Here is a 114,511-nt window from a genome sequence, read left to right as displayed (position 1 = left end):
TCACCCGCTACGCGAAGTTCCCGATGCCCTCGAACGTCGAGCTCGAAATTCGCGACTCGATGGATCGCTACGGCAACCTGCGCATCGAGCGCCGCGATGATCAGCTCGTGCTCACCGCCCAGAACCCCCTCGTGCTGCGCGAAGTTTCGCAGTCGAAGGCCGTTGCGCAGTTGCTCGGCCACCAGATCGACGACCTCACCTACGAGATCGAACCGCTCACGCGAGGCGAGCTCAAACAGGCGCTACTCAAGCGCGGCTGGCCCGCCGAAGATCTCGCGGGCTACACCCCCGGAACCCCTCACGACATCGAGCTACTCGAGACCGACTGGGCCATGCGCGACTACCAGCGCACGGCCGTCGATACCTTTGAACGAGGCGGATCAGGCGTCGTGGTGCTGCCCTGCGGTGCCGGCAAGACCATCGTTGGTGCGGGAGCGATGGCTCGCGTCAAGGCGCAGACCCTCATTCTCGTGACCGGCGCCGTCTCGGCCCGCCAGTGGCGCGATGAGCTACTCAAGCGCACGAACCTCACTGAAGACGAGATCGGCGAGTACTCCGGCCAGGTCAAAGAGGTCAAACCCGTCACGATCGCGACTTACCAGATTCTCACGAGCAAGCGCGGCGGGGCTTACCAGCACCTCTCGCTGCTCAGCGAGCACGACTGGGGCCTCATCGTCTACGACGAGGTGCACCTCTTGCCCGCCCCGGTGTTCAAGCTCACGGCAGAGCTGCAGGCACGACGCCGAATCGGCCTCACCGCGACCCTCGTGCGCGAAGACGGCCGCGAGGGCGACGTGTTCAGTCTCATTGGCCCGAAGCGCTACGACGTGCCCTGGCGCGAGATCGAGGCCCAGGGATTCATCGCCCCTGCCGCCTGCTACGAGGTGCGCGTCTCGCTCGATGATGATGAGCGACTGCGCTACGCCTCTGCCGAAGATTCAGAGCGCTACCGCATCGCCTCGAGCGCTCCCGTAAAACAAGACATCACGCGCGAGATCATCGAACAGCACCCTGGCGAGAGCGTGCTCGTGATCGGCCAGTACATCGAACAGCTCGAAGAGATGGCCGAGGCGCTTGACGCGCCGCTCATCACCGGCAAAACCCCGGTTGACGAGCGTGAAGAACTCTTCGGCCAGTTTCGCCGCGGCGAGGTCACGACGCTCGTCGTCTCGAAGGTCGCGAACTTCTCGATCGATCTGCCCGACGCCTCGGTGGCCATTCAGATCTCGGGCTCGTACGGCTCACGCCAGGAAGAGGCACAGCGCCTCGGCCGACTGCTGCGCCCGAAGAGCAACGGCATGCAGGCCTCGTTTTACACGATCGTCACCGCCGACACCGTCGACCAGGACTTCGCGCAAAACCGGCAACGCTTTCTCGCCGAGCAGGGCTACGCCTACACGATCGTGCGAGCGGGCGACCTTGCGTCGCTCTACTCTGCCGCCTCGGCGTAGAACTCGAGCGGCAGCTCGACCCTGAACGTGGCGCCGCCCCCATCGGTCTCGTGAGCCGACACGGCACCTCGGTGAGCCTCGGCAATCGACTTGACGATCGCGAGGCCGAGCCCCGATCCACCGGTCTCGCGATTTCGGGAATTGTCGGCGCGGTAAAAGCGATCGAAAATCTTGTCGCGCAGCTGTTCAGGAATGCCGTCGCCGTGGTCGACGATCTCGAACTGGCCGGTCGTTTTGCCTGGCAGCGCCGAGACGACGACCTCGATCGGGCTGCCCTCTGGGGTGTGACGCATCGCATTGGCGATGAGGTTCGTGAGCACCTGCCGCACCTTCATCTCGTCGGCGCGCACGATCACGGGGTCGTCATCGATCACGACCTCGATCTCGCGGTCGGGCTCCTGGGCCCTGGCATCCATCGCGGCGTCCTGTGCGAGCGGTACGAGATTGACCGGCTGCAGGTCGAGGGGGCGCTTCTCGTCGAGCCTGGCGAGCGCAAGCAGGTCTTCGACGAGGTCGCCCATGCGAATCGCCTCGCTCTCGATGCGCCCCATCGCCTGTGCGACGTCTTCGGGCGTTTGAATCGCGCCCATGCGGTACAGCTCAGCGTAGCCACGCACCGAGACGAGCGGGGTACGTAGCTCGTGGCCGGCATCGCCAACGAAGCGGCGCATCTGTTCGATCGTTTTGGAACGATCGTTGAACGAAGCGTCGATCTCGTCGAGCATGACGTTGAGCGACTGGCCGAGGTGCCCAACCTCAGTGCCTGGAGCGCGCACCTGAATACGCTTCGAGAAGTCGCCGTCGGCGATCTCGAGGGCGGTGCGCTCAACCTCGTGCAGCGGCTCAAAGGTTGCGATGACGAGCAAGCGCGTGAGGGCGGCGCCGAGCAGAATCACGGCGATGCCAAAGCCCGTGAACACCGTGAGGTACTGCGCCATGACCTGATTGACGTTGTCGGTCGAAACGGCGAAAAGCATCGAACCGACTGGCGCCCCCGTAGAGCCCTGTGGCCTCAATTCGGCGGCGACGGCGCGCCACTGCGAACCGTCTCGCCCGTCGAGCGTGAACGGCGTATCGCCGTTTTGTTCGACCCAGTGGGCGCTAATCTCGGGCACCGAGGGTGAGACCCGGCTGCCTCGAGACTGGAAGTTGTCGAACAGAATATTGCCGGCCTCGTCGAGCACGGCGATGTAGTACTGATCAGAGGCGAAGAGCACGTCTTCGCGCCTGATCTCTTGCGGGTTCGCACCCACCGCGAGCTCAGAGGTCGGGTCGACGAGCAACTGTTTGAGCTTCTCATCTTCGTTCACCGCGAGCTGCGGTTTCAAAAACGCGAGCGTTCCCGCGCCCGCCACAAACAAGCCGAGGGTGAGGATAAATACCGTCACCGCCGTGATCTTGCTGAGCAGCGAGACGCGGGAAAGGCGCTCTGCGAGTGTTGTACGGGTCACGCCCACTAGGTTACTTGGTTTCAGAAACCTTCAGCATGTAGCCGAAGCCGCGCTTGGTGTGAATGAGCGGCTCTTCGGTGAGCGGATCAAGCTTGCGTCGCAAGTACGAGATGTACGACTCGACGATGCCCGCGTCGCCGTTGAAGTCGTATTCCCAGACGTGGTCGAGAATTTGCGACTTCGAGAGCACTCGGTTCGGGTTCAGCATGAGGTACCGCAGCAGCTTGAACTCGGTTGGCGAAAGCTCGATCGGCGTGCCGTTCACGCTCACCTCGTGGGTGTCTTGATCGAGGCTAATGACGCCGACGGCCAACGTTGACTCTTCGTCTTCTTGAATCGTGCGGCGCAAGATGGCTTTGATGCGAGCGATGATCTCGTCAAGCGAGAAGGGCTTCGTGACGTAGTCGTCGCCCCCGACCGTGAGGCCTTGAATCTTGTCTTCGACATCGTCTTTCGCGGTGAGAAAGAGAATCGGGGCGGTGTAGCCCGCCGACCGCAGTCGCTTGGTGACGCTGAAGCCGTTCATATCTGGCAACATGACGTCGAGAATGATGAGGTCGGGTTCTTCTTCGAGTACGGCGGAGATAGCTCCGGCGCCATTGGCGATGGCGCGCACGCCGAACCCTGCGAAGCGAAGGCTCGTGCTGAGCAGTTCGCGAATGCTGGGCTCGTCGTCGACGATCAGAATGCGTGGTCCCTTGTTCATGCCCTCAGTATCTGACTGTTTGCTATGAATCAGCTGAGCATGCTGGCGACTCATGCTGTTTCCTTACCCGTAACAAACGAAACATTATTGGACATTCTCGAAGCATAACGCGACCATATAGTTATGACTGATTTCACCGCCGACGCTGAAGCCCTGCATTGCCAGCCCGCAGAGACCCTGCGCCAAGAGCGCACGAGCATCAAGTGGGCCGGCTGTCAGAGCGGTGTGCTGCCGATGTTTATCGCCGAGATGGACTTCACGATCGACGAGCGCATTCGCGAGGCACTCATCGAACAGATCGAGCGCTCTGACCTCGGCTACTCGGGCGACCTAAGCGGGCTTGTGGGAGCCTTCGCCGACTTCGCAGCGGATCGCTGGGCCTGGCAGCCCGAACGCGAGTTCTTTTACGGCGCCCCCGACGTCAGCTTCGGGGTGAAGGCCGTGCTCAGGCACCTGCTGCCCGAGGGCGCCCGCGTTGCCCTCGCAACCCCCAGCTACCCATCGTTCTTCGGTTACCTCACCGAGCTCGGCGTCGAGTGCGTCGAGATCCCGCTCGCCGGCTCCGGCGAAACCCTGCACCTCGACACCGACGCAATCGACCGCGCTTTCGGCGCCTCAGGAGCCGACCGCGTGCACGCCATGGTGCTCTCAAACCCCCACAACCCCCACGGCATCGCCCACTCGGCCGCCGACCTCGAGGCCCTTGCCGCCTCGGCCGCCCGCCACGGCGCCACCATCATCGCCGACGAGATCCACGCACCGCTCGTGCACCACGGCGTCACCTTCACCCCTTTCGCCCCCATCGCGGCCGCAGCCGGCACCACCTCGGTCACCGTCACCTCAGCGTCAAAGGGCTGGAACATCGCCGGCACCAAGTGCGCCCTCATCTACGCACCCCCGGCGACCTCGCCCGACTCACTGCGCGAATACCTCACCGTCGCCCTCAGCGGATCGACGAGCATTCTCGGCCGCACCGCCTCGCAGGTCGCCTTCGCCGACTGCCGCGACTGGCTCGACCGCGCCATCACCCAGGTCAGCTCGAACGGCCGCCTGCTTGCCGAACTCCTGGCCGAGCACGTTCCCGGCGCGCGCTACACCCCGCCCAAGACGAGCTACCTCGCCTGGATCGACCTCAACGACGCAGGCCTCGGCCCTAACCCGGCCCTCACGCTGCTCGAAAAGGCCGACCTCATCGTGAGCGACGGCGCCACCTTCGGGGCAAACGGCCACGGCTGCATTCGCCTGAACCTCGGCTGCTCCGAGGAGGTGCTGCGCGAGGCGGTGGCGCGCATGGCGCGCGCTGCTGCGCCGGCCGACCCGACCGACCTCCCGCGCTGACGCGCCGCCGCACCACCGTCGGCGTTGCTTTCGGCGCTACACTCGGTGCTGCCGCACCACCGTCGGTGCTGCCGCGCTGCCCTCGGTGCTGCCGCGCTACCCTCGGTCCTGCCGCACCGCCTTCGACATCTTCGCCTCCTTCAGCTGCTTCGGCTTTCTCGAGCGATACTCGATCCACTTGACGAAAAGCAGGGTGTTTCAGCCCTATAACCCTGCTTTTCGTCAAGTAAACGGGAAAAGCACGGGCAAGAGACCCACAAGGCGCGAAATCGCGTCACGGGACGAGAGCAAGCGCGTCAACCAGAACGCAACAGCGCCCGCTGACTCTCGCCAGCGCCAACCAACACTCGACTGCGTTAAACGGCACGCGAGACCGCCGCGATTGGGGTGAACTCAGTCCGAGGGTGTCGCTTCACCCAGGGCAGCTCGGCATACGAACGTTCTTCAGCCCAGATGCAGCATGAGCTCGAGATGTCGCCCACGCCCACGCCCACGGCATACGGGATCTACTTGACGAAAAGCAGGGTGTTTAAGCCATACAACCCTACTTTTCGTCAAGTAGACGCGAAAAACACAGGCAAGAGGGCCTGAACGCGAAAAGCGCAGGCAAGCGGGATTGAACATGCAACGCAGCGCGCCACACAAGACTCAGAGCAGCACACAACGGCCGGCGCACCGCGCCGACAGCATTCCCCGAAAACATCGCGCCGCTGCGCGATGCCGCGCTAAAGCTGCAGGCCGTAGATGTTCGGCTCAGGAACCAGCAGCACGCCGAACTCCGACTGCACGCGGGTCGTGATGTAGCGGGCCAGCTCGGCGACCTCGGCGGCTGTCGCTGATCCGCGGTTGGTGATTGCGAGGGAGTGCTTCGTCGAAACGCCCGCGCCCGAGCCGGGAATGCGGTAGCCGGGTTTGATGCCGGCATGCTCGATGAGCCAGGCTGCCGAGAGCTTCACGCGACGGTCGGCCGGCTGCGGTGGCAGGTAGGCTTCGAGGTTTGCGGCGTCTTCGAGCGGGACCGCGATGGGGCGCTCGGGGGCCGGCTCCATCGGAAAGCGGGGAGCATCGGCCGGGAGCGACTTCGCGAAGTCGGCGCTCACGATGGGGTTCGTGAAGAACGATCCCGCAGACCAGGTGTCGTGGTCGGCAGAGTCGAGCACCATGCCCTTCGAGCCACGCAGCGACAGCACGCTCTCGCGAACGTCGCGACCCGAGACGATCGCTCCGAGTTTGACGTCAAGAGCCTTCGCGAGCTGCGGGAAGATAACGGGGGCGCTCGAGGCTGAGCCGTCGGCTCCACGGGTGAGCACGAGGTCGATCGAGAGCACGACTCCCTCGAGGTCGCGGCGCTTCAGGGCTGAGTCGCGGTAGCCAAAAGCGAGCTCTTCGGCCGAGACCATGCGCACCTCTTCGGTATCGCGCTCAAGCAGCTCGATCGAGACGAGCACGTCAGCGATCTCGCAGCCGTAGGCACCAATGTTTTGCATGGGTGCAGCGCCAGCGCAGCCCGGAATGCCCGAGAGCGCTTCGAGGCCGCCCCAGCCACGGGCGAGGGTGGTTACCACGACCGAGTCCCAGTCTTGGCCTGCCTGTACACGCACCCGCACCTTATTGGCGGGTAGCGAGGGGTCGTCGATGACCTCGATACCCTCGCTGCGGGCAAGCAGGACCGGCCCGGGGTACCCCTCATCGCTCACGATCGTGTTTGACCCGCCGCCAAGCAGCAGCCAGTCGTCGCCGTCGGCCCAGAGCTCAATCGAGCGTTCGATGAGCTCGTCACGCGACCGGGCGACGAGTACGCGGTCGGCGTGGCCGCCAACCCGCATCGTGGTGAGCGATGCGAGCGATGCGACGCTCTCGCTCACAGGTCACCCTTCGTGAAGCGAACCACGACCTGGCTCTTGCCAAGCACGGTCTGCTCATTGAAGACCACTTTGAGATCGATGCGGGCCTCCTGGGCCTCATCATCGAGCTTGCCGACGGTCGCGGTGACGCTCACCTGAGCACCCTCGGTGGCATCGACGGGAACCGGCTTCGTGAAGCGCGACTGGTAATCGACGATGATGCCGCTCGCGCCGATCCACTCGGCAACGGGGCTCGCGGCAGCGCCCATCGTGAGCATGCCGTGGGCAAGCACGCCGGGAAGCCCGACCGACTGGGCGACATCGTCGCGGTAGTGAATGGGGTTGAAGTCGAGCGAGGCACCCGCGTAGCGCACGAGTGAGTCACGGGTGAGCGTGAGGTCGCGGGTAACGACGACGTCACCGACGCTGAGGTCTGTGTACTGGGGCATGACTATTCTTCTCCTCGTACAACGAGCGTCGAGATCGCTGTCACCACGTGCTCGCCATGAGTATCAACGATGTTGCTCGAGGCGGTGACCATCGAGTGTGCGCCGAGCTGTTTGACCGAGGCGACCGTGAGCGTCGCGGTGAGCTCGTCGCCCGCGACGATGGGCCGGGTATAGCTGAAGCGCTGGTCACCGTGCACGACGCGCGAGAAGTCAACGTCGGCCTCGTCGTCTGCGAGCAACTGCTGCAGCGTCGCATCTTGCACCACAACCGCGAAGGTCGGCGGCGCTACGACGTCGGCAAAGCCGGCCGCACGTGCCGCGTCAACGTCGTGATGCATCGGCGCTTCGCTGAGCACAGCGCGCGCGAACTCACGAACCTTTTCGCGCCCCACGAGGTAGGGCGCGGTTGCCTCGTACTGTTTACCTTGAACCGCTACATTAACCACGCTCGGTAGTCTACCGTGCCCGACCGACACGGCCCGAGCGATCGCACGCTGCCGAGGCCGAGAAGCCCGCAGCGCGTCCTGCGCGCCAGGCCAGAGGTCGCCAAGCACCAGCGCAGAACGCAACGCTAGCGAGCAGAACAGAACAGAACGCAACGCAACGCAACGCAACGCAACGCTAGCGAACGCTGAGCAGCCCGAGAACCAGCGCAATGGTATGAAAAAGCAACGAAAACCCCCAAGCTTTGTCGTGTATATCTCGCTGACCGGGTGCGGGCTCGAATACACTTGAGATCATGTCGCGACTCAACAAAGTACTCATTGCTAACCGTGGTGAGATTGCAGTTCGTATTATCCGTGCAGCAACTGACGCTGGAATCGCCTCGGTCGCGGTCTATGCAGACCAAGATCGTGATGCTCTTCACGCGCAACTCGCCGACGAGGCCTACGCGCTCGATGGCACCACGAGTGCCGAGACCTACCTCGTCATCGACAAACTGCTCGCCGTTGCCCGCCGCTCTGGCGCCGACGCGGTGCACCCTGGTTACGGCTTTCTCGCCGAGAACGCCGATTTCGCCCGTGCGGTGATTGATGCGGGGCTGACGTGGATCGGCCCCAGCCCCGAGGCTATCGAACGTCTCGGCGACAAGGTTTCGGCCCGTCACGTGGCCGAGAAGGTGGGCGCTCCGCTCGCGGCAGGCACGAGTGACCCGGTCAAGAACGCCGACGAGGTGCTCGCTTTTGCCGACGAGGTCGGCCTGCCCATCGCGATCAAGGCAGCGTTTGGCGGTGGCGGCCGCGGCCTCAAGGTGGCGTACGAGCGCGATGAGGTCGCCGAGCTCTTCGAGTCGGCTACCCGTGAGGCAGTTGCCGCGTTTGGTCGCGGCGAGTGCTTCGTTGAGAAGTACCTCGAGAAGCCCCGTCACGTCGAGACCCAGTGCCTTGCCGACCAGCACGGCAACGTTGTGGTCATTTCAACGCGCGACTGCTCGCTGCAGCGCCGTCACCAGAAACTTGTTGAAGAGGCACCGGCGCCCTTCCTCACCGACGAGCAGAACGCCGAGCTGTACCGCGCTTCGAAAGCGATTCTCGCCGAGGTCGGCTACGTTGGCGCTGGCACCTGCGAGTTCCTCGTGGCACAAGACGGCACGATCTCGTTCCTCGAGGTCAACACCCGCCTGCAGGTAGAACACACTGTCTCTGAAGAGATCACGGGTATCGACCTCGTGCGCGAACAGTTCCGCATCGCTGAGGGCGGCGTCATCGATTACGCCGACCCTGTGGCGCACGGCCACTCGTTCGAGTTTCGTATCAACGGTGAAGATCCGGGCAACGGCTTCTTGCCTGCCCCGGGTACCGTCACCCAGTTCACGATGGTGAGCGGCCCCGGCGTTCGCATCGACACCGGTGTTCAGGCTGGCGATGTCATCTCGGGTGCTTTCGACTCGATGCTCGGCAAGCTCATCGTCACCGGCGCAACCCGCGACGAGGCGCTCGCCCGCGCACGCCGCACCCTCGCAGAGTTCGAGGTGCAGGGCATGCCGACGGTGGTTCCCTTTCACCGCAAGATTGTCAGCGATCCCGCCTTCACTGCCGAAAACGGCAGCTTTGGCGTGTACACCCTGTGGATCGAGAACGAGTGGGTCAATGACATCGAACCTTGGCAGGGCCAGTCAGTGCTCGGCACCGCCGGCCCACAGCGCCACAGCGTGGTCGTTGAGGTCGATGGCCGCCGCATCGAGGTTCGCATGCCGACCTCGTTGCTGCCGCTCTCTGACCAAGAGGTAACCCGCGGCCCAGCTCCGAAACGCACGAAGAGCGCAAGCCTCTCGGGAGGTAGCGGCACGACCGTCTCGGCCCCGATGCAGGCTACCGTCGTGAAGCTCGCGGTCGAAGAGGGCCAGCAGGTTTCTGAGGGCGATCTCGTGGTCGTGCTCGAGGCGATGAAGATGGAGCAGTCGATCTTCGCCCACCGCGACGGAGTCATCGAAACGATCGACGCTCCCGTCGGCTCAACGGTTCCGAGCGGCCACGTTCTGCTCTCGATCGTCGACCCCGCCTAACCTCACCCGAGGCTGACCGTGCTCACGCTGCTTCGGCTCACGGCATTCCTGCTTTGGAATACCTGGCCGCAGCTCGTGGCATGGTTTCTTGCGGGCACTCTCGTTCGCTACTCGGCCATCGAGGTCGCAGGTTTTGTCGGGGCCCACAACCCGACGGCGGGCATGCTGCTCTTGCCGCTCGCGGTGCTAGGCCGGCTCGCGGCACTCGTGGCGATGCTGCTCGTGCTGCGTTCCGGAATCGATGCCTATAACGGTATACAACCTCCGGGGCGTGAACAGCGCAACCGCGACTTCGCCGCAGCGTTGCTCGCAGGCATGCTTCCTTTCGTGGCGTTCTATGCGGCCCGTGGCTACCTGGGGCAAGACGTTGCCGCCTACACGAACCGTGTGCTCGACGTCTCTGCCTCGATAACGTTGAGCGAGGCGGTCACAGCCCCCAACCACGACGTCGCCGCGGGCGAGATGTTCACCGATGGTGCGCTCACCCTCACCCCGCTCACGATCGCGATCATCATCGCCGCGTTCTCGCTGCGTTGGCTCTGGGGCAAGTTTCGCGACCGTCTGCACCGCAGCTTCCAAGTCTTCGCCGTGTACCTCGAGCTTCTGTGGGTCTACCTCACCGTGACGCTCATCGCCGACGGCCTCGCCCTGCTCACCGGGTGGATCGAAACGCGGCAAGCCATCGCCTGGCTTGATACGGCGCGCCTTGCCGTGACCGAATGGTTCGAACCGCTGATAGTCGCGTGGGACACACTCGTGCTCGTGCTGGCTTTCGTGGCGAAGGTCACGTTGGAACCCCTCGCGTGGCTGACGATCGCGGGCGTGATGTATGGCCAGGCCCTTGACGCAAAAGCTCCCGTCATCACCGACCATCGCGCGGTCAAGGCACGCAAGCGCTACGAAGCGGTTCCCGAACAGGTACGCCGCCGCGTCACAGACCTCTCAGGTGGCGTCACCTCACGTTTCCAACCGATCTGGAATGCGATCGTGCTCATGTGGCGGGCCGGGCCCGCGCTCATCGGAGCCTATATTCTCGCCTTCACCGTGGTTCTCATGGGGCAGCAGCTCCTGGAAATCGCGGTCGTTCGCGTGATCGGCCCCCATGACCTGCACAGCTTCTGGATGGTCGCCGACACACTCATTCTACTCACGGTTCCCCTCGTCATCGAGCCGATCCGCATGGCGGTTGTCGCCAGTGCCCACGCCGAGGCAACCTCAGCGCTCGGGGTCAGTACCTCGGTCAGTACCGCTCCCGAGTCGTCTCAAGATCTTCAGGAAGCGGAAGGCGAGCAAAGCTCGGCAGCGCCTCGGCAATAACCACGTCGATCGCGAAGGGCCCCTGCGCGTCTTCGGGTACGGCGTACAGCGCCCGCAGTTCGTAGGGATCGGTGATTTCGGGCCCAGCGCACAGGCTCTGTGACAGCGAAGCGCCCACGATGCGAAGCGACGCCTCAGACCATTCTCGGCCCGTTGACACCTCAACGAGGGTGGGCGCTGAGCAGCTCACCCCAACGCTTGCAGGCTCGACGTGAACCGTCACCTCGATCGCATGAACACCCTCGGGCAGCGTCTCCGGCTGCGGCCGCATGAGGGTCGCATCCATCAGTGAGAAGTGGCTGCCGCCAAGCGATACCTGGCCTGCCGTATCGGGCAGGACCGGGTCGACCGGTCGCCCCGACGTGTAGTCGCGCCATTCGTTACCCCCGACAACGAGCGCGGTCGCCGGCAGCAGCACGGCGACGGTCGCGAGGGCGATCCAGTTGCGTTTGATCCACATCACTGCTCACTCCATTGCACATCGGTGAGTACGCGCTCTGGCACTCGCTGAACCTCGTCGAGGTCAATGTCGAAAGCGATCACTGAGTCAACGCGCGGGTCACCATTGACCCCGAACAGCAGGGTTGCTGGGCCGCTTGCCCCCTCGGGCAGCTCAAAGACGACCTGACCGTTCAAAGCAGAGCCAAGCGTGAGCGGCTCCTGAAAGAGGGTCTGTTTGACACGCTCGCTCGCCCGGTACTCGATTGGCTGAGACGACCCGTCGGCCTCGCCGCCCATGCGGAGCATCGCGTATGCGAGCGTTGTTCCCGATTCACTGAGCCGAGCCGCGGCCGAGGTATCAGCAACGAGCCACGTCGACTCTCCTGACCATGCACCAGAGCGCAGCTCAGTCGCGATTTCGACATCACTCACTCGCACCTCAAGGGCACGGCCGACACCCGTCTCACCAATTGGCGTGCGAACTTCGAAGGGGCGTTGCGTCACCTCAGAATCAGGAATAAGCACGAGCAAGACCCCCGCGAGCACGAGGCACACGAGCCCCGTGATCCACTGCCATGTCGTCGGCCCGCTGCGCTGATCGGCGACGAGTGCGTGTTTATTCGTCATCGCCAGCACCCCCTGTCAGCGTCACATCGGTAGCTGGCAGTAATACTCGCGCCGCCGGCTTCGCGTCGACCCAGCTTGCCCCGTAGGTCACAGCCTTGCCGGTAAAGAGCGTCGCGTCGCTCACCACGACCTCGACGGTATCGCCATCGGCAAAAAGGTCTTCTGGCACGACCCAGGTCACGACAAGTTCAGCTTCAACTCCTGGCTGCAGCCACGGGCTCGCTGTCGCGTCGTCCATTCGTGCGACTGCTGCGGGGCTCTGGTCGCCCAGCTTCTCAAGGCGCAAGGCCTGCGAAACCGACTGCTCGGCCGTCGTAATGATGGGCGACGTCCAGACGTTCTTCGCGTGGATCGAGAGGGCAAGCACCCGCTCACTCTCTCCGGCAATCGCACCCGCCTCGGGAAACGAGTCCATGAGCACCGCACGATCGAGGCGCATCGAGAGCAGGTCGTTGACATGCTCCTGGCCCGGTTCGAGCGTCGCGAGCGCCGGCGTCGGGGCAGGAGCCAAGCCGCCAAAAGCCGCGGTTACGGCGAGAAAGATCGCGGTCACCCCGCCCGTGATCCACCCCGTGGGAACCTTCGCGATGAGCGCGCGAACAGAACCGGCCTTCGTGCCTGCGCGTGGCTGCTTCGTGGGGGCATCTGTCACCCCTTCATTCTAAGCCCTGGCTAGACGGCAAGCGTCGAAAGTCGAATCGATTCGAGTCGCTCTTCGTGCGTTGGGGCGGCGTGCACGAGCACGAGTTCATTGGCACCCACCTCGTCGGCGAAGGCCTGCATCTGCTGCTGCACCTCGCTCGCGTCACCAACCGCGGTGTGCTTGAGCATGCCGAGAATTTGCATGCCGGCCGGAGTATTCATGAGCATCTCGGCCTCTTCGCTCGTGAGCATCGTGTCGCGACCACGCGAGAGGAACTGCCTCACACGGCTCACCTTGACCCGTTCGTAGAGCTCGGCCGCGGCACCGCTTGTCTCGGCCGCCACGACATTCATGCCAATCGAGACATACGGCTCTGGGTGAGCCTCGCTTGCGACGTAGTTATCGCGGTAGTGACTCACAGCACTGCGCAGGGCGTCGGGCGCAAAGTGCGAAGCGAACGAGTAGGGCAACCCGAGCTGGGCCGCAAGGTTCGCGCCGAAGAGGCTCGATCCAAGAATCGTGAGGGGCACCTCGGTGCCGCGACCGGGGTAGGCGTTCACTGCCGATCGCGGCAGGTCGCTCGACAGGTAACGTGCGAGCTCAAGCACGTCGTGCGGGAAATTGTCAGAGGCGTTCATGGGGCGACGAAGGGCGCGAAAGGTCTCGCCGTCGGTTCCCGGTGCTCGCCCGAGGCCGAGGTCAATGCGCCCCGGGTGCAGCTCTGCGAGCATGCCAAACTGCTCGGCGATGACGAGTGGCGAGTGGTTGGGCAGCATGACGCCGCCCGCTCCAAGCCCAATCGTCTGGGTGTTTGCCGCGACGTGAGCGATAAGTACCGATGTCGCACTCGACGCGATGGTCGGCATGTTATGGTGCTCGGCGTACCAGACCCGACGATACCCCGCTCGTTCAGCAGCCTGCGCCACCTCGACGCAGTGACCGAGGGCGGTGCCCATCGGCTCGTCTACCTGTGCGGGGGCAAGATCAAGAAGCGAGACAACAGTATCCATGCTGAGTGCAACCCTGCTTGCCCCAGCTTTATTCCCGGGGCTTTGCGCCCTTATTCAACGACGACGAGGCCGCGCATCTCGGGGTGAACCGAGCAGATATACGAGTATTCACCGGGCTCATCAAAGATGTGCGTGTAAGTGCCCTCGTACTGGAGCTCTGAGACGAAGCTGCGATCGTTCGCGACGACGTCGTGGCGGTCTTTCGACGCCCACTCCCACCGCACGGCCTGCCCCTTCTTGATGGTGACCTTGTTCGGCGAGTAATCATTATCGACGATATACACCTCTGCCCCGATGTTCTCGGCGTTGTCGTCAGACGGCACAATCACGAGCTCCTGCTGGCAACCGGCGAGGGCAAAGGTCGCCCCTGCCGCGGCACCGATCGTGAGCATGCCTCGCAGCATGCCCCGGCGAGAGATCTCTGGCTTACTCACTCATTTCCTCCTGGTCGCACGTGCAGCGCACGCGACACATCAATGATTGAACTCGAGAGCGATGGGTACACCGCAAACGCATCTGAAAGCTGATCAACCGTGAGCCTGCGCAAGACCGCGAGCGAGACGGGCAGAATGAGCTCGCTCGCTTTGGGAGCCACGATGACGCCGCCGCGAATCACGCCAGAGCTTCGTGAGGCATAGAGCTTGACGAATCCCTCTTTAATGCCGATCATCTTGGCGCGAGGGTTAATGCTGAGCGGCAGCATGTGCATGACGGTGTTGTGCCCATCGGCGCCCGCCTCACGTACGTCGTCTTCGCCGAAGCCCACCGTTGAGATTTCGGGCTGGGTGAAAATATTCGAGGCCACGTTATCGAGGTCGATCGGGCGCACGAAGTCGCCGAGCGCGTGCATGATGGCCGTGCGGCCCTGCATCGAGGCAACCGAGGCGAGCGGGTAAAAGTCGGTGCAGTCGCCCGCAGCATAGATCGAAGGAACCGAGGTGCGAGCCACCTTGTTCACGCGAATGTGCCCGCTGTCTGAGAGCTGAACACCCGCTTCTTCAAGCCCAAGCCCGTGGGTGTTGGGAATCGAGCCGACTGCCATGAGGCAGTGAGAGCCCTCGACCTCGCGGCCGTCAGAGAGCGTCACGATAACCCCGTCTTCAGTGCGCTCAACCTTCTCGGCGCGCGACTTCGAGAGCACCGACATGCCGCTGCGTTTAAAGGCGTGCTCGATGACCGATGCCGCGTCGCTGTCTTCACCAGGAAGCACCTGGTCGCGGCTCGAAACGAGCGTGACCTCGGCGCCGAGATGACGGTACGCGCTCGCGAACTCAGCGCCAGTGACGCCAGAGCCCACAACGATGAGGTGCTCGGGAACCGAAGTGAGGTCGTACAGCTGCTTCCACGTCAAAATGCGCTCACCGTCGGGCTTCGCCGAGTCGAGCTCTCGCGGGCTCGCACCCACGGCAAGAATCACGGTGTCAGCCTCGATGCGGTCGAAGTCAGTGCCCTCTTCGCCCTCAGCCGTCGCAACCATGATGGCGTTCGGGCCATCGAGGCGACCGAACCCCTGCACGATGCGCACGCCCGCATCTTCGAGTGAGTGCACCATGTCGGTCGACTGCGCGCCGGCCATCGCGATGAGTCGCTTGTTGATCGCGGCGAGGTTCACCGCGAACTCCGGCCGCACGGGCTTGCCGTTTTCGCCTGGCGCAAACGCTTGAACCCCCACCATCGCGCTCTCGCGAATGGTGTTGACCGCCTCGGCGGTCGCGATGAGGCTCTTCGAGGGCACGACATCGGTGAGCACCGCGGCTCCACCCACACCGGCGCGCTCGATGAGCGTCACCTCAGCCCCGAGCTGCGCTGCGGTCAGTGCGGCTTCGTAGCCGCCGGGACCCCCGCCGAGCACTGCGATTCGATGCTTGCGTTCAAAGACTGTAGCCATGACTCACAGTCTACGCGTTTTGCGAAAGCCCGGCGCCGCCACAGGGCGCACGAATGTTTCAAGCCTTGCGGCCTAGCCAAGACCGTGCGTATGCGCCCACACAACGGCGTGAATGCGGTCACGAACGCCGAGCTTGCGCAGCACATTCGAGACGTGTGTTTTGACCGTCGACTCCCCCAAGAAGAGGGCCTGGGCGATCTCGGCATTTGACTGTCCCTGGGCAACAAGTACCAGCACGTCGGCCTCGCGTTCGGTGAGCCCCGCAGAGGTCAACGCCTCGACCGGATCGGCAGAACGCTGCTGCATCTCATCGGGCAACTGCAGGTCGGCGCTTTGCAGCTTGTCGATCACGGCGCGAGTCACGTCGGGGCCGAGCAGCGCCTGGCCCGCGGCAACCGTGCGCACGGCGTCAATGAACTGTTCGGCACGGGCGGTCTTCAGGAGGAACCCGCTCACCCCGGCGGCGAGCGCCGAAAACAGGTACTCCTCGTGCCCGAAGGTCGTGAGAATGAGCACGCGAGGCGAGGTCTCGCCGCTCACGATTGCTTTGGCGGCATCGATGCCGTTCATGACCGGCATCTCAACGTCCATGCACACGACGTCAGGCTTGAGCTCTGCCGCGAGCTGAACCGCCTCGGCACCATTCACAGCCTCGCCCACGATCTCAAAGTCATCCTCGGTCTCGAGAATCGTTCGAAACCCCGAGCGCACTAACTCCTGGTCATCAACCAACAAGAGACGAATCATCGTCACGCACCCCGCTCACCCTGTGTTGCTCTTCTCGTTCGGCCACTTCAGCTTCGGCCGCCGCCGTGCCCGACGGCTGGCTCTCTGCTTGCCCGAGCGCGACGCTCGCGCGCACGAGAAAGCCCCCGCGCTCACGGCGAAGCGATTCGAGTGTACCGCCGACCGCTCCCATGCGTTCCCGCATGCCGCGAAGCCCCAGACCTCCAAGCCCACCGGCGCCGCCCTTGGCTCCGGGTGCCGAGAGCTTTTGCACGACCCCGTCGTCGCTCACCTCGATGTGCACCTCGCGCTCGGTGAAGCGTAGCCGCACCTGCGCCTGCGCTCCGGTGCCTGCGTGCTTGCGAACGTTCGTGAGCGCCTCCTGCGCCACTCGATAGAGCGCGATGTCGATGAGCATGGGCAGGGGCCGCGGCTCGCCAGCGATAATGAGCACCGTGGGAACCCCTGCGAGGTTCGAGTGCTCGACGAGCTCAGGCAGTTGAGCAACGCCGACCGTCTGCGCCTCGTGCTCGCGGCCTGGCTCGCGCAATGTGTGCACGATCTGCCTCAGCTCGGTGATCGAGGCCTCGGCGCTCTGCTCGACGATTTCGAGCGCTGCCTGAGCCTTAACCGGATCGCGCTCGAGCGTGCGTCGCGCGGCCGCCGCGTGCAGCCCCATGACCGAGACGTGGTGCGCAATCACGTCGTGCAGCTCGCGCGCAATCGCGATGCGGTCGAGGGCAACGGCCTGCACCGCGCTCGTCTCGCGCTCTCGCTCAAGCTCCCGCCCCTGCGCCTCCAGCTGCGCGAGGGTGCGCGCACCGCGCCACGACTTCTCGCCGAAGTACCACGCAGCCCCAAAAAAGAGCAGGTTCGTGATGATGTTGATCGTGATGTAGGTCGCGTACTCAGAGAAGAGCGAGGCCCGCGAAAGCCCCGGCAAATAGTCCATGTCGTCACCGGCAATGAGCAGCGTGACGACGAGCCACGTGATCATCGCGACGACGACGCCGACGCGTGACCAGAGGGCAAGCACCCGGCTCGACGACCACGCACCCACCGTATACACGGCGAGAAACATCGCGATATTGATCACGAGCACCTCGGGAACCCCGAACTGCCCGCACACATAAAACGCGGTGGCAACGACCACCATGACGCTCACCGGGTACCGCCTTCGCAACGCGAGTGGCAGGGTTGCGAAACCGATGCCGGCGGCCCAGATCCACGCTTCCGGCGGATCCCCGAGAAAGCCGATGCGCGCGTACAACTGCGACGTCGCGGTCGCGGCGAGCGCGAGCACGAGGGCGAGCAGTGCGTCGCCCTTGATGGCGTTCGAGGCAGGGCGCGGCCGCACCCAGGTTTCTGTGTTCACGCTTCTACGGTAGCCGGAGCGGGCGAGAACGAATAGGGGTGGCACACCGAATATCCCCCTCGAGGGGGAGGCGTTTCAGCCGCTCAGGGGAGGGCAAACACCCCACCTGGCCCGTAGCGTGTATTGCATGATGAACCAGATTCGAAGGGAGCGCTCATGATTGAGATTCGCTCGGTCAACCGCAGCTTTGGCGACCGCCAGGTACTCAACGATGTCTCATTTAGCGTGCAGGGCGGCCGCATGACCGGCTTCGTCGGTTCAAACGGCGCCGGCAAGACGACGACCATGCGCATCATTCTCGGTGTGCTCGAGGCTGACTCTGGCGAGGTGCTCGTGGGCGGCAGCCCCATCACGCCGAGCGAGCGGGCACGGTTCGGCTACATGCCCGAGGAGCGCGGACTGTACCCCAAAGAGAAGGTGCTGAACCAGCTCGTCTACCTCGCACGGCTGCACGGCGTCGACACCAACCAGGCGAAGCGCAATGCCGAAAGCCTACTCGAGCGCCTCGGCCTCGAAGAGCGCGGCGGTGACATCATCGAGAGCCTGTCGCTCGGCAACCAGCAGCGCGTGCAGATCGCCGCAGCCCTGGTACACGAGCCCGAGGTACTCGTGCTCGACGAGCCGTTCTCTGGCCTCGACCCCTACGCGATCGAGGTCGTGCTCGGGGTGCTGCGCGACTACGCTGCCAAGGGCGTTCCCGTACTCTTCTCCTCGCACCAGCTCGATGTCGTCGAGCGCCTATGCGACGACGTCGTCGTGATTGGCGGCGGCACCGTGCTCGCCCAGGGCTCACGCGAAGAGCTGCGCACGCGGCACGCACAGCCAACCTACGAAATCGAGCTCGAGGGCGAGGCGGCCGATGCCGGCTGGGTCGGCGACCTCGAAGCCGTCACCCTCGAACACCTCGACGGCGGCTACGCCCGCTTCACCGAGACGACCCCTGGCACCGCCCAGAGCGTACTGCGCGAGGCCCTCACACGCGGCGACGTGCGCCAGTTTGCCCCGGTCGTGCCAACACTCGCCGAAATCTTCAGGGAGGTAACCCAGTGACTCAGAACCCCATGCAACAGACCTGGCTCGTCGCCGAGCGAGAGATTCGCACGCGGCTCTCAAGCAAGGCCTTCGTCTCATCGATCGTCATCATGCTCGTGCTCATTCTCGCGAGCGTCGTCATCTCGGGCCTCGTCTCGAAGAACTCCGGCGACGACGTGACACGGGTCGCGATTCCAGAAACCGCCGTCTCGTCACTCGCACAGCTCGACCAGCCGTTCATTGAGATCACCGAGACCGCGGGAACCGACGAGGCGAAGGCCCTCGTCGAGTCGGGCGACGTCGAGGCGGCCGTGTACCTCGACCCGAGCGTCGCGAGCGGCATGCACGTGATCGCCGACGAGGAGCCTCCCGGCCTCATCATGCAGCTGCTGAGCATCCAGCCAGAGGTCACCCTTCTCAACGGTGACGGCGGCGGCTTCGACTTCATCGCGTACTTCCTCGCGATCGGCTTCGGCCTCGTCTTCTTCATCACCGCGATGACCTTCGGCAACACCATCGTGCAGAGCGTCATCGAAGAGAAGCAGACCCGCATCATCGAGATTCTGCTCGCAACCGTGAAGCCCCGAGTATTGCTCGCCGGCAAGGTCATCGGCAACAGCCTGCTCGCCCTCGCGACCGTCGCCATCGCCGTGGCCCTCGTCTCGGTCGGCATGCTCGCGACCGGCCAAGACCTGCTGCTCGGCGCCCTCGGCTCATCACTCATCTGGTTCGGCGTGCTCTTCATCTTCGGATTCCTGCTCACCGCCACGATGTATGCCGCGGCAGCTTCGCTCGTGTCACGCCTCGAAGATGCCGCATCGGTCACGACGCCCGTAATGATGCTCATCATGATTCCGTACATGCTCATCATCTTCTTCTTCGACAACCCGACCGTGCTCACCATCATGAGCTACGTGCCATTCTCGGCCCCCGTCGGCATGCCCATGCGCCTCTACTACGGCGACGCCATGTGGTGGGAGCCCATCGCATCACTCGGCATCATTCTCGCCACGACGGCCATCGCCGTCTGGCTGAGCGCGAAGATCTACGAGGGATCGATTCTGCGCACCGGCCAGCGCGTCAAGCTCGGCGAAGCGCTCAAGAAAGCCTAGCTTCTCACTCACGGGGGCGGATCGGGGCGCGTGGCGACACGCTTGCCCCGATCCGCCCCCGTCTTTTTCTCGCCCGCCGCCCTTCGCTCACGCGGGTGTGGCACACTATTTTTATGACGAACAACGACCCCAAAGCCCTCGCCCAGCAGGCCGCAGCACGCATCGCCGAACTCAGCGGAGTCGCCAAGCACGACATCGCCCTCACCCTCGGCTCAGGCTGGGGCAAAGCAGCCGAACTCATCGGCGAAACCGTCGCCGTTATGGACGCCGCAGAGGTTCCCGGATTCCGCTCCTCTGGCGTGGTCGGCCACTCGGGCACGCTCACCTCTATTCGCCTCGCAAACGGCAAGCACGCGCTCATCATCGGCGCCCGCACCCACCTCTACGAGGGCCACGGCGTGCGCTCGGTCGTGCACGGGGTGCGCGCAGCAGCCGCCGCGGGGGCCGAGATCATGGTGCTCACAAACGGCGCTGGCGGGCTCAAGCTCGAGCACACCCCCGGCCGCCCCATCATCATCAACGACCACCTCAACATGACGGCCCTCTCGCCCATCGAGGGCGCCAACTTCGTCGACCTCACGAACCTCTACGACGCCGAACTGCGCGACGTTGCCCGCTCGGTCGACCCCACGCTCGCCGAGGGCGTCTACGTGCAGATGCCCGGACCCCACTACGAAACCCCCGCCGAGGTGCGCTACCTCGCCCAGGCCGGCGGCGACGCGGTCGGTATGTCAACGACCCTCGAGGCGATCGCCGCCCGCGAGGCCGGCATGCGCGTGCTCGGCTTCTCGCTCATCACCAACCCGGGCGCGGGCCTCGCAGCCGACCCCCTCAGCCACGCCGAGGTCATCGAGGTCGGCAAGGCCTCGGAGGGCGCGCTCGGCGAGCTGCTGGCTGGGGTCGTCGCGAAGCTGTAGAGGCTGGGGCGGGGCGCCGCTGGCGCGATCGGCTCGGGTCTTGGGGCTGGCGCTGGCGCTGGCGTGATCCGCTCGGGCCTCGGGCTGGCGCGATCCGCTCGGTGGCTGGCGCTGGCGCGATCCGCTTGAGTCTCGGGGGCTGGCGCGATCCGTGCGGGCGCTGCTGCGGGCTGCACGGGGGTACTGCTGGCGCGATCCGCCTTGGCCGACTGTTTCTGCGATCTACTTGACGAAAAGCAGGGTGTTTTCGCGTTTACACCCTGCTTTCTGTCAAGTGGATTGGGCGTGCGCGGGTTCGGGTCGCGCTTGGCCCCACTGATGTCTCCTCTTTCGGCATCTACTTGACGCAAAGCAGGGTGTTTGGGCCGAAACACCCTGCTTTGCGTCAAGTGAACGAGTTTGGCGTCGGCGCGAGCGGCGAGCACCGCGGCGGCGGCAGACCCGAGCAAGCAGCGGCAGCAGCCGCACCCCCGCACCGTAGCGGCCGCGCCCCAAACGTGACACCCTAGAACGAAACCCACCACGAAGGAGTGCGCATGCCAGTCGAACAGGTCGACGTCGTCGTTATTGGGGCCGGGTTCGCCGGGCTCATCGCCGCGAGGGAACTTGGCGGCGCCGGGCACACGGTGCTCACGCTCGAGGCACGCGACCGGGTCGGCGGGCGCACCTGGACCGACCACCGGCTGGGGCACGACCTCGAGCTCGGCGGCACCTGGGTGCACTGGGTGCAGCCGCACACGTGGGCCGAGATGACTCGGTATGGCCGCGAGATCGTGCGCAGCCCGGCGGCCGAAGAGGCCAGGTGGCTGGGCGAAGGCGGCGAGCCGCGGGTGGCGACGCTCGACGAGTTCATGGAGCTCATCAGCCCGGGGCAGCAGCTCATCGTCGACGATGTGGAGCGGGTGATGCCCCGCGGGGTTGACCCGACGGGCGGCAGCATTGCCGAGCTCGACCACCTCACGATTCAAGACCGCATCGACGAGCTGGGGCTCCCGGCCGAGGCGAAGAGCGCGAACGAGTCGGTGTGGGTGGGGCACGTGAACGCTCCGCTCGACGAGACGGGGCTCTCGAGCGCGCTGCGCTGGGTGTCGGCGACGGGCGGCCACTGGCAGCTCATGCACGAGGCCTCGGCGACCTACCGCGTGGTGGGCGGCATGAGCGACTGGACGGCGCGCATCGCCGAGAGCGTTCCCGGCGAAATACGCCTTGGCGCCACCGTCACGCGGGTCGTGCAGCGGGGCGGCGAGGGCACGCACCCCGTCATCGTGACGACGGCCGAGGGGCACGAGGTGCACGCCCGCGCCGTGGTTTCGACGCTGCCCGTGAACGCGGTGACCGGCATCGAGTTCAGCCCTGAGCTTCCCGAGGCGTGGCAGCGGCAAAACCGCGAAACGGTGGCCTCGCAGGGCACCAAGGTGTGGATCGAGGTGCGCGGATCCCTGCCCCGATTCTTCGGCTACGCCACCCCGCAGCACCCGATCTCGGTGCTCAAGAGCGAGTTCATCGGCGATGACCGCTCGGTGCTCGTGGGCTTCGGCCCCGATCACACCGCGCTCGACGTGAGCGATCTTTCGGCGGTGCAGCGAGCGGTCGACGCGATCAGTCCGGGGCTTGAGGTGCTCGCGGCGACGGCCCACGACTGGATGGCCGATCCGCTCTCGCGCACGACGTGGATGACTCACCGCCCAGGCCAGCTGACCCGTGACCTCGCCGAGCTACAGCAGCCGCACGGCGACGTGTTTTTTGCCACGACCGACAACGCGAATTTGTGGGGTGGCTTCATTGACGGCGCGATCGAGAGCGGGCTGCGCGAGGCACGCCGGGTCGCGGATCGGCTGCGATAACCGCCTACAGCTCACAGCGGCCGCTCGCGCCGACCCCGTAAGGCCTGCGCGAGCGAGTCGCCGCTAGAGCAAGTCGCCGCTAGAGTGAGCGCAGCACGAGCGCCGTGCCCTGGCCACCGCCGCCGCAAATGCCGATGGCGCCGAGCTTGCCCGGGCCGAGGTCTGCGAGCTGGCGTGCGAGCGAGCCGACGATGCGCGCACCCGAGGCACCGATCGGGTGGCCAAGGGCGATGGCGCCGCCGCGGGGGTTCACGATCTCTGGGGCGATGCCGAGGTCGCGCGTCGACTGGAGCACGACCTGCGCGAAGGCCTCGTTGATCTCAACGACGGCGAGGTCGCTCGCTGAGGCGCCGCCCGCGACGCGGCCGAGCGCCGCCTCGATGGCGCGCGAGGGCTGCGAGTGCAGGTGGGTGTCGGGGCCCGCCACGAGGGCGTGCGCTTCGATCACGGCGATCGGCTTGAGGCCGAGGCGTGCCGAGGCGGCCTCGCTCACGACGATCACGGCGGCGGCGCCGTCGGTGATTTGCGAGGCATTGCCCGCGGTCACTGAGCCGCCGGCGGTAAATGCTGGGCGCAGTGCCGCGAGGGTCTCGGCGGTGGTGCCGGGGCGAATCCCGTCGTCGGCCGAAACGATGGTGTCGCCGCGGCGCGAGCTGATCGTGACGGGAGCGATCTCGCCCGCCGTGAGCTCGGCCGATGCCTCAGCAAGCTGATGCGAGCGGGCCGAAAGGGCGTCCTGTTCTTCACGGGTGAGGCCGAGCGTCGCGTTGCCCTCTTCGGTGAGCTGCCCCATCGAGATGCGGCCGAACGCGTCGCTCAGTCCGTCGTGCTCGACGGTGTCGATGAGTGTCGCGTTGCCGTAGCGGTGCCCGGCGCGCATGCCGACCACGTGGGGCGCGAGTGACATTGACTCCTGGCCCACGGCGACGACCACGTCGGCCTCACCGGCGTTCACGAGGCGCGCAGCCTGCGTCACGGCCTCGGCCCCCGAAAGGCACACGGCGTTGATCGTCATGGCGGGCACGTCGAACGAGATGCCGGCGCCGACCGCGGTCTGGCGGGCTGGGTTCTGCCCCGCGCCCGCCTGTAGCACTTGCCCGGCGATGACCGCGTCGACATCGGCCGCCGCGACGCCGGCGTTCTCAAGCGCGGCGCGAACGGCGTGGGCCCCGAGCTCGGTCGCCTTGAGCGAGGCGAGCTGGCCATTAAAACGGGTGAAGGGGGTGCGGGCGTAGCCTGCGATCAGTGCGGTCATCGTATGTTCTCCTCGAGTGCCACCTGAAATGATGCGCCGGTGAGCTCGCGCAGGCTGTCTACGGTCTGGTCTGGGGCCATGCGTTTGAGCACGAGGCCCCCCTCTTCAACATCGAACACCGCTCTGTCGGTGATGATGCGGTTCACGACGCCCGCACCGGTGAGCGGCAGCGAGCATTGCGTCACGACCTTTGGCGACCCGTCTTTGGCGACGTGGTCGGTGAGTACGATGACCCGAGGGGTGCCGGCGACGAGATCCATCGCCCCGCCCATGCCCTTCACGAGCTTGCCGGGAATCGTCCAGTTGGCCAGGTCGCCGTTGCCCGCAACCTCCATCGCGCCGAGAATCGCGGTTTGCACGTGGCCACCGCGAATCATGCCGAACGAGGTTGCTGAGTCAAAAATTGAGGCGCCGGGAACGAGCGTCACCGTTTGCTTGCCGGCGTTAATGAGGTCGGCGTCTTCGTCGCCCTCGAACGGAAAAGGCCCCATGCCGAGCATCCCGTTCTCGCTCTGCAGCATGACTGAAACGCCGTCGGGCAGGTGATTGGCCACGAGCGTCGGAATGCCGATGCCGAGGTTCACGTACTGCCCGTCTTCAAGCTCTGCGGCCGCGATCGCGGCCATCTCGTCACGGCTCCACACTATGCACGCTCCGTCTGCGCCGCTGCCCGTGGCCGGGTGGTGCGCTGCTCAATGTCTTTCGTCTGGTCTTCGGCGACGACGAAGCGCTGCACAAAGACGCCGGGGGTATTGATTGATTGCGGATCGAGGTAGTCGGTGGCCAGGTTCTCGACTTCGGCGACCGTAACTCGACCCGACATGGCGACGAGGGGGTTGAAGTTTTGCGCAGTGAACCGGTACCTGAGGTTGCCCTCGGTGTCACCCGTGTGAGCTCGAACGAGAGCGAGATCGGCGACGATGCCGCGCTCAAGAATGACGCGCTTGCCGTCAAACTCCGCCTCGGGTTTGCCCTCGGCAACCGGGGTGCCGACGCCCGTTGGGGTGTAAAAGGCGGGAATGCCGGCTCCCCCAGCTCTGAGTCGCTCGGCGAGGGTTCCCTGCGGCACGAACTCGACGTCGAGCGTGCCATCGAGGTACTGCTTGGCAAACAGCTGGTTTTCGCCCACGTATGAGGCGAGCACCCGTGAGACCTGCTGATTCTCGAGCAGCAGGCCGAGGCCTTTACCGTCAACACCCATGTTGTTCGAGACGACCGTGAGGTCTTTTGCCCCGGTATCGCGCAGCGCCCGAATGAGGTTCGAGGGAATACCGCTCAGGCCAAAACCGCCAACCGCGACGATCATGCCGTCGTGCACGAGCCCTTCAAGCGCGCTGCGAGCCTCGTCGTACTGCTTTGTCGCCATAGACCCGCCCTTTCGTTCACATTGTGGTCACACGCCACACGTAGCTTCAGGCTAGATATTCAGCCGAAATATCTCAAGTAGATGCGCCGGTGGCGACAAAAGCGATCATTTTATGGCTTCATTGTGTATCTTTGTCCACATGATGAACAGGTCGCAACAGGTGCCGGGATCGCCCATCGCGGGGGCCCAGGTGGTGGGTCGCGTCGCAGAGGTATTGCGCTTCGTGAGCCAGAGCATGCCAGAGGGCTGCAGCACCTCGCAGGTTGCCAAGCGCACCGACATCGCGCGAACGACCGTGCACCGCCTACTTACCTCGCTCACGCACGAGGGCTTCATCGACCGCGACCAGCAGACAGGCCGCTGGTTTCTCGGGCCAGAGATCTACCTCATGGGCAACGTTGCCGCCGAGCGCTACGACGTCTCTGACATCGCGAGGCACCACCTCACTGCGCTCTCTGAAGCGACGGGCGAGAGTGCGTTCCTCTCGATGCGACGCGGGAACGAGACCGTGTGCATGTTGCGCTCTGACGGCAGCTTTCCGATCCGCTCATTCGTGCTCTTCGAGGGCAAACGATTTCCGCTCGGCGTCGCTTCTGCCGGCCTCGCGATTCTCTCGTTCATGCCCGAAGAGACCGTCGACCGCTACCTCGCGACCACCGACCTCGCGGGCCAGTACGGGCCGGAGCACAGCCAAGCGGCGATTCGGGAGCGCATCGCCGAGACGAGGCTCAACGGCTACGCTGTCAACCCCGCGCTCATCGTCGAGGGCAGCTGGGGCATGGGCGCCGCGGTGTTCGGCCCCTCGGGTCAGCCGTCGTGGGCGCTCAGCCTCACGGGCATCGAGAGCCGCTTCTCGCCCGATCGCAGGCCCGAGCTCGGCAACCTGCTGCTTGAGCACGCACACCGCCTCTCTCAACACTTCTCAGAGCGCCACCTCGCAAACCGGTAGAATTCAGCCATGACGTTTTCGAACTCTGAACTCGCCCGCGCGATGAGCATTGCAGAGCGCTGGGCGGCGCAAGACCCCGACCGGGCAACGAAGGCGGAGGTCGAGGCGACCATCAACCTCATTCCCACGGGCGTTGAAGAGGCCGCGCAATCGATTGTCGACCAGTTCGGCACGCGCCTCACCTTCGGCACCGCCGGGCTGCGCGGTGAGATTGGGCCGGGGCCCGCACGCATGAACCGTCAGGTCATCATTCAGACAAGCGCCGGCTTCGCCAAGTTTCTCGCCGAGCGTGCGGCGCGCGGCGAGACTGCCGAGACCCCGACCGTCGTCGTCGGCTTCGACGCGCGCACCCTCTCTGATGTCTTCGCGCGCGACGCCGCCGAGGTGTTTGCGGGCGCCGGCTTCCGCACGATTCTGCTGCCCGGCCCTCTGCCCACTCCCGTGACGGCTTTTGCCGTGCGCCATCTGGGAGCCTCGGCCGGTGTCATGATCACCGCGAGCCACAACCCACCGCGCGACAACGGCTACAAGGTGTACCTCGGCGATGCCGATGGCGGATCACAGCTCACCTCACCCGATGATGCGGCGATCGCAGCCCTCATTGACGAGGTCGCCGCGAAGCCCCTCAGCGACGTCGTGCGCCTGCCGCAGTACGAGCGCGCGGGCCAGGAGATCATCGACGCCTACGTGAGCGCCGCGGCCGAGGGCCTTACAGCCCGCGACCGCCTGCCAAGCGACGATTCCTTCACCATCGTCTACACCGCCATGCACGGCGTCGGCTCGGCGACCGCTAGGGCCCTGTTCAGCGCGCTCGGCTACCCCGAGGTGAAGGTCGTTGACGCGCAAGACCAGCCCGACGGCGCGTTCCCGACCGTCTCGTTCCCGAACCCCGAAGAGCCAGGAGCCCTCGACCTCGCCTACGAGCGGGCACGGGAGGTGCAGGCCGACCTCATCATCGCGCACGACCCCGACGCCGACCGCCTCGCGATCGCGTTGCCCTTCGAAGGGTCTGAGACCGGCTACCGCCGCCTCACCGGCAACCAGCTGGGCCTCGTGCTCGGCTGGCAGGCGGCCCAGCGCTTCGCGGCCGCTGGCGGCACCAAGGGTTCACTCGCCTGCACGATCGTCTCGTCACCGGCCCTCATGAAGGTCGCCGAGCGCTACGGCCTCGACTACGCCGAGACGCTCTCTGGCTTCAAGTGGGTGAGCCGCGTTCCCCATCTCGTGTTCGGGTTTGAAGAGGCGCTCGGCTACCTCACCCGCCCCGGCATGGTGCGCGATAAAGACGGCATCACCGCGAGCGCCGACCTCATCGAGCTCGCCCTCGACCTTCACGCCAAGGGCGAGACCGTGTGGAACGAGCTGGAGCGCGCAACCGCCGAGTTCGGCTGCTTCGCCTCAACGCAGGTGACGGTGCGGCTCGAGAGTGCGCAAGCGGTCGGCGCTCTCGCGGCACAGATTCGCAATGATCCGCCTCAGGCCTTCGGCGAAGCCGCGGTCGAGCGCCTCACCGATCTGCTCGAGCCGGGCATGGCCGAGATGCCCGCCGACGTGCTGCGATTCGACCTCGCGGGCGGCTCACGCGTCATGATTCGCCCGAGCGGCACCGAGCCGAAGCTCAAGCTCTACCTCGACACCTTTAGCGACGAGGGCGACACCGCCTCACGCACCGCCTCTGCCGAAGCGGCACTGCGGGCGCTCGAGCAGGCCGTCATCACCACCCTCGGCCTGTAATGCAGGGCGTCGCAACCGGCTTCGCGATCATCCTCGTGGTGATCGCGGCCGGGTTCATCGCGGCGAAAACCGGGGTCGTGAGCGGCGAAAACCGGCTCGTACTCAACCGCGTCGCCTTCTACGTGGCCTCGCCCGCGCTGCTCTTCAGCATCGTTTCACACTCTGATCTCGCGATCATGGTGTCGCCGGTCATTCTCGTCTCGGCGATCACCGCGATCACCATGGCCGTACTCTTCGTCGTCGGGTCACGCCTCTTCTCCCGCGCCGACGTGGCGACGACGACGCTTGGCGCGGCCTCAAGCGGCTACAGCAACGTCAACAACATTGGCCTGCCCGTCGGCATGTACGTCATCGGTGAGATCTCGTACGTTCCGCCGCTCATCATCATGCAGGTCGTCTTCTTTGCCCCCGTGATTCTCGCGGTGCTCGAGGCAACCCGCGGATCGAACCGTGGCGCCTGGGTCGCCCTCAGCCGCGCCCTCACGAACCCGATCATCATTGGTACGGGCGCGGGCGTCATCGTCTCGCTCGCCGGATGGACCGTGCCAGAGGTCATCATGGCACCCGTCGACATGATTGGCGGCGCCGCGATTCCGCTCGTGCTGCTCTCGTTCGGCGCCTCATTTCACGGCCAGAAGATGCTCGAACGGGGCACGGGACTGCGCATCGTCGCGCTCGCGACCCTGCTCAAAACCCTCGTTGCCCCGCTACTCGCCTGGGTGCTCGCTGGCCCCGTGCTCGGCCTCGACGCCCACTCGGTGTTCGCCGCGACCGTCATCTCGGCCTTACCCACCGCGCAAAACATGTATAACTACGCCGCGACCTACGGCAAGTCTGAACTCATCGTGCGCAACATCGTGTTCATCACGACCTTCGCCTCGCTGCCCGTGATCTTCGCGATCGCGTTTATGCTGCAAGCGTGACCAGCGCCGCTAGTTCGACTCCTCGAACGCGTCGAAGCCCTCGGCGAGTTGCTCGACAAGTTCGAGGCGCTCCTCGCGCGTGATGAACGCTGCCATCGCGGCGTTCTTCTGAAACTCGTATAGGTCGTCGATCGTGTAGTCGAAGGCGTCGACGAGCAGGGCGAGCTCGGCACTGAGCGTCGTGTCGCTCATGAGCCGGTTGTCGGTGTTCACCGTGACCTTCATGCCGAGCTGATAAAACACGTCGAAGGGATGGTCTTCGATCTCGTCACCCCACGGTGACGAACTCGTCTGCAGGTTTGAGGTCGGGCAGCACTCGATCGCGATGCCCCGGTCGAGCACCCACTGTGCGGTGCTACCGAGAATGACCGTGAGCGTGCCCTCGTGCTCTGCCTCAACCTCGATGTCGTTCGCGAGGCGGGTGCCGTGCCCGAGGCGCAGAGCGCGATGAAACACCGCATCCTTCACCGAGTCGAGCTCGCCCTCTTCACCGGCGTGAATCGTGACCGGGAAGTGGTTTCGCGCGAGCAGAGCGAGTGCCTCGGCGTGGCGCTCGGGGCTGAACCCAGCCTCGGGGCCGGCGAGATCAAAGCCCACGACGCCCGCGTCACGATACTGCAGCGCGAGCTCGGCGACCTCGAGGCTGCGATCTTCGTGCCGCATGGCGCAGAGAATCTGCCCAACCCTGAGGTTCTCGCCCGCCTGGCGCAGCTCGGCCATCGCGTCATCAAAGCCCGTTTGCACCGACTCGACCGCGGCTCGCAGCGTCAGCCCACCCCGCGTGTGCTGCTCTGGAGCCCACCGTACCTCGGCGTAAATCACGCCGTCGCTCGCGAGGTCGAGCGCAAACTCGTAGGCAACCCGCCGCAGATCTTCGGGTGTCTGCATGACGCTCACCGTGAGCTCGAAGGTTTTCAGGTATTCGCTGAGATCGCCACCCGTGCAACTCTCAAGAAACCAGTCGGCGAGCGCGTCGGGATCGCCCGCGGGCAGGGCAATGCCCTCCCTCGTCGCAATGTCAATGATGGTCTCGGGCCTCAGGCCGCCATCGAGATGATCGTGAAGGGAAACTTTCGGGAGGTCTTCAATGAAAGCCATACCCTCACTGTAGCCCTCGCGAGCGCGCGGTGCTAGGCGACAGGCGAGAGATACAGCTTGCGCAGACTCTCGTGCACGATCCACACGGTTTTCATGCCCGCGACGAGCCGACCAAGTGTTCCGGGAGCCAGCTCCAGCGTGCGTGCTTCGCCGCTATCGCCAGCCTCGATCATGACCGTGGCGCGTCCAGTGAGCACAACAAAACACTCGTCTTCTTCGACATCAACGGCAGTGCCCTCGGTCATGTGCCACACCCCAATGTCGAGGCCAGGCCCCGCATCAATTTCGCACAGGCCCGTCGCTGGAGCACCCTCACGAACCTCGTTGCCCGGCAGCACCTCAAACCGCAGAGGCAGTTCAGTCAGGTTTACCGCGGCACCCGCCTCAAGTCGGTACTCATTTAGCATCAGCGATCCCTCCACGCTCGAACTAGCGCCCGTTTGCGGTCACACGTTCAAGCACGATGGGGCCAGCCTCGTGCGCCGCGTCGCCGATCTCGCACGCCTCGGCCAGCGAGTCGATGCCGCGCTGCATGCGCGAAGCGTTATCGCAGGCGAGCGTAAAGAGCACGTCTCCCGCCGCCACGAGGTCGCCCGGCTTCGCGTGCACCGTGACCCCCGCCGCGTGATCGACCGGGTCGCCCGGCCGCGCACGCCCGGCGCCCAGCCGCCATGCCGCGACCCCCACGGCTCGAGCGTCGACGCGCTGCACGGTTCCGCCGCGCGTGGCACGCACGACCTCACGTTCGTTCGCCTCGGGCAACGGAGCCTGCGGATCGCCACCCTGCGAGCGGATCATCCGGTTCCACACGTCCATCGCGCTCCCGTCGGCGAGCGCCTGTCTCGGGTCAATATCGAGCTTGCCGGCCATCGCGAGCATCTCGCGGGCGAGGGCGACCGTGAGCTCGACGACATCGCTCGGGCCGCCGCCAGCGAGCACCTCGAGCGACTCGCGCACCTCGTTGGCATTGCCCACCTCGCGACCAAGCGGCTGATCCATGTCGGTGATGAGCGCGACCGTCTCGAGGCCCGAGTCAGCACCCAGGTTGACCATCGTTTGCGCGAGCTCGCGCGCCTCGTCAAGTTCGGGCAGGAACGCGCCCGAGCCGACCTTCACGTCGAGCACGAGGCCACCCGCCCCCTCGGCGATCTTCTTCGACATGATCGACGAAGCGATGAGCGGAACCGCCGCGACCGTACCCGTCACGTCGCGCAGCGCATACATGCGCTTATCGGCCGGAGCGAGGCTCGTGCCGGCCGCGCAAATCACGCCGCCGATCTCGTCGAGCGCCGCGTAAATCTCGGGGTTCGTCATGTCGGCCCGCCACCCGGCGATGCTCTCGAGCTTGTCGAGCGTGCCGCCCGTGTGCCCGAGCCCCCGGCCAGAGAGCTGCGGAACCGCGACCCCAAACGAGGCGACGAGCGGAACGAGGGGCAGCGTAATCTTGTCGCCCACGCCGCCGGTCGAGTGCTTATCGATCGCGGGTTTGCCGAGCACCCCAAAATCCATGGTCTCGCCCGACGCGATCATCGCCGCGGTCAGCTGCCTGATCTCGTCACGGTTCATGCCCTGAATGACGATCGCCATCATGAGCGCGCTCATCTGCTCGGGCGCCACCACCCCGCGCGTGAAGGCGTCGACCAGCCAGTCGATCTCGCCCTCGTCGAGCGCCTTCGCGTGACGCTTCGCGGTGATGAGGTCAACGACGTCGTAGGGCTCGGCCCGGTGCTTCGGTGCGCTTGCTTGCATGCCTCCATGGTACGGGAGCGGGGGTATGGCCGGTAGGGGTGGTGGGGCCCGGCCTGTGCTTGTGCTGCGCCCTGGGGCCTGCGCCCCGTGCCTGCACCCCCTGCCTGCGCCCCCTGCCCGCGCGAAACACCGGGAACATGAGCCCCGGGCAGCAGCAGGCCCGGGTCAGACCATGTAGGCAAGGTCGGGCACGTCGGTCACGAACATGTAGCCCGGGGCGTGGGTCAGCGCGAAGGGAGGCTTCGACGCCATGATCGCGGCCTGCGGAGTCACGCCGCACGCCCAGAACACGGGCACCTCGCCGTCACGAATCTCAGGGGCGTCGCCAAACTCGGGCGCCATGATGTCGGCGATGCCGAGCCCTGCAGGGTCGCCCACGTGCACGGGCGCACCGTGCACCGCGGGGTAGCGGCCCGAAACCTGCACCGCGTCGGCCACCCGGTCGGCAGCGATGGGGCGCATCGAGACGACCATCTCACCGTGCAGGCGGCTGGCAGGGTTGCATGCCCGGTTCGTGCGGTACATGGGAACGTTGCGCCCAATATCGGCGTGCCTCACGGGGATCCCGGCGTCGACGAGCCCGGCCTCGAAGGTGAAGCTGCAGCCAATAAGAAACGACACGAGGTCGGGGTGCTCGCGCCATGCCTCAGAGGCGTCGGTAACCTCTTCGGCGAGCTCGCCGTCGCGCCACACGCGGTAGCGGGGAATGTCGACCCGCAGGTCTGAGCCGGGCGCGAGCTTCGACTCGGTGGCCCCGGCATCAAGCACCTCGAGCACGGGGCACGGCTTGGGGTTGCGCTGCGAGTACAGCAGCACGTCGTACGCCCAGTCGGCCGGAACCGAGATGAGGTTCGCCTGCACGAGCCCGTGAGCGACGCCACTCGTGGGTCGCACCTCGCCCGCCCGGTACGCGGCACGCGCTGCCCTCGCCTCATTCAATTGCTGTTCGCTCGCCTGCATCATCGCAGCCCTACCCTTCGTGCTCTTCGATCACGCCGATCGCGGCTTTGGCCGCAACCTGCTCACCCGCGGCTGCTCCGTGGCTGAGAACACCGGCGCGGGGTGCGGCAACCGGCACCTCCATTTTCATTGCCTCGAGGATCGCGACCGTCTCACCCTCGCTCACCGTCTCACCGTCGGCGACCGACCATGAGCTCAGCGTTCCAGCGAAGGGAGCGACGACCGCGCCAGCGGCTGCGGAGGCACCGGCTCCCGCACCCGCACCCGCACCCGCGGCGCTAACACCGTGCACGTCGAGGCCGCCAGAAGCAGCACCGTCGAAACCACCGAGGGCGCCGCCGCCAGCCGCCCCAGCCACACGGCCCAGCCCCGCGAGCAGCGCGCTCGGGAGCCCGACCTCACGCATCCACCCGTTGATCTCGACGGGAAAGCGAGTCATGCCTCCGGGAGCGGGCTCGGGAACGGCATCGGCGGGAGTGAACGTTTGGACGCACTCGTCTTCGATCCACCGGGTGTGAACGGCGAAACCGGCCTCGCCGGTCGCCGTGAATGCCGGTTCGGTCACGACATAGCGGCTGAAGGGCACGACCGTCGCGACGCCCGTGATGACGAGTTCGCCGAGAGCGCGGCGTGAGCGGGCCAGGGCCTCGTCGCGGTCCTTGCCCCACACGACGAGCTTCGCGATGAGCGAGTCGAAGGTTCCGGGAATCGTTTGCCCCTCGGTGAAGCCGGTGTCGAAGCGCACTCCGGGGCCACCGGGAACCGTCATCGTCTCGATCGTGCCGGGGGTCGGCAGGTAACCAAGCCCCGGATCTTCGGCGTTGATGCGAAACTCGATCGCGTGGCCGAAGGTCGTGATCGTTTCTGGAACGTCCATCGGCAGTCCCTGTGCGACACGAAACTGCTGCTGCACAAGGTCGACGCCCGTGATCATCTCGGTCACGGGGTGCTCGACCTGCAGTCGCGTGTTCACCTCGAGAAAGGTGAGCGTACCGTCGTTGCCGAGCAGAAACTCGACGGTTCCGGCGCCCACATAGTTCGCGGCACCACAAATATCGGCTGCGGCGGTCTCAATGCGGGCACGCAGCTCGTCGGTCAGGAACGGAGCGGGCGCCTCTTCGACGAGCTTCTGGTTGCGACGCTGCAGCGAGCAGTCGCGGGTTCCGAGCACCGCGATGCGCCCCGTGCGGTCGCCGAGCACCTGGGCCTCGATGTGGCGCGGCGCCTCGAGAAAGCGCTCGACGAGGCAGTCTCCCTGCCCGAAAGCGGTCTCGGCCTCGCGCACGGCCGAAGCGTATGCCTCGGCGATCTCGTCGCGCGAACGCACAACCCGCATACCTCGGCCTCCGCCGCCGTGCACCGCCTTGATCGCGACGGGCAACCCGTGCGCATCGGCGAAGGCGACGATCTCGTCGGCTCCCTTGACGGGCTCATTCGTGCCGGGAACGAGCGGGGCCCCGACCTCGGCCGCAAGAGCCCTGGCACGCGCCTTATCACCGAGCAGTTCGATCGAGGGTGCGTCGGGGCCGATCCACGTCAATCCGGCCTCGTGCACCGCGGTCGCAAAGGCCGCGCTCTCGGCAAGAAACCCGTAGCCGGGGTGCACGGCTCCCGCGCCGGAGCGCTTCGCAATCTCGATGATCTTCGCGGCATCAAGATAGGTCTCGGCAGGGGTGCTGCCGCCCAGCGCGTAGGCCTCGTCAGCGAGACGCACGTGCAGGCTCTCGGCGTCGATGTCGGCGTACACGGCGACCGAGTGCAACCCGGCTTCCTTTGCCGCGCGGATGATGCGCACGGCAATCTCGCCACGGTTGGCGATGAGAACTTTGGTGAATGTCATTGTGACGACTCCTTCGTGGAGGGGGTTGGGGTGGGCCGCCCGGGGCCCGAAATCTTGGCGGGGTCGACGAGGGCAAATCGCACCCTCACGCCCGGCGGCAGCTGCGCGACGCTATCGAGGTCGGCAGCGCGCACGACGCCAATCACGGGGTACCCGCCCGTGAGTGGCCGGTCGGCGTGAAAGAGCACGGGCTGCCCGTCTGGCGGCACCTGGATCGCGCCGGTGACGAGCCCCTCGCTCGGGAGTTCAAGCCCCTCGTGCTGGGGGCTGCGCTCGAGCGCCTCGCCCTCAAGCCGCACGCCGACGCGGTCGCTGCGCGGGGTCACGAGCCACTCCTGCGTCGTGAGCCGTTCAAGCGAATCGCGTGAGAACCAGTCATCGCGCGGGCCGAGCACGATGCCGAGCGTGACGAGGTCACCAGAAGCAGCCAGTCGCGGATCATCGCCGAGCGATTCCCGCACCGCCTGAAGCCCGCGGCCCACGCCAACGCTCACGAGGTCGCCCGCGGCGAGCGCCTCGGGACCGAGGCCCGCGAGTGTGTCACGTGAAACGCTGCCGAGCACCTCGGGAGCGACGACGCCTCCGCGCAGGGCGAGGGTTGTGACGACTCCTCGTTCGGCGGCGGCGAGGTCGAGCGTTTCGCCCTCGGTGAGCCTGAAGGGTGCGCCGAATGGCAGTTCGCGGGTTCCGAGTGGCCCCCGGGCCGTAGCCTTACGGGGCGCTCCCGTGAGCGCGGCGACGAGCGTGGTCTCGGCGCGGGCCGAGAAGTCGCCGAAGCGAAGCTCGAGGGCGGCGGCACCCGCGGGGTTGCCCACGAGGCGGTTCGCGCGGGCGAGCGCACCGCGATCGGCGGCGCCCGAGGCGCTCACGCCGAGGTGCCCCTGCCCCGGCCTGCCCTCGTCTTGCACGAGCGACTGCAGCCCCGGGTTCAGCACCGTGAGTGCTGGGTGGTTCGTCGCAAGCAGCTGTGGGTCGGCTTGCTGAGCGGCGGCGGCCTGAGTCGCTGCCTCGGTCGGCGTAGTGGTCGAGTTCGGCGCTGCCGCTGAAGCCGTCGCCGAGGCTGTGTTTAACTGCTCGCGCACCGCGCGGAAGCGCACCTCGGCCCCTGGCACGAGCGCCGCGGGCTGCTCCCGGCTGAGATCCCACATGGGGTGCTCGGTATGCCCGATGAGCTGCCAGCCGCCGGGGCTCTGCCGCGGGTACACGCCTGAGAACTCTCCCGCGAGGCCAACAGACCCGGCAGGAATACGCGGCCTGGGCGTCGAGCGCCTCGGCACCGTGAGGCGCTGATCGCCGCCCGAGAGGTAGGCGAAGCCCGGCGCGAAGCCCGTGAAGGCGACCGTGAAGCGCGAGGCGGTGTGCAGTTCGACCACGTCATCGATGCTGAGCCCCGTCAGTTCTGCGACCGCGGCGAGGTCTTGCCCCGTGTACACGACGTCGATGGTCGTGACCTCGGGGCTCATCTGCTGGGCGCTCCCCGCCGACCGCTCGGCGAGCAGGCCCGCGACGTACTCGCGAAACGCCCCCGGGTCGGTCTGCTCGGAGGCACCGCGCACGAGTACCGTGCGGGCCGCCGGAATGAGCTCTGTCACGCTGAGCTGCCCCAGGCGCACGGCATCGCTCAGCGCACCAAGCACCGCGAGCGCCCCGTCGAGGCTGCCCGCATCAACGAGCAGGGCGTCATCGCCCGCCCGGCGCACATCGAGGGTCACCGTTCGGCCCCCGCAAACGAGCGCAGCACTACCCCGGCCTCGTCGAGCGCACCACGCACCGCGCGGGCCATCTCGAGGGCTCCGGGGCTGTCGCCGTGCACGCAGATCGAGTCGGCCTGCAGCGTCACCGTACTGCCGTCGCGCGCCTCAATGACACCCTCGGTCACGAGCCGCACCATGCGCGCCGCAACCTCGGCTGCGTCGTGCAGCACGGCACCCTCCTCGCGCCGCGAAACGAGCCGACCGTCGGGCTCATAGCCGCGGTCGGCGAAGGCCTCGGTCACGACCGTGAGCCCAGCCGCCCGCGCCTGATCGACAATGGGCGTTCCCGCGAGGCACATGAGTGCGATCTCGGGATTGAACGCGCGCATCGCCTCGATCACCGCTGCGGCCTGCCGCTCGTCGTGAGCGATGGTGTTGTACAGCGCGCCGTGGGGTTTCACGTAGGCAACCGATGATCCGCACGATCTCGCGAGACCTTCGAGCGCACCGATCTGGTACATGACATCGGCCTCGAGCTCGGGGCTCGTCACGTTCATGGGGCGCCGACCGAAGCCGACGAGGTCTGGGTAGGCGACGTGCGCGCCGATGACGACCCCGCGCTCGGCGGCAGCCGACACCGTCTCGCGAATCGACAGCGGATCGCCCGCGTGAAACCCGCACGCGATATTCGCGCTCGTCACGATATCGAGCATCGCCGCATCGTCACCCATGCGCCACGCGCCGAAGTGCTCGCCGAGGTCGCTATTCATATCAATACGCATCAGTTGCTCCTGTAACGTCATTGTTCACTGCTCTACTTGCTGCCGAGGAAGGCGAAGATCGCTTCGACCGACATGACGCCCATGTACCAGGTGAGCACCGTCACCAGTGTTCCAGAAATCAGCAGCCACCTTGGCATGCGGTACCCGTTCAAGAGGTCTTCTCTGAACCAGCCGATGTACATGAACACGGTGAAGCCGAGCGGCAGAATGAGGCCGTTGAAGCCGCCCGCGAAGACGAGCAGGGCCGCGGGTGCCGTGCCGAGCACGAGGTATACCGTGAGCCCGATCGCAATGAACACGACCGTCACCCAGGCCCGCACCCGGCCTTCAACCTTGCGGTTGAACACGCTCATGAACGAGACCGAGGTGAAGGCGGCGCCAATAACGCTCGAGATGCCTGCTGCCCAGAGCACGAGGCCGAAGGCGCGCAGACCGATCTCGCCGGCAGCGGCGAAGAAGGCGTCGGCGGCGGGGTTGCCCGCGAGGTCGAGCGCCACGCCGCTCGCGGTCACGCCGAGGAAGGCGAGAAAGAGCACGTAACGCATGATGCCCGTGACGACGATACCGGTAAAGGCCGACTTCGTGACCTGCTCGGCGTGCTCGACGCCCGAGACCCCCGAGTCGAGCAGCTTGTGCGCGCCAGCGTACGTGATGTAGCCGCCGACCGTGCCGCCAACGATCGTCGTGATGCTCGCGAAGTCGATGTGGTCGGGCAGCACCGTCTGCTTGAGCGCTTCGCCGACGGGCGGGTGCGCAACGATCGCGACGATCAGCGTGAGCACGATCATGAGCAGCCCGAGCACGATCATGACGCGATCCATCGCGACGCCAGCGCGCTTCACGAGGAAGATCGTGATCGCGAGGCAGGCGCTGATCGCGCCGCCGATCTTCGGGTCAAGACCGAGCATCGCGTTCAGGCCAAGACCAGCTCCCGCGATGTTGCCGATGTTAAACACGAGGCCGCCCGAAATGACGAGCACGCCGAGCACGAAGCCGCTGTACGGGATCGCCTCGTTGGCGAGCTCGGCCGCACGCTTGCCGCTCACTGTGATGATGCGCCAGATGTTCGCCTGCACCACGAAGTCGATGATGATCGAGACGAGAATACCGAAGGCGAAGGCCGCACCCAGCATCTGGGTAAACATCGCGGTTTGCGTGATGAAGCCGGGGCCAATCGCCGAGGTGGCCATCATGAAGATCGCGCCGAGCAGTGAGGCCCTGCGTGCCTTCACAAAGCCGACGGTGTTACTCGCGACGGTTGCCGGTCCTGGAACCTGGGCTTCGCGAGGAGCATTGGGAGCTTTGTGCTCGCTCATGGGTGTTTCCTTTCCGGCGCAACGCTGCGGGGTGGGTCGAAAGACGTGGTGTTCATTCACCACTGAGATTATTGTAGAACAATACCTAGCAATTGTTCAACAATGCATGTCAGAACGCGCACTGCTCGATCCCTCACCCACCGGCCGCGCCGCTAAGATGGGGGCATGGCGAGCGAGCAACCCCGCGGCGAAAGAGCCGAGCGAACGGTGACGCTCTCGCGCGCCGAGGCCGTGGCCCACGCCCTGCGCTCACACATCAGCGCCGGCACCCTCGCCCCGGGCGACCGGCTCGTCGAGGCCGAGCTCACCCAGGAACACGGCGTCTCGCGCAACACGCTTCGCGAAGCGTTCAGGCTGCTCAGCCAAGAGGGCCTCGTCACGCACATTCCTAACCGCGGTGCTTTAGTCGCAACGCCATCGATCACCTCGATCATCGACCTCTACCGAGTGCGCCGCATGATCGAGTGCCAAGCGATCAGGGGGTCGCTACCCAAGCACCCCGCGATCACGGCCATGCGCAGGGCGGTCACGATGGCGGTCAAAGGGAGGGACGAGAACGACTGGACCAGAGTCGGCACGGCCAACATCGCCTTTCACGCCGCCATCATCGAACTCGCCGATAGCCCCCGCCTGCGGCAGCTCTTCGACAACTACACGGCAGAGCTCAGGCTTGCCTTCGGGCTCATCGACGACCCCGAATACCTGCACGCACCGTTCATCGACCAAAACCTCGCAATCGTCGAACTCATCGAGGCGGGCAAAACCGCCGAGGCGGCAGACCTGCTCGACGACTATCTCGTGCGCGCCGAGCGCATCCTGCTCGCCGCCTACGAGCGCTTGAGCGAGACCTCACCCTCGGGCAATCCCAGCTCAGGGTCTTGACCCGTCGCGATCCACGCCGAAGTCATAAGAATCACGCGACAAATCAAGTTAAACCAGAGCAGCAGGGCCACGAAAAAGGCAAATGAAGCGAGCAGCGGGTTCGAGCCGACGCTCACGAAGCCGAGGCTCGCAAGCAGCTTCAGCCCAAAGAGCGCGAGCGAACCGTAGGCGCTGCCCTCAATGAGACGCCACAGCGAGGCGACCTTCACCTCGGCCAGCAGCATGTGAATGCCCATGATAATGAGCACGTCGAGCAGGAACATGAGCGTGTAACTCGCAACCCAACCAAGGGTGCCCGCGAGCCAGCTATCGCCGCTCACATCAAAGAATTCGAGAACGCGGCGAAACACGCTCGAACTCACGACGGTCAGCGAGGCCGAGATGAGAATCGCGAGAAAGAAGCCGACCGCACCAAAGAAGTCGCGCAGTTTAAGCAGCAACCAGTTGCGGTACTCCTTGACCTCGAGGCCAAAAATGATGCGCACCGAGCGCCGCGTGCTCGTGAACCAGGCCATCGAGACCCACACGAGCGAGACACCGGCGATCGCGCTGCCCCAGGTGAGGGTGCGCTGGTTGAGCAGCTCATCGAGCTTGATCTGCCCCTTTTGCTCGGCCGTCTCAATGAGGCCCGGCACGTACGAGTTCACGATCTCAGAGATCGAGTTAATGAGCTCGGTGTTGCCGCGCGTCGAGAGGGCAAGAATACCGAAGCCGACCCACAACGCCGCAAAGACGGCAAAGACCGCCTGGAAGCTCATGCCCGCGCTCAACACCGGACCGCCGACGTCGGTGAACCGAGAGAACGCTCGGTACGGGTGCGAGAAGCGAATGCGCTTCCACACGTATGCAAAGAACCCTCGCCAGGCGCTCACCTTGGGTGGCGCCTGCCGAGGGCTCTTCGAAGTGCGTATATTAGTTCACCTTGCCGGTACGAATGGCCTGCTTGACCTCGGCGATTGCCTGGGTCACCTGAATACCACGGGGGCATGCCTCAGAGCAGTTGAAGGTGGTGCGGCAGCGCCACACGCCCTCTTTGTCGTTCAAGATGTCGAGGCGAACCTGTGCGTTGTCGTCGCGCGAGTCGAAGATGAAGCGGTGTGCGTTCACAATCGCTGCGGGGCCGAAGTACTGGCCGTCGGTCCAGAACACGGGGCATGACGAGGTGCACGCGGCGCAGAGAATGCACTTGGTGGTGTCGTCGAAACGCGCGCGATCTTCGATCGACTGCACGCGCTCCTTGCCAGGCTCAGGCTTCGAACCGGCGACGAGGAACGGCTGAACCTCGCGGAATGCCGCGAAGAAAGGCTCCATGTCGACGATGAGGTCCTTCTCGAGGGGCAGGCCCTTGATCGGCTCAACGTAGATCGGCTTCGAGATATCGAGGTCTTTCACGAGCGTCTTGCACGCGAGACGGTTGCGGCCATTAATGCGCATCGCGTCTGATCCGCAAATGCCGTGCGCGCACGAGCGGCGGAACGTCAGCGAGCCATCCATGTCCCACTTGATCTTGTGCAGGGCATCAAGAATACGGTCGGTCGGGTACATGGGCACATCGAAGTCTTCCCAGTACGCCTCCTGGCCCGATTCGGGGTCGTAGCGGCGAATGAGCAGCGTGACGTTAAACGGCTGCGGTGCATCTTCGTTCACGGTCGCGGTCGCAGTGTCGTTTGCGGTAGCGGTAGCGGTTGTGGCACTCATGCTCTAGTACTTCCTCTCCATGGGCTGGTACCTCGTCATAACCACGGGCTTCCAATCGAGCGTGATGTGGTCTTCGGGATCTGCCGAGTGCGGGTCACCGGTCAGGTACGCCATCGTGTGCTTCATGTAGTTCTCGTCGTCGCGCTTCGGGTAGTCGTCGCGCATGTGACCGCCACGGCTCTCCTTACGGTTACGAGCCGTGTATGCCAGAACCTCTGCGAGGTCGAGCAGGAAGCCAAGCTCGATTGCCTCGAGCAGGTCGGTGTTGAAGCGCTGGCCGCGGTCGTGAATGGCCACGTTCATGTAGCGCAGGCGCAGGTCGTGGATCACGCCGAGTACCTCGGTGAGCGAGTCTTCGGTGCGGAACACCTGAGCGCCGCGATCCATCGCCTCCTGCAGTTCCTGGCGGATCTTGCCGACGCTCTCGGTGCCGGTCGAGCTGCGAATCGTCTCGACCATCTCGAGCACGTGCGATGCCGCACCCTTTGGCAGCGGAGCGAACTCGGCCTCGTTTGCGTAGTCGGCTGCGTTGTTGCCAGCGCGCTTGCCGAACACGTTGATGTCGAGCAGTGAGTTCGTGCCAAGACGGTTCGAGCCGTGCACCGAAACGCAGGCGCACTCACCCGCGGCGTAGAGGCCAGGAACAACGGTCGTGTTGTCCATGAGCACCTCGGCGTCGTTGTTCGTCGGGATGCCGCCCATCGCGTAGTGCGCGGTCGGGAACACGGGAACGGGCTCAACGACCGGGTCTACGCCCAGGTAGGTGCGAGCGAACTCGGTAATGTCGGGCAGCTTCGTCTCGAGCACCTCGGCACCCAAGTGGGTGCAGTCAAGGTAGACGTAGTCTTTGTGCGGGCCAGCGCCGCGACCGTCGAGCACCTCTTGCACCATTGAACGCGCAACAATGTCACGCGGGGCGAGGTCTTTAATGGTCGGTGCGTAGCGCTCCATGAAGCGCTCACCCGAGGCGTTACGCAAGATCGCACCCTCACCACGGGCACCCTCGGTCAAGAGAATGCCGAGGCCGGCGAGGCCGGTCGGGTGGAACTGGAAGAACTCCATGTCTTCGAGCGGCAGGTTCTTGCGCCACACGATGCCAACGCCGTCGCCCGTGAGGGTGTGCGCGTTTGACGTCGTCTTGAAGATCTTGCCGAAGCCGCCGGTCGCAAACACGACCGACTTTGCCTGGAAGACGTGGATCTTGCCGGTCGCGAGCTCGAGGGCGACGACGCCCGCGGCCTTGCGATCTTTGCCCTCGCCATCGAGCACGAGGTCGAGCACGTAGTACTCGTTGAAGAAGTTCACACCGAGCTTCACGCAGTTCTGAAACAGCGTCTGCAGAATCATGTGGCCCGTGCGGTCTGCTGCGTAGCAGGCGCGGCGAACCGCGGCCTTACCGTGGTCACGGGTGTGGCCGCCGAAACGGCGCTGGTCGATCTTACCCTCGGGCGTACGGTTGAAGGGCAGGCCCATGTTCTCGAGGTCGATGACCGCGTCGATCGCCTCTTTCGCGAGAATCTCGGCCGCGTCCTGGTCGACGAGGTAGTCGCCACCCTTGACGGTGTCGAAGGTGTGCCACTCCCAGTTGTCATCTTCGACGTTGGCGAGGGCAGCGGCCATGCCACCCTGCGCAGCACCCGTGTGCGAACGCGTCGGGTACAGCTTGGTGATCACCGCGGTCTTCGCCTTCGGTGCCGCCTCGATCGCGGCGCGCATGCCTGCGCCGCCAGCGCCAACAATCACCACGTCAAACTGGTGATAAGTAATCCCGTCGATGACCTGAACGTCTTCGCCCGCGTGAGTATCCGTGCTCAAAACTGTGAACTCCTTTGAAATGTGCTTACTGTGCCGAGCAGAACGATGCGAGGAGAGCGGGGTCAGCGCCTTCCGGGCAGGGCTCGAATGTCCAAACAACGAGGGTGCCGAGCAGAATAAGCAAGGCTGCCGCGAGGAAGAGCGCGATCTTCAGCGCCTTCGCCGCTCCCTGCTTGGTCACGTAGTCGTTGACGATGGTGCGCATGCCGTTGGCACCGTGAATGAGGGCGAGCCACAGGAGCAGCGTGTCCCACACCTGCCAGAACGGCTGTGCGAGCTTGCCGCCAACAAAGCCGAAGTCAATTGCGTGAATGCCGTCGCCAACCATGAGGTTGGTGAAGAGGTGGCCGAAGATGAGCACGACGAGAAGAATTCCCGAGACGCGCATGTAAATCCAGCCCCACTTTTCCCAGTTGGTGCCGCTCTTACCGCGAGTTGCTACTGCAGTCATTGGTTCTCTAACTCCTTCTCGCCCTACCAGCCGAACACGTTCATGAGGTGACGAGGCGTGAAGCCCGCCATGGTGATGACCCATGCGACCAGCACGATGTTGAACATCGCCTTGTGGTACTTGGGGCCCTTCGACCAGTAGTCAACAAGAATGATGCGAATGCCGTTGTAGGCGTGGTACACGATCGCACCCACGAGGGCGACCTCGCCAAGACCCATGATCGGGGTCTGGTAGGCGCCGATGACCACGTTGTACGCCTCGGGGCTCACGCGAATAAGCGCGGTGTCGAGAACGTGCACGAGAAGGAAGAAGAAGATGGCCACACCGGTGATGCGGTGCAGAACCCAGGACCACATGCCCTGGTTGCCGCGGTAGAGAGTACCTCCAACGCGTTGCTTTTTCGGCGCTACCGCAGGGGCTTGGCCTGCTGTATTGGTGGACACTAGATGCTCCTCCTGAGTCATACGGGGTGCTTTTTTGGCTCGCAAATGACTGAGCTACGCCTCTCATTATGGCACTTTTCTGAGAGACTCATGACCATCGGCATACCCTATGAGGTTTATGAACGCTACTAGGACGTTCTGAATAGGGCCATTCAGTGTCGCTACAGTGGTGAGTATGACAGCTGAGCGTGACCCTATTGATCGTCTAACGTGCGTGATTCCCGCGGGCGGAGTTGGCTCACGCCTCTGGCCGCTCTCACGGGCCAAAGCCCCAAAATTCTTGCTCGATCTCACGGGCTCAGGCTCATCGCTGCTCAGCTCGACGTGGCAGCGACTCGAACCCCTCGTCGACCCCGAGCGCATCATGGTGGTGACTGGCCAGGCCCACGCGCCCCTCGTTCGCGCCCAACTGCCAGACCTGCCCGAGCACAACCTCATCACCGAGCCATCACCCAAAGACTCGTCGGCAGCGATCGGCCTCGCGGCCGCCCTGCTCGAGATTCGCGACCCAGACGCGATCATCGCATCGTTCGCCGCCGACCACGTCATTCGCGGATCGGTACTCTTCGAACGCGCCGTTCGCACGGCCGTCGCGGCAGCCGACGAGGGCTCGATCGTCACGATTGGCATTCACCCGACCTTCCCCTCGACCGGCTTCGGGTACATCAAGGGCGGCGGTGCCCGCACCGACCTCGCCCCCTTCGACGTATACGACGTCGACGAGTTCGTCGAGAAGCCCGACCAGGAGACCGCCGAGCGCTACATCGCCGAGGGCGGCTACCTCTGGAACGCGGGCATGTTCATCGCCCGCGCCACCGTGCTCCTCGAGGCCATGGCCAAATCAGAGCCCCAACTCGTCGCTGACCTTCGTGAGATCGCCGCGAGCTGGAACTCAAGCGACGGCGCGCAAAAGCGTGAAGAGCTCTGGCCGCACCTGAAGAAGGTCGCGATCGACTACACGGTCGCCGAGCCAGAGGCCGCCGCCGGCAACATGGTCTGCGTCTCGGCGCACTTCGATTGGGACGACGTCGGCGACTTCGCCTCCGTCGCGAAGCTCCTCACCCGCGGCCGCCAGAGCGACCTCGCCGTGCTCGGTGACAGCGCCCAGGTGCTCTCGCACAAGTCGAGCGGCATCGTCGTCTCTGAGAGCGACCGCCTCGTGGCGCTCGTCGGTGTCGACGACATCGTCGTGGTCGACACGAGCGACGTACTGCTCGTCACCACGAAGCAGCACGCCCAAGACGTCAAGCAGCTCGTCGACCGCATGAAGCTGTCGGGCGGCGGGCACCTGCTCTAGGGGCCGCCCGCCCTCGCGCTCGCCCACCCGCTCGCCTGCGCGCCCCGGGGTGATCCTGCACGCCGATTTTCCGTTTACTTGACGAAAAGCAGGGTGTTTTCGCGAAATAACCCTGCTTTTCGTCAAGTAGACGCTATGAAAGCCGGGAAACGGCCTCGCGGTAACGCCAGGGAGCCGAAAGATGTGCGCGGCACCCGCCTCAGCTCCAAAAGTGACGCTCTAGAGCAGTAATCAAGCCGGAAGCGACACAGCCAACCGCCAATCAGCCAGCGAGCGAGCGCCCCACCGCAACAGCAGCGGGTACCGGGCAGCGGGCAGCAGGCACCGGGCAGCAGGCAGCAGGCGCACAACGCGCGGCTTACAGCCCCGAGTACGAGTGCAGGCCCGGGAAGAACTGGTTCACGATCGTGAAGTTGAAGATCACGGCGGTGAAGCCCACGATGTTCAACCAGCCTGAAGGGTTACCGCGCCAGCCGCGGGTCGCACGGGCGTGAATGTAACCGGCGTAGAGCACCCAGATGACAAAGGTCCAAACCTCTTTCGTGTCCCAACCCCAGTAGCGGCCCCACGAGGCCTCGGCCCAGATCGAGCCGGCGATCAGCGTGAAGGTCCAGAAGACGAAGCCAATGACCGTCATACGGTACGAGAGGTTCTCAAGGCGTTCTGACGTCGGGAAGCCGCGCAGCATCTTCATGACTTCGGCGCCCGATTCCTTCTTGAGGCGTTCGCGGCGGGACTGCATAAGCTGCAGAATCGCGAGACCGAAGGCGAGCGTGTAGAGGCCGACGGCAAGCACGGCGACAAGAATGTGGATCACAAGCCAGTACGAATTCAGCGCGTCTTGCAGCGGCACGACCGGCACAAAGTAGTTGACCTTGGCGACCATGAGGAAGAGCACCGCGATGCCCGTCATGAGGGTTCCGAGGAAGCGCAGATCGACGAAGAACTGCACGATGATAAAGATGAAGATTCCGGCGAGCGTCGCGGTGAGGGCAAACTCGTACATGTTGGCCCAGGGCACCCGCTCAGCGGCGATGCCGCGCAGCACCGTTGCCGTTGCGTGCAGAAGGAAGCCGAGAACCGTAAGCGAAAAACCGATCTTTACGCTGCGTGAGCTCTTCGTGGCGTCGCGTTGCTCATCACTCCGGTTAGCGAGGTCGATCGCATAAAAAATGAATGCGAGCGAGTAAACGATAACCGCCGAGTACAGCGCCATGCCTGAATAGTGCTCAAGAGTCTCCACGGTTGCCGAGTTTACCGGTCGGTTACTCGATTACACCTGTGAATTCGGGCCAGCATTGGTGCTACAGCGCGAGGGTCGACAGCCCCTACAGCACGAGGGTCAACGGCCCCTACAGCGCGAGGGTCAATGGCCCCTACAGCGTGAGGATCAACGCCCGCTACACCGCCACCGCGAGCGCGGGCTCCGAGAGCACCGTGAAGGGGTGCTCTGCCGCCGAGGCGAAGCCCGCCGCGGGGTGTTCGACGCGGTCGAGGGCGAGACGATCGCCCGTGAAGACGGCAACGTCGGTCGAGATGACGACGCGGCGGTTGGCATTCATGACCGTGACCCGGTTGTTCGACTGCAGCTTCGGCAAGAACGACTCTTCGAGGGTGCTCACGAGCACGTCGACGCACAGCACACCGGCAAATGCGCCGTCGACCGATACGGGAATCGCCGAGGTGAGGGTTACCTGGTTCGAGCAGAGGTAGTCGACGAAGGGGCCCGCGACCACGGCTCGGCCCGTCATCTCTGGGGTGCGGTACCACTCGAGGCGGCGAAGGTCGACGGCGCCCGGGCCCACACCGAAGGTCGATGACGCGAGCGGTTGCTTATCGGGGCCTTGCCACCACGCGAGGGGGTTGCCCTGCGGCAGCACGGTCTCGGCCGCGCAGAAGCCAGCGCCGTATATCGGCACCTGAGTCTGACCAAGAATCGCCTTCGAGCGTTCTTCGACGAGCGCGACGAGCTGGCCATCGCTCAGCGGCCCTGCGGCGAGCTGCTTCGCGAGGTCGGTCTCGACGTCCCGCGCCCAGTCACGCAGTATTGCGAACACTTCGTCGAAGAATCCCTCGACCAGTGCGAGCCCCCGTTCGGCTTCTTGCTGAAACACCCGTTGTTCCACGACGCCTTCTCGCTTTCTTACGCTACAGAACCCCCTCGATTCTGTAGTTCATACCGTATGTCTTCATCGTTCGAATGTGCAACTAGACGCTGCCGAAACGCGATAAGCCAGTGCGTTGAACGGCGAATGCCCTCGCGCACCACGGTGCGTGCGCGGCCAATATCTTCGTCGCGGATCGCCTCAATCTGCTGGGCGAGCTGCCGTTCGGTGTGCTCGCGCGCCTCGGGGTCGGCGTCTTGCAGCGCGAGGAGCGGCGTGTACTGACTCTGGATGCGTACGTGCTCATCGGTGAGGCGCACCGACTGGCTGAGGCTCGCAAGTTCGAGTTGAATGTCGGTGACCTTGGCGCGCCAGGCGTCTCGGGTGAGGGCTGGAATGGTTGCGAGAATCTCACTCATCACGTCGAGTTCAAAGTCGGTTGCGCGTTGGCACGCGAGCTCGGCGCAGGAGGCCGAGCTCATTTCGTAGTGCAGCCCGAGGTCGGCAACCGTGACGCGCGGCATCTCGACGAGAGCGCGAGCACTCATGAGTTCAGCATCGTCGCGGGTGAGCGAGACGAAGCTGCCCCCTACCCTGCCGCGCCTGGTCTCGATGAGGCCGGCAGAACGAAGCGTGGTGAGCGCTTCACGCACCGTCACGACTGAAACACCGAGCAATCTGGCGAGTTCTGATTCGCTCGGCAATCGCTCGCCGAAGGCAAAGGCGCCGGCAACGATCGATCCGGTCAGGCGGTCGACGATCATCTCTGCGCGCCCCGCGTCGCCGATCGGCGTGAGCGCGGCAACCTGAAGCCTGCTCGACCGCGGTTCGGGTTGCGACACGTTGAGACCTCCTAGCCTTTCCTGGCGAGTGTATCGAGTTGTTTGCCCGATCTTCCTGAATTCCTGCCCGCAATTTCCTCGCGTCGCGTAACCAAATCGTAATCAATTTCACGCCCAGGAATTTCTAACATCTAAAACCATATGTTAATGTCTTTTCAACCCATCGACACCGACGTTGAGGAGAACACGTCATGAGCACCGACACCCCCGCCTCAGGCACCGCGGCAGTTTCACTGCGCGGCATCACGAAGCGCTTCGGCGACTTCACCGCGGTCAAAGACCTAGATATCGAGATCGAGCGAGGCGAGTTCTTCTCGATGCTCGGCCCCTCGGGCTCGGGAAAGACCACGGTGCTGCGCATGATTGCCGGCTTTGAGGCCCCCACCGAGGGCACGATCCACCTCGAGGGAACCGACATCACCCACGAGGCGCCCTTCGACCGCGAGGTCAACACCGTCTTTCAGGACTACGCGCTGTTTCCGCACATGAACGTGCTCGAGAACGTGGCCTACGGGCTCACGGTGCGCAAGATGAGCAAGGCCGAGAAGTACGAGCGGTCACGCGAAGCGCTCCGCCAGGTGCAGCTCGACCACCTCGCAGACCGGCTGCCATCGCAGCTCTCGGGTGGTCAGCGTCAGCGCATCGCGCTCGCCCGCGCCCTCATTCTGCGCCCCAAGGTGCTACTGCTCGATGAGCCGCTCGGCGCGCTCGACAAGCAACTGCGCGAGCAAATGCAGATCGAGCTCAAGCAGATTCAGCGCGAGGCCGGCATCACCTTCATCTTCGTCACCCACGACCAGGAAGAGGCGCTCACGCTCTCTGACCGCATCGCGGTGTACAACGACGGCAAAATCGAACAGGTCGGCAGCCCCCGTGAGGTCTACGAGTTTCCGCAAACCGAGTTCGTCGCAAAGTTTCTCGGCGTCACAAACCTCATCTCGAGCGAGCTCTCGCAGCAGCTCTTCGACTCGGCCAGCCAGCACAGCATCAGGCCAGAGCGAGTCGGCGTGCGCGACGCGACCTTCACGGGCGAGGCAGGCACCGTCGCCCTTCAAGGCGTCATCGCCGAAACCGTCTACGCAGGCCCGCAAACGAGGTACCTCATTGACACCGAGGCCGGCGTGCGCCTCATCTCTGAGCACCAGAACGCACACGCGCCGCGGCTCGACCCGAGTATTCGACGCGGCGACCGCGTGACCGCGGTGTTCGACCGGGCACACGCAACCGCGATTCCCGGCGCCTAACGCAGACCAAACCCTCAAGCACCACACCACATCACATCGAACACACAAAGGAGTCACACTGATGTTGAAGAAGAAATTGATGATCCCAGCGGCGATGCTCGCCGCTGCGGGTCTCGCGATCACCGGTTGTTCGTCAGACGACGCGGGCTCGGGCGACGCTGGCTCGGGCGAACTCAAGATCGACGTGCCAGACGTACCCATGATGGAAGAGCTCGGCGAGAACGAGGGCGAGGTCAACATCGTCGCGTGGTCGGGCTTCGTTGAAGATGGCTGGGTCAAGCCCTTCGAGGAGCAGACCGGCTGCACCGTCAACCGCCGCGTCGCAGGAACCTCTGACGAGATGGTGACGCTCATGCGCACCGGAGAATACGACCTCGTCTCGGCCTCGGGCGACGCGTCACTGCGCCTCATCGTTGGCGGCGACGTGCAGCCCATCAACCAGGAGCTCATTCCCAACTTCGGCGACGACATCGTCGAGGGAATGCAGGGCCAGGTCTACGACACCCTGAACGGCAAGTCGTACGGCGTGCCCATCGGTCGCGGCGCAAACATTCTGCAGTACAACACCGACGTTGTCACCGAGACCCCCGACAGCTGGAGCGTTGTGTGGGAAGAGGATTCACCCTACGCGGGCAAGATCATCGGCTACGACGCACCCATCTACATCGCCGACGCCGCGATCTACCTCATGCACACCCAGCCCGACCTCGGCATCACGAACCCGTACGCACTCGACGAGACCCAGCTGAAGGCCGCGGTTGACCTGCTCAAAGACCAGAACAAGCGCGTCTCAGAGTACTGGGCCGACCCCGTCGCCCAGATCACCTCGTTCACGAACGGCAACACCGTCGTCGGCACCTCGTGGGAGGTTCTGCGCAAGCTGAGCGAAGATGACCGCCTCGAGGGCACGCTGCCCAAGGAGGGCTCGACCGGCTGGTCAGACGCCTGGATGCTGAGCGCACAGTCGAAGAACCCGAACTGCGCCTACCAGTGGATGGACTACACGAGTGGCGCCGAGGTGAACGGTGCAATCGCGATGAACTTCGGCATGGCGCCCGCCAACGCGGCGTTCTGCGAGCTGAACGACGAGGCCAAGGCACACTGTGAGACCTTCAAGGCAACCGACGAAGAGTACTACTCGCAGGTCTGGTTCTGGACCACGCCGATCGAGCAGTGCATCGACGGCCGAACCGACGTGCAGTGCACGAACTTCCAGCAGTGGACCGAGGCCTGGACCACGGTAAAGGGCTAAACCCCCTCGCCGGGCGCCGCCATCTTGCGGCACCCGGCACCCACGCTCGCGGGGCGGCGCTCGATGCCACCCCGCGGGCCCCGATCCACCACCACCACCACCACCCTTTGAGGATTCGCAGTGTCAACACAAACCGCAACGAAGCGCACCGCACACCCGGTTTCTTCTTCGCTCTACAAGCGCCCGCGCGGCAGGCTCGCGGCGCTCATCACGCCCCCGATGCTGTGGCTCGTGGGGGTCTATATTCTTTCGATCGCGCTCATGCTGGTGACCGCGTTCTGGGTCACCGACCCGTTCACCTCGAAGGTCACGCCCGGCTTCACGTTCGATAACTTCGTGAACCTCGTGAAGATTCCGGCGTTCTTCTGGACCGCGGTGCGCACGCTCGGCATCGCCCTCGCCGTCACCGCTATTTGCATCGTCTTCGCCGTGCCCCTCGCCGTCTTTATGGCGAAGATCGCTGGCCCGAAGCTGCGCGCCTTTCTCGCGGTCGCCGTCACGCTGCCGCTCTGGGCGGGCTACCTCGTCAAGGTGCTCGCGATGCGCATCACCTTCGCCGAGGAGGGCTTCTTTAACTGGCTGCTCAACCCGCTCGGCATCAGTGGGCCAGGCTTCGGCATCACGACCGTCATCATCACGCTCACCTACCTCTGGTTTCCGTACATGATCATCCCGATCTACTCGGCGGTATCGCAGATTCCCACGAACCTGTACGACGCCGCGAGCGACCTCGGCGCGAAGGGCCTGCGCACGATCACCTCGGTCGTGTTTCCCATCTTGAAGCCGGCCGTCATCGCCGGCTCGATCATGACATTCTCGCTCAGCCTCGGCGATTTCATCGCCGCTCGATTCGTTGGCGGATCGACCCAGATGATCGGTTCAATCATCTCGTCGAACATCAACCTGAACCCGCCCGTCGCGGCCGCGTTCTCGGTGGTTCCCATCGTGATCGTGCTCGTGTTTCTGCTTCTCGTTCGCCGCACCGGCGCGCTCGACAACCTCTAGGAGCCTCCCATGTTGAGATTGAACCGCACCGCAAAGATCGTGCTCGGCGCGATCGCCGCCATCGTCATGCTCTTCGTCTACACGCCGCTCGTTATGGTCGTGCTGAACTCGTTCAACGCGAAGCGCGTTGCCGGGTGGCCCGTGACCGAGTTCTCGCTCACGTGGTGGGAGGCAGCCCTCGGCAACCCAGCCGTGCACGCCGCCGTGTGGAACTCGGTGGTCGTCGCCCTCGCCGCGACCGCAATCGCCCTGCTACTCGGCACCCTCGCCTCGTTTGCGCTGCAACGCTACAACTTTTTTGGCCGCGAGGTCGTGAACCTGCTCATCATTCTGCCCATCACCCTGCCCGGCATCGTCACGGGTGTCGCGCTCTCGAACACCTACCACTCGGTGCTCGAGCCGATGGGCATTCACATCGGCTTCTTCGGGCTCATCGTCGCACACGCGACCTTCTGCATCGTCATGGTGTTCAACAACGTCATTGCCCGGCTTCGCCGCATGAGCCCGAACCTCGAAGAGGCGTCAATGGACCTCGGCGGCGGCATCATGCAGACCTTTCGGCTCGTCACCTTCCCACAGTTCCGCACCGCGTTCATCGCCGGCGGCCTGCTCGCCTTCGCGCTGTCGTTTGACGAGATCGTCGTGACGATCTTCACGGCGCCTCCCGGCGTCGACACGATTCCGCTGTGGATGATGAACCAGATGGGCCGCCCGAACGAGGCGAACCAGGTGAACGTCGTTGCGACGATCATGATTCTGCTCTCGCTCATCCCGGTCTACTTCTCGCAGAAGGCGCAGGAGAACCAGGCAGCGAAGTAGCTCCCACGCACGCGAAAGGCCCCGGCCGGCTCAGGTGAGCCGCCGGGGCCTTCGTGCGTGGTTGAGCGCTCGGCGCGATCCGCCCGGTGTTTCGACTAGAGCTCTTCGCGGTGCGACGTCTTGAAGTCTTCGACCGCGCGTTCAAGCGTCGGGTCATCGCCACGGGCCAGGGCCGCGTACTCGAAGGTGACGCCAGAGGCATTCGGGATCGCCTTGACCCACATGCGCCTGCGCGGCACGAAGATCGAGCCGATCAGGCCGGCCGTTGCGGCAAGGGCCGAGACGAGAATCCAGGTTTGGGCGGGGTTCGTGAGCACGTCGAAACCGACGTAACGCGGAACCGAATCCATGCTGATGGTACCGAGGCCGTTTGGCAGGTCGACCGTTTCGCCGAGGGTGAGCTCGAGCGAGTCTTTGTCGACGGCGCGGCCCGTGAGCTGCTCCATCTCGCTCGTGTCGAGGGCGTATACCGACTGCGGAATGCCCTCGTTAATGCCGAGGTCGCCCTCGAACACATCGAGCGTGAGCACCGGATCGTTGAGGTCGGGGTACGACGAGGTGAGAGCACCCGTGTCGAGCTCGGCCTTCGTCGGGTAGAAGAAGCCGCGCAGACCGAGCTGCTCAGGCATGCCATCAGACACCTTGATGATGCCGAGCGACGTCATGTTCGTGTCCTGCGGAATGAAGACGACGGGCTCCTGGTGCACGATCTTGCCCTCGGCGTTGTGAATCGTGATCACGGGAGCGTAGCCGTTCGCGAGCAGGTAGATGCTTGATGAGGCGAAGCGCAGCGGGTGGTTAACCCTGACGAGCTCCTCCTTCGGCTCTGCGCCGTCGGCAGGGAACATCGTGACGAATGCGCGGTGCTCAAGCACCTGGCCAACCGCGTTCTGGTTCGCGTCTTCTGGCGTCACGTAATCGATCTCGAGGTTGTCGAGGCGCATGCCCCAGGCCTCGAGCGAGTTCTCGTCAAAGTAGGTGCCGCTCGTCGCGGTGTCGTAGTCGATGAGTGCGTTGACCATGGCTGCCTCGCCCTCGATGAGCACCTTCTGCCCATGAAAGTTGAAGGCGCCGTTGACGCCAATCGCGACGAGCACGCCGAGCAGGCCGATGTGAAACACGAGGTTACCGGTCTCACGTGCGTACCCGCGCTCGGCCGAAACCGAGACCTCGGTGCGACCGCGAAAGGTGCGCTCTTCGATGACCGTGCGGTAGCCCTGCTTCTTGAGCAGTTGCTCGCCGCGGGCAACCGCAGCCTGAGCAAACTCGAGCTTCTCGGCATCAGAGGCGTTCTCATTCGTGACCTCGGTCGAAGAGAATCCGGCCATGCGGGTGAGCCTCGCCGGGGTTTTCGGCGGGGCCGAGCGCAGCGCCTTCCAGTGCTGGGCAAGCCTCGGCAGCACGCAGCCAACGAGCGAGATGAACAGCAGCAGATAGATCGACGAGAACCAGACCGAGCCGTACACGTCAAACATTTGCAGCGGAAACGCGTCGAGCACCTTGAAAAGGTCAGGGTTGTCCTGCTGCCAGAGCGCGACACCGTTCGGGTCGGCGCCGCGTTGCGGAAATAATGAGCCGGGGATCGTCGCGATCGCGAGCATGAGCAGCAGCAGGAGCGCCACACGCATGCTCGTGAGCTGTCGCCAGAACCAGCGCAACCAGCCTTTGATGCCGAGTTCGGGGCCTTTAACCGTTGCCCTTTCATCGAAGTCGACTGATCCGCCGTCATAGTCAGAGGGGCGGGACGAAACCATCGATCACCACCTGCAAATGAGACATGAAGACTCCCCACAGCCCCGTCACCATGACGAGGCCGATGAGAATCATGAGAACTCCGCCTGCGATATTAATCGCGCGAATGTGCTTGCGCAGAAAGGCGGTAACGCCCGACATCCAGCCGAAGCCGAGCGCGAGCAAGATGAAGGGGAGGCCGAGCCCGAGCGAGTAGCCGATCGCGAGCAGCACGGCACGCGACATCGAGCCCTCGGTCAGGCTGAGTGCCATGATCGTGCCGAGCGTTGGGCCCATGCAGGGCGCCCACCCGAGGCCAAAAACCATGCCGAGCACCGGGGCTCCGGCAAGACCAACACGGGGTTTGATCTTCAGGCGCCGCGTGTTTTGCATGCGACTGAAGAGCCCCAGAAATACGAGGCCCATGAGAATCACGATGACGCCCATGACCTGCAACAGCACGTCCTGATACACGAAGAGCCACGCACCGACACTGCCGGCGAGAGCGTTCAAGGCAACAAAAACAATGGTGAAGCCCAGCACAAAGAGCAGGGCACCGAGCGAGACCCGCCACCTGGCCTGCTTCTCTCCCCCGTCGCCCGCGACGCCGCCAACGTAGGCGAGGTAGCCGGGTACGAGTGGCAACACGCAGGGCGAGGCAAACGAGATGAGTCCAGCGAGAAGTGCGATGAGCATGGCAACAAAAAGCTGCCCGTCAGCGACGATTGCCTGTAACCCCACGGCGGTGCCTACGAGCCCGACTCGTCGAGTGTTTCAGAGATCAGGGTGCGCAGCTGTGACTCGCCAGCAATCTGGCCAAGCACGCGGTGCGCAACGCGCCCCTCGGTGTCGAGCACGAGGGTCGTCGGGACGGCGTTGAGCGGAATCTTGCCCGCGAACGCGCGCTGCACGCCGCGATCACCGACGGTGTCGAGGATCGAGTCATACTCAATACCAAATTCCTCGGTGAACCCACGCGAGACGGCCTCGCCATCACGGGTGTTCACACCTAAGAACTTCACGTCTTGGTCGTCAAACTCGTTGTAGGCGGCAATGAGGTCGGGTGCCTCGGCACGGCACGGAGCACAGCCCGCGTACCAAAAGTTCACGACCGTGACGTGGCCCGCGAAGTCGGCGCTGCTGATCGGGTCACCATTCTCGCCCGTGCCTTCAAACTCGACCGCCTCGGTGCGGGCCTCGGGAGCGATGCTCGTGGTTGATCCATCACCCGCGATATAGCCTTTGTCAGACGCGTCTTCCCACTGCTGCGAGAGCGTGTCGGGTGACGAGCTGCAGGCGGCGAGGCCGACGGCAAGCGAGACGCCAAGGGTTGCGGCCGCGATGCGGCCAGCACGACGAAGCTTCATTACACGGCCCCCACATCAACCGAGCCACCATAGAGTGGCGCCGCGGGCACACGGTAGCCAACCTCGACCCACGTGTCACCGCGCTTTTCGAACGAGGTGATGCTCGAGAGGTCACAACGGCGCTTCGCCGGATTGTGCCAGAGCTTCTCGCCCGCGATGTCGAGGTGCGCCATCCAGATCGGTGACTGGTGGCTCACCATCACGATGTCGCCCTCGGGAGTCGACTGCCACGCATCGTCCATCGCGGCACGCACGCGCGTCGCAACCGAACGGTACGGCTCGCCCCAGCTCGGCCGGAACGGGTTCCAAAACTTGTGCCAGTTGCGAGGCTTCTTGAACTCGGCGCCAGGGCCGTGGTTCACCTTGCCCTCGAACCAGTTCGTCGGCTCAATGATGCGCTCTTCAGTCTCGACCGGCAGGCCGAGCGCCGCCGAGACGGGAGCAGCAGACTGCTGCGCGCGTTCGAGTGGCGACGCAAAGAGGCGCGCAACGGAGCGGCCCGAGGCCTTAAGCTCATCGGCTGCCGCACTCGCCATCTCGTGGCCAAGGTCAGAAAGAACGAAGCCCGGAATACGCCCGTAGAGCACCCGATCAGGGTTATAGACCTCTCCGTGGCGAACGAGGTGAAGTTGCTTGCCAGTCACGCCCCCATTCTACGTTTGAGACCCGCTCGTAACTGAGAGTTCGCTAACGCTAGACTGTTGGGGTGAAGAACCGTGAGTTGATCAAGAATCTTGCCGCCCGTGAAGACGGCACCGTAACCGTTTCAGGCTGGGTCGAAAAGGTACGCGACCAGCGCCACGTGCAGTTCGTGGTGCTTCGTGACGAGACCGGAGCCGTACAGCTGGTGAACGGCGGTGTACTGCGCGAGGCCGACCCCGAGAACCCCCGCTCAGACATTCTGCTCACCCGCACCGAGACCATCACGCACCTGGAGCTCGGCTCGTTCGTGACCGTCACCGGTGAGCTGCAGCACAACGAGCGCGTCAAGCTCGGCGGTGTCGAAATTCAAATCGAAACCATCGAGGTGGTCTCGCACTCGCTCGCCGAGACCCGCACCACCCCAGACTCGCACATCGATGTGCGCCTCGACTGGCGCTTCCTCGACCTGCGTCGCCCCGAGCAAAACCTCATCTTCCGCGTGCAAACGACCTTCGAGCACGCGCTGCGCGAGGTGTGGATGAACCGCGAGTTCATCGAGATTCACACCCCGAAGCTCATGGCCTCAGCGTCAGAGTCACGCGCCGAGCTCTTCGAGGTCGACTACTTTGACGGCAAGGCGTACCTCGCGCAGAGCCCCCAGTTCTTTAAGCAGATGGCCCAGGCCGCAGGCTTCGGCGGCATCTTCGAGATCGGCCCCGCGTTCCGCGCCGACCCCTCGTTCACCTCGCGCCACGCGACCGAGTTCACGTCGGTCGACACCGAGCTGAGCTGGATCGAATCGCACGAAGACGTCATGGAGCTGCACGAAGAGCTCATCGTTGCCGGCCTCACCGCCGTCAAAGAGAAGCACGGCGAGGCCATCAAGAAGGCCTTCAACATCGACATCACCGTGCCCGAGCGCCCCTTCCCCCGCATCCCGCTCGCTGAGGCGAAAGAGATCGTCAAGGAGCGCGGCTACGAGGTGCCCCGCGCCGACGCCGACATGGACCCAGAGGGCGAGCGCCAGATCTCGGCCTACGTGCGCGAGAAGTACGGCCACGACTTCGTCTTCTTGACCGACTACCACGAGTCGATCCGCCCGTTCTACCACATGCGCAGCGAAGAAGACTCGTCGCTCACGAAGAGCTACGACCTCATCTACAACGGCACCGAGATCTCGACCGGCGCTCAGCGTGAGCACCGCATCGAGGTGCTCGAGGCGCAGGCCCTCGAGAAGGGCATGGACCTCAAGGAGCTCGAGTTCTACCTCGACTTCTTCCGCTACGGCATGCCCCCGCACGGCGGCTTCGGCATGGGCCTCAACCGCGTGATTATGCTCATGCTCGGCCAGTCGTCGATTCGCGAGGTCACCTACCTCTTCCGCGGCCCGACGCGTCTGAAGCCGTAGGCTGGCGGCGTCGCGAGCCGCGCTCTGGCGGCTGCCGACTGCCGGCCTCGCGGCTGACGTCTCGCGGCTCTCGACCTCGGGGCTGACGGATCCCGGCCTCGCGGCCTCGCGACTGACGGATCCCGGCCTCGCGGCCTTGCAACCCGGCGGTTTCTGTCAAGGGGCGGTGCTCACTTCGGTGGGTGCCGCCCCGCTGGTGTTTTTTGGGTGCTAGCGCCTCGTGCCTGGCGGCTTTGAGGTGTGGGTCGCCTCGCGCCTGCCGGTTTTAGGGCGCTGTCGCCACGTGCCTGGCGATTTCTCGTTTACTTGACGAAAAGCAGGGTGTAATCGCTCGAACACCCTGCTTTTCGTCAAGTGGAGCGCGAAATGCGGGTCATCACCCCGTGCGAGACCTCGCGCCGCAGCGAACTGTGCACCTTACTGGGCCTTTGACGCCCAGAAACGCTCGAGACCTGCCTGAATGATGCCCTTCTCCCATGCCTCGGCGGCGACGACATTTTCACGTGCGACAGCGGCTTCAAACTCGGCAAGCGTGGGGCGTAGGAGGCGTAGATGCTGAGACGTAGCGCTGCCCTCAGGGTTCCACCGGTGTGCAAGATCAACGGCTGCCCCCACGAGATCAGCCTCAGCGACAATGGTGTCGAGCAGCCCGATCGCGAGGGCTTCGTCGGCTTCGACTCGCGGGGACTCAAGCACGAGACGGCGGGCTGCCTGCCCCAAGAGACGACGCAAGAACATGCTCGAACCGTTCGAAATCGTGAGGCCGATGCGGTTTTCGGGCAGCATGAATGCGCTCTGCGCGGTACCCACCCGGGCATCGCAAGACATTGCGACCTCTGAGGCACCTCCGACAGCAAGACCATTGACCGCAGCAATCACCGGAACCTCGCTCTCAAGGATCGCCCGAGTAATATCGTGAAAGGTTTCGACGGCCTGCATGAGCTCGGCCTGCCCCTGAACACCGGCTTCGCGAAGGTCTTCACCCGCAGAGAAAGCCGGGCCAGTACCCGTAATAACGATGCCCCGCGAGGCTCCAGCCACGCCAAAGGCGCGAATATGTTCGGCAATTTGCACTCGCATGCCCTGAGTAAGGGCGTTGAGCTTTTCAACGCGATCAATACGCACGACGGCCACGTCGCGCTCTTCGAATACCTGAATCGTGTGCGGCATGGGTTCTCCTTAGGCTTCTGAATGTTGCCAGCGTGCGCCACCGAGGCGGGGCACAGCGTCAAGCAGTTGTCGCGCGTACGCGGTCTGGGGGTTATCAAAGAGTCGGGTTACTTCGCCGTGCTCAACCACTTCACCGTGTTGCATCACGTAGACGTGCTCGCTCACATAGCGAATAACCGAGAGATCGTGCGAAATGTAGAGCATGGCAAAGCCGAGCTCTCGCTGCAGGTCGCGCAACAGGTTCAAAACGGCGGCTTGCACCGACACGTCAAGTGAAGCCGTGACCTCATCGAGCAGCAGATAGTCGGGCTCGACGGCGAGCGAGCGAGCAATCGAAACACGCTGCAACTGACCGCCCGAGAGCTCATGTGGGTAGCGGGCGAGGTGAGATGTTTCAAGACGCACCATGCGCAACAGTTCTTCGGCTCTGCGCGCCGCTGCTTGAGCATCAAGCCCCCTGCCCTGCTTGGCACGTCCGTTCTGCGCATTCGGCTTTCGATACAGAGCGGCAGCCTCGCTCAACGTCTCACCGATAGTCATTTTGGGGTTCATCGACGTGCGAGGGTCCTGAAACACGAGTTGAACGCCATAACGAGCCGGGTGCTTCAATGTGCGTGTCGGTGACGCCAGCTCACTGCCCTCGATCGTGACCCTGCCTGTGGCAAGCCGGTTCATGCCCACGCCGGCCTTCGCAACCGACGATTTGCCCGAGCCTGACTCGCCCACGAGACCCACGGTTGATCCACGTTCAATGCGCAGGTTAACCCCGCGCACAGTGAGTTCATTGCGTGCCGAGCCAAAACGAATGCCGACGTCTTCAAAGATCAGTGCCATGCGCTGCCACCCCCGCATCAAAAATGTCATCGATCATCGCGAGCGGTTCGTCGCGATCGGTTGAAAGATCTGGCACCGCACGCACGAGCATTTGTGTATAGGCATGCCCCTTGCCCGCGAGAAGTTCGTCTGTAGTGAGCACGTCGACGAGGTCGCCGCGATACATGACGAGCACCCGTTGGCATATCTCTGACAGCAGCGCGATATTGTGCGACACCATGAGAATCGCGGTGCCATGCTCACGATTGAGCTCACTCATGATCGACATGACCTGTGCCTGCACCGTTACATCAAGTGCAGTGGTTGGTTCATCAGCGATGACGAGTTGCGGGCGATGCATGAGTGCCATCGCGATCATGACGCGTTGCCGCATGCCGCCCGAAAGCGCATGCGGGTACTGTTTCATGACCCGCTCGGGGTTCGGTACGTGCACGTCACTGAGAGCTACACGTGCACGGTCGAACGCTTCAGCACGCGTTACCCTCTCGTGCGCCCTGGTGCCCTCAATCAGCTGTTTGCCAATGGTCATTGACGGGTTCAACGAGCTCATGGGGTCTTGAAACACCAGGCCGAGTTTCGTGCCGAGATGAAAGCGCAGCTCAGCCGGGCTCAGCCCGCTGAGCTCACGGCCAGCAACCTCAATGCGGTCGCTCGTCGCGGTAAGACCACGCGGCAGCAACTGTGCGATTGCGAGCGAGGTGAGCGTCTTACCGCTACCCGACTCGCCGACGACTCCAACAACCTCGCCTGGGGCCACCTCGAATGACACGTCACGCACGATGCGCTCGGCAGGCGACTCAATCGAGAGGCCAGCCACTGTGAGTACGGGCGTCATACCGCCACCTCCTGTGGTCGTCGAGTTGCGGTCTGCTTGGCACGAAGCAGCGGGTTCGTGGCTTTGGCGAGCGCATCGCCAAACATAGAAAGCGCAAGCCCGGTGAGCCCAATCAGCACGGCTGGTGCAACAGCGGCCCAGGGGTTGAGGTAAAAGTTGCGCACGCCGTCGGTGAGCATCTGCCCCCAGTCAAATTGGGGTTCTTGCACGCCAAGGCCCAAAAAGCTCAGCGACGAAAGCGCGATGATGCCCTCGCCCACCGCTGAGAAGCTCGTCACGATAATGCTGTCTGAAACGTTGCGCAGCACGTATCGAGAAAGGATCGAGCGACGCTTCACACCGAGCACTCGGGCCGCTGCCACGTAGTCCCGGGCAACGGTCGATGAGACGAGAGCGAACGTAAACCGGGCAAAGATCGGGGTGAAGGCAATGCCAATCGCGATCACTGCTCCCTTGGCTCCAACACCAAGAATGGTCACGACCACAACGCCCAGCAAAATATCACCGAAACTCAGCATCGTATCGATGATCGCAGCACCGATGCTCCGCACCCGACGGCCTGAGGCGGCAAGCACGGCACCGAGCAGGGAGCCGAGCACGACCGCAATGAGCACGGCGGTAACGCCGAGCACCAGCGAAAGCCGAGCTGCCGCGAGGGTGCGGGTGAGAATGTCTCGTCCGAGGCCATCGGTGCCCAGCAGATGGCCGGCTGATGGCCCTTCGCTAGCCCGCATCATGTCAACGGTGGTCGCCGTGGGCCCAAAGCCGTCAGGGCCAAGCACCGCAAGAACCGCGAGCGCGATAAGCAAGAGCGTAGAGATCACGCCGCTCGGTGAACGAAAGAGCGTCTTCACGTTATGCCTCCTTCGCCTGTGGATCGAAAACGCCAATGAGCACGTCAACGAACATGTTCATCAGCACGACGCTTGCTCCGAGCACGAGCGTGATGCCCTGCACGACCGGGTAGTCACCGCTAATCACCGAGCGAATGAGCTCGGTGCCGAGCCCGGGTCTCGCAAACACAATCTCAACGACTACGGCGCCGCCGATGAGGCTCGCAAAAAGCGTTCCGCCGAGAGCAAGGCCCGCGGGAGCCGCGTTGGGAAGTACGTGCCGCAGGTACACCTGCGACGAACGAGTGCGTTTCGACCATGCAGTGCGCACGTACGACTGCTCAAGCACCTCCAGAGTGCGCACCCGTATCACGCGGGCAACCATCATGCTTGGCCGTAGTGAAACCGCGATTGCCGGAAGCACGAGAGCAGAGAAACCATCGGCGCCGGCAACCGGAAACCATTTCCATGTGACCGCAAAGAGAAACACTAAAAAGGTTGCGGTGAGATAGTGCGGCATGGCGGCGAGCGCCCCGGTCACCCCTGAAAAGACGACGTCAAAGCCCGGGCGCTGCCGGTGCGAAATGATGCCCGAGAGAAGCCCTATGAGCACACCGCTCACCGCGATCAGCACGACCGCAGCCAGTGTGAGCGTGAGCGTCGGTTCAAGCTTTTGAGCGATGATGTCAGCGACCGGCTGCCTCGTTTTAAATGAGGTACCGAAATCGCCCTGCACAATGCCAAACAGGTACGTCATGAACTGTTCGAAGAGCGGCCTGTCGAGGCCGAACTCGGTGCGCACGATATCGACCGCGCTCTGATCGGCCTGTGCCCCAGCGATCGTACGCGCGGGGTCGCCAGGAATGAGGTGCACCATTGAAAAGGTAAGCACCACTACGCAAAGGAGCACCATACCGAGGCGCGCTATTCGCCTCGCGATCGTTGACCACTGTTGCATCTCACTCACCTCGGTATCGGTTACTGGGGTTGGGTTTGGCGTCGCTCTAGCGCTACTTCGCCTGAGCGAGGGTGCGAAGGTCAACCTTGTAGAAGTCAGCATCGAACTCGAAGCCCGCTGAGAACCACAGAGCATTCGACCAGGTCATCGGCTTCACATCGACGTTTTCAAGCAGTGCCGCTTCGGCCTCACCCCAGAGTGCGCACCGTTCGTCGCCCATCGTTGCGGCTGCCTCAGCGACGAGACCGTTGTAGTCTGCGTTCTGCACGTTGCCGACGTTGAGGGTCTCGCCAAGGGTGCCACTGATCTGGTTCACGAGCGCACTCGGCAGCGGGGTCGGCACCGGGTAAGGGAACACCATGAGATCCCATTCACCGGTTCCAAAGAGCACGCCCAGCCCCTGCTCAAGCGTTCCCTTATTCACCTCGACCTCAACTCCGATGCTCCGCAGTGCATCGGCAATGTACTCGGGGCCTGAGTTCTGGGTGTCGATGCCCAGCAGACGCACCTTCAGCGGCTTACCGCCCTCGCCGTACCCTGCTTCAGCAAGCACTGCCTTTGCTGATTCGGGATCAAAGCCAGTGACGAGTTCGGCGTTCGCATCGGTGTAACAAGCCATGTTTGGCGTATACATCGTGTCAGCCGCACTACCAAGGTCGAACGTAGCGGCCTTCGTGTAACTCGCGTTGTCGATGGCGAGCGAGAGCGCTCGGCGCACGTCAACGTTGTCAACGGCAAGTCCCTCTGTCTGGTTGAACAGGAGAGCATCAGCCATGTAGGCCCTACCGTCATGCTCGTCGAATGACCCTTTCAGCCGTTCTGCATCACGACCGAGCACCGAAGTGATGTTCACAGCCTTGGTCTCAAGCAGGTTGGCACGGGTCGTGTCATCGCCAACGACCCGCAACTCGAGTGTCGCGGGAACCTTTGCCTGTTCGATGACTGGCGTCTCGCGGCTCTCGAGCGTGTAACTCTCACCCCGGCTCATCTTGCCCATGATGTGCGTGCCTGTTTCAGCTGGAGCTGAAGTGAGAGCGTCGAGATCGTCAAAAGCCGTCGGGCACACGACATAGGCCTGTGACAGCCCCTCGAGCAGGTACGTATACGGCTCGTTCAGTTCGATATCGAGCGTTCCCGCAGCTGAGTCTGCCGTGATGGTTTTCAGCCCTCCGGGGCCAAACACGCGGCTTGCGTACAGCGCACCTGTTTCGGGAGCAGCGAGGTGCTCGAGCGACTTCGCGATGCCCTCAGCGTCAAGCACGGTACCGTCGCCGCACGTCAGGCCTTCGCGCAGTTGAAAGGTGCCGCCGTTCTCGCGCATTTGCCACTCGGCCGCGAGTGATCCGCTCACCTCAACGGTCGCGTCGGCCGCGTCAACGCGCACGAGCGTGTCATACACTGCGTCAAACATCTGTTTCGCCCCGGCCTCTCCGGCACTCTTAAACGGGTCAAAGGTGTCGACGTCATTGCGCATGACGATGCTCACGTTCGTGAGATCAACGCCATCAGCGCCTGCGCCGCTGGAGTCTTGACTACAGGCGACGAGTGAGAGCATCAGAGCTGCGGCTGAAGCTCCGGCTGCAAGCCGCACGGTGGTTTTCAAGGGTTGTTGCATCATTGCACACCTCTTTCTTATGGCGTTGGTTTTGGGGTGGTCGACCGCTGAGCAGCGGTCACAGCAAATACGGGTGTTGCCTCTGCAACCGCGCGCTCAACAAGCAGCGGCTTTGAGACGCGAAGCGAGGGGGTAAGCGGAAACTCGTCGACGAATGAAAAGAGGCGCGGAACCTTGAACCGTGCAAGGTTTGCTTGGGCGTGCTCGCTGAGGGCCTCGGCGGTTTCTCTACCGGCTGCGACACCTTGCGCAAGCTTCACAAAGAGCTTGACTTCTTCGCCCCACAGTTCGTCGGGTTCACCAACGGCGGCGCAACTGACGACGAGTGGGCTCGCACCCATGACGGCTTCGACCTCGGCGCTCGAAATGTTCTCGCCACCGCGACGAATCATCTCTTTCAACCGCCCCACGAGAAACAGTCGCCCCTCAGAGTCACGCTTGACGAGGTCGCCCGTGTGGGCCCACCCATCAACGATGGTTGCCGCAGTAGCCTCTGGCTTATTCCAGTACCCCTGCATCATGGGTGTACCGCTGACAACCATCTCACCAATCTCGCCCGGGCCAACCGAACGCCCTTCGGCGTCTCGAACATCAACGGTTTTGCCAGGAACAGCAACGCCCAACGCACCGGTGCCAACGGTCTCGGTGTCGTCAAGTGGCGACATGAGATCAACACCGGTCTCGGTCATGCCAAAAGCTTCACGCCAGGGCGCACCCCAGCGTTGTTCAAGCTCAGCGTGGTGCGCAGCCGGGATACCTGAACACAGCACAAGCCGCACCCGATTGTCACGGTCAAGCTCGCTTGGAGGCTGTTTGAGCAGCAACATCGGCATGGTGCCAAGAATGTAGAAAATGGTTGCGCCGTGTTCACGCACCGAACCCCAAAACCCTGAAGCCGAGAACCGCTCGAGCACCACGAGGGGAACGCCAGCAGTCAGCGCCATCGCCGTATTCCACTGCGGATCCATGTACGAGAATGGTTGCGCGGTCAGCACGACATCGTCTCTCGTGAGGCCAGCGAGTCCCGCTGCCAGCCAGCCAATGCGCAGCCAGTAGTCGTTCGTGAGCATGCACGCCTTCGGAAACCCTGTGGTGCCCGAGGTGTATTGAAAATTTGCAAGCGACGAACGCTGCAGCTCGATATCCGGGCGCACTGCTGGGTGCTGAGCCGCTTCTTCGAGCAAGTTGGAGATGCGGATAACACGCACCGGGTGCTCCTGCTCAGCTGACACTGTCTCGACAAGGGCGACGTGGGCTTCAGAAGTCACGACCAGCCGAGCGCCCGAGTCTGCGAGCACATAGGCGAGGTCAGAGGCCTGGTAACTCGAGTTAATCGGTACGACGGTAATGCCTACCTTCAGCGCCGCAAGCCAAGTCACCGGCCAACCGAGCTCATTACCGAGCATGATGGCGATGCGACTGCCGGGTTCGAAACCCTCGGCGTGCAACCACTGAGCAACCTGCGAAGTGATGCACTCGATATCAGCGAAGGTGTACGAGTCGCTACCAAAGCGCAGGAACTCACGCTCGGGAATCGCTACGGCCTGGGCCTCGAGCAGTTCAGCAAGCGTGTGAGCTGATGGCTCAGAAGAGAGCATTTCACTGGTGACGATGGGGGTATTAGTCATCGTTCTGCTCCTCTGCACGTTTCAACGTGGGTTCCCACGCCGACTTCGGCATGGCTTCAAGGTCTGGCATACGAACATCGACAGCGCCGATTGATCTCGCCGCGTTTGCGGCGCCTCCACCCGTCGCGCCGAGCACCGCAAGTGCATGCTGCACAAATTCACGCACGATCTCATCAAGACCGCTCGGCCCGTCGGGACGGTACCAGGCGCTCACGCCGGTGCACATGTTGAGTAGCGAAAGTTTGGTAATGCGCGGGTTGTCGGCGGTGAACTGGCCTGCGTCGACCCCGGCGGTAATTGCTCGCGACCAGAGCTGCTCGTAATCGTCACGCATTTGCACGATCTCGGTGAACGCTTCGGTGCCCGGCGTCAACGAGCGAATCTCCCAGTCAGTCACGAAACTCAGCATGCGGTTACGACCGTGCGCACCAACGAGCACACCAACGAGACTCGCAATCTCATCGGCCGGTGTCGCCGCACCTTGCAGGGCTTCTTCGGTCGAGGCTTGCAGCAGTTGCTGCCCCTCGCGAACGATCTCGATGAGCAGAGCTTCTTTACTCTCAACGAAGTGGTAAACACCGGCGTTTGTCACACCGGCAAGTTTGGCGATGTCGCGAATGCTCGTACCAGCGTAGCCCTTGCGGGCAAAGAGGAAGACGGCTGAAATCTTGATTCTCGCGGCGGTATCGGGAGCGTCGGCAAGGTCAAGCGCGAGGCCCGCAGAAATATTACTCATGATGGTCCCTTTCGAAAGCTCTTTCTTTCGTTACCTACCGTTCGGTAAGTGCAAAGGTAGCATGCTTTGCCCCGGCGCGCCACACGCACAAGCTTCAGAGGCCGGGTGGCCATAGCTCGGCCGCCATATCGAGTCTGCTCATTCTGCGTTTACTTGACGAAAAGCAGGGTGTAATCGCTCAAACACCCTGCTTTTCGTCAAGTGGAACGCGAAACGTCGCCGCAACGCAGACACGCGTAGCCGAGGCGACCCCCGAAACCGGTCGACTCAAGACGCCGATCGGCGACAACGCGGATCGGTCACGAAGCGGATCGGCCAAGAAGCCGATCGGGCCAAGAAGCTGATCGAGTCACGAAGCTGATCGGGTCACGAAGCTGATCGGGTCACGAAGCGGACCGGGCCGCGACAGCCCGCTCAATCGAGAGAGGCCAAGACCTCGAGAATCGCGTCGGGGCCCAGCTGCCGGCCAGGCCCAGAAAACGCGTCGATGCGGTAGGTGTAGCCGCCGGGGTACCGGTAGAGGGCGAGTTCTTCGAGTTGATCCGCCGCGTCGGCATTCGCGCCCTCGGGCTGTTCTTCGGTTTGCAGTACGACCTCCCGGCCGCGCAGGTCGAGCCGTTGTAGCGTCGAGTGGGGCACGGGGTTCACCTCGATCAGGTCTTCGAGACTCATGGTCGTGGCCGAGACCGCGAGCAGGTAGGTGTCGCTGCCACGCTCGTACAGGTACGAGATTTCTTTCGGGCCGGTACCGTTACCGCTGCGCGTGATCTCGTTGACCGTGACCGTGGCGAGCTCGTAGCCCTCGGGCGTGAACCGGGGCTCGATCGGGGTGAAACCCGCGGCTTCGAAGGCCGCTTCGGTCTCATGCGGTGCGAAAGTCTCGCTGGCAAGCGGCTGTTGGCTCGGCTTCACGAAGATCCACCACGCGAGAACCCCTGCGACTAGCACCGCGAGCGCGACCAACAGGGGTTTCGTTCTCGTCATGCACGGTCTCCCTCGAGCGGTTTGGCGCGAGACTCTGCCGCCTCAGCCCTCGTGAGCACAGTTTACCCGCGGCTCGCGAACGCAGACAAGCGTCTTGGTGAGGCGTTTCGGGGGCGGCGGCACCTCGTGCCTGACGATTTTGCCTTTACTTGACGAAAAGCAGGGTGTTTCAGCGATTACACCCTGCTTTTCGTCAAGTGGAGCGCGAAGCGGCAGGCTAGGCACGAAGCGGCAGGCCTGGCACGCAACTGCCGACTGAGCGCGAAGCGGCAGGCCTAGCACGCAACTACCGACTGGGCGCGAAGCGGCGGGCCTGGCACGAGGCGACTGGCCAGGCACGCAACTACCGGCCAAGCCGCAGACTAAGCCCCCAAACGACCCAAAAGCCGCAGCGGATCGAGCCGCGGATCGAGCAGCGTGCCGCTACTTCGAGAGCCGCGCCAGCGCGAGCTGCGCGAGCGAGGCAGCGCCAACCGACAGCACCGCGTCGTCGAACTGCACGAGCGGCGAGTGGTTTGCGGCAGACATCGGGTCGATGCCGTCGGGGGTTGCTGAGAGCATGTAGAAGGTTCCGGGAATCTCGTGCAGCACGTACGAGAAGTCTTCTGAGCCCATGACGCCGTGAGGGGGCACCTGCACGAGGTCTTCGCCGAACTGCTCGCGCAGCGTTTCGATGGCGAACTCGGTCTCGGCGGGGTCGTTCACGGTCGGGATGTACTGAGTCTCGAAGTTCACCTCGGCCGTGCAGCCGTGCGCCGATGCAATACCCGAGGCGAGCTCTTCGATGAAGCCGGGAAGGGCGTCGAGGCTCGTCTGGGTCACAGTGCGCACGGTCGCGCTGAGCGATGCCGAGGGCGGAATCACGTTGACGGCCTCGCCCGCGCTGAGGCGGGTCACGCTGATGACGACCGGCTCGAACACGTTGAACTTGCGGGTGATCATGACCTGCAGTTGCGTCACGAGTTCGGCGAGGGCTACCACCGGGTCGGCCGCGCCATAGGGCATCGAGCCGTGGCCGCCGCGGCCGTGAACCGTCACGTGCAGCTCGCTCGAACCAGCGAGCATCGGGCCAGGCAACGTTGCGAGCAGGCCGCGGGGGCCGGGACCAACGTGCAGGCCGTAAGCGGCGACGGGGCGCTCACCGGCGGCATCGAGCACGCCCTCCTTGATCATGACGCTCGCGCCGTTGAATCCTTCTTCGCCCGGCTGGAACATGAAGATGACTGAGCCGGCAATCTCGTCCTGCTTCGCAGCGAGCAGCTTTGCCGCACCCACGAGGCCCGCAGTGTGCAGGTCGTGACCACAGGCGTGCATGTTGCCGTTCTGTGAGGCGTACTCGAGACCGGTCTGCTCTTCGACCGGCAGACCATCCATGTCACCGCGCAGGAGCACGGCGGGTCCAGGCTTCGCGCCGCGCAGCACGGCAACGATCGAGGTGGTCTCGGTTCCGAGGGTGATCTCGAGGGGCAGACCCTCGAGGGCCTCGAGCACTCGCTTCTGCGTGAACGGCAGATCGAGCCCGACCTCGGGGTTCTGGTGCAGCTCGCGGCGCAGGGCGACGAGTTCGGGAAGCATCGCTTCGGCTTGGGCCATGAGGGTCATTCGGTTACTCCTTCGGTGTTGATTTCGGTTTCAGCGTCTTGCACGGAGAGGGCCATGGTCTGGGTTCCCTGCACGCGTACGAGCAGCAAGATGAGGGCGGCGATGGCGAAGCCCGCGGCGCAGATGATCCACACCGAGACGTAGCCACCGGCCGACGTGTATGCGGCGCCGGGCGCGGTGAATGCCGACAAAACGACGGCGAACACGGCGCCAGCGAGCGCGCCGCCGAGCGTCTTCAGGGTGTTGTAGAGGCCCGTCGCAATGCCGGTCTCAGAGCGGGGTGAGCGTTCGGCTACCAGGGCCGGGAGCGCTCCAAGCAGCAGACCGCCTGCGAGGCCCGAGGCCACGATGCTCACGATCACGACGGCGAGGCTCGTGTGCCCCACAGCGAGCATGATGTTGCCAACCGCGGCAACCGAGACCGCGAGCAGCAGCACGCCGCGAATCGTGATGACCCGTGCGAGGTTCGCGAATATAGCCGCACCAATCACCGCGCACAGCGCCGAGCCCGCGGTGAAGAGGCCAATGACGCTCGTTTTGAACCCGAAGCCGTAGCCCACCTCGGCGCCGGGGGCAGCGAGGAAGGTGGTGGTGATGGTCTGGGTGCCAAAGAGGGCCATGCCGAAGAGGAACGAGGTGGCGTAGGCCGGCCAGAGGGCACGCGAGGTGACGACGCGAATGTTGATAGCGGGGTTCGGAATGCGCAGCTCCCACCACACGAACACCGCGACCGCGACGAAGCCGACGACGAGGCAGGCCCACGGGGTGAGGCTCGCAAAGCCCTCTGCCTGAGCGAGGCGCATGCCAAACAGCAGCGCGAGCATGCTGACGGCGAGCAAGATGAAGCCGAGCCAGTCGATCTTGACTGGGTTGCGTTCGAACGAGTCGGGCACGACGGTGAACACGACGATGACGCACAGGAGCACGATGATAGCCGGAACCGCAAGCGCGATGACGATCGGCAGTCGACTCCCGAAGAGGCCGCCGACGATCGAGCCGAGCACCGCACCCCCGGTGAGGGCCGAGACGAGGAAGCCGATGGCCTTGCGCCCGGTCTCGCCCTGAATGCGGCTGTGAATGATCGCGATTTCCAGTGGCAGCCAGACGGCAAGCGGGCCCACGAGCAAGCGCCCCGCGAGTACCGCCGGGTATGAGGGAACGAACGCGGTAATGAGCACACCGATAAACACCGAGATAATGCCGATGCGCAGCATGCGCCGGTGCCCGAACATGTCGCCGAGCTTCGCGAGAATGGGCACGCACACGGCAGCCGCGAGCGTCTGGATGGTGTTGAACCAGGTGATGTCGGCGTCGCTCACGCCGAGGTGCTGCGCGATGCTCCCGAACAGGGGCAGGTAGTAGCCCTGGATGAAGCCACTCGTGAGCTCCACGAAAATCAGAAAACCGACGACAGCGCCGACTTTGACCGCAGCGCCCTGCTGCGGTGTGGTGTTACTAGCGTTCATAATGCTCCGTTGCAAAAAAGGAAAAACCGGTATTAAAAGGGTGGGTCAGAGACCACAGAGCCTCGCGACAATGCGCCGCTCGTGCTCGAGGTCGATGGAAAGGTTTCGAAAGGCCTGCCGGTAGATGGCGAAGCCTGAGATCGCGTCAAGCAGCATGTCGGGGTCGGTGTCTTCTCGAATCTGGCCCGAGTCGATGCCGCGGGTAATGATGGCCCGGCCGACCTCGCGACGACGTGAGAAGTTGAGTTGCCACAGGTGCGAGCGAACATCGTCTTCAAACATTGCCGACCACACGCCCGAGCGTGCGCCCTTCTCGTCATTCAGCCGACCGCTCTGCTGGTGTGCAAAGCGCGCGAGATCTTCGACGACGTCTCCGGTGTTGACGTCTTCAGGAGCGCTGAGATGACTCGCGAGGGTTTCGGCGACGAGCAAGCCCTTGTCGGGCCAGCGGCGATAAATCGTCGATTTACCGCAACCAACAGCGGTTGCGATTCTTTCGATGCGCAACTTTGCATAGCCATCACGAGTGAGTTGCTCGAGTGTCTCTGTAAGGATGCGCTCAGTGAGGGCCGCATCCATGCTGCGCCCGCGCACTGGCTTCGTCGCCGTCTCCATGCGAGAACAGTAACACAAAAATCACCAATTCGAAACGGTCCGTTTCGAATTGATTGATGAGGGCGGATCTCCCCGCCCGATCACCGGGGCACGCGATCTCAGGGCACGCATTCTCAGGGCACGCATTCTCCGGGCACCCAATCTCCGGGCACGACAAAGACTTGTCGGGCACGGCAGGCGCCGGCCGCGATCCGCCATGAGAACAATCTCAGGGCACGAAAAATACCCGGCCGCGACGAGCGGTCGCCGGCCGGGTAGGCGCGATAACTAGACCGTGAAGTCTGTGGCCACACGGCCAGCGGCGAGTTCCTTGAGCAGTGCGACCGCGGGCTGATGCTCGGGGTGCACGGCGTAGGCCGCAAGGCCCGCCGCGTCGTCGAAATCGGCGATGAGGGTGAGGTCGAAGTTTGCGCCGTCATGCAGCTCATTGCGGTGCAGGCTCAAAGCACGCACCTCGGCGATCGAGTCTCGAAGCGGTTCGATGACCGCGCGCACGCGCTCTGCCTGCTCGTCGCGCTCGGCACGAGTCTCGCCGTTCAGTTTCCAGCTCACAATGTGTCGCAGCATTGCACACCCCTCATCTGTGTTTGATTACGAACGAAAGAGCCCGCGCAGGCCCCTCGCGGCACGCTTCGTGACAGCCGCGATAAAACGTTCCCTGTCGACTCGCCAGTACGAGTGACGCTTGCCGTCGATGAGCACCACGGGAATATCTTCCTGGTACCGCGAGATGAGCGTCTCGTCGTCGAGCATGTTGAGCTCGGTCAGTTGGGCTTCAATGCCCTCCGCCCGCAATTCGCTGAGGGCATCTTCGAGCACGGGTCTCGCGTCGTCGCACAGGTGGCAGCCCGGCTTCGTGATGAACGTCACCTCGATGACACGCTTTGACACGGCGCAAACCCTCTTCTCTTGACAGCTTTTCGATACAACAAAGCGCCGATCCCCTCGCGAGGGCCGACGCTCCGTTCGGTCAGAAAGCTCTGACTACTTCTTGTTACGACGCTGGTGGCGGGTCTTGCGAAGCAGCTTACGGTGCTTCTTCTTTGACATGCGCTTGCGACGCTTCTTAATTACTGAACCCATGGGTTACCTCACAAAGTCATCAGTGACACCGTTGATCGGTGCCCACAAGTCTAAAATCTTACCCCGTTGTGGCTGAGAGTGTGAAATTAACTTGAGGGAAACTTAAAACGAGCAACAAGCTGCTTCACCTGGCTCTGCGCGGCAGCGGCCGCGCGCCCCACCGCTTCGGCAGCGTCGTGCAGACCACCGGGCAAGACTTCTTCGGTCGGGTCGGGCAGCAGTTCACCGTCGGCGTCGAGGTATTCGACCGATACCTCGGTCTCGAACCCGGCCGAGAGAAAGGGAATCACGAAGTCTTCAACGAGCTCGAGCGGTTCGGCATTGAGCGAGTAGAAGCGGTGCTGCCCCTCTTCGCGCACGGTCACGAGTTCTGCCTCGCGAAGCACCTTGAGGTGCTTCGAGACGGTGGGCTGACTCGTTTCAAGCTGCGCAACAATCTCAGAGACGCTCACGCCGTTCTCACTGTCGTGGTGCTCAAGCAGCACCTGCAGTATGTCGCGCCTCGTCGCGTCAGCAATCACTCCAAAAATGTCTGGCATAACACAAGGGTATCTCTTTTGAGGTATAGAGTGGCAAACAAAGACGCAACGAGCTGTCGCTGGAACCGGAAGGAGCATCGCCGTGCGCTACAAGGGCACTGCGTACACCCCGCCCACTCACCGCCCAGCAAAAGCCTGGATGCACCGCCTCCTTGAGGCTTCGCCCTCGCGTGTGGTCATCGGGGTTTTTCTCGTGCTCACGGCCACCTTCACGATCTTGCTCATGCAGCCGAACGCATCGGCCTCGGGCAAGGCGACCCCGCTCGTTGACGCACTCTTCACCGCGGTTTCGGCCGTTTCGGTGACCGGCCTCTCGACCGTCGACATGGGCTCGCATTGGTCGCCCCTCGGTGAGGTCATCGTCGTCTTGGCCTTTCAGATCGGCGGTATCGGCGCGCTCACGCTCGCGAGTATTCTTGCGCTCGTGGTGACCCGCAAGCTCGGCCTCAGGCAACGTATTCTCGCGGCGAGCGACACGAACCTCTACGGCCCGAACCCGCGCAACATCTCTGGCGACAAGCAGGCGATCGGCTTTGGCGACGTGGGCAGCCTGCTCAAGTCAGTCGCGCTCAGCCTCATCGTCATCGAGGCGACGCTCACGGTGCTCATCTCTGCACGCCTTCTCGCCGAGGGCATGAGCTTTTCGCACGCCCTCTGGAACGGGTACTACCTCGCGGCTTCGTCGTTCACGAACACCGGCTTCGTGCCCTTCTCTGACGGGCTCGACTCCTTTGCGACCGACCCGTACATGCTCGCGGTCTTGAGCGTGGGCGTGTTTCTTGGCAGCATCGGCTTTCCCGTTATCTTTGCCCTGTACCGCTACGTTGTGAAGGGCGGGTGGAAGGCGCACCGCAGGCTAGGCCTGCACGCGAAGCTCACCCTCATCACCTCGCTCGTACTCGTCATCTTTGGCTGGGTGCTCATTGGTGGCCTCGAATGGAACAACGACGCAACGCTCGCCTCGCTCTCAGCGGGCGATGCGATCATGTCGAGCGGCTACACCTCGATCATGACGCGCTCTGGCGGGCTCGGCATTCTCGATACCGCAAACATGAACGGGTCGACGTTGCTCATCATCGACATGCTGATGTTTGTCGGCGGCGGATCGGCGTCGACCGCTGGCGGCATCAAGGTCACGACCCTCGCCGTGTTGTTTCTCGCGGCCTACGCTGAGGCACGCGGTAACGAAGATATGCAGGCCTTCGGCCGCCGCATCCCGGTGCAGGTGCTTCGCCTCGCCGTCTCGATCGTCATCTGGGGCACGACCCTCGTGCTCACCGCCTCGGTCATCATTCTGCACATCACGAACGCCCCGCTTGAGCACGTCCTGCTCGAAGTCATTAGCGCCTTCGGTACTTGTGGGCTCTCGGCTGGGCTCTCTGAGACGCTGCCGCCAGCCGGTAAGGTCGTGCTCGCAATCACCATGTGGGCGGGCCGCGTTGGCACCGTCACCCTTGCGGCCGCCGTCGCCTCGACAAGCCGCAAGACCTTCTACCGTTTTCCCGAAGAAAGGCCCATCGTTGGTTAACACACGCACTGACTACCCGGTTCTCGTCATCGGGCTCGGCCGCTTTGGTGCTGCCACAGCCGGTGAGCTCGACCGCCTCGACCACGAGGTGCTCGCGATCGAGCAGCACCCGCAGCTCGTTCAGAAGTGGGCCGACCGCATTACCCACGTCGTCGAGGCCAACGCCACCTCGATGGAGGCCCTCAAGCAGCTCGGCGCCGACCAGTTCGGCGCCGCCGTACTCGCGGTGGGCGACTCGATCGAGTCAAGCGTGCTCATCGCCGCGAACCTCGTCGATCTTGGCATTCCGCAGATCTGGGCGAAGGCGATGTCGCACTCGCACGGCAAGATTCTCGAACGCATCGGCGTGCACCACGTGATCTACCCGGAGCGCGAGGCAGGTGAGCGCGTCGCTCACCTCATCAGCGGTGCGATGCTCGACTTCATCGAGTTCGACGAGAACTTCGTTATCGCCAAGCTGCGCCCGCCGCGCGTCATTCAGAGCCTGCCGCTCAGCCAGTCGCAGGTGCGCACGCGCCACAAGGTCACGATCACGGGTGTTAAAAAGGTCGGTTCACCGTTCGACTACGCGACGCCCGACACCGTGATCGAGCCGAGCGACCTCATCATCGTCGCAGGCTCGTCGCAGGCGGTCGAGCACTTCTCTTCGCTCGACTAACGCTACGGCGTCAGTGAGCTTCAGCGCGCGTCATGACGCGCCAGCCATGACGCGCGGAAACCGTCGCCGACCGCGGCCACAGCGCTACGCGTCATGCCGCGTACACCGGCCTGCTGTTTAGTCGTAGCTCAGCGTCACGATCTCTTCGGTCAGCGGCGTCGCCGAGGGGTCGCGCCACACGTCGGGCTCAATGTAGATGACCTTGGCGTGGGGCACCTGGGCGCGCACGTGGCGCTCGGCCTGGTTAATGAGGAACGAGAGCTCGCGCACCTTGCGCTCTGGCCCGACGCTAATCTTCACGCCGATCATGAGCTCTTCAGGGCCGAGGTAGAGCGTCTTCATGTGAATGATGCGTTCAACACCCTTAACGCTCACGATCGCCGCCTCGATCTTGGCCAGGTCTTCGGGGTTTGCGCCCTCTCCCACAAGCAGGCTCGAAACCTCGATCACGAGCACCACCGCGACCGCGATGAGCAGCACGCCGATGCCCATGGTGGCGAGGGCGTCGTAGATCCCGTTACCGGTGAGGGCGGTGAGGCCAACGCCGAAGAAGGCAAGCACGAGGCCCACGAGCGCGGCGAAGTCTTCAAGCAAGATCACGGGCAGCTCGGGCGACTTCTCGTGGCGAATGAACTGCCACCAGCTGCGCTCACCCTTGAGCGGCTTGCTCTCGCGCACGGCGACGCGGAGCGACATTGACTCGAGCACGATCGCGATGACCAGCACGAGAAGCGGCAACCACCACATCGTGAGCGCCTCGGGGTGCTTGAACTTTTCAATGCCCTCGTAGACCGAGAACATGCCACCGACTGTGAAGAGCACGACCGCGACGACGAACGCGTACAGGTAGCGCTCCCGACCGTAGCCAAAGGGGTGCTTCGCATCGGCGCGGCGCTTCGAGCGCTTGCCCCCGATGAGCAGGAGCAACTGGTTGCCGGTATCAGCGAGAGAGTGCACACCCTCTGCGAGCATGGCCGACGAACCCGAGAAAAATGCGGCAATAAACTTTGTGATCGCGATGCCAAGGTTGGCGCTCATCGCGGCAATAATCGCCTTTGTTCCACCGTGTGAGGTGCTGGACTGGTCTTCACTCACGTGTGTGCCTCCTCGAGATGTTGCTCACCATTATGGCCTACCACCCCGAACGTGATCCGTATGATGTTGCACATGAGCACTCTCGATAACCCAGACCTGCCCACCATCGCCATGCTCGGAGTCGGATCGATGGGAGGCGCCATTCTCGAGGGCCTCCTCGCCCCCTCGGTCAACCGCTCTGCGCCCGTGCGCGTCACCACAAACAGCGAGGCGAGCGCCGCGAAGCTCAACGAGCACGCCGACGTTGTCGCGCACGCGGTCGAGAAGAATGCCGACGCGAACCGGGTCGCGGCAAGGGGCGCCAAAGCCATCATCGTCGGGGTGAAGCCCTGGCTCGTTCACGACGTACTCAAAGAAATTGCCGATGAGCTTGACGAGGGTGCGGTCGTGATCTCGGTCGCGGCCGGTGTCACGATCGACAGCATGCGCGTGCTGCTTCCCTCATACGTTTCGGTTTTACGCGTCATGCCCAACACTCCGTCGCTCGTTGGCCGCGGGGTCTCGGGCGTCGTCGGGGTCGAAGACACTCCCGCAGAGGCGCTCGACCTTACAAGCCGCCTGTTCAGCACCGTCGGCGACGTGATCGTTGTGAACGACGAAGCGCAGCTCGACGCCCTCTCGGCCATCTCAGGCTCGGGCCCCGCTTACGTTTTCTACTTCATCGAGAAGCTCACCGCAGCCGCTGAACGTCTCGGCTTTACGAACGACCAGGCCAGGCGCATGGTCGAGGGAACCTTTCTCGGCGCGAGCATGCTGCTCGACCACCAGGGCAGCACCCCCGAGGCGCTTCGCCTCAAGGTGACGAGCCCGAACGGTACCACCGAAAAGGCCATCGAGAGCTTCTCGCAGGCAGGCCTCGACGCCGTCATGGACGACGCGGTTGGCGCGGCGATCGCCCGGGCACAACAGCTCGCACGGGGCGAGTAGCCCCTATTCGCCCGGGGCTTCTCGACGGCCGCGAAAAAAGGCCTCGAGAAGTGCTCGGGCACGATCCGCCTCAATGCCAGCGATGACCTCGACCGGGGGCTGAGCGAGCCGCTCGTCGCGCACGATGTCGTAGAGGCTGCCGGCGGCACCGGCCCGCTCCTCCCAGGCACCAAAGATGACGCGCGCGAGCCTCGCCTCGCGGATCACGCCGGCGCACATGATGCACGGTTCGAGCGTGACGGCGAGCGTGCAACCCGTCAAGAAGCGGTCACCGAGCACATCACAAGCGTCGCGGATCGCGAGAATTTCTGCGTGGCCAGTCGGGTCTGTCGAGCGCAGCCTCTCATTGTGAGCACGCGCGAGTACCCCGCCGTCGGGGCCGAACACGACCGCACCGATCGGAATCTCGCCCGCCTCGCCGCCTCGCTTTGCCTCGTCAAGGGCCATGCGCATCGCGCGCACCTCGGCGCCGCTCGCGGGAATCCCGGCTGCGTGCATGGTTCTCCTTAGGAGTTTCTCGGTTCGGGCTTTACACTTAACGCATGCGCGTTTTTGTTGCCGATCACCCTCTCATTACCCACAAGCTTACGGTCTTGCGTAACGCAAAGACCCCTCAGCCGACCTTCAAGCAGCTCATCGAAGAACTCATGACGCTGCTCGCCTACGAGGCGACGCGTGAGGTGCGGGTCGAAGACATCGAAATTGAGACTCCTGTCACGAAGACGGTGGGCAAGCGCCTGAGCGAGCCGCTGCCACTCATCGTGCCGATTATTCGCGCTGGTCTCGGCATGCTCGACGGCATGACGAAGCTCGTTCCCACCGCCGAGGTCGGCTTTCTCGGCATGCTGCGCGACGAAGAGACGCACGAGCCCATGACCTACGCTGAGCGCCTGCCAGAGAACCTCGAGGGGCGCCAGTGCTTCGTGCTCGACCCGATGCTCGCAACCGGCGGATCACTCGCGGCCGCCATTGAATACCTGTTTGATCGCGGCGCCGACGATGTGACCGCAATCTGCGTGCTCGGCACCCCAGAGGGCATTGCCAAGATCGAGCAGACGATCGGCGATCGCAACGTGACCCTCGTGCTCGGCGCACTCGACGAGGGCCTCGACGAAAACGCGTTCATCGTTCCCGGCCTCGGTGACGCGGGAGACCGCCTCTACGGCACGACCGCCTAGCGCTCGAAGCCGCTATTCTTCTCCCAAAGGGTCGCTTTTCAGCGGCCCTTTGGCGTTTCTCGGGCTGTCACATTACGGCCCGGGGTTGACGAATTCGACGAGCTGCCCTATTCTGACCATTATGAATACCTACACGACGCATCTGCCCGCCCTCGAGGTGACCCTCGGGCAGGGTGGCATGATGTGCCGTCGTGATGGTATGCGCAACCGAATGTGTATGTAACCTGCGCCTCTGAGCTCGCTCTCTTGCTGAGCTCCGCACTCTGAACGAACACGACACCGTTCTCGTTCTGGCCCCGGCCTTTTGCCGCTGGCCACACATTCTCTTCTCCCTCTCGGGCCACCTCAGGTAGCCCACACGTAAGGATCGACGCATACCATGACCACCACACTCGCACCCCAAACCCTTTCGGCCGGCCAACCTTCAGCCCCTACCCAGCGCGACATTCGCGGCTTCGCCCTCTACGTGGGCCTCAGCGAAGACAAGATCGCAGGCAATCAGCAGGTCAGCGACATCGTTCGCCAGATCAAAGACCTCGTTGCTCAGCTCGCCCCCGAAGCCGCAACCCACGCAACCGTCGCCCTCGCGCCCGAGAGCACCGGCGGCAAAGACCTCGACGTCGTGCGCCGCGCGCTCGGCGACCCGAGCGCCAAGGCGCGCGAGATCCGCCCAGAATCGGTCGAAGACCGTGCCGAGCTCGTGACCATCGACATCACACGCAAGCAGGTGCTGCTCGACGGCATTCCCGCCGCCCTCACCTACCGCGAGTTCGAACTCCTGCAGTTCTTCGTTCTGCGCGAGGGCTTCACCGTCTCTCGCGAGCAGGTCGTCGAGGGACTCTGGGCGTCGACCCCCGAAGAAGAGCAGCCCTCGGCACGCACGATCGACGTTCACGTTCGCCGCCTGCGCGTGAAGCTCGGCAAGTACCAGGACATCATTCGCACCGTGCGCGGCGCAGGCTACCGCTTTGATCGCCACGCCGACGTGCGCATCGTGCAGATCGGCACCCCGAGCCCCGACATCATCTAGGGGCTTGCGACACCCTTCTCACCCTCGTTAAGCCTGCAGACCGGGCATAAACTTCTCGTGAATTTTGCCTGAAAAGCCCAGCTTTCTCGGTAATATACGCAGTGAAGTGCCTCTGCCAGCGCACGAGCCGCAGGCCCAACCAAAGGAACCCGCCATGTCATCGCAGACTCCCAACCCGCTTGAGCCCAAGCCGATCGACGAGGCCCTCGCTGGCGCCCAACCGCCCGAGCTACAGCCGTCTGAGCCACCCCAGACGGCCCGGCCCGAGCATCCGGTCGAGCCGGGGCAGCAGCCTGCGGTGCCACCAGCTTCGACGCTGCCACCGGCTGCGCCATCCGCGCCAACGGCGTCACCTGCTCCGGATGCGCCACCAGCTCCGGCGGGGCCACCAGCTCCGGCGGGGCCACCAACGGTCGATGGCCCTCCGGCGCCTGCTGCGCCGCTGTATCAGGCGCCACAGTATCAGGTGCCGCAGTATCAGGCGCCACGCGATCCGCACGCTCCTCAGTTCCAGGCACCGCAGCCGGGCCATCAGGGAGGCGGGCAACCACCATATGGCACCCATCCCTACCCCGCTGCAGCTGGATCGGGGTCGAGCACGACGACTAATCTGCAGCTGAACTACTGGCTGTCAGTGTTTCTCTTCTGGATTCCGGCCCTCATTTTCTACCTCACCGAGCGCGGCAAATCGCCCACGATCGACAAGTTCAACCGCGACAATCTGAACTTCACGCTCGTGCGCACCCTTGTCGGCGTTGCCGTCTGGCTCTTTTCGGGCATTCCCGTCTTAGGGACGCTCGTTGCACTCGCCGGCTCAATCGCTGGCCTCGTACTCTTCGTGTTCCATCTCATCGCTGCGATCAAGGTGAAAGAAAACTACGAGCGGGGCCAAGGTTCGGGCTTCATATTTAACGTTGACATCGTCAAGTAACATTTCACAGCTTGCAGGCTGATTTCACTGCCTGCAACTCCGGTTTCTCGAATTCACCGCCTGCTGCCCCGTCGAAAGGTCAAAAAGTGTCGAATCTCCTAGAGTTTTTCGACACTTTTTGACCTTTCGGCGCTGAAACAGGCCAGCTACGCCTCGCGGGCACGCGTGCGCTCGACTTTTCGGCGGGCGCGCCACCAGCGGTAGCGATCCGCATATTTTTGCACGATGATGCGCAGGCGAGTGAGCGCGTTTCTCGCCCAGGCGAACTCCGAACCGAGAATTGCGAGGCCCAAAAAAATGGTGAGCCAGCCGGGGCCAGGCAAAACGAGCATGGCGATTCCGGCGAGAATGACGACGCCGCCGATGACGGCGACGGTGATCTTATAGGCCAGAGCGAGCCAGGGGCGGCGGCCGACGAGGGCTTTGAACCGTTCGAGAAAGCCACCGACGCGGGCGGCGAGGCGTTTCATCCAGCCGGGGTGATCTTCGGGGGTGCGCGTGCGCGGGTCTGGCATGCGTTCGCCCCTTTCACCTCTCACAGTCTTGCGGCATGAGCCTTCATTCAGTGTAGGCGATGCTTACTGAGAGTGCTTCTCTCAGTTGCGAGCGAACGGGCGGCGGCGGCAGAGCGATGCCGAGGCGACCGGTAGCGATAGCGGCAGCGGCAGCAGCGGCGGCAGCAGCGGCGGCGGCAGCGTCGGCGGCAGCGTCGGCGGCAGCACATCCGAGGAAAACAAAACACCCGGCAAGCAATGCTTACCGGGTGTTTCTCGTGGTGCGCCCTAAGGGATTCGAACCCCTGGCCTTCTGATCCGTAGTCAGACGCTCTATCCAGCTGAGCTAAGGGCGCATGTGGAATAACTCCAACTCATAGAGAATACAACACCAATCTTGGCAAACACAAATCGAGTTTTGTTCCGCGCGTCGTTTAAGGCGCGGTGCACTACCCTAGACAGGTGACCAATGCACTTGAATACGCGGAATCGCTGATCGCAAACGTACCCGATTACCCGCAGGAAGGCGTGATCTTTCGAGACATCGCGCCACTGCTCGCACACGGCCCGTCATTTGATGTGACCGTGCGCAACCTCATCGAGCCATTCACAGGTTCGTTCGACATTGTTGCCGGCGTCGATGCGCGCGGCTTCATTCTCGCGGGGGCTGCCGCATCGGTTTCGGGCGCGGGCCTCATTCCCGTGCGCAAGCTCGGCAAGCTCTCACGCCCGGCACACTCGGCCGAGTACGACCTCGAGTACGGCACGGCGACCCTGCAGGTGCAAAACGACGTTCCCGCGGGCTCGCGCGTACTGCTCATCGACGACGTGCTCGCGACGGGAGGCACGCTGAGCGCGGCCGCTCACCTGCTCGAGCAGCTCGGCCACGAGATCGTGGGCGTTTCGGTTCTCTTCGAGATCGCCGACCTCAAGGGTCGCGAGAAGCTCACCGAGTACGAGCTGCACACGGTCTTCAGCAGCGAGGGCTAAGCCCCTCAAGCACGACCGACCAGCGCTCGCGCCCCGGCAGGGCCGAACACGCGCAGCCGGGCGAAGCGCGCGGCCGGGCCTAGCGCACTGCCGGGCCTCCCGGCACGAAGCTCGAGCGCTGGGTGACCCACGAGAACATCGTGACCGCGGCTGCTGCCGAGGCGTTGATCGATCGCGTTGATCCATACTGGGTGATTTCAACGACCTGCTCGGCCGCGGCTACAGCCTCGTCGGTGAGCCCCGGCCCTTCTTGGCCGAAGAGCATGACGCAGCGCTCGGGCCACTCGAAGGTCTCCATGGGCACGCAGCCCTCGACATTGTCGATCGCGATGACGGGCAACTGCTGCTCGGCGGCCCAGGCGGCAAAGGCCTCGATACTCTCGTGGTATTGCACGTGCTGGTAGCGGTCGGTCACCATCGCCCCGCGCTTGTTCCACCGCCGACGGCCCACGATGTGCACCGTGTCGGCAGCGAAGGCGTTGGCGCTGCGCACGATTGACCCGATGTTCATGTCGTGCTGCCAGTTTTCGATGGCGACGTGAAAGGTGTGCCGTTGCTCGTCGAGGTCGGCGACGATCGCCTCCATCTTCCAGTAGCGGTAGCGGTCGATCACGTTTCGGCTGTCGCCGTGCTCGAGCAGTTCGGGGTCGTAGAAGGGCTCGGTAGGCCATTCACTCGGCCAGGGCCCCACCCCCGCGGTGGTTCGCTCGGGGTGGGGCTCTGGGGCTACGCGTTCTTCGGTCACGCCTCTATTCTCTCAGGCCCGAGTGCAAGCTGAGCTGCATCCCGGCTAGATACCCGTTGGCGCGGCCCCGATTCCTGCCTACGCGGCGGTGCTGCTCGCCTCGGTGAGCGAGGCGAGCTCTGCGTCGCTCAGCTCAAGGCGTACCGACTCACCGAGCACCTCGAGCTGCTCGAGCGTGCGAGCACTTGAAATGGGCGCGGTGATCGTGGGTTGCTGGCGCAGCCATGCGACCGCAACCGCGGCGACCTTGGCCTCATGCGTCGCGGCCACGCTATCGAGTGCCGCGAGCACCTTCTCGCCGCGGGCGTCGAGGTACTGCAGTGCGCCGCCCGCCCTGGGGCTCGCGCCCTCGGCTTCAGCGTCGTTGGCCGAGCGGTACTTGCCCGTCAAGAACCCCGCGGCGAGCGCAAAGTACGGGAACACCTTGAGCGACTCGGTCTCGGCAATCGCACGCAATCCGTTCGTTTCGTAGTCGCGCTCAACGAGGTTGTAGTGCGGCTGCAGCGCAACCGGCAACTCGAGATTTTCGGCGCGCGCGACCTCGAACCATTCGGCAACGCGCTCTGCCGAATAGTTTGACAGCCCGATCGCACCGATCTTTCCCTCGCGCTTGAGGTCTGAGAAAGCAGCAGCGGTCTCGACGATGGGCGTGTCTGGGTCATCGAAATGAGCCCAGTACAGGTCGATCATCTCGATACCGAGGCGCCCGAGTGACGCCTCTGCCGCGCGGCGAACATTGAGCGGATCAAGCCCGCTGTATTCAGGGTGCGTTGAAACCTTCGTTGCGACGGTCATTCTTCCGTGGGCACCGCGGCTTACGAGCCAGCGCCCGATGACCTCTTCAGACTCGCCGCCCTTGTGGCCTGGCACCCAGTGCGAGTAGCCGTCGGCGGTATCGACCATCTTGCCGCCGCGCTCAAGAAAACGATCGAGCACCGCGAATGACTGCTCTTCGTTCGCTGTCCAGCCAAATACGTTGCCACCCAAAACCAGAGATCCGGCCCCGTGTTGCGCTTGTAGATCGAGCATGTCGTGCGTCCCTTCTTCATTGTTGGTAACGCTTCTCATACTCGCGCACGAACCTTAACGCTCAAGCCACTGCTGCAACTCAGATACGCTATCGGTCACAATGAGGTCAACCCCGGCGGTCTCTGCGGCTTCCCACGCGATCTCGTCGTTGAGCGTATAGGCGAAGGTAGCAACACCCTCGTCAGAGAGCGCATGAACGATGTCGAGGTGCTGTTCGATGAGGTCGAGCCCAGCGCCGATGCCGTCGATGTCGAGTTCGTCAACAATGCTCACGAGATCGTTGTCAATACTCTTGGTGAGCATGACCCTCGCGGCCTCGGGGCTCGCCTCGGTGAGCCTTCGCATGGTCGTCTCGTCAAAGCTCTGCCAGACGATGCGCTCGCTCGCCTGCCGCGCCTCGACCCGACCAAGCAGCGCCTCAATCTGGGCTGGTCGCCAGGTGCCCTTAAGCTCGACGAAGGCAAGGGCACGCTCGGGCACGAACACGTCGAGAAAGCCGTCGAAGGTTGGCACTGGCTCACCACGGTACTCGCGGCTGAACCAGCTGCCCGCGTCGAGTTTTGCGATCTGGCGATGCGTGAGCTTTGAGACCTCTCCCGCCCCATTCGTGGTTCGGTCGACGCGGGAGTCGTGCATGAGCACCGGCACCTCGTCTTTGGTGAGCCGCACGTCGATCTCGACAAACTCGACGTCTTGCTCCAGCCCGTAGCGCACGCTCGCGAGCGTGTTTTCTGGCGCCGCCGAGGCCGCACCGCGGTGCGCTATCACGCCAACACCATCGGCTTTAAGCGCCCGGTGGGCGTTGGGCTGGGCGGTCGCGGCGAGCGCCGCCGTGCCGAGGGCCGCCGAGCACACTAGTGCCGCGACAGCCCCGATCACGACGGCGCGTCGACGCCGGCTCCCGTTGCTTCGAAACTGCATCTGACCCCCTCGCTTCATCACGATGGCGCCAGCTTACCCCGTTTCGTTATCGTTTTGTGATCTTTCTATGCGGATCGTGGCCGCTCACTCACAACCTCAAGCGACTCGCCGTCGCTCGCGACCGTGACTCGCACGTGATCACCGTCGTGAATCTCGCCGGCGAGAATGCCCCTCGCGAGGCGGTCATCGATCTCGGTCTGCATGAGGCGTCGCAGCGGACGCGCACCGTAGAGCGGGTCGTAGCCACGCCTTGCGAGCCAGTCGCGGGCCTCGTCACTCACCTCGATCTCGATACGCTTGCCCTCGAGCCGCGATCGCAACCGGTCGACCGAGATACCAACGATGTGGGCAAGGTTTTCTTCAGACAGGGGCCTGAAGATCGCGATCTCGTCGAGACGGTTAATGAACTCGGGCTTGAATGCCTGGCGCACCGCCTCACCAACGGCGAGCTCCTTCTCTTCCCAGCTGAGCGTCGGGTCAACAAGGAATTGACTACCGAGGTTCGAGGTGAGAATGAGAATGACGTTGCGAAAGTCGACCGTGCGCCCCTGACCGTCGGTGAGTCGTCCGTCGTCGAGCACCTGCAGAAGCACGTCGAACACCTCGGGGTGTGCTTTCTCGACCTCGTCGAGCAGCACCACCGAGTACGGCCTGCGCCGCACCGCTTCGGTGAGCTGACCGCCCTGTTCGTAGCCGATGTAGCCGGGAGGGGCTCCCACGAGACGCGACACCGAGTGCTTCTCGCCGTACTCTGACATATCGATACGCACGATGGCGCGCTCGTCATCAAAGAGAAACTCGGCGAGCGCTTTCGCGAGCTCAGTCTTACCGACGCCGGTGGGCCCAAGGAACATGAATGAGCCGGTGGGCCGGTTCGGGTCTGAGACACCAGCACGGCTACGACGCACCGCGTCGGCGACGGCCTTCACCGCGTCTTCCTGGCCGACAAGTCGCTGCCCCAGCTCGGCCTCAAGCGCGAGAAGCTTCTCGGTCTCGCCCTGCATGAGCTTGCCGACGGGAACGCCCGTCCAGGCTGCGACCACACCGGCGATGTCTTCGTCGGTCACCTGATCGTTGATCATGCGCTCACCCGAAAGCTCGTGCTCGCGGCGTTCGGCCTCGCCCAGCTGACGCTCAAGCAGTGGAATCTCACCGTAGAGCAGGCGCGAGGCCTCCTCGAGACGCCCCTCGCGCTGCGCGAGATCGGCCCGCACCTTCGCGCGGTCAAGCTGCTCGCGCAACTCGCCGAGCTTGTTGAGCCCCGAACGCTCCTCTTCCCACTTCGTTTCGAGCACGCGTAGTTTCTCTTGCTGCTCGGTGAGCGTTTCGCGCAGGTGCGCGAGGCGTTCTTTCGAGGCATCGTCTTTTTCGCCCTTGAGTGCCATCTCTTCGAGCCTCATCCGGTCAACCGCGCGGCGCAGCTCGTCGATCTCGATCGGCGCGCTATCAATCTCCATGCGGAGCCGGCTCGCCGCTTCGTCGATGAGGTCAATCGCTTTATCGGGCAACTGGCGCGAGGTGATGTAGCGATTCGAGAGCGCGGCGGCGGCAACGAGCGCCGAGTCGGCGATCGTCACCTTGTGGTGCGCCTCGTAGCGCTCCTTGAGCCCCCGCAAGATCGCGACCGTGTCTTCAACGCTCGGCTCGCCGACGTACACCTGCTGAAAACGACGCTCAAGGGCAGCATCAGCCTCGATGTACTCGCGGTACTCATCAAGCGTCGTCGCGCCGATGAGCCGCAGCTCACCACGGGCGAGCATGGGCTTCAGCATCTGCGACGCGGCAACCGAAGACTCGCCACCGCCAGCGCCCATGAGCGTGTGCAGCTCGTCTATGAAGGTGATGATCTTGCCGTCACTATCATGAATTTCTTTGAGCACGGCCTTCATGCGCTCTTCGAACTCACCCCGATACTTGGCTCCCGCGACGAGCGCCGAGATGTCGAGTGAGATGAGTTCTTTATCGCGCAGTGACTCGGCGACGTCGCCCGCGACGATGCGCTGGGCGAGCCCCTCGACGACGGCCGTTTTACCGACGCCGGGCTCGCCGATGAGCACGGGGTTGTTCTTCGTGCGCCTCGTGAGCACCTGGCTCACGCGGCGAATCTCGGCATCGCGGCCAATCACCGGATCAAGCTTTCCGGTTCGGGCGACCTCGGTGAGGTTAATGCCGAATTGTTCGAGCGCAGACTGCGGTTCTTCTTGCTGCTGCGGCTGCATTCCTGGTTGCATGGGCGCTCCTTTCGCTGTCCATTTCAAACTTGAGCTTAGTTGACTCAAGTTTAGCAAATGGCCCGCAGTTTCTCTACCCTTTTGGCCCCACAAAGGCACACAGCCTGGTACGATACGTCAAGACAACAGCCGGGCCTCACGCTCCCGCATTGGCCGAGAGGGCGCATGAATTCACGAAATAGCAGGAGCAAGAAGCCCCTTCTCGTCTCGCTCTCGGCCACCTGCGCGCTACTGCTCGCTGGCGGCGGCTACGTCGCCGCGGTCGCGGCCGCACCACCGATCAAGCCGACGTTCGCTGAGGCAGAGGGGGCACTGGCCCCGATCCACCACGACGATACCCAGGCGCACGAGATGGTGCTCGCAAAACCGAAGCCCACCGCCGTCGGCTTCGCCGAGCAAGACACCGTGTGGTCGAACGACGACACCGCCTACCCGCTCGCGAGCATTTCCAAGCTCATCACCGTCCTGGTCTGCCTTGATGCGGCCCCGCTCGACCCCGACCTTTCGACGTGGGGCACCTACACGTGGACCGAGGCCGACCGCGAGCGCCAGGAGGCCTTCATCGCCGATGAGGGCGTCGCGTTTCCCATGCCCGTCGGCACCGAGATACCGCTCACCGACCTCTTCACCCTCATCTTCCTCCCCTCGGCCAACGACATGGTGACCGCATACGCCTACACCGTCTTTGACAGCAATGATGCATTCGTCACCGCGGTGCACGCCTGGGCCGAGAAAAATGGGCTCGACTCGATCGAGTTTCGCGAACCATCGGGCATGGACGAGGGCAATAAGGCAAGCCCGAGCGACCTCGTTCGCGTGGGCCGCATCGCCCTCAAAGACCCCGTGATCACCCAGTTCATCACCCAGGAGTCGGCCTACGTCGAGGGGGCCGGCTACGTCGAGAACACCAACCCCCTGCTCGGTGTTGAGCAGGGCATTCTCGGCATCAAAACCGGGCGGTCACTCTCGGCTGGCTTCAATCTACTCGTCGCGCAAGAACGCACGAGCAACGGGCGCAGCTACGAGCAAATCTCGGCAACGATGGGCCGCGGGTCCTTGCGAGAGCGGGCCGACTCTGGTCGCGAGATGCTCGGCGAGCTCGACAAGCTCCCCCTCTCGGTCGCCCCGCTCCAGGCGGGCGAACTGCTCGGCACACTCACCGACTGGTCGGGCGCCACCATTGAGGTCACGGCGGCCGACGCAGCGACCGAGGTGACGCTTTTGCCCGGCGAAAGCGTCACCCGCGAGGGTCTTACGGTCAAGACGCCAGAAACTGCCGAAAACGGTGCCGCGGTGGGCACAATAACCGTCTCAACTCCGGCGGGCGAAGAGCAAATCGATCTCGTCACGACCGCCCCGCTCACCCAACCTGACCTGTGGTGGCGTGTAACCCACCCTGGTGACGTACTCTTCCGCTAAAATGCTCGCTATCTTCTCGCATTTTCGCGTTCATATTTTCACAAGCTCTTTCGCTACAGTGGTTGACCGAGGGGGACCCAATTGACCGCACAACAGAAACGCCAACAAATTCTTGAGGCCGCCGCCCAAGAATTCGTCGAACGCGGATATGCCGCTGCAACACTTTCATCGGTAGCAGGCCGCCTTGGCTTGACGAAGGGCGCACTCGCCCACCACTTCCCGACCAAAGATGAGCTGCTCTCTGGTCTCGGCGAACAGCTCAGCCAGGCCATCGAAGACTCTGACCGAGTGACCCGGGCCGCGTTTCCGAACAGTGGCATTCACGCGGCAGTCGCATATCTTGTGCAGCTGAGCGCGATCGCCGCGAAGAATGTATGCGTCGCCTCAACCCTCGTGCTCCTGACCGACCGCGGTGCACCGCCGAGCGCGATCTCAGAACTCATTTTCGAATGGCTCGACGGTCTCGTCTCCTTCCTGAAGCAGGCGCAAGACAGCGGCCAGATCGCCCCCGAGGTCGACGTCGAAGAGTTTGGCGAGTTCATGCTCGCCACAAACATCGGCACCACCCTCATCCCGAGCCGCACCCCCACACCACAGAACCGCCGCAAGCGCCTGCGCTTCATTCGCCTGGGTCTCGCGTCACTCGGTCTTGAAAACCCCGATCAGGTCGTCGACGAGGTGCTGCTTTCTGGCTACATCGACGTGCCCGCAATCAATCCTCCCATCGACCCGGTTCCGCTCCCCTAGCGAGCAACCCCTAAGAACCCGCCCCGCCCTGCGCTTTCGTTTGCAGCGTGAGGGCGGGTTTTTTCATGCCAAAAGTTGTAACAATCATGTGACCTAAGCATGGTTAGCCTAACCCTCATCTGATGTATGATCTGAACGTACGAATCAGCCTCGAGCCACGCGCCTTTGACGCCAGACCCAAGGCACTGCCCCCTCGAGAAAGCCAGCCCGTTGTTTCTAGCCTCCTTCCTCATCGGCCTGCGCGAAGGCCTTGAGGCCTCGCTCATCATTGGCATTCTGCTCGCATACGTGACGAAGCTGCAGCGAGGCGAGGTCAAGAAAAAGATCTGGCTCGGGGTGTGGCTCGCGGTTGGCATCTGCCTCGCACTCGGCGCCCTGTTCACCTTCGGCAGGTACGGCCTGAGCTTCGTCGCCCAAGAAATCATTGGCGGATCGATGTCGCTGCTCGCCGTTGCGATGATCACCTGGATGGTCTTCTGGATGATGGGGGCTGGCGGCAAGCTCAAGCACGAACTCGAGCAGGGGGTCGACGCCGCACTCGCGATCGGAACGGGCTGGGCGATTTTCTGGTTCGCCTTCGTGACCGTCGCGAGAGAGGGCATCGAGACAACACTGCTCCTGTGGGGCTGGGCTGGCGATCCACTCGCGTTTGCCGGCGCAATCACCGGAATCGTCATCGCAGCTGCGATCGGTGTCGCACTCAACCGCGGCGCTCTGCGCATCAACCTACGCGTATTCTTCGCCTGGACCGGCGCCTTTCTCATCATCGTTGCCGCGGGCGTTCTCGCCTACGGCATTCACGACCTGCAAGAGGCCACCGTGCTGCCAGGCCCGTTCTCGGGCCGGCCCATCACACCCACAAACTTTCGAACGGGCGAGGTGCTCACCGGGTTCGAGGGCCCCTTCTGGCTCGCCGCTTACCCCTTCGGCTGGGCCTTCAACGTCGAGGGCGTCATCGAACCGAGCGGAACCCTCGCGACCTTCCTCAAAGGGATCTTTGGCTTCGTGCCGCAAATGTCATGGCTCGAGGTGAGCGCCTGGGCGCTCTACATCGGCATCGTGTTTCCCCTCTTCTTCAAGAGGGTCATCGCGCAAGCACGCGACGCCAAAGCCCGAATCGCAACGACTTCTACTCAACAAGGAGAGCAATGAACAAGAACATCATCACCACGGTCGGTCTCACCGCCGCCGGCATGCTGCTGCTCGCAGGCTGCGTACAAAACCAGCCAGAGGGCGAAGCCGCGGCCGGCAACGCGCTGACGGTCAACGCCAAGGCAGAGAGCTGCGAGGTCTCTGCGGCAACCGCCAAGAGCGGCAACGTCACCTTCGAGATCACCAACGAGGGCGACCAGACCACCGAGTTTTACCTGCTCGGTGCCGACGGCCTGCGCATCGCCGCTGAGAAAGAGAACATCGCACCGGGCTCTTCGACAAACCTCACGGTCTCGCTGCAGCCGGGTGACTACTTCACGGCCTGCAAGCCGGGCATGCGTGGCGCGAACATCGGCGAAGCGGCCTTTACCGTAACCGGTGACCCCGTCGAGCTGGAGGGCGAAGACCAGGAACTGCTCGACCAGGTTGTGGTCGACTACATGAACTTCGTCAAGAACGAGGTCGCTGAACTCGTTCCCAACGTCGAGGCGTTTGCCAACGCCTACATTGACGGCGACGACGACAAGGCCAAAGAGCTCTACGCCAACATTCGCGTCAACTACGAGCGCATCGAACCCATCGCCGAGGCGCTCGGGCTGCTCGACCCGCGCATCGACTACCGCGAGATCGACTACCTCGCCGAGGCCGAACTACTCGAAGCAGACGACCCGAGTTTCACTGAATGGCTCGGTTTTCACCGCATTGAAAAAGACCTCTGGGTACCAGCGAAAGACGCCGTGCAGCCAGACGGCGAACCAGCGTGGGATGGTTGGAAGCCCTCGACCCCCGAGGAGCGCAAGGTCATCGGCGAGACCCTCATTGAAGACAGCAACCGCCTCTACGACGCAGTGCACAGCGACACCATCATCGAAGAGCAGCAGATGAACGTCGGCACCGTCTCGAACGGTGCGAGCGGCCTGCTCGAAGAGATCGCCGTTGGCAAGGTCACGGGTGAAGAGAACTGGTGGTCGCACTACGACCTCTGGGATTTCCAGGCGAACCTGCAGGGCTCACGCATTGCCTTCGATCTCGTCGCCCCAATCGCCGAGCGCAAGGGCGCCGAGGGCACCGAACTCGTGAAACAGATCAACACCGAGTTCGACGCGCTGCAGAAGCTGCTCGACGGTTACGGCAACCTCGACGACGGCTACGTGCTGTACAACGAGGTCACCGACGCACAGCAGAAGGAGCTCGTCGCACAGATCGATGCCCTTCGTGAGCCGCTCTCGAAGCTCACGGGTACCGTGCTCGGTATCGAGGAGGCCTAGGCCCAAGTCCTCGCGGGGCACACACCCCGCGAGGACTATGCCTCGAACAGTTGCTGCCCGAGGTACTGCCCGTCAGCAACCCCCGGCGGCACGAGGAACACCCCGGTACCGGTCGTCTTGAGGTACTCGACAAAGAGGTCGTCTCGGGCCATGTTCTTGTGCACCCTCGCGAAGCGCTCAGGAGCGTTCACAAAGGCAATGAAGAAGAGCCCAGCGTTGAGCCGGCCCTGCGCGTCGTTCCCGTCGACAAAGTTGTAGCCACGGCGCAGCATCTGAATACCGTCGTTGTTGCTCGGGTGAACCCTCGCGACGTGCGAGCGCTCGTCAATGAGCGGCGCACCGTCTTCGCCGCGAGCCGTGAAGTCGGGCTCGGTGAACTCTTCGCCGCCAGACAGTGGCGCACCCTCGTGCTTGTCACGCCCCGTCACTCGCTCCTGCTCGCCGAGTTGCAGGCTGTCCCAGATCTCGATCGTCATATTGACGCGCCTCGCCACGAGATAACTGCCGCCAGCGGCCCACGCTGGACCATCGGTGATCCACACGTGTTCATCGAGGAGTTCGGGCTGCTCAGCCTTAAGATTTGCCATCCCGTCCTTTTGCCCGAAGAGGTTGCGGGGCGTCGACTGCTCGGTCGAGGTCGACGAGGTTCGGCCAAAGCCGAGCTGCGACCAGCGCAGCTGCGCACGGCCAAAGGCGAGACGCGTAAGGTTTCGAATCGCGTGAACCGCGACCTGCGGGTCATTAGCGCACGCCTGAATGCACAGGTCACCACCCGAGTGCTCTCGGTCGATGAAGTCGTTGACGAGCTTCGGCATGTCACTGAAGTCGTTGGGTAGCTTGGCTGCGAGCCCGAAGCGGTCGACGCCCTCGCTCGTCTCGAACAGCGAGCGGCCAAAGCCGAAAGTGAGGGTGAGACCCGCAGGGGCGATGCCTTCTGCTTCACCCGTATCGTCGGGTGGCATGAGCGAGTCGCCACCGAACGCGCCGCTCACGCTCATCCCGAGCCCCTGCGTGAGCCGGCTCGCCGCGTAGGTCCAGTCGCTCAAGAGTTCAACGAGCCCGTCACGCGTCATGTCGGCAGCCAGGTCGAAAGCTGCGAAGTGCATACGGTCTTGCGCCGGAGTTGCGATGCCCGCCTGGTGAGGGCCGTAGAAGGGATAGCTGAGCCCCGCACTCGGTGCCGCGTCAGCCCCCGTGGCCGCGATGATGGCCGACGTTGCGGCCGCCCCGACGGCGATACCGGCCGCACCCCCGCCAAAGAGCGCGAGCACGCCGCGACGGGAAAGCCCGCCGGTTCGCGCCCCTGATTCACTAGCGGTTGGGTCTTCTGAGGGCTCTTGCACCCGAGCCTCCTCACGATTGCGGCCGATGCTCCTGGACTAGCCCACAGAGGGGGTCGTGAGGAACGCTGATAACAGTAAAAATCTACCAGCGACCCCGGTATCGAAGCGAGCGAAGTTGATGAACCCGCATGGCTCGTTCACCTTTGCCAGTTTCTCTGTAGGCTGGCCGTATGTCAGAGAACAATCGGCTCTTTCAGTCGTCAACCGGCTGGGTACTCGGCGGTGCAATTCTCGGCGGTGGCGCCGGGGCGCTCCTTGGGCTCAGCTGGGATGCCGTTGATGTCGGCGCCGCGATCGGTTTTGCGCTGGGCGCGTGCGTGGGCTTCTCGATCGGGATGCTGCGCAAGCGGGGCTAGACCGCTGTGGGGGCGCTCTGCCCTTCATCGCCGAGCATGGATTCTAACCGCTCCTGAATGAGCCCCGGTCTCGCACCAACGAGCGTTTCGCACGCCTCGGCGAGACGACTCGCAAAGAGTGCAGCGTCGGTTCCACGCGCGAGTGCGTGGGCCGCCATACCGTCGATCATCGCAAGAATGTGCCAGGCAACGGCCTCTTCATCGTCGAGGCAAAACACGCCCTCGGCACGCCCCTCGGCAATGATCTCGGTGATGCCACGCTGCCACTCGCCCATCTGCTCATCGATCATGAGCGAGAGCGCCTTGCTGCCCCGGCCAAGCGACCACGCATCAACCCACACGAGCGTGATGTCGTTGTGGTCTCGACGCAACACGGTGGCGATCATACGCGCGAGCCGGGCAGGGCCTCCCGTCACCTGCTTGGCCTCAGTCAACACCTCTTCGAGCTCTGAGCTCACGAGTTCGCGAAAGGTGCGGGCGACGAGCTCTTCCATGGTTCCCGCGTAGTGCGCGACGAGCCCCGGAGCGACACCGGCCCGCGTTGCAACCGAGCGCAGCGTGAGCGCTGAGAGGCCCGATTCGCGCGCGAGCGCTGCGGCTGCGGTGTGGATCTCGTCTGATCGCTGGTCGGGTGTTTTGCGAACGCGAGGGCGTGAGGCGGGTGTTGACATGATGACTCCAGTGTAAGATGATTACTTATTGATCGAGTGATCAATAGCTTCGCGGTTCTTCGCGGAGAGCGGGCTCATAGGCCCCCGCACGACGAAATGCTCTACAAAGGAGAAGACATGGGCTGGCGCATGCCGCACGAGGGTGACACACACGAACGTACCTGGATGGCGTTTCCCCGAGCAGGGATAACCCTCGGCGAGAACGCCGCTGAGGCAGAGACCGCCTACGCAGCGTGGAGCGAAACCGCGCTCACCATCGCCGAGTTCGAGCCCGTGACCATGGTCGTCGACCCCACCGAGATGACCCGCGCAAAGAACATGCTCGGCTCAGCGGTCGACATCATGGAGTCGCCCCTCGATGAGTTCTGGATGCGGGACTTCGGCCCCACCTTCGTCGTCGACGACGAGCGCCCCGGTGTGCTCGGTGCGGTCTCGTGGATTTTCAATGGCTGGGGAGCACCCGAGTGGGCCGAGTGGCAGGTCTCGGCCGGCATCGCCCCGATCATCGCCGAACAGGTGGGGGCCGAGCTCGTGAGCTCGGTACTCGTGAACGAGGGCGGCGGCATTCACGTTGACGGCGAGGGCACCGTGCTGCTCACCGAGACGGTGCAGCTCGACCCGAACCGAAACCCCTTCGCCAATAAGGCACGAGTCGAGGCCGAGATGGCACGCACCCTGGGCGCCACGAAGGCCATCTGGCTGCCCCGCGGCCTCACCCGCGACTACGACGACTTCGGCACGAACGGCCACGTCGACATTGTCGCGGCGTTCGCTTCACCCGGCAAGGTGCTCCTGCACCGCCAGGACAACCCCGCGCACCCCGACTACGAGGTGACCCGCGAACTGAAGGTCATACTAGAAGGCCAGACCGACGCTGCCGGTCGCGCGCTCGAAGTGATCGACGTACCCGCGCCCGCCGAACTGCGCGACGACGAGGGCTTTGTCGACTGGAGCTACCTCAACCACCTCGTGGTCAATGACGGCATCGTGGTGTGTGGCTTCGGCGAACCAGAGGCCGACGCACGAGCACGCGATATTCTTGAGCGCGCATACCCCGGCCGTCGAGCCGTGACGGTCGATGCCCGCCCGATCTTCGCACGCGGAGGCGGCATTCACTGCATCACCCAACAGCAACCACTCGTCACAGGAGAGCGCTCATGATCGACGTCGTCGAAGCCTCAATCGCCGAACTCCGTGGGGCACTCGAGGCTGGCAGCACCACGAGCGTCGACCTCGTGCGCGCTTACCTCGCGCGCATCGACGCCTACGACACCCCTGCCTCTGAAACCGCGCTTAACGCGGTTGTCGTTCGTAACCCCGAGGCCCTCGCAGAGGCTGAGGCGGCCGATGCACGCAGGCGTGAGGGCAAGACCCTCGGCCCGCTCGACGGGATCCCGTACACCGCCAAAGACAGCTACCTCGTAACCGGCCTCACCGCCGCCTCGGGCTCGCCCGCCTTCGCCGACCTCGTCGCCCAGCGCGACGCCTTCACGATCGAGCGTCTTCGCGCGGGCGGCGCCATTTGCCTCGGCCTCACGAACATGCCACCCATGGCCAACGGCGGTATGCAGCGCGGCGTGTACGGCAGGGCCGAGAGCCCCTACAACGCCGAATACCTCACGAGCGCCTTCGCCTCGGGTTCGTCGAACGGCTCTGGCACCGCAACCGCCGCGAGTTTCGCCGCCTTCGGGCTCGGCGAAGAAACCTGGTCGAGCGGCCGCGCCCCAGCGGCCTGCAACGCGCTGTGCGCCTACACCCCGAGCCGTGGCGTCATCTCGGTGCGCGGCAACTGGTCGCTCGTGCCCACCATGGACGTGGTCGTGCCGCACACCCGCTCGATGGCCGACATGCTCGAGGTGCTCGACGTGATCGTAGCCGACGACGCCGAAACGCGCGGCGACTTCTGGCGAGCCCAGCCGTGGGCGCCGATTCCAAGCGCTTCGTCGGTGCGACCCAGGTCGTACGTCGAACTCGGCGCTGCCGACCTGCACGGTAAGCGACTCGGCGTGCCCCGCATGTATATCAACGCCGACGACGAGGCGGGCACCGGCACGACCATCGGCGGCCCAACCGGCGAGCGCATTGAAACGCGTGACTCGATCATGGCTCTGTGGCACGGGGCACGTCAGGCGCTCGAGGCTGCGGGTGCCGAGGTGGTCGAGGTCGGCTTTCCGGTCGTCACGAACTACGAGGGCGATCGTGCCGGGGCCCCCACCCTCGCAACGCGCGGCCTCGTGAGCCCCGAGTTTCTGCGCAGCGAGATCATCGATCTTTCGGCGTGGGCCTGGGACGACTTTCTCAAGGCCAACGGCGACCCGAAGCTGTCGTCGCTGACTCTCGTCGACGGCGACACGATCTTCCCTGCCCCCGAGGGTGCACTGCCCGACCGGTACGTCGGTTTCGACGACGACATCGCAACCTACCCGGCCCAGGTTGCCGAGCACCCCTACGAAAGCTTCACCGAGATTGCGCACCTCGAAGAGGGCGTGCTCGGGCTCGAAGAAACGCGTCGCACTGACCTCGAAGCGTGGATGGAACAGCTCGGCCTCGACGCGGTCGTCTTTCCCGCGCTCGCCGATATCGGCAAGGCAGACATGGATGTGAACGCTGAATCGGCCGATGCCGGCTGGCGCAACGGCGTCTGGGTTGCCAACGGCAACCTCGCGATCCGCCACCTCGGCATACCGACCGTCACGGTTCCCATGGGCACGCTCGACGATATCTCAATGCCCATGGGCCTCACGTTCGCGGGCAAGGCCTACGACGACCAGGCCCTGCTCGAGCTCGGTCTCGCCTTCGAGGCCACCGGCTCGTACCGCAGCGAGCCGCCGCGCACGCCGCGCCTCTAGCGCCAAGGGCGGGGAGCTCGGCTGAAGGCCTGGCTCCCCGCAACCACGCCCACTCGCCAGCTTTACAAGGAAGTAACCCATGTCTTCAAGCACGCCAGCAACGCTGAAGCGCAACCTCAAACAACGCCACGTCGTGTTCATCGGCCTCGCCTACATGTCGCCATTCGCGGTCTTCGACACCTTCGGTATCGTCTCTGAGGCGACACAGGGGCACGTGCCCATGTCGTACATCATCATCACGATCGCCGTGCTCTTCACTGCGTTCAGCTACGCGAAGATGGTGCGGGTCTACCCCTCGGCCGGCTCGGCCTACACCTACGCTCGCCGCACGATCGCAGCGCCCGTCGGTTTTCTCGTCGGCTGGGTCGCACTGCTCGACTACCTCTTCTTGCCCATGATCAATGCGCTGCTCGCGAAGATCTACCTCTCGGCACAGTTTCCCGAGGTACCCGGCTGGCTGTGGATCGTCGGCCTGCTCGTCATCATTACCGCCCTCAACATCGTCGGGGTTCGTATTAGCGCCGCGGCCAACATGATCATGGTCGTGTTTCAGGCGCTGCTCGCGATCGTCTTCGCTATTCTCACGGTCAGAGCGATTCTCGCCGACGACGCACTGAGCTTCACCTTCGCCCCCTTCTACTCGATGAACGCCGACATGATGAGCCTCGTCGGCGGAGCCTCAGTGCTCGCCCTCGCCTTTCTCGGCTTCGACGCGGTCACGACCCTCGCCGAAGAGACCGTTGACCCCCGCCGCACCGTTCCCCGTGCCATCATGTGGATCGCGGCGCTCGGCGCCGCCTTCTTCGTCGCAATCACGTACGTCATGCAAACCCTCGTACCCGACCTCGAGACGCTGCAGTCAATCGCCGACGACATCGAGGGCGCCTCACCGTACATTGCGCTGCTCATCGGCGGTATCGCCTTCCAAACCCTCTTTCTCGCTGGGGCCACGGTCTCGGTGCTCTCGTCGGGTCTTGCCTCACAGCTCAGCGCCTCGCGCCTGCTCTACGCTATGGGTCGCGACGGCATTCTCGCCCGCAAGCTCTTCAGCTATGTGCACCCGAAGTTTGGCACGCCCGTCTTCAACATCGTGCTCGTCGGCGCCATCGCCCTCGTCGCACTGCGGCTCGATCTCAACGCGGCCACCTCACTCATCAACTTCGGCGCCTTCACGGCCTTCGCCTTCGTGAACCTCTCGGTGATCGCGTTCTGGCTTCGCCACCGCACCACGAGCCACATCACCGGCTCAACCTGGTCATGGGTGCTCGTTCCCGCCATCGGCTTTCTCATCAACGCGGCCCTCTGGGTGAGCCTCGATGAACTCGCCATGAAGGTGGGACTCATCTGGACCGGCGTGGGCATCGTATATCTCGCATGGCTCACGCGAGGCTTCCGCCGCCCAACCCCCGAAATGTCGTTCAACGAGGCGGGTGACCTGCCCACCGGCGTGATGCGCGTGGGCGAATAGCGAGAGCCGCCCGCGACGAGCCCCTGGGGCTCCAGAGCCGCGTGATCCACCGATATCAGTTCGGGGTCACGCGGCTCTTGCGTTTACCGCTTCTGCGCGCGGCGGAAGAGCAGAGTGTAACAGAGCGCCGAGGCGACACCGCCGAGCATAATCGAGAAGTCGGCACCACCAAGCGCCTGCGCGATTGGCCCCACATATATCGTCGTGCTGATACTCAGAGCAGTGATGCCACCGCCAACGAGCGTTGCAACGATGCCCGCGACGCTCCAGCCGTGCCAGTACCAAAGTCTGGCGCCAGGCCGCTCATCAAACAGGTCGACCTCGTCGTAGCGAACCCGCCGCAACACGATGTCGGTCACATAAATACTCATGGCCGGGACCGAAACGATAAGCAAAAACTGCAGCATGAGGTTCACGGCCTCGAGCAGGCTACTCGAGAGCGTCAAGTACACCGTGATCGCGGTGCCGAACAGCCCGATAATGATTGCCGCCGGAATACGAGCGACAGGCACTCCGATTGCTTGAAGGGCCATGCTTGAGGTGTAGGTCGTAATGCTGTTGAGGGCGACCGCCCCCATCACCACCGCTAGAACAAGCACCGGGGCAAACCAACCGGGCACGAGTTGCAGCAGCGCACCCTCGATTCCCGTCACCCACACCGACGCGTCAAGCCCGGTCGCCATGAGTGCTCCCGCACTCGTAAAGAGCACGCTCGGCAAGGCTCCGCCGAGCGCTGTCGCAGCAATAATGCCGCCCCGCGAAGCGTTACGCGGCAGGTACCTCGCAAGGTCGGCGCTGTTGGTAAACGAGAGTGGTGTTGCTGCCTGAATCGTTGCCCCAATGGTAAAGACGGCCACGAGCTGCATTCCTGAAAGCGGGGTTGGTTGCTCGTAGTGCCAGTCAAAACTCGGTGAGATCAGTACAACGACCACGAGAAACACCGCGGCGAGCGCAAGCGTCAAGATCGGGTAAATGCGCAAGATCATCGCGTGCCCGTACACGGCGATCGCGACGGTCACCGCCGAGACACACAGCGCAACAAGAATGGGACCCCAGACCGGAGCATCGAGGCCGAGTGAAGCGAGATAGTTTGCCCCGACAAAAGACGACGCCAACCAGTTGAGTGCAAGATAAGCCGAGGCGACGATGACCGCAGAGAAGGCGAGCAGCAAGCGGTTACCGATAATGCCGTACATCGCTCGACCGATCACCGATCCTGAGGTGCCCGCTGAAGGGCCGCTCATGGCAACAATGCCGGGAAGAACCCACACAAGGTTGCCAACAAGAATCGCGGCAAAGGTTTGCCAGAGACTCAGCCCCATGAGCACGAGCGATGCCCCAATGGTGAGGTTAAGCACGCCGACATTTGGGGCCGCCCAAACCCAGAAGAGATCGCGGGGCCGACCGTGCCTTGCCTCACCCTCAACGAGTTCGATACCCCGAGTCTCGGGTTCAGTCGCCCGCGCAGGGGCATGACCTCCCGTTGGTTGAGCCGGTGTTGATGACATTGAATTTCTCCTTTGAAATGTGTGACTCGGCCACGCCGCTTCGGTGCCGTGTGAGGCAGCAGCGGCAGCAAAATGGCACGTCTTCAGAGCGCTCCCAGGCATCAAAAGTCCAGGAACGCTTTGCCGAAGGCTCGGGGTTAGGCCTTCAGCTCAACCCACTCGCCGCTCGGTGCCTCGGGCGGTTTACCGTCGAACACTCGAATACTGTGCCGCTCAGGGTCGGTGACAATGGTCGCGAGCGTTGCCCAGCGTTCGCCATAGCCCAACGACATATCTGGGCGACACGTCAGCTCGGGTTCACCGGGTTTGGTTGCCAAAACCGCTATGAGATCTGTCTCGCTGCCCAGGGTCTTTGTTCCAATGCGCTCTCGAATGAGCGCCAGTCGGGCAGACGATCCCGGCTCGTAGAGCTCGTTCTTCTGGCCCGAGCACAACGACGGGTCTTGAAAATGGTTGGTGCGTTGCACCGAGCCCTCTACCGCCTCGATAACCCGCACACCGACCGGGCTCATTTCGACCGAAACCATCTGGGTCTCGTCGATGAGCGTAAACGCCGACGATGAGGCGATAGGTGCTGCTTGAATGAGCGCAATCGCTTCAGCGACCGTCGAGCATTCTCTCAGCACGACCGCAGAGAGCACGTGAACGGGAACCCCACCAACGCCATCATCACGGTGTCCAAGAATATTGAAGTGCAGCGCTAGACCCGCTTCGTTGACCCCAATTTTTGAGAGGATGCCGTGCTCGGTGAGCCCCGCGACTCGGTACCCCGGCCCGTCAACGATTTGTGTGTGCCAAAACGCTTCAAGCTCGCAGTGCCAGTCCCAGGTTTGCACCCCCATGTTTCGCCCATCGACGCTGGCGGTCAGGGTCGAACACTCGTGAGAACCCGAACCGCCGAGCGCGATGATCTCGGTGCGTGCGTTGAGTGCAATGATCTCAAGCAAGGTCATGCCCGAAGCGGTCGCTATGGCAGCGAGTTCACGCTCGATCGCGGGGCGCCACGAGGCAATGGCGGCAAGGGCTTGCTGCGCCCCCGCTCGTTCGGTCTCTTCGCTAATGCCAAGCAGCCGAAAGAGCTCGGCATAGCGTTCGTACCCGGAGCGAAGCGTGGCTCGCAGTTGTTCACCGCGACTCTGGCCTAGGGCTTCGTGACTGTCGCCCTCGATCGTGAGGTGTCGTCGTTGTTCGTGCATCATTGCATCCCGTCGTTTGTGGTCAGTGGTACTCGTCGTTCGTGGTCAGCGGTATTCGCCATGGGAGTTTCTGGTGGGGCTCGTCTCAACGCGCTGCGTTCCTACCCGGTTCGCGGATCGTTCGCCGCCAACAAAGGTTGCGAGCACCGCATTCGTCGACTGTTCGCGTGGGGTGAGATCAAGCGGGTTCTGTTCAAAGACAACGAGGTCTGCAACCATACCCGCGCGCACTCGGCCGCGAGTTTCGGCTACGCCGCCCGCCCGCGCTGGGCCCAGGGTCATCGCCGTGTACGCCTCGAGCGCCGAGATTGCCTGCGTGGGCTGGTGCGGTGTGTGCCGCTCCTCTTCAACCGGACGCCGTACCTGCGCATCGGCAAGCGAAACTCTGGGGTCACCCACACCGATAGGCCAGTCAGAGCTCAAAACGACCACCGCGCCAGCCTCACAAAGATCTTTCACGCGCCACCCTTGAGCGACCCGGTCGGCCCCAATGCGTTTCGACCAGTTATCACTCTGATCGGGCTGGGTGAGCCTCGTTGCGTGCGTCGGCTGTAAGCTTGCGACCACACCGGCCTCTGCAAACGCATGCACGAGGTCATCGGGGATCGATTCGATGTGCTCAATACGGTGCGGCGTCGCCCCCACGGGCCCTGCCTCGGCGAGCACCTCAAGGGCGAAGCGCACGGCTCTATCGCCGATTGCATGCGTTGCGGTAGGAACTCCTTGAGCGGTAAAGAAACGAATTGCCTCACGGTACGCCTCGGGATTGCGCCAAAGCGACTCTTGGTTCTCACCCAGACAATCGGGGGTTTCGAACCATGCAGTACCGTTATCAGCCGTGCCGTCGAGCATAAATTTCGCGCCGTCAACGCTCCACCGACGCCCCTGCTGCCCCTGCAACGCCGCAATCTCTCGCCACTCAACAGCACTTGAATCGGCAGGAACAAGTGGAAACGCCCGAACGCGCAGGGGCAGTTCACGATCACGCTCAATCGCAGTAAAGAGTTCACGCGATGGCTCATGAAAATCAAGGGCGTGAATCTCGGTCAGCCCCGCCGCAGCAAATGATTCAAGGGTCTCGAGCAAATACTCGGCGTGAACATTCAGCGGTACCGCAGGGGCTTGGTCAAGCACGAGATCCATCGCTTGGAGTTCGACGACCCACCCCGTCACACCGTGGCCATCACACACGATCTCTGAGGTATCAGCAAACGTTTCTTCACCCGTTAACCCGAGCTCAGCCACGACCGCGGGACTCACTACAAGGGCGTGGGCGTCACGGGTCATCAGCACGATTTTTCGCCCTGGCAACCACTGTTCAAACACTCGGCCGTCGGGAATCCCGCCGGGAAACACGCTGACATCGAGATCATGCCCGCTGATCCACCCCTCACCATCGGCCCTGGCTGCCGCTTCGAGAAGGGCACGCAGCGCATCAAGCGTAGAAGCCTCAGCGCAGCCCACGCCACCTCCCTGGGCTGCAGAGCCCCAGACCGGGTGCGTGTGCACATCGACGAGGCCGGGCATAACCGTCGCACCAGCAAAATCGAGCACTTCATCGTGTTCGAGCTGTTCGAGCTCTACGCCGCCGATCGCGCGAATGCGCCCATCTGCAATCGACACATGCGTCGCGAGCGAGGTATCACCATCACCGGGCGAAATGACCTTTGCCGCTCTCAAGAGCATCTCAGCGTTCATTCTCACACCTTTCGTGGGTAGCCCAAGCGCCGAGGCTCGGGTGGGTGCGATCAGCATAACACCTTATTGGTCGAGCGACCAATAACATTTTTCGCCGACTTTTCCCAAGTGGTATATTGCTCTCATGCCCTCACCCGATGCCGCCCCCAAGCGCCGTCGACCGGCAGAGCGGGTCACCGAGATAACCGCAGCTGCGGCCACGATCGGCCTCACCGAAGGGCTTGAACGCGTCACACTCAGACGCGTTGCCGAACACATCGCTGTGCGCCCTGGACTCATTCACCACTACTTTCCCGAAGCCGACAGTCTTGTCGCCGAAGCGTTTTTACACGCGACGAAGACTGAACAAGAGACACTCTTCACACGACCAGACGCAGCTGGGCCCCGTGAACAACTGCAACTGTTCTTCACCGAGGCACTCTCACCAGAGTCGCTGCAGTACAGCAGGCTCTGGCTCAACGCGAGAAACCTGAGCCGCTTCAACGACGCACTCAAACGGGCCGTCACCGAGCGGGAAACCTCAAACCGTGAGCTCCTCGGTAGCATCTTGCGCGAGGGCAACGCCCTGGGCCACTTCACGTGCGACGATGACGAACAGGCCGCGCTCCTCACCATGATCTTGCTCGACGCGCTCTCTAGTTACGCCAACGGCGGTGCCGAAGAACTCGAAGCACGAGTCGTCGCAACCGTCATTGGCACGGTAGAACGCGAGCTTGGCCTCGAAGCGCACACCCTCCTGCCCGATCATTTCTAGCGACTCTTCGCATACACATACTTGCCCACCGCAGCCCCTGGTGCACTATGGTGGAGGCAAGACACGGGGTGCCCACGCGGGCTGAGATGACACCCGAGAACCTGATCGAGTTCGTACTCGCGGAGGGATGTCGATGCTCGGCGCCACGACGGCGCCCCAGCACACCCACACCCCTTTCGTTGCGAACTCGACACGAGCAGCAACGAAAGAGAGCACTGTGATTTCGAACGTCCTCACCATCGCAGGGACCGACCCCACGGGCGGCGCCGGCATTCAGGCCGACCTGAAAGCGTTCTCGGCGCTCGGCGCCTACGGCATGAGCGTCGTGACCGCCGTCGTCGCGCAAAACACCCGCGGCGTGCGCGAGTTCGTGGCCCTTGAACCGAGTTTCGTTGCCGACCAGATCGCCGCGGTGTTCGACGATGTGCGCGTCGACGCCGTGAAGATCGGCATGGTCGCCAATGCCGGCATCATCGAGGCGATCGCCGACAGCCTCGACCGCTACGCCACCTGCCCCGTCATACTCGACCCCGTCATGGTTGCCAAGAGCGGCGACCACCTGCTCGCGCCCGAGGCGGTCGACGCGATTCGCGAGCGCCTCGTCACCCGCTCAACAATCATCACCCCGAACCTGCCAGAGGCGCAGGTGCTGCTCGGCCGCGACACCGAGATCACCGACCTCGCCGGCATGCGGGCCTCGCTCGACGACCTCATGACATTCGGCTCGCCCTGGGTGCTACTCAAGGGCGGTCACCTCACCGACGGCGACAGCGTCGACCTGCTTGCGGGGCCCGCGACCGCAACCTCCACTTCGGGCGTGAGTGGGGATCGGGGTGGGCGATCCGCCGCGTTTTCAGTCGCCGAGTTCACCTCGCCCCGCGTGCGCACCGTCAACACCCACGGCACCGGCTGCACCCTCTCGGCCGCGATCGCGGCCCTGCTGCCGGGCAGCGAACCCGTCGCCGCCGTTTCTCGCGCAAAAGAATACCTGACCGGCGCGCTACGTCACGCCGACGACCTCGATGTCGGCGGCGGCCAGGGCCCCGTGCACCACTTTCACGAACTCTGGAACCACCCCACCACGACCGAAGGAGACCCACGATGACCCTGTTCACCGACCTCAAGGCCGCGATCGGCCCCGAATGGCAGGCCTACACCGAGCACGAATACGTGCGCCAGCTCGGCGAAGGCACCCTGCCGCTCGCCGTCTTTCAGGACTACCTCAAGCAGGACTACCTCTTTCTCGTGCAGTTCGCCCGCGCCAACGCGCTCGCCGCCTACAAGAGCCGCACCCTCGCCGATATCACCGACGCGAGCGGGGCCCTCGGCGCGATTCTGCACGAGACCGAACTGCACCGTCGCCTCACCGAGCGCTGGGGAATCTCCGAGCCTGAGCTCGCCCGCGTTCCCGAGAAGCAGGCCACCGTCGCCTACACCCGCTACGTGCTCGACACCGGCATGTCGGGCGACCTGCTCGACCTGCACATCGCCCTTTCGCCCTGCACCATCGGATACGCCGAGATCGGCACCGCACTGGCCCCGCAACTGCAGAACCGGGCCGACCACCCCTACGCCGAGTGGATCAGCGAGTACTCAGGCCCAGGCTTCCAAAGCGCAGCGCAGGCCGCAATCGCGAGACTCGACTCCCTCACCGGCGGCGCCGTGACCCCGCAACGCTTCGACGCCCTCGTCGAGGTGTTCCGCGCTGCGACGCGCCTCGAGTCCGACTTCTGGCAGCAGGCGCTCGACGCGGGCGGGGCTGAGCGGTAGGCGGTAGGCGGTTCGGGGCTCTTGCGGGCCACGGGGCTGCCGGGGCCCGCGCTGGCCACGCGGCGTTCGCGGTCCCGGCGGCGGTCTTGTTTCGCGGTTTCGCGATCTACTTGACGAAAAGCAGGGTGTTTTGCCGTCTACACCCTGCTTTTCGTCAAGTAGACGCCAAATCGCACTTTTCAACGCCGCCTCAGCCAGCCATTGCGTCGTTTCACGCGGCGCCGGCCACGAAAGGCTGCGCCATGTGACACCGCACTGTACTCGCCGCCCCTTTTCCCGATCCATATGACGGAAAGCAGGGTGTTTTCGCGTTCACACCCTGCTTTTCGTCAAGTAAACGCGAACCCGAAGCGTTTCGAGGCGGATCAAGCCCGGAGCCCGACCGCGCCAGTGATCGCCGCGCCCCTCACCGCCATAACTGCGAGCGCCCCTCACCCCCGCCGGTACGAAGCCCCCGGGTGGGCAGCGGGCAGCCGGTCGCCCGCACCGAACATTCGGTCGCGCAGCGTCCCGGGCTGCGGCTCAGTCGGGTAGAGACCGCGTCGCTGCAGTACCGGCACGACGTGCTCGATGACGTCTTCCCACGTTCCGGGGTTCAGCGCGTAGGCAAGGTTGAAGCCGTCGACACCAGTCTCAGCGACGAGACGCTCAAGGGCATCGGCCACCGTCTCGCCCGAGCCAACAACGACCGGGCCACCGGTCGCGTTGATGCGGGCGCTGTCGCGTAGTGTCCACCGGGCGTCGCCGGCGAAGTCGGAATCGCCGGCACCAGCAGGCTCACCGGGGTCAGCAAGACCGCCAGAGCCAGCACCAGCAGTCCCGCCCGGGCCAGCAGAACTGCCAGCACCAGCAGGCCCGCCAACTCCCCCGCCCCGCGCCCCCGACAGGCTCGCCACCGTCGTCTGAATCGCGTTCGTGGCGGCGGGCTCAAGCGGGGCGTCGAGGTCTTGTTGCGAGAGGTCGAGGCCCGACCATCCCGAGTTGAGCACGAGGTTGCCCACCTCTGAGGCGTAGGCGAAGACGTCACGGTACTTCGCGGCCGCGAGCTCGTCGGTCTCGTCGGTGACGATCGTGAGCAGGGCGTAGATGCGGGCGGCATCGCGGCCGCGGCCGGCAGCTTCGAGGCCGTCGCGAATCTTCGTGACCTGCTCACGGGTTTGCTCGATCGTGGGCGCCGCAACGAAGATCGCCTCGGCGTGACGGGCCGCAAAGCGAATACCGCGTGGCGAGGCCCCGGCCTGGTACACGACGGGGGTGCGCTGCGGCGAGGGCTCGCACAGGTGCGGGCCGGGAACGCTGAAGTAACGCCCCTCGTGCGCGATCGGGTGCACCCGCGCGGGGTCGGCGAACGTGTCTCGCTCGGCGTCAAGCACGACCGCATCGTCTTGCCACGAGCCCTCCCACAGCTTGTACACGACCTCGAGGTACTCGTCGGCGTGGTCGTAGCGTTCGTCGTGCGAGAGCTGATCCACCTGCCCCAGATTTTGTGCGGCGCTCTTGAGGTAGCCGGTGACGACGTTCCACCCGATGCGCCCGCGGGTGAGGTGGTCGAGCGTCGACATGCGCCGCGCAAAGGTGTACGGGTGCTCAGCGGTCGTCGTCGCCGTCACGCCGAAGCCGAGGGTTTCGGTGACGGCCGCCATCGCGCTCACGAGCATCATCGGGTCGTTCATCGGAATCTTCGCCGCGGTTCGAAGTGCGGCGTCAGCGCTTCCCTCATACACGTCGTAGGGCCCCAGAGCATCGGCGAGAAAGATCCCGTCGAAGTGGCCGCGCTCGAGCAGCCGCGCGAGGTTCGTCCAGTGCTCGAGGCTCGTGTAATCACGCGAGCGGTCGTCGGGGTGGCGCCACAGCCCCGGAATCTGATGACCCACGCCATTGATCGCGAAGGCATTGAGGCGGATCGGGGTTCTTCTCGTCACAGGTTCTCCTTGGGGGTTGCGTTAGTTCGTGGGCTGTTTTCGGGGGCCGCGGGAGCAGCGGGGGCCGCGGGAGCAGCGGGAGCGGCAGCGGGAGCGGCAGCGGCAGCGGGAGCGGCAGCGGCAGCGGCAGCGGGAGCAGAAGCGGCAGCGGCAGCCTCGGCGTCAGCACCCGCGCCCAGCGCCGCAAGCACCGCACGCTCGAGCGCCGCGAACTCGGGGCTCTGGGCGACGGCGAGCGTGCGCGGCTTCGGTAAGTCGACGTCGAGCACCAGGCGCACTGAGGCTGGCCGGGGGCCGAGCACGATGATGCGATCTGACAGGAGAACGGCTTCGCGCACGTCGTGGGTGATGAGCAGGGCTGTCCAGTCGTGTTCGATCCACACCCTCTGTAGCCAGTCGTGCAGCTCGCGTTTGGTGAGCGCGTCGAGAGCGCCGAAGGGTTCATCGAGCAGCAGGGTGCGGCGTTGCTGCACGACGGTGCGCAGCAGGGCGGCGCGCTGCCGCATGCCGCCAGAGAGTTCGAAGGGGAGCGCGTCTTCGAAGCCCTCGAGCCCGAACTGCGCGAAGGACTCGCGCACCTCACGCCGCGCCTCCCTGCGTGACCTGCCCTGCACCTCGAGGCCGAGCGCGACGTTCTGGGCGATCGTGCGCCACGGGAACAGCAGATCCTTCTGGGGCATGTAGGCGGCGTGGCCGGCCGATCCGCGCACGTCGACGCCGTCGGCGAGCACACTGCCAGCCGTCGGCGTATCGAGCCCGGCGATGATGTTGAAGAGCGTGCTCTTGCCGCAGCCCGAGGGGCCGACGATCGAGACGAAGCTTCCGGGCTCGACGTCAAACGAGACGTCGTCGAGCACGGAGCGTATCTCGCCGCGCGAAAGGGCAAAGTCACGCGAGACGCCGCGCAGCGAGAGGCGGGGCTCAGTTGGTGCGGGCACGGCGGGCCCTCCGTTCGTGTGAGTGCCACGGAATCACCATGCGCTCGACAAGAAAGGTCAAGAGATAGAGCGCGATGCTCACGAGGGCGGTGACCGCGACGGCGGCGAGCACGAGATCGGTGCGAAACGCGTTCTTCTGCACGCTCATGTAGATGCCGAGGCCCGACTGTGCCCCGACGTACTCGGCGAAGATCGCGCCAACGACCGCGTAGGTCACGCTGATGCGCAGTGACGTGAAGAAGAGCGGCAGCGCGGTGGGCAGCCGCAGCAGCACGAACTCGCGCACGCGCCCGGCCCCCATGCTGCGCAGGAGCGCCCCGGCCTCGCGGTCGGCGCTCGCGAAACCCTCGATGAGGCCGATCGCCACGGGAAAGAACGTCACGAGCGCGACGACGAGCACCTTCGGCAGCAGGCCGAAGCCGAACCAGATGATCATGAGCGGAGCAATCGCGATGACCGGGATGGTCTGCGACGCGACCATGAGGGGCAGCGCGGCACGGCGCAGGAGCGGCGAGAAGTCGACCGCGATCGCGAGCGCCCAGGCACAGACGAGTGAGACCGCAAAACCCACGGCGGTGACCCCCAGGGTCGCCACGGCGTGCCCCGCGATGGCTTCGCGGTGATCCCACCCAGATGCCGCAACGAGTGACGGTGCCGGCAACACCTGCGGGCGCACGCCGCTCACGCGCACCGCGGCCTCCCACACGACGACGAGGGCGCCGAGAAACCCGAGCGGCACCGCGACGGCCTGCCACCAGCCGCGCGGTGCGCTCGTCTCACGCTGCACGCTCACCCGAGCAGGTAGTCGTTCGTGAAGAAGTCCTGCCACGAGGGCTCGGCAGGGAGCGGCTTCCCGTCGCGGTCGGTGAGCAGGCCCGCTTCGAAGAGAAAGACGCCGAGCTCACGCCAGTGCTGCTCGGTCTGCCCGCCAAACTCGCCCGCGTCGTCGAGCATGAAGCGCTCAGCGAGCATGCGCTGGCTTTCAACGAGCAGATCAAGATCGGTGAGCAGCCCGGCATTTGCGTCATGCAGCATGGTCGCGGCCCCCTCGGGGTCGGCAATCGACTCTTCGTAGCCGCGGGCAAGCGCCTGCACGAAGGCCCGCGCCTCATCAGGGTGTGCGTCGAGCCAGTCGCGCTGGCCGATCGTCACGACCTGGTACGAGTCGGGAAACCCAAAGTCGGTGTACGCGAAGGTCTTCAGCTCGATGCCCCGCCGGGCCGCCTCGATACCCTGCCACGCCACATACGGAACCGTGAAGTCGACCGCCCCCGAGTAGAGCGCCTCGTAGGCGTTCGTCGCGAGCACGACCGTCTCGAACTCGCCGGTGCCGCCGGCAGCCTGAACGACGCCGCGCATGGTCGCCGTTTCTGAGGGGTTATCGAAGCCGCCGAACACGAGCCCGTCAAGATCGGCAGGGCTCTCGATGTCGTCACGGTCGGCGAGCACCGCGACCTCGCTCGCCCATGTCTGCTCAACCGCGAGCACCGAGATGAGGCCTGCTCCCGCGGCGATCGCCATGCTCGCGGTGTCCTGATGGCTGATGCCAAACTCGGCCTGCCCCGCGTCGACGAGCACCTCGGGGTTGATGTTGTTAAACGGCAGCACCTCGACGTCGAGCCCGGCGTCGGCAAAATAGCCCCGTTCGAGCGCGACGTAGAGCCCGGTGTGGTTCGTATTCGGGGTCCAGTCGAGCGCGAAGCGAATCTTCGCCCCGTTCTCGCTGGCGCCAGAAGCGCCCGCTTCCCCCGATTGCACCGCGGCGGATCCCGCCCCGCTCCCGCACCCGGCAATCGCCCCGGCGAGCAGCACCGCGACCGCTCCGGTCAGAACCCGCGCGGCCCTCATCGGGTCACCTCGCCCGAGTGCCATGCGCGCACGAAGTCGCGAGCCGCGGCTTCGGCGTCGGGAGCCGCGCAGATTGCCGAGACGACCGCGATGCCTGCGGCGCCGCGGCGCCGCAGCTCGGCGGTATCGGCAAGCTCGACGCCACCGATCGCGACCGAGGGCACCGGCGCCGTCGCTGCGAGGTGCTCGAAGCCGTCGAAGCCGAGCGCCGGCGGATGGTTCGGCTTCGTCGAGGTGGGCCGAATCACACCGATGCCGAGGTAGTCGACCGATCTTTCTGGCATGCTCGCGACCGCGGTGAGGTGCTCCGGGGTGTTGGCCGTGAGCCCGACGATCGCGTCGGGGCCGAGTTCGCCCCGGGCCCGATCCACAGCAGTATCGCCCTGCCCCAGGTGCACGCCATCGACCGCGATGCCGCGCTCGCGAGCGGCGATCGCGACGTCGAGTCGGTCGTTGATGACGAGCAGGGCGCAGCCGTCGATCACCTCGGCGAGGCGCTCGAGCTCGCGCAGTTGCTCGTCGAAGCCGTCGTACTTTTCACGCAGCTGCACGGTGTTGACGCCGCCATCGACCGCCTGCCGCACCGTTTGCACGACTCCGCGTTCGCCACACAGGGCACGGTCGGTCACGAGATAGATGCCGAGGTTCACGCCGCCACCGCCTCTTCGCGCAGCCGCTCTGAAGCCGCAACATCGGCCGAGCTCACTTCATACAGCGCGTCGATGAGCCGCGCCGCGAAGGTTCCGGGCCCCGCTGCCCCCGTTGCTGCACGCTCGGCCGCGATACCGTACACGATATGTGCTGCGGCGACCGCCTCGATGGGAGGCACCTCGCCGCGCACCGCAGCAAAGCCGGCAACGAGCGAACCAAGCGCGCAACCGCCACCCGTGACGCGCGTGAGCATCGCATCGCCGTTTGCCACCCGGAGGATCCGCTGGCCATCGGTAATGAAATCTTCGGGCCCCGACACCGCGACAACGGTGCCAAGCCGGCGCGCTAGCTCTACCGCGACGGGCCCCGCCGCCTCGGTCGTGTCGGCCGAGTCAACGCCCTTGCCTCCCGCACCCTCGCCCGCGAGCGCGAGCACCTCAGAGGCATTGCCGCGAATCGCGTAGGGCTGTTTCTCGGCGAGACGCTTCGCGAGCTCGGTGCGAATGGGCAGCGCGCCAACCGCGACGGGGTCGAGCACCCACGGGGTGCCGGCATCGAGAGCGGACTCGACCGCCTCTTCGGCCGCCTCGCGCTGCTCTGGAGTGGGGGTTCCCACGTTCACGAGCAGGCCGCCCGCGACCCGGGCGAAGAGCCCGGCCTCGCCGACGATGTCGACCATTGCGGGCGCCGCGCCAATAGCGAGCAGCACGTTCGCGGTAAAGTTCGGCACCACCGAGTTGGTGATGCTGTGCACCAGGGGCGATTGCGCCCGAAGCTCATCGAGCAGGGCGCCTGAGGGTGAAGCGGGCATTGTCTCTCAACTTTCTTCGCGACGAAGAGAAGCCGAGCTTTGCGAGTATAGCCAGCCGCAGACACCCCATTCGGTGCCCCGAATGTACCCTGCTCATTCGGACATTCCCTTCGCCAGTACGAACTGGATCAGGTTCGACGGGTGTAATCTCAGCTGCGCTTGGCAGCACCCCGTGTCACTGAACTCAACCCTAGCCTATAGATCGCCGTTCGTGGCAGAAGCCTTCAGGCGCCAGCCTTTTGCCCGGTTTCGTTCGGCCCAGAATCCCGCGTATCGGCCACCTACGTCCGTACCGGCCAGCCCTCAACACATGGACTGGCGGTCGCTGTGGGCTTGCAGGCTGGTTCAGAGCCTCCGGGCGCGCTCTGGTCACTTTCGCAGATCCTGGGATCGTCCGCGCCGCGGTCAGCGCCGCAGTCCAGGAAGCAATCGCGTCATCATCCTCCGGTCAGACTCGCTCGAGCAGCAAGTCCTCGGCTGTGAGGACACTCGGGCGCACGTCGCCAAGGGAGGGCATCCTTCGGCATCGCGCGGCAAGCCTAGTCGCCGACGGCTCCACCATTGCTGATCTTCTCGGCGAGGGCCGTCCGTTCTAACTACTACCCAGTTGTCAGTAACCATCCACTGTGCGAGACGGTGGATCATGGTCGTCGGTACACAGCTCGTTTTCGACCTCACGGGGCACGAACGGGTCTGCTAATAGGCTGGTTCGTTCTTGTCCACTTCGTGTGAACGGGGCAGGGATTGAGAAATTCAAACCATAAAGTATTCGGAAGAGTTCAAGCGTGACGCGGTCGCCTTGGTGAAAGCCGGCGCGTTACACTGCGAGGTATGCCGAGGCCTCGGTGTGTCGACGTCAGCGATGTCGAAATGGGTGGCTGATGCTGAGCGGACTAAACAGGGGTGCCCTAGCGCAAGATTTACTTGCTGCAGAAGACGCGAAAGTGCGTGAGAGCATACGCCGGAACAAGCTGTTAACGCAAGAGAACGAGATGCTCATGCCCACAGCATCGTAAGTGTCACATATTCACTCTACGCCCCAAGGTGAGCTATACTCTCGTTCGTGAGATGGCTGCGACCGGTGCCAGAATTCGTGTGCCGCTCGCAGTGATGCGCAGGATGCTCGGACTCTCGAAGCAGCCGTATTATCAATCGTTGAAACAGCCGTTATCAGCTCGAGAAATCAAGGAGGCCCACCTCATCGGGGTGTTGTGGGAATTCCGCGCCTATGACGAGGAGGGCCGTTACCGTGTTTCCTGTTAACGACCTGCATGACTTCGGGTACGGCATCTCAGAACAACGCGTGTGGCGGCTGCGCAAGGACGGTGCCGTCCAATCACCCATTGTGAGGCGTAACCCTCAAGGATAAGAAAACCGGGGATCTTGTGAGTGATGACCTCGTGCAGAAAGACTGCACCGCGGACGGGCTGGACAAGTTATGGCTGACAGATAATACCGAGCATCCGAATAATGAGGGCAAGCTGTATTTGTGCACGTTCAAAGACCTGTGCTCGAACAAGTTCGTCGGATACGCAATCGATAGAGCGTATGAAACCGTCACTCGCAGTTCTTGCGCTAGAGAACCCGCTGATGCAGCGCAACTACCCAGAAGGTGTCGTGATACACAGCGATCATAGAAGTCAATTTCGGAGCAGGAAGTTCCAGCAGGCGCTGAAAATGCACAAGCTGAAACACTCGATGGACTGAGTTGGTGCGTGTGAAGATAACGCGGTATAAAACCGTTCTTCAGCTTGTTAAAAAGAACCTACTCGACAGAAAAGGATGGGCCACACGTAAGCACTCCGGCTCGTTATCGTGCACTGGGTCGAAGAGAAATACCACCACAAAATGCAAACAGTGACGCCTCGGGAAACTTACCCTGGTCGAGTTCGAAACTATAGTGAGAAGTGCGGTCGACTTGGCTACCTAACCAAAGAAACCCGAGTCAAGCAAACCTTCAGCAGACCCTAGTGTCTGGCATATGGCCGGCTTCTATCTCCGCCTGCCTAGCCCAGGTCAGCAACGCGTCGGGACGGATATCGAGCTGGTCGGCGATCCGCTTGATGGCTCCGGACTTCACGACGGGTTTTCTGGCGCGCGTCCAGCACCGTCCGTGTCTAGCACTTCTTTGGGTTTCTCGTCATTGTTTCGAGGTGCTGCCATGACTCTCCTCTTAACATTGAGAGCTTCAATCAGACCCCGGGGCGCTTCACAGGTTCGCACAGAAGGTTGCTGAACTGCAATAAAGCATCTTGGTATACATGCCACAGAGAAACGTGTTTGGGGCGTTTGGCGTAGACCGAGCGTGGAACTGTCCAGAAAGTGCAAGTAGCACTCGCCGCTGAACTGATCTGTCATGTAAAAGTGCAGCAGGCCCCTGCGTCAGAATTCCATCCTCAAACCCGCATACGATTATTCAGAGAGCTCAACAGTGCCGAGTATGTTCCTCCCGCTACCCGTTTCGGCGCTGATTAGGAATATCAGACGAGAATCTGACGAAGTGTTCCGTCTTTTAACTGTGAAATTTCCACCCTCGCTGTTGACTACATTAGTCACGCATCGCGCAGCGTTGCCCTGGAGAGAGCATTCCCAGCCCGGAGGGGATTTGATTTGCTCGACCTCTTGAGCGGCTTCCAACGTAAGAGTTTGAATTCGCCAGCTCTTTTCTGAAACGCTGAAATCCACCCTGAAATCATTTGATCTCAAGGTGCCCTCCACCGGCGTAACAGAGAAACTAGCTGTGGGCGTGGGCGAGGTCATGATGAGAGTAACAACCCCAATCGCCATTGCCAGCAGTCCCGCGACCGCGATTAGGCCCCCAGTGCCATATTGCCTCAACACAACCAAGAAACCACCAGCCTGGAGCGGCTGTTTTCCGCTTTGACGTGCAGTGAGAGAGCGCGTTGGGTGTTCAGAGCTTGCTGAACCCCCTCGCTCAAGTACCTCACTCTGCGTCAAGTCCTGGGGCGCAGACGACTGACCATACTGTCCGGTTTCGGCTCCGTGTATCAAGCTTGCAGCCTGCACCTCGGTCGCCGGACCAAAAACTAATCCTCCAGCTGTCGCCAGGGGCAGAATTCCAAACGCCATGGCAAGCCGACCAAACCGAGTCCAGGCTCTTCTGCACCTCTCACAGCCCTCAAAGTGGTTCTCTATATCGCCGACGTATTGTGACGGCAGATCCGGAAATTTCTCGGGTACGCGGTTAATCGCTTCAATACATGGCGAAGGAGCGTCGCCTCCAAGTACCAAACGGAATACTTCTTTACGAAGAGAGAGCTTAGCTCTTCGGTGTAGGGACGATATCGCGCCTGCAGGGCGGCCCAGTTCTTTCTCTAAGTTGCGGGGCTTCTCCCCCAAAACTGTCATCGCGAGCAGCACTTTACTCTGATCTTGGGGCAGGTTCTCTAAAGCCTTGCGAACGAGATGCACTTCGTTTCGAACTTCGACGTGTGTCATGTCTTGTGCCGTCGGATCAACGATATCCTCAGACTGGTCGAGCACTCTCACGCGCGAACGAGGCGACTTGAGCTCATCCTTTACTCTGTTCCGCATAATCACTGCAAGGTATGCATTGACATTCTGAGTTGGCCCCGAACCGATTGACCACTGTTCAAGCAGTCTGAGAAAGCTCTCCGACAGCAGATCCTCTGGATCCATAACACCGCCAGAGATTCGGCGCGCGAGAACCATCAGATAGCTTAGATTCTTCGTAAAATACTCTCCCGCAGCTTTACGGTCTCCCTGCGCAGCAGCTACAACCAAAGGATCTAATGTGACCACGCCTTATTCTCTCCCCCCCCTGGAGTCAGCAATCTCTATCGTATGTCTGAGTTCGATAGGGCTCTATCAGACACACCAAAAAGATGGCGGGGTGGCGATACCGATCAGGCATCGCCACCCCGCTTCACTGCCGGGCTATGAACTCATCGGTTCGTCTCGATGTGCTCGTTTACGAGCTATAACGATCACACCACACAGGAACAACAATACACCTAGCGCGAGAACGCCAGTACCTGCTTGCCCACCGGTAATCGCAAGTGATTCCTTCGCCTTCGGGTCAGCGTCAGCATCAGCCTTCGCCTTGAAATCAACCGAGGCATCCGCCGATGAACTCGTTTCAGCCGCAGCCTTCGCCGCCGA

The 114,511-nt window shown here is 63.8% G+C and carries 109 protein-coding genes, 1 tRNA gene and 2 riboswitches (1 of these 112 cut by a window edge); of the genes, 37 read left to right on the top strand and 73 right to left on the bottom strand.

Annotated features, from left to right (window positions below):
• Nucleotides 1-1,451: the 3' portion of a DNA repair helicase XPB gene (locus KTJ78_RS06580; protein ID WP_217133799.1), read on the top strand. 208 nt of this gene lie to the left of the window's left edge; 1,451 of the gene's 1,659 nt are visible here — the last part of the coding sequence; its start codon lies off the left edge, out of view; it ends in the stop codon at nt 1,449-1,451.
• Here the strand turns inward: KTJ78_RS06580 and KTJ78_RS06575 are convergent.
• Complete coding sequence (locus KTJ78_RS06575) at nt 1,430-2,902, bottom strand: sensor histidine kinase (protein ID WP_217133797.1); 1,473 nt, start codon at nt 2,900-2,902, stop codon at nt 1,430-1,432. The two genes, KTJ78_RS06580 and KTJ78_RS06575, sit on opposite strands and share 22 nt — an antisense overlap.
• Before the next feature lie 10 nt (nt 2,903-2,912).
• Nucleotides 2,913-3,608 carry a response regulator transcription factor gene (locus tag KTJ78_RS06570; protein ID WP_217134017.1) on the bottom strand — a complete coding sequence of 232 codons (696 nt, stop codon included), beginning with the start codon at nt 3,606-3,608 and terminating at the stop codon, nt 2,913-2,915.
• A 123-nt stretch (nt 3,609-3,731) separates the two neighbouring features.
• On the opposite strand from KTJ78_RS06570, the gene KTJ78_RS06565 reads away from it, so the two are divergent.
• Nucleotides 3,732-4,946 carry a MalY/PatB family protein gene (locus KTJ78_RS06565; protein WP_217133794.1) on the top strand — a complete coding sequence of 405 codons (1,215 nt, stop codon included), beginning with the start codon at nt 3,732-3,734 and terminating at the stop codon, nt 4,944-4,946.
• A gap of 725 nt (nt 4,947-5,671) precedes the next feature.
• On the opposite strand, the gene KTJ78_RS06560 is transcribed toward KTJ78_RS06565, so the two are convergent.
• From KTJ78_RS06560 to KTJ78_RS06550, 3 genes are read right to left on the bottom strand one after another with little or no spacing between them, the layout of a single operon-like run.
• Entirely contained in the window at nt 5,672-6,811 is a 1,140-nt protein-coding gene (locus tag KTJ78_RS06560; protein ID WP_217133792.1) for a UDP-N-acetylmuramate dehydrogenase, read from the bottom strand.
• Nucleotides 6,808-7,239, bottom strand: a complete 432-nt coding sequence (locus KTJ78_RS06555; RefSeq protein ID WP_217133790.1) for a MaoC/PaaZ C-terminal domain-containing protein — start codon at nt 7,237-7,239, stop codon at nt 6,808-6,810. The genes KTJ78_RS06560 and KTJ78_RS06555 overlap by 4 nt, the downstream gene beginning before the upstream one ends.
• Before the next feature lie 2 nt (nt 7,240-7,241).
• Nucleotides 7,242-7,685, bottom strand: coding sequence for an FAS1-like dehydratase domain-containing protein (locus tag KTJ78_RS06550; RefSeq protein ID WP_217133787.1), 444 nt, complete (start codon nt 7,683-7,685; stop codon nt 7,242-7,244).
• A gap of 293 nt (nt 7,686-7,978) precedes the next feature.
• Between KTJ78_RS06550 and KTJ78_RS06545 the strand changes: the two genes are divergently transcribed.
• Both KTJ78_RS06545 and KTJ78_RS06540 read left to right on the top strand, forming a co-directional pair.
• Nucleotides 7,979-9,745, top strand: a complete 1,767-nt coding sequence (locus tag KTJ78_RS06545) for an acetyl/propionyl/methylcrotonyl-CoA carboxylase subunit alpha (protein WP_217133785.1) — start codon at nt 7,979-7,981, stop codon at nt 9,743-9,745.
• 18 nt (nt 9,746-9,763) lie between these two features.
• On the top strand, nt 9,764-11,062 hold the full coding sequence (locus KTJ78_RS06540; RefSeq protein WP_217133783.1) for a hypothetical protein: 1,299 nt from the start codon (nt 9,764-9,766) through the stop codon (nt 11,060-11,062).
• Here KTJ78_RS06540 and KTJ78_RS06535 read toward each other — a convergent pair.
• The 8 genes from KTJ78_RS06535 to KTJ78_RS06500 form a co-directional block, all read right to left on the bottom strand.
• The gene (locus KTJ78_RS06535; protein ID WP_217133781.1) at nt 10,986-11,525 is read right to left on the bottom strand and encodes a hypothetical protein; all 540 of its coding nucleotides are present in this window, start codon (nt 11,523-11,525) and stop codon (nt 10,986-10,988) included. The genes KTJ78_RS06540 and KTJ78_RS06535 overlap by 77 nt on opposite strands.
• Nucleotides 11,522-12,130, bottom strand: a complete 609-nt coding sequence (locus KTJ78_RS06530) for a hypothetical protein (protein ID WP_217133779.1) — start codon at nt 12,128-12,130, stop codon at nt 11,522-11,524. The genes KTJ78_RS06535 and KTJ78_RS06530 overlap by 4 nt, the downstream gene beginning before the upstream one ends.
• Nucleotides 12,120-12,782, bottom strand: coding sequence for a hypothetical protein (locus KTJ78_RS06525; RefSeq protein ID WP_217133777.1), 663 nt, complete (start codon nt 12,780-12,782; stop codon nt 12,120-12,122). Before KTJ78_RS06525 ends, KTJ78_RS06530 begins: the two co-directional genes overlap by 11 nt.
• A 20-nt stretch (nt 12,783-12,802) precedes the next feature.
• Nucleotides 12,803-13,783 (bottom strand): LLM class flavin-dependent oxidoreductase, encoded by a 981-nt coding sequence (locus KTJ78_RS06520; protein ID WP_217133775.1) that lies wholly within the window; start codon nt 13,781-13,783, stop codon nt 12,803-12,805.
• Nucleotides 13,784-13,833: 50 nt separating this feature from the next.
• Nucleotides 13,834-14,217, bottom strand: a complete 384-nt coding sequence (locus tag KTJ78_RS06515; protein WP_369808011.1) for a cupredoxin domain-containing protein — start codon at nt 14,215-14,217, stop codon at nt 13,834-13,836.
• Complete coding sequence (locus KTJ78_RS06510) at nt 14,214-15,671, bottom strand: NAD(P)H-quinone dehydrogenase (protein ID WP_217133773.1); 1,458 nt, start codon at nt 15,669-15,671, stop codon at nt 14,214-14,216. Before KTJ78_RS06510 ends, KTJ78_RS06515 begins: the two co-directional genes overlap by 4 nt.
• A gap of 72 nt (nt 15,672-15,743) precedes the next feature.
• Complete coding sequence (locus KTJ78_RS06505; protein WP_217134013.1) at nt 15,744-16,418, bottom strand: response regulator; 675 nt, start codon at nt 16,416-16,418, stop codon at nt 15,744-15,746.
• Nucleotides 16,396-17,772 carry a sensor histidine kinase gene (locus tag KTJ78_RS06500; RefSeq protein WP_369808010.1) on the bottom strand — a complete coding sequence of 459 codons (1,377 nt, stop codon included), beginning with the start codon at nt 17,770-17,772 and terminating at the stop codon, nt 16,396-16,398. Before KTJ78_RS06500 ends, KTJ78_RS06505 begins: the two co-directional genes overlap by 23 nt.
• Nucleotides 17,773-17,928: 156 nt before the next feature.
• Here KTJ78_RS06500 and KTJ78_RS06495 point away from each other — a divergent pair, with 156 nt between their 5' ends.
• The 4 genes from KTJ78_RS06495 (at nt 17,929) to KTJ78_RS06480 (ending at nt 22,677) form a co-directional block, all read left to right on the top strand.
• Nucleotides 17,929-18,822 (top strand): ABC transporter ATP-binding protein, encoded by an 894-nt coding sequence (locus tag KTJ78_RS06495; RefSeq protein ID WP_217133771.1) that lies wholly within the window; start codon nt 17,929-17,931, stop codon nt 18,820-18,822.
• The gene (locus KTJ78_RS06490) at nt 18,819-19,916 is read left to right on the top strand and encodes an ABC transporter permease (RefSeq protein ID WP_369808009.1); all 1,098 of its coding nucleotides are present in this window, start codon (nt 18,819-18,821) and stop codon (nt 19,914-19,916) included. The genes KTJ78_RS06495 and KTJ78_RS06490 overlap by 4 nt, the downstream gene beginning before the upstream one ends.
• 113 nt (nt 19,917-20,029) lie before the next feature.
• A complete protein-coding gene (locus KTJ78_RS06485; RefSeq protein WP_217133769.1) occupies nt 20,030-20,833 on the top strand; it encodes a purine-nucleoside phosphorylase in 804 nt (267 codons plus the stop codon).
• A gap of 536 nt (nt 20,834-21,369) precedes the next feature.
• Nucleotides 21,370-22,677 (top strand): flavin monoamine oxidase family protein, encoded by a 1,308-nt coding sequence (locus KTJ78_RS06480; protein WP_217133767.1) that lies wholly within the window; start codon nt 21,370-21,372, stop codon nt 22,675-22,677.
• Between the two features lie 79 nt (nt 22,678-22,756).
• Here KTJ78_RS06480 and KTJ78_RS06475 read toward each other — a convergent pair whose 3' ends face one another.
• From KTJ78_RS06475 to KTJ78_RS06465, 3 genes are read right to left on the bottom strand one after another with little or no spacing between them, the layout of a single operon-like run.
• Entirely contained in the window at nt 22,757-23,932 is a 1,176-nt protein-coding gene (locus KTJ78_RS06475) for an acetyl-CoA C-acyltransferase (RefSeq protein ID WP_217133765.1), read from the bottom strand.
• On the bottom strand, nt 23,929-24,579 hold the full coding sequence (locus KTJ78_RS06470; protein ID WP_217134006.1) for a CoA transferase subunit B: 651 nt from the start codon (nt 24,577-24,579) through the stop codon (nt 23,929-23,931). Before KTJ78_RS06470 ends, KTJ78_RS06475 begins: the two co-directional genes overlap by 4 nt.
• The gene (locus tag KTJ78_RS06465) at nt 24,576-25,298 is read right to left on the bottom strand and encodes a CoA transferase subunit A (RefSeq protein WP_217133763.1); all 723 of its coding nucleotides are present in this window, start codon (nt 25,296-25,298) and stop codon (nt 24,576-24,578) included. Before KTJ78_RS06465 ends, KTJ78_RS06470 begins: the two co-directional genes overlap by 4 nt.
• Nucleotides 25,299-25,437: 139 nt before the next feature.
• Between KTJ78_RS06465 and KTJ78_RS06460 the strand changes: the two genes are divergently transcribed.
• Genes KTJ78_RS06460 through KTJ78_RS06450 form a run of 3 tightly spaced genes read left to right on the top strand, consistent with a single transcriptional unit; the run spans nt 25,438 to nt 28,904 of the window.
• Entirely contained in the window at nt 25,438-26,247 is an 810-nt protein-coding gene (locus tag KTJ78_RS06460) for an IclR family transcriptional regulator (RefSeq protein WP_369808008.1), read from the top strand.
• A 9-nt stretch (nt 26,248-26,256) separates the two neighbouring features.
• Nucleotides 26,257-27,981 carry a phospho-sugar mutase gene (locus tag KTJ78_RS06455; RefSeq protein ID WP_217133761.1) on the top strand — a complete coding sequence of 575 codons (1,725 nt, stop codon included), beginning with the start codon at nt 26,257-26,259 and terminating at the stop codon, nt 27,979-27,981.
• Nucleotides 27,981-28,904, top strand: a complete 924-nt coding sequence (locus KTJ78_RS06450) for an AEC family transporter (protein ID WP_217133759.1) — start codon at nt 27,981-27,983, stop codon at nt 28,902-28,904. Before KTJ78_RS06455 ends, KTJ78_RS06450 begins: the two co-directional genes overlap by 1 nt.
• 9 nt (nt 28,905-28,913) lie before the next feature.
• Here the strand turns inward: KTJ78_RS06450 and KTJ78_RS06445 are convergent, their stop codons facing one another.
• From KTJ78_RS06445 to KTJ78_RS06410, 8 genes are all read right to left on the bottom strand, one after another.
• Complete coding sequence (locus KTJ78_RS06445) at nt 28,914-30,002, bottom strand: adenosine deaminase (RefSeq protein WP_217133752.1); 1,089 nt, start codon at nt 30,000-30,002, stop codon at nt 28,914-28,916.
• A 32-nt stretch (nt 30,003-30,034) separates the two neighbouring features.
• The gene (locus KTJ78_RS06440; RefSeq protein WP_217133750.1) at nt 30,035-30,409 is read right to left on the bottom strand and encodes a cupin domain-containing protein; all 375 of its coding nucleotides are present in this window, start codon (nt 30,407-30,409) and stop codon (nt 30,035-30,037) included.
• 22 nt (nt 30,410-30,431) lie between these two features.
• Nucleotides 30,432-31,751 carry a thymidine phosphorylase gene (locus KTJ78_RS06435; RefSeq protein WP_217133747.1) on the bottom strand — a complete coding sequence of 440 codons (1,320 nt, stop codon included), beginning with the start codon at nt 31,749-31,751 and terminating at the stop codon, nt 30,432-30,434.
• A gap of 165 nt (nt 31,752-31,916) precedes the next feature.
• Entirely contained in the window at nt 31,917-32,714 is a 798-nt protein-coding gene (locus tag KTJ78_RS06430; protein WP_254259446.1) for a putative hydro-lyase, read from the bottom strand.
• A 7-nt stretch (nt 32,715-32,721) separates the two neighbouring features.
• On the bottom strand, nt 32,722-34,551 hold the full coding sequence (locus KTJ78_RS06425; RefSeq protein WP_217133745.1) for an acetyl/propionyl/methylcrotonyl-CoA carboxylase subunit alpha: 1,830 nt from the start codon (nt 34,549-34,551) through the stop codon (nt 32,722-32,724).
• The gene (locus tag KTJ78_RS06420) at nt 34,548-36,263 is read right to left on the bottom strand and encodes a 5-oxoprolinase subunit B/C family protein (protein WP_217133743.1); all 1,716 of its coding nucleotides are present in this window, start codon (nt 36,261-36,263) and stop codon (nt 34,548-34,550) included. The genes KTJ78_RS06425 and KTJ78_RS06420 overlap by 4 nt, the downstream gene beginning before the upstream one ends.
• Nucleotides 36,260-37,030: a LamB/YcsF family protein gene (locus KTJ78_RS06415; RefSeq protein ID WP_217134001.1), complete on the bottom strand. Its 771-nt coding sequence runs from the start codon at nt 37,028-37,030 to the stop codon at nt 36,260-36,262. Before KTJ78_RS06415 ends, KTJ78_RS06420 begins: the two co-directional genes overlap by 4 nt.
• A 29-nt stretch (nt 37,031-37,059) precedes the next feature.
• Nucleotides 37,060-38,343: an NRAMP family divalent metal transporter gene (locus tag KTJ78_RS06410; protein WP_217133742.1), complete on the bottom strand. Its 1,284-nt coding sequence runs from the start codon at nt 38,341-38,343 to the stop codon at nt 37,060-37,062.
• A gap of 165 nt (nt 38,344-38,508) precedes the next feature.
• Here KTJ78_RS06410 and KTJ78_RS06405 point away from each other — a divergent pair, with 165 nt between their 5' ends.
• Nucleotides 38,509-39,225 (top strand): GntR family transcriptional regulator, encoded by a 717-nt coding sequence (locus KTJ78_RS06405; RefSeq protein ID WP_217133740.1) that lies wholly within the window; start codon nt 38,509-38,511, stop codon nt 39,223-39,225.
• Here the strand turns inward: KTJ78_RS06405 and KTJ78_RS06400 are convergent.
• The 5 genes from KTJ78_RS06400 to sdhC are packed head-to-tail and all read right to left on the bottom strand — an operon-like array spanning nt 39,171 to nt 43,632.
• A complete protein-coding gene (locus KTJ78_RS06400) occupies nt 39,171-40,097 on the bottom strand; it encodes a YihY/virulence factor BrkB family protein (protein ID WP_369808007.1) in 927 nt (308 codons plus the stop codon). The two genes, KTJ78_RS06405 and KTJ78_RS06400, sit on opposite strands and share 55 nt — an antisense overlap.
• Nucleotides 40,098-40,137: 40 nt before the next feature.
• On the bottom strand, nt 40,138-40,923 hold the full coding sequence (locus KTJ78_RS06395; protein WP_217133738.1) for a succinate dehydrogenase iron-sulfur subunit: 786 nt from the start codon (nt 40,921-40,923) through the stop codon (nt 40,138-40,140).
• A gap of 3 nt (nt 40,924-40,926) precedes the next feature.
• The gene (gene sdhA / locus KTJ78_RS06390; RefSeq protein ID WP_217133736.1) at nt 40,927-42,738 is read right to left on the bottom strand and encodes a succinate dehydrogenase flavoprotein subunit; all 1,812 of its coding nucleotides are present in this window, start codon (nt 42,736-42,738) and stop codon (nt 40,927-40,929) included.
• 25 nt (nt 42,739-42,763) lie between these two features.
• A complete protein-coding gene (locus tag KTJ78_RS06385) occupies nt 42,764-43,189 on the bottom strand; it encodes a succinate dehydrogenase hydrophobic membrane anchor subunit (protein WP_217133734.1) in 426 nt (141 codons plus the stop codon).
• A 23-nt stretch (nt 43,190-43,212) separates the two neighbouring features.
• Complete coding sequence (gene sdhC, locus KTJ78_RS06380) at nt 43,213-43,632, bottom strand: succinate dehydrogenase, cytochrome b556 subunit (protein ID WP_270911110.1); 420 nt, start codon at nt 43,630-43,632, stop codon at nt 43,213-43,215.
• A 175-nt stretch (nt 43,633-43,807) separates the two neighbouring features.
• Here sdhC and KTJ78_RS06375 point away from each other — a divergent pair, with 175 nt between their 5' ends.
• Complete coding sequence (locus tag KTJ78_RS06375) at nt 43,808-44,929, top strand: mannose-1-phosphate guanylyltransferase (RefSeq protein WP_217133730.1); 1,122 nt, start codon at nt 43,808-43,810, stop codon at nt 44,927-44,929.
• A 358-nt stretch (nt 44,930-45,287) separates the two neighbouring features.
• Here the strand turns inward: KTJ78_RS06375 and ccsB are convergent, their stop codons facing one another.
• The 3 genes from ccsB to KTJ78_RS13775 form a co-directional block, all read right to left on the bottom strand.
• Complete coding sequence (gene ccsB, locus KTJ78_RS06370; RefSeq protein ID WP_369808006.1) at nt 45,288-46,172, bottom strand: c-type cytochrome biogenesis protein CcsB; 885 nt, start codon at nt 46,170-46,172, stop codon at nt 45,288-45,290.
• Between the two features lie 157 nt (nt 46,173-46,329).
• Nucleotides 46,330-47,055: a cache domain-containing protein gene (locus KTJ78_RS06365; protein ID WP_369808005.1), complete on the bottom strand. Its 726-nt coding sequence runs from the start codon at nt 47,053-47,055 to the stop codon at nt 46,330-46,332.
• A gap of 17 nt (nt 47,056-47,072) precedes the next feature.
• Nucleotides 47,073-47,876 (bottom strand): FadR/GntR family transcriptional regulator, encoded by an 804-nt coding sequence (locus tag KTJ78_RS13775; RefSeq protein WP_369808004.1) that lies wholly within the window; start codon nt 47,874-47,876, stop codon nt 47,073-47,075.
• A 191-nt stretch (nt 47,877-48,067) separates the two neighbouring features.
• Between KTJ78_RS13775 and KTJ78_RS06355 the strand changes: the two genes are divergently transcribed.
• The 4 genes from KTJ78_RS06355 (at nt 48,068) to KTJ78_RS06340 (ending at nt 52,196) form a co-directional block, all read left to right on the top strand.
• Complete coding sequence (locus KTJ78_RS06355) at nt 48,068-49,120, top strand: ABC transporter ATP-binding protein (protein WP_217133728.1); 1,053 nt, start codon at nt 48,068-48,070, stop codon at nt 49,118-49,120.
• 61 nt (nt 49,121-49,181) lie between these two features.
• Nucleotides 49,182-50,372 carry an extracellular solute-binding protein gene (locus tag KTJ78_RS06350; RefSeq protein WP_369808003.1) on the top strand — a complete coding sequence of 397 codons (1,191 nt, stop codon included), beginning with the start codon at nt 49,182-49,184 and terminating at the stop codon, nt 50,370-50,372.
• A 120-nt stretch (nt 50,373-50,492) separates the two neighbouring features.
• Entirely contained in the window at nt 50,493-51,377 is an 885-nt protein-coding gene (locus KTJ78_RS06345; RefSeq protein ID WP_217133726.1) for an ABC transporter permease, read from the top strand.
• A 9-nt stretch (nt 51,378-51,386) separates the two neighbouring features.
• Nucleotides 51,387-52,196, top strand: a complete 810-nt coding sequence (locus KTJ78_RS06340; protein ID WP_217133724.1) for an ABC transporter permease — start codon at nt 51,387-51,389, stop codon at nt 52,194-52,196.
• Between the two features lie 95 nt (nt 52,197-52,291).
• Here KTJ78_RS06340 and resB read toward each other — a convergent pair whose 3' ends face one another.
• The 4 genes from resB to KTJ78_RS06320 are packed head-to-tail and all read right to left on the bottom strand — an operon-like array spanning nt 52,292 to nt 55,938.
• Nucleotides 52,292-53,950: a cytochrome c biogenesis protein ResB gene (resB, locus tag KTJ78_RS06335; RefSeq protein ID WP_217133722.1), complete on the bottom strand. Its 1,659-nt coding sequence runs from the start codon at nt 53,948-53,950 to the stop codon at nt 52,292-52,294.
• On the bottom strand, nt 53,928-54,668 hold the full coding sequence (locus tag KTJ78_RS06330) for a cytochrome c biogenesis CcdA family protein (RefSeq protein ID WP_369808002.1): 741 nt from the start codon (nt 54,666-54,668) through the stop codon (nt 53,928-53,930). The genes resB and KTJ78_RS06330 overlap by 23 nt, the downstream gene beginning before the upstream one ends.
• 8 nt (nt 54,669-54,676) lie before the next feature.
• Complete coding sequence (locus KTJ78_RS06325; protein ID WP_217133720.1) at nt 54,677-55,294, bottom strand: TlpA family protein disulfide reductase; 618 nt, start codon at nt 55,292-55,294, stop codon at nt 54,677-54,679.
• Nucleotides 55,294-55,938: a histidine phosphatase family protein gene (locus KTJ78_RS06320; RefSeq protein ID WP_217133718.1), complete on the bottom strand. Its 645-nt coding sequence runs from the start codon at nt 55,936-55,938 to the stop codon at nt 55,294-55,296. Before KTJ78_RS06320 ends, KTJ78_RS06325 begins: the two co-directional genes overlap by 1 nt.
• 62 nt (nt 55,939-56,000) lie before the next feature.
• On the opposite strand from KTJ78_RS06320, the gene aspS reads away from it, so the two are divergent.
• Nucleotides 56,001-57,344, top strand: coding sequence for an aspartate--tRNA(Asn) ligase (gene aspS / locus KTJ78_RS06315; protein WP_369808001.1), 1,344 nt, complete (start codon nt 56,001-56,003; stop codon nt 57,342-57,344).
• 417 nt (nt 57,345-57,761) lie between these two features.
• On the opposite strand, the gene KTJ78_RS06310 is transcribed toward aspS, so the two are convergent.
• The 16 genes from KTJ78_RS06310 to KTJ78_RS06235 all read right to left on the bottom strand — a co-directional run bounded on the left by KTJ78_RS06310 (nt 57,762) and on the right by KTJ78_RS06235 (nt 72,242).
• Nucleotides 57,762-58,514 carry an enoyl-CoA hydratase/isomerase family protein gene (locus KTJ78_RS06310; RefSeq protein ID WP_217133716.1) on the bottom strand — a complete coding sequence of 251 codons (753 nt, stop codon included), beginning with the start codon at nt 58,512-58,514 and terminating at the stop codon, nt 57,762-57,764.
• 9 nt (nt 58,515-58,523) lie between these two features.
• The gene (locus KTJ78_RS06305; RefSeq protein WP_217133714.1) at nt 58,524-59,348 is read right to left on the bottom strand and encodes an ABC transporter ATP-binding protein; all 825 of its coding nucleotides are present in this window, start codon (nt 59,346-59,348) and stop codon (nt 58,524-58,526) included.
• A complete protein-coding gene (locus KTJ78_RS06300) occupies nt 59,332-60,183 on the bottom strand; it encodes an ABC transporter ATP-binding protein (protein ID WP_217133711.1) in 852 nt (283 codons plus the stop codon). The genes KTJ78_RS06305 and KTJ78_RS06300 overlap by 17 nt, the downstream gene beginning before the upstream one ends.
• Nucleotides 60,180-61,037, bottom strand: a complete 858-nt coding sequence (locus KTJ78_RS06295) for an ABC transporter permease (protein ID WP_217133709.1) — start codon at nt 61,035-61,037, stop codon at nt 60,180-60,182. Before KTJ78_RS06295 ends, KTJ78_RS06300 begins: the two co-directional genes overlap by 4 nt.
• A 1-nt stretch (nt 61,038) precedes the next feature.
• A complete protein-coding gene (locus KTJ78_RS06290; RefSeq protein ID WP_217133708.1) occupies nt 61,039-61,974 on the bottom strand; it encodes an ABC transporter permease in 936 nt (311 codons plus the stop codon).
• Nucleotides 61,975-62,026: 52 nt separating this feature from the next.
• Nucleotides 62,027-63,592 carry an ABC transporter substrate-binding protein gene (locus KTJ78_RS06285; RefSeq protein WP_217133706.1) on the bottom strand — a complete coding sequence of 522 codons (1,566 nt, stop codon included), beginning with the start codon at nt 63,590-63,592 and terminating at the stop codon, nt 62,027-62,029.
• 14 nt (nt 63,593-63,606) lie between these two features.
• A complete protein-coding gene (locus KTJ78_RS06280) occupies nt 63,607-65,217 on the bottom strand; it encodes an AMP-binding protein (RefSeq protein ID WP_217133699.1) in 1,611 nt (536 codons plus the stop codon).
• Nucleotides 65,210-65,953 carry a TetR-type transcription factor C-terminal domain-containing protein gene (locus KTJ78_RS06275; RefSeq protein ID WP_217133697.1) on the bottom strand — a complete coding sequence of 248 codons (744 nt, stop codon included), beginning with the start codon at nt 65,951-65,953 and terminating at the stop codon, nt 65,210-65,212. Before KTJ78_RS06275 ends, KTJ78_RS06280 begins: the two co-directional genes overlap by 8 nt.
• A gap of 414 nt (nt 65,954-66,367) precedes the next feature.
• Entirely contained in the window at nt 66,368-66,937 is a 570-nt protein-coding gene (locus tag KTJ78_RS06270) for a hypothetical protein (protein WP_217133695.1), read from the bottom strand.
• 423 nt (nt 66,938-67,360) lie between these two features.
• Nucleotides 67,361-68,539 (bottom strand): M20 metallopeptidase family protein, encoded by a 1,179-nt coding sequence (locus KTJ78_RS06265; RefSeq protein WP_217133693.1) that lies wholly within the window; start codon nt 68,537-68,539, stop codon nt 67,361-67,363.
• A complete protein-coding gene (locus KTJ78_RS06260; RefSeq protein WP_217133691.1) occupies nt 68,536-70,005 on the bottom strand; it encodes an MFS transporter in 1,470 nt (489 codons plus the stop codon). Before KTJ78_RS06260 ends, KTJ78_RS06265 begins: the two co-directional genes overlap by 4 nt.
• Before the next feature lie 45 nt (nt 70,006-70,050).
• On the bottom strand, nt 70,051-70,620 hold the full coding sequence (locus tag KTJ78_RS06255) for a TetR/AcrR family transcriptional regulator (protein ID WP_217133689.1): 570 nt from the start codon (nt 70,618-70,620) through the stop codon (nt 70,051-70,053).
• Nucleotides 70,621-70,887: 267 nt separating this feature from the next.
• A complete protein-coding gene (locus KTJ78_RS06250) occupies nt 70,888-71,187 on the bottom strand; it encodes a Dabb family protein (RefSeq protein WP_217133687.1) in 300 nt (99 codons plus the stop codon).
• Nucleotides 71,188-71,211: 24 nt separating this feature from the next.
• Nucleotides 71,212-71,511 carry a glutaredoxin family protein gene (locus tag KTJ78_RS06245; RefSeq protein ID WP_217133685.1) on the bottom strand — a complete coding sequence of 100 codons (300 nt, stop codon included), beginning with the start codon at nt 71,509-71,511 and terminating at the stop codon, nt 71,212-71,214.
• A gap of 93 nt (nt 71,512-71,604) precedes the next feature.
• Nucleotides 71,605-71,703, bottom strand: coding sequence for a 30S ribosomal protein bS22 (locus KTJ78_RS06240; RefSeq protein WP_005504750.1), 99 nt, complete (start codon nt 71,701-71,703; stop codon nt 71,605-71,607).
• A gap of 86 nt (nt 71,704-71,789) precedes the next feature.
• On the bottom strand, nt 71,790-72,242 hold the full coding sequence (locus KTJ78_RS06235) for an ArsR/SmtB family transcription factor (RefSeq protein ID WP_217133683.1): 453 nt from the start codon (nt 72,240-72,242) through the stop codon (nt 71,790-71,792).
• Nucleotides 72,243-72,381: 139 nt separating this feature from the next.
• Here KTJ78_RS06235 and KTJ78_RS06230 point away from each other — a divergent pair, with 139 nt between their 5' ends.
• Nucleotides 72,382-73,770, top strand: coding sequence for a TrkH family potassium uptake protein (locus KTJ78_RS06230; RefSeq protein WP_217133989.1), 1,389 nt, complete (start codon nt 72,382-72,384; stop codon nt 73,768-73,770).
• Complete coding sequence (locus tag KTJ78_RS06225; protein WP_217133681.1) at nt 73,763-74,428, top strand: potassium channel family protein; 666 nt, start codon at nt 73,763-73,765, stop codon at nt 74,426-74,428. The genes KTJ78_RS06230 and KTJ78_RS06225 overlap by 8 nt, the downstream gene beginning before the upstream one ends.
• A gap of 117 nt (nt 74,429-74,545) precedes the next feature.
• On the opposite strand, the gene KTJ78_RS06220 is transcribed toward KTJ78_RS06225, so the two are convergent.
• The gene (locus tag KTJ78_RS06220) at nt 74,546-75,466 is read right to left on the bottom strand and encodes a cation diffusion facilitator family transporter (protein WP_217133987.1); all 921 of its coding nucleotides are present in this window, start codon (nt 75,464-75,466) and stop codon (nt 74,546-74,548) included.
• Between the two features lie 129 nt (nt 75,467-75,595).
• On the opposite strand from KTJ78_RS06220, the gene proC reads away from it, so the two are divergent.
• Nucleotides 75,596-76,450 carry a pyrroline-5-carboxylate reductase gene (gene proC / locus KTJ78_RS06215; RefSeq protein WP_254259445.1) on the top strand — a complete coding sequence of 285 codons (855 nt, stop codon included), beginning with the start codon at nt 75,596-75,598 and terminating at the stop codon, nt 76,448-76,450.
• A gap of 3 nt (nt 76,451-76,453) precedes the next feature.
• Here the strand turns inward: proC and KTJ78_RS06210 are convergent, their stop codons facing one another.
• Nucleotides 76,454-76,948, bottom strand: a complete 495-nt coding sequence (locus KTJ78_RS06210; protein WP_254259444.1) for a nucleoside deaminase — start codon at nt 76,946-76,948, stop codon at nt 76,454-76,456.
• 44 nt (nt 76,949-76,992) lie between these two features.
• On the opposite strand from KTJ78_RS06210, the gene upp reads away from it, so the two are divergent.
• From upp to KTJ78_RS13820, 3 genes are all read left to right on the top strand, one after another.
• The gene (upp, locus tag KTJ78_RS06205; RefSeq protein WP_217133679.1) at nt 76,993-77,628 is read left to right on the top strand and encodes a uracil phosphoribosyltransferase; all 636 of its coding nucleotides are present in this window, start codon (nt 76,993-76,995) and stop codon (nt 77,626-77,628) included.
• A 379-nt stretch (nt 77,629-78,007) separates the two neighbouring features.
• Entirely contained in the window at nt 78,008-78,658 is a 651-nt protein-coding gene (locus KTJ78_RS06200) for a winged helix-turn-helix domain-containing protein (RefSeq protein WP_217133677.1), read from the top strand.
• A gap of 154 nt (nt 78,659-78,812) precedes the next feature.
• Nucleotides 78,813-79,589, top strand: a complete 777-nt coding sequence (locus KTJ78_RS13820; RefSeq protein ID WP_217133675.1) for a DUF4870 domain-containing protein — start codon at nt 78,813-78,815, stop codon at nt 79,587-79,589.
• Between the two features lie 146 nt (nt 79,590-79,735).
• Here KTJ78_RS13820 and KTJ78_RS06190 read toward each other — a convergent pair whose 3' ends face one another.
• Nucleotides 79,736-80,104, bottom strand: a complete 369-nt coding sequence (locus KTJ78_RS06190; protein ID WP_254259443.1) for a PGPGW domain-containing protein — start codon at nt 80,102-80,104, stop codon at nt 79,736-79,738.
• Between the two features lie 258 nt (nt 80,105-80,362).
• Nucleotides 80,363-80,439 (bottom strand) — tRNA-Arg (locus KTJ78_RS06185).
• 106 nt (nt 80,440-80,545) lie between these two features.
• Between KTJ78_RS06185 and KTJ78_RS06180 the strand changes: the two genes are divergently transcribed.
• Nucleotides 80,546-81,073 carry an adenine phosphoribosyltransferase gene (locus KTJ78_RS06180; protein ID WP_217133673.1) on the top strand — a complete coding sequence of 176 codons (528 nt, stop codon included), beginning with the start codon at nt 80,546-80,548 and terminating at the stop codon, nt 81,071-81,073.
• A gap of 79 nt (nt 81,074-81,152) precedes the next feature.
• Here KTJ78_RS06180 and KTJ78_RS06175 read toward each other — a convergent pair whose 3' ends face one another.
• The 4 genes from KTJ78_RS06175 to KTJ78_RS06160 form a co-directional block, all read right to left on the bottom strand.
• On the bottom strand, nt 81,153-81,818 hold the full coding sequence (locus KTJ78_RS06175) for a TrmH family RNA methyltransferase (protein ID WP_217133672.1): 666 nt from the start codon (nt 81,816-81,818) through the stop codon (nt 81,153-81,155).
• Nucleotides 81,819-81,896: 78 nt separating this feature from the next.
• Nucleotides 81,897-82,847 (bottom strand): aldo/keto reductase, encoded by a 951-nt coding sequence (locus tag KTJ78_RS06170; RefSeq protein WP_217133670.1) that lies wholly within the window; start codon nt 82,845-82,847, stop codon nt 81,897-81,899.
• Between the two features lie 54 nt (nt 82,848-82,901).
• Nucleotides 82,902-83,768 (bottom strand): glycerophosphodiester phosphodiesterase, encoded by an 867-nt coding sequence (locus KTJ78_RS06165; RefSeq protein ID WP_217133668.1) that lies wholly within the window; start codon nt 83,766-83,768, stop codon nt 82,902-82,904.
• Between the two features lie 65 nt (nt 83,769-83,833).
• Nucleotides 83,834-85,999, bottom strand: a complete 2,166-nt coding sequence (locus KTJ78_RS06160; protein ID WP_217133667.1) for an ATP-dependent Clp protease ATP-binding subunit — start codon at nt 85,997-85,999, stop codon at nt 83,834-83,836.
• Between the two features lie 165 nt (nt 86,000-86,164).
• Between KTJ78_RS06160 and KTJ78_RS06155 the strand changes: the two genes are divergently transcribed.
• From KTJ78_RS06155 to efeO, 4 genes are all read left to right on the top strand, one after another.
• A complete protein-coding gene (locus KTJ78_RS06155; RefSeq protein WP_217133666.1) occupies nt 86,165-87,418 on the top strand; it encodes a D-alanyl-D-alanine carboxypeptidase family protein in 1,254 nt (417 codons plus the stop codon).
• Nucleotides 87,419-87,499: 81 nt separating this feature from the next.
• On the top strand, nt 87,500-88,165 hold the full coding sequence (locus KTJ78_RS06150; protein WP_217133664.1) for a TetR family transcriptional regulator: 666 nt from the start codon (nt 87,500-87,502) through the stop codon (nt 88,163-88,165).
• A gap of 210 nt (nt 88,166-88,375) precedes the next feature.
• Nucleotides 88,376-89,317, top strand: a complete 942-nt coding sequence (gene efeU, locus KTJ78_RS06145; protein ID WP_217133662.1) for an iron uptake transporter permease EfeU — start codon at nt 88,376-88,378, stop codon at nt 89,315-89,317.
• On the top strand, nt 89,314-90,585 hold the full coding sequence (gene efeO, locus KTJ78_RS06140) for an iron uptake system protein EfeO (RefSeq protein WP_217133660.1): 1,272 nt from the start codon (nt 89,314-89,316) through the stop codon (nt 90,583-90,585). Before efeU ends, efeO begins: the two co-directional genes overlap by 4 nt.
• 35 nt (nt 90,586-90,620) lie before the next feature.
• On the opposite strand, the gene efeB is transcribed toward efeO, so the two are convergent.
• The gene (gene efeB, locus KTJ78_RS06135; RefSeq protein ID WP_217133658.1) at nt 90,621-91,928 is read right to left on the bottom strand and encodes an iron uptake transporter deferrochelatase/peroxidase subunit; all 1,308 of its coding nucleotides are present in this window, start codon (nt 91,926-91,928) and stop codon (nt 90,621-90,623) included.
• 170 nt (nt 91,929-92,098) lie between these two features.
• Here efeB and KTJ78_RS06130 point away from each other — a divergent pair, with 170 nt between their 5' ends.
• Nucleotides 92,099-92,284, top strand: coding sequence for a hypothetical protein (locus tag KTJ78_RS06130; protein ID WP_217133655.1), 186 nt, complete (start codon nt 92,099-92,101; stop codon nt 92,282-92,284).
• On the opposite strand, the gene KTJ78_RS06125 is transcribed toward KTJ78_RS06130, so the two are convergent.
• Nucleotides 92,281-92,955: a TetR/AcrR family transcriptional regulator gene (locus KTJ78_RS06125; RefSeq protein ID WP_217133653.1), complete on the bottom strand. Its 675-nt coding sequence runs from the start codon at nt 92,953-92,955 to the stop codon at nt 92,281-92,283. The two genes, KTJ78_RS06130 and KTJ78_RS06125, sit on opposite strands and share 4 nt — an antisense overlap.
• 117 nt (nt 92,956-93,072) lie before the next feature.
• Between KTJ78_RS06125 and KTJ78_RS06120 the strand changes: the two genes are divergently transcribed.
• From KTJ78_RS06120 to KTJ78_RS06110, 3 genes are all read left to right on the top strand, one after another.
• The gene (locus KTJ78_RS06120) at nt 93,073-94,116 is read left to right on the top strand and encodes an agmatine deiminase family protein (RefSeq protein WP_217133650.1); all 1,044 of its coding nucleotides are present in this window, start codon (nt 93,073-93,075) and stop codon (nt 94,114-94,116) included.
• Nucleotides 94,113-95,804 carry an amidase gene (locus KTJ78_RS06115; protein WP_217133649.1) on the top strand — a complete coding sequence of 564 codons (1,692 nt, stop codon included), beginning with the start codon at nt 94,113-94,115 and terminating at the stop codon, nt 95,802-95,804. Before KTJ78_RS06120 ends, KTJ78_RS06115 begins: the two co-directional genes overlap by 4 nt.
• A gap of 79 nt (nt 95,805-95,883) precedes the next feature.
• Nucleotides 95,884-97,272, top strand: coding sequence for an APC family permease (locus KTJ78_RS06110; protein ID WP_217133647.1), 1,389 nt, complete (start codon nt 95,884-95,886; stop codon nt 97,270-97,272).
• Between the two features lie 83 nt (nt 97,273-97,355).
• Here the strand turns inward: KTJ78_RS06110 and KTJ78_RS06105 are convergent, their stop codons facing one another.
• The 3 genes from KTJ78_RS06105 to KTJ78_RS06095 all read right to left on the bottom strand — a co-directional run bounded on the left by KTJ78_RS06105 (nt 97,356) and on the right by KTJ78_RS06095 (nt 101,674).
• Nucleotides 97,356-98,780: a purine-cytosine permease family protein gene (locus KTJ78_RS06105; RefSeq protein WP_217133645.1), complete on the bottom strand. Its 1,425-nt coding sequence runs from the start codon at nt 98,778-98,780 to the stop codon at nt 97,356-97,358.
• A 137-nt stretch (nt 98,781-98,917) separates the two neighbouring features.
• Nucleotides 98,918-99,979, bottom strand: coding sequence for a C45 family autoproteolytic acyltransferase/hydrolase (locus KTJ78_RS06100; RefSeq protein WP_217133643.1), 1,062 nt, complete (start codon nt 99,977-99,979; stop codon nt 98,918-98,920).
• 42 nt (nt 99,980-100,021) lie between these two features.
• Nucleotides 100,022-101,674, bottom strand: a complete 1,653-nt coding sequence (locus KTJ78_RS06095) for an amidohydrolase (RefSeq protein ID WP_217133641.1) — start codon at nt 101,672-101,674, stop codon at nt 100,022-100,024.
• A gap of 124 nt (nt 101,675-101,798) precedes the next feature.
• On the opposite strand from KTJ78_RS06095, the gene KTJ78_RS06090 reads away from it, so the two are divergent.
• The 3 genes from KTJ78_RS06090 (at nt 101,799) to tenA (ending at nt 104,198) form a co-directional block, all read left to right on the top strand.
• A complete protein-coding gene (locus tag KTJ78_RS06090) occupies nt 101,799-102,428 on the top strand; it encodes a TetR/AcrR family transcriptional regulator (protein WP_217133639.1) in 630 nt (209 codons plus the stop codon).
• A gap of 54 nt (nt 102,429-102,482) precedes the next feature.
• A riboswitch (TPP riboswitch) is annotated at nt 102,483-102,573 on the top strand.
• A 72-nt stretch (nt 102,574-102,645) separates the two neighbouring features.
• Nucleotides 102,646-103,533, top strand: coding sequence for a bifunctional hydroxymethylpyrimidine kinase/phosphomethylpyrimidine kinase (thiD, locus tag KTJ78_RS06085; RefSeq protein ID WP_369807999.1), 888 nt, complete (start codon nt 102,646-102,648; stop codon nt 103,531-103,533).
• Nucleotides 103,530-104,198, top strand: coding sequence for a thiaminase II (tenA, locus tag KTJ78_RS06080; RefSeq protein ID WP_217133636.1), 669 nt, complete (start codon nt 103,530-103,532; stop codon nt 104,196-104,198). The genes thiD and tenA overlap by 4 nt, the downstream gene beginning before the upstream one ends.
• A gap of 431 nt (nt 104,199-104,629) precedes the next feature.
• On the opposite strand, the gene KTJ78_RS06075 is transcribed toward tenA, so the two are convergent.
• From KTJ78_RS06075 to thiM, 6 genes are read right to left on the bottom strand one after another with little or no spacing between them, the layout of a single operon-like run.
• A complete protein-coding gene (locus tag KTJ78_RS06075) occupies nt 104,630-106,120 on the bottom strand; it encodes an LLM class flavin-dependent oxidoreductase (protein WP_217133630.1) in 1,491 nt (496 codons plus the stop codon).
• Nucleotides 106,117-107,058 (bottom strand): ABC transporter ATP-binding protein, encoded by a 942-nt coding sequence (locus KTJ78_RS06070; RefSeq protein ID WP_217133628.1) that lies wholly within the window; start codon nt 107,056-107,058, stop codon nt 106,117-106,119. Before KTJ78_RS06070 ends, KTJ78_RS06075 begins: the two co-directional genes overlap by 4 nt.
• Complete coding sequence (locus KTJ78_RS13540; protein ID WP_369807998.1) at nt 107,042-107,887, bottom strand: ABC transporter permease; 846 nt, start codon at nt 107,885-107,887, stop codon at nt 107,042-107,044. Before KTJ78_RS13540 ends, KTJ78_RS06070 begins: the two co-directional genes overlap by 17 nt.
• The gene (locus KTJ78_RS06060; RefSeq protein WP_217133626.1) at nt 107,848-108,906 is read right to left on the bottom strand and encodes an ABC transporter substrate-binding protein; all 1,059 of its coding nucleotides are present in this window, start codon (nt 108,904-108,906) and stop codon (nt 107,848-107,850) included. Before KTJ78_RS06060 ends, KTJ78_RS13540 begins: the two co-directional genes overlap by 40 nt.
• Nucleotides 108,903-109,556 (bottom strand): thiamine phosphate synthase, encoded by a 654-nt coding sequence (gene thiE / locus KTJ78_RS06055; RefSeq protein WP_217133624.1) that lies wholly within the window; start codon nt 109,554-109,556, stop codon nt 108,903-108,905. Before thiE ends, KTJ78_RS06060 begins: the two co-directional genes overlap by 4 nt.
• Complete coding sequence (thiM, locus tag KTJ78_RS06050; RefSeq protein ID WP_217133622.1) at nt 109,553-110,368, bottom strand: hydroxyethylthiazole kinase; 816 nt, start codon at nt 110,366-110,368, stop codon at nt 109,553-109,555. Before thiM ends, thiE begins: the two co-directional genes overlap by 4 nt.
• Before the next feature lie 87 nt (nt 110,369-110,455).
• Nucleotides 110,456-110,551, bottom strand: a riboswitch (TPP riboswitch).
• Nucleotides 110,552-111,119: 568 nt separating this feature from the next.
• On the opposite strand from thiM, the gene KTJ78_RS13895 reads away from it, so the two are divergent.
• The gene (locus KTJ78_RS13895; protein WP_369808022.1) at nt 111,120-111,320 is read left to right on the top strand and encodes a transposase; all 201 of its coding nucleotides are present in this window, start codon (nt 111,120-111,122) and stop codon (nt 111,318-111,320) included.
• A gap of 1,460 nt (nt 111,321-112,780) precedes the next feature.
• On the opposite strand, the gene KTJ78_RS06040 is transcribed toward KTJ78_RS13895, so the two are convergent.
• Together KTJ78_RS06040 and KTJ78_RS06035 are read right to left on the bottom strand one after the other, a co-directional pair.
• Entirely contained in the window at nt 112,781-114,151 is a 1,371-nt protein-coding gene (locus KTJ78_RS06040; RefSeq protein ID WP_217133618.1) for an RNA polymerase sigma factor, read from the bottom strand.
• 135 nt (nt 114,152-114,286) lie between these two features.
• Nucleotides 114,287-114,511: LAVTG motif-containing sortase-dependent surface protein (locus KTJ78_RS06035; RefSeq protein ID WP_217133616.1), on the bottom strand; the 225-nt coding region annotated here is incomplete at its 5' end.

It is taken from the genome of Leucobacter chinensis, from assembly GCF_019049105.1.
Taxonomy (GTDB): Bacteria; Actinomycetota; Actinomycetes; order Actinomycetales; family Microbacteriaceae; genus Leucobacter_A; species Leucobacter_A chinensis.
Note: the sequence above shows the minus strand (reverse complement) of the source record. Positions and strands in the feature narration are given on the sequence as shown.

Bases quoted from the DNA above. Each gene is read 5' to 3' on its own strand.
- KTJ78_RS06570 (WP_217134017.1), bottom strand. From the start codon at position 3,608: ATGAACAAGGGACCACGCATTCTGATCGTCGACGACGAGCCCAGCATT.
- KTJ78_RS06565 (WP_217133794.1), top strand. From the start codon at position 3,732: ATGACTGATTTCACCGCCGACGCTGAAGCCCTGCATTGCCAGCCCGCA.
- KTJ78_RS06555 (WP_217133790.1), bottom strand. From the start codon at position 7,239: ATGCCCCAGTACACAGACCTCAGCGTCGGTGACGTCGTCGTTACCCGC.
- KTJ78_RS06545 (WP_217133785.1), top strand. From the start codon at position 7,979: ATGTCGCGACTCAACAAAGTACTCATTGCTAACCGTGGTGAGATTGCA.
- KTJ78_RS06530 (WP_217133779.1), bottom strand. From the start codon at position 12,130: ATGACGAATAAACACGCACTCGTCGCCGATCAGCGCAGCGGGCCGACG.
- KTJ78_RS06520 (WP_217133775.1), bottom strand. From the start codon at position 13,783: ATGGATACTGTTGTCTCGCTTCTTGATCTTGCCCCCGCACAGGTAGAC.
- KTJ78_RS06510 (WP_217133773.1), bottom strand. From the start codon at position 15,671: ATGGCTACAGTCTTTGAACGCAAGCATCGAATCGCAGTGCTCGGCGGG.
- KTJ78_RS06505 (WP_217134013.1), bottom strand. From the start codon at position 16,418: ATGATTCGTCTCTTGTTGGTTGATGACCAGGAGTTAGTGCGCTCGGGG.
- KTJ78_RS06495 (WP_217133771.1), top strand. From the start codon at position 17,929: ATGATTGAGATTCGCTCGGTCAACCGCAGCTTTGGCGACCGCCAGGTA.
- KTJ78_RS06485 (WP_217133769.1), top strand. From the start codon at position 20,030: ATGACGAACAACGACCCCAAAGCCCTCGCCCAGCAGGCCGCAGCACGC.
- KTJ78_RS06480 (WP_217133767.1), top strand. From the start codon at position 21,370: ATGCCAGTCGAACAGGTCGACGTCGTCGTTATTGGGGCCGGGTTCGCC.
- KTJ78_RS06475 (WP_217133765.1), bottom strand. From the start codon at position 23,932: ATGACCGCACTGATCGCAGGCTACGCCCGCACCCCCTTCACCCGTTTT.
- KTJ78_RS06465 (WP_217133763.1), bottom strand. From the start codon at position 25,298: ATGGCGACAAAGCAGTACGACGAGGCTCGCAGCGCGCTTGAAGGGCTC.
- KTJ78_RS06460 (WP_369808008.1), top strand. From the start codon at position 25,438: ATGATGAACAGGTCGCAACAGGTGCCGGGATCGCCCATCGCGGGGGCC.
- KTJ78_RS06455 (WP_217133761.1), top strand. From the start codon at position 26,257: ATGACGTTTTCGAACTCTGAACTCGCCCGCGCGATGAGCATTGCAGAG.
- KTJ78_RS06450 (WP_217133759.1), top strand. From the start codon at position 27,981: ATGCAGGGCGTCGCAACCGGCTTCGCGATCATCCTCGTGGTGATCGCG.
- KTJ78_RS06445 (WP_217133752.1), bottom strand. From the start codon at position 30,002: ATGGCTTTCATTGAAGACCTCCCGAAAGTTTCCCTTCACGATCATCTC.
- KTJ78_RS06440 (WP_217133750.1), bottom strand. From the start codon at position 30,409: ATGCTAAATGAGTACCGACTTGAGGCGGGTGCCGCGGTAAACCTGACT.
- KTJ78_RS06435 (WP_217133747.1), bottom strand. From the start codon at position 31,751: ATGCAAGCAAGCGCACCGAAGCACCGGGCCGAGCCCTACGACGTCGTT.
- KTJ78_RS06430 (WP_254259446.1), bottom strand. From the start codon at position 32,714: ATGATGCAGGCGAGCGAACAGCAATTGAATGAGGCGAGGGCAGCGCGT.
- KTJ78_RS06425 (WP_217133745.1), bottom strand. From the start codon at position 34,551: ATGACATTCACCAAAGTTCTCATCGCCAACCGTGGCGAGATTGCCGTG.
- KTJ78_RS06410 (WP_217133742.1), bottom strand. From the start codon at position 38,343: ATGAGCGAGCACAAAGCTCCCAATGCTCCTCGCGAAGCCCAGGTTCCA.
- KTJ78_RS06405 (WP_217133740.1), top strand. From the start codon at position 38,509: ATGGCGAGCGAGCAACCCCGCGGCGAAAGAGCCGAGCGAACGGTGACG.
- KTJ78_RS06395 (WP_217133738.1), bottom strand. From the start codon at position 40,923: ATGAGTGCCACAACCGCTACCGCTACCGCAAACGACACTGCGACCGCG.
- KTJ78_RS06385 (WP_217133734.1), bottom strand. From the start codon at position 43,189: ATGACTGCAGTAGCAACTCGCGGTAAGAGCGGCACCAACTGGGAAAAG.
- KTJ78_RS06375 (WP_217133730.1), top strand. From the start codon at position 43,808: ATGACAGCTGAGCGTGACCCTATTGATCGTCTAACGTGCGTGATTCCC.
- KTJ78_RS06355 (WP_217133728.1), top strand. From the start codon at position 48,068: ATGAGCACCGACACCCCCGCCTCAGGCACCGCGGCAGTTTCACTGCGC.
- KTJ78_RS06350 (WP_369808003.1), top strand. From the start codon at position 49,182: ATGTTGAAGAAGAAATTGATGATCCCAGCGGCGATGCTCGCCGCTGCG.
- KTJ78_RS06340 (WP_217133724.1), top strand. From the start codon at position 51,387: ATGTTGAGATTGAACCGCACCGCAAAGATCGTGCTCGGCGCGATCGCC.
- resB (WP_217133722.1), bottom strand. From the start codon at position 53,950: ATGGTTTCGTCCCGCCCCTCTGACTATGACGGCGGATCAGTCGACTTC.
- KTJ78_RS06325 (WP_217133720.1), bottom strand. From the start codon at position 55,294: ATGAAGCTTCGTCGTGCTGGCCGCATCGCGGCCGCAACCCTTGGCGTC.
- KTJ78_RS06310 (WP_217133716.1), bottom strand. From the start codon at position 58,514: ATGCCGCACACGATTCAGGTATTCGAAGAGCGCGACGTGGCCGTCGTG.
- KTJ78_RS06305 (WP_217133714.1), bottom strand. From the start codon at position 59,348: ATGGCACTGATCTTTGAAGACGTCGGCATTCGTTTTGGCTCGGCACGC.
- KTJ78_RS06300 (WP_217133711.1), bottom strand. From the start codon at position 60,183: ATGACGCCCGTACTCACAGTGGCTGGCCTCTCGATTGAGTCGCCTGCC.
- KTJ78_RS06290 (WP_217133708.1), bottom strand. From the start codon at position 61,974: ATGCAACAGTGGTCAACGATCGCGAGGCGAATAGCGCGCCTCGGTATG.
- KTJ78_RS06285 (WP_217133706.1), bottom strand. From the start codon at position 63,592: ATGATGCAACAACCCTTGAAAACCACCGTGCGGCTTGCAGCCGGAGCT.
- KTJ78_RS06280 (WP_217133699.1), bottom strand. From the start codon at position 65,217: ATGACTAATACCCCCATCGTCACCAGTGAAATGCTCTCTTCTGAGCCA.
- KTJ78_RS06275 (WP_217133697.1), bottom strand. From the start codon at position 65,953: ATGAGTAATATTTCTGCGGGCCTCGCGCTTGACCTTGCCGACGCTCCC.
- KTJ78_RS06270 (WP_217133695.1), bottom strand. From the start codon at position 66,937: ATGACGAGAACGAAACCCCTGTTGGTCGCGCTCGCGGTGCTAGTCGCA.
- KTJ78_RS06265 (WP_217133693.1), bottom strand. From the start codon at position 68,539: ATGACCCTCATGGCCCAAGCCGAAGCGATGCTTCCCGAACTCGTCGCC.
- KTJ78_RS06260 (WP_217133691.1), bottom strand. From the start codon at position 70,005: ATGAACGCTAGTAACACCACACCGCAGCAGGGCGCTGCGGTCAAAGTC.
- KTJ78_RS06255 (WP_217133689.1), bottom strand. From the start codon at position 70,620: ATGGAGACGGCGACGAAGCCAGTGCGCGGGCGCAGCATGGATGCGGCC.
- KTJ78_RS06250 (WP_217133687.1), bottom strand. From the start codon at position 71,187: ATGCTGCGACACATTGTGAGCTGGAAACTGAACGGCGAGACTCGTGCC.
- KTJ78_RS06240 (WP_005504750.1), bottom strand. From the start codon at position 71,703: ATGGGTTCAGTAATTAAGAAGCGTCGCAAGCGCATGTCAAAGAAGAAG.
- KTJ78_RS06235 (WP_217133683.1), bottom strand. From the start codon at position 72,242: ATGCCAGACATTTTTGGAGTGATTGCTGACGCGACGAGGCGCGACATA.
- KTJ78_RS06230 (WP_217133989.1), top strand. From the start codon at position 72,382: ATGCACCGCCTCCTTGAGGCTTCGCCCTCGCGTGTGGTCATCGGGGTT.
- KTJ78_RS06220 (WP_217133987.1), bottom strand. From the start codon at position 75,466: ATGAGCGCCAACCTTGGCATCGCGATCACAAAGTTTATTGCCGCATTT.
- proC (WP_254259445.1), top strand. From the start codon at position 75,596: ATGAGCACTCTCGATAACCCAGACCTGCCCACCATCGCCATGCTCGGA.
- KTJ78_RS06210 (WP_254259444.1), bottom strand. From the start codon at position 76,948: ATGCACGCAGCCGGGATTCCCGCGAGCGGCGCCGAGGTGCGCGCGATG.
- upp (WP_217133679.1), top strand. From the start codon at position 76,993: ATGCGCGTTTTTGTTGCCGATCACCCTCTCATTACCCACAAGCTTACG.
- KTJ78_RS06200 (WP_217133677.1), top strand. From the start codon at position 78,008: ATGACCACCACACTCGCACCCCAAACCCTTTCGGCCGGCCAACCTTCA.
- KTJ78_RS13820 (WP_217133675.1), top strand. From the start codon at position 78,813: ATGTCATCGCAGACTCCCAACCCGCTTGAGCCCAAGCCGATCGACGAG.
- KTJ78_RS06190 (WP_254259443.1), bottom strand. From the start codon at position 80,104: ATGCCAGACCCGCGCACGCGCACCCCCGAAGATCACCCCGGCTGGATG.
- KTJ78_RS06170 (WP_217133670.1), bottom strand. From the start codon at position 82,847: ATGCTCGATCTACAAGCGCAACACGGGGCCGGATCTCTGGTTTTGGGT.
- KTJ78_RS06165 (WP_217133668.1), bottom strand. From the start codon at position 83,768: ATGCAGTTTCGAAGCAACGGGAGCCGGCGTCGACGCGCCGTCGTGATC.
- KTJ78_RS06160 (WP_217133667.1), bottom strand. From the start codon at position 85,999: ATGCAACCAGGAATGCAGCCGCAGCAGCAAGAAGAACCGCAGTCTGCG.
- KTJ78_RS06155 (WP_217133666.1), top strand. From the start codon at position 86,165: ATGAATTCACGAAATAGCAGGAGCAAGAAGCCCCTTCTCGTCTCGCTC.
- efeO (WP_217133660.1), top strand. From the start codon at position 89,314: ATGAACAAGAACATCATCACCACGGTCGGTCTCACCGCCGCCGGCATG.
- KTJ78_RS06130 (WP_217133655.1), top strand. From the start codon at position 92,099: ATGTCAGAGAACAATCGGCTCTTTCAGTCGTCAACCGGCTGGGTACTC.
- KTJ78_RS06125 (WP_217133653.1), bottom strand. From the start codon at position 92,955: ATGTCAACACCCGCCTCACGCCCTCGCGTTCGCAAAACACCCGACCAG.
- KTJ78_RS06120 (WP_217133650.1), top strand. From the start codon at position 93,073: ATGGGCTGGCGCATGCCGCACGAGGGTGACACACACGAACGTACCTGG.
- KTJ78_RS06115 (WP_217133649.1), top strand. From the start codon at position 94,113: ATGATCGACGTCGTCGAAGCCTCAATCGCCGAACTCCGTGGGGCACTC.
- KTJ78_RS06110 (WP_217133647.1), top strand. From the start codon at position 95,884: ATGTCTTCAAGCACGCCAGCAACGCTGAAGCGCAACCTCAAACAACGC.
- KTJ78_RS06105 (WP_217133645.1), bottom strand. From the start codon at position 98,780: ATGTCATCAACACCGGCTCAACCAACGGGAGGTCATGCCCCTGCGCGG.
- KTJ78_RS06100 (WP_217133643.1), bottom strand. From the start codon at position 99,979: ATGATGCACGAACAACGACGACACCTCACGATCGAGGGCGACAGTCAC.
- KTJ78_RS06095 (WP_217133641.1), bottom strand. From the start codon at position 101,674: ATGAACGCTGAGATGCTCTTGAGAGCGGCAAAGGTCATTTCGCCCGGT.
- KTJ78_RS06090 (WP_217133639.1), top strand. From the start codon at position 101,799: ATGCCCTCACCCGATGCCGCCCCCAAGCGCCGTCGACCGGCAGAGCGG.
- tenA (WP_217133636.1), top strand. From the start codon at position 103,530: ATGACCCTGTTCACCGACCTCAAGGCCGCGATCGGCCCCGAATGGCAG.
- KTJ78_RS06060 (WP_217133626.1), bottom strand. From the start codon at position 108,906: ATGAGGGCCGCGCGGGTTCTGACCGGAGCGGTCGCGGTGCTGCTCGCC.
- thiM (WP_217133622.1), bottom strand. From the start codon at position 110,368: ATGCCCGCTTCACCCTCAGGCGCCCTGCTCGATGAGCTTCGGGCGCAA.